Raw genomic sequence first — 85,550 nt, forward strand, 5'->3', positions numbered from 1 at the left:
GGGATTTTGGGGAATTTTGCAAAGGTCTCGGCCTGAAATAAAAAACCTCTCAGTTTGTCTGAGAGGTTTTTGTTTGTCGTTAATCTGGGTTTTTGTCGTGAAATTCGTGGAATTCATAGTTGTAGGTCAGCTCTCTGCCTGCTTTGGTTTGCGCCAGATAATCGTCGTAAACCGCACGGATTTCCTTACGCAGCAGGAAGAGGGCGATTAAGTTCGGCAAGACCATAAAGCCGTTGAACATATCGGACATACTCCAAACCAAATCCACTTTGCCCAAGGTACCCAATACGATGGCCACCAAAACCAGTGCGCGGTAGATGCCCAAGTGTTTGCCACGGAACAGGAAGCGGATATTGGATTCGCCGAAGTAGTACCAACCGATGATGGTGGTGAAGGCGAAGAAGGTCAGACAGACGGCGAGCAGTTGCGAACCGAAACCCGGGAAGGCTTTGTTAAACGCCAGTTGGGTAACCGCAGCGCCGGTTTCACCGGACAGGTTGGCATCGGTCAGTAGGATAATCAGCGCTGTTGCCGTGCAGACCATCAGCGTATCGATAAAGATACCGATAAACGCAGCCATGCCTTGTTGCACAGGGTGTTTGACGTTGGCAGTCGCATGAGCGTGCGGGGTCGAACCCATACCGGCCTCATTGGAAAACAGGCCGCGTGCCACACCGAAGCGGACGGCCTCGCGCATACCGATACCGGCCGCACCGCCCAATACCGCTTCAGGATTGAAAGCGGCAACAAAGATGCTGTGGAACATCGGGATGATGTGGTCGGAGAATTTGAACAAAATAATCACGGCACACAAGATGTAAATTACCGCCATAAACGGCACGACAAATTGCGCGATACCGGCAATGCGGTTGATGCCGCCGATGATGATCAGGCCGGCGAATACCGCCAAAGCAATGCCGACAGCCATCGGGGGAATATCGAAAGCCAAATTCATGGCCGAGGCGATGGAATTGGATTGGGTCGCGTTACCGATGAAACCTAGCGCGATAATCAAGGCGATGGAGAAAAAGCCGGACAGGAAACGCGCCGCGCCACGGCCGATTTTCGGCGTCAGCCCGTGCGTAATGTAAAACGCAGGGCCGCCGATGTATTTGCCGTGGCTGACCACGCGGTATTTTTGCGCCAAAACGGCTTCTGCAAAAATGGTAGACATGCCCAAAATGGCAGACAACCACATCCAAAAAATGGCACCCGGGCCGCCGGCAGTAATCGCAGTGGCGACGCCGGCCACGTTACCAGTACCGATTTGTGCGGAAATCGCCACGGCAAGCGCTTGAAATTGAGACAGGGATTTGCCTTCGTGGTCTTTGTCTTTTTTGCTGAACAAGCCGCCGAAAACGGATTTGAAACCCGTCCCCAATTTGGTCACTTGCGGCGCGCCCAAGTACAGGGTAAAAAACAGGCCGATACCGATTAAGGCATAAATCAGCAGGTAGTCCCAAAGAACCTGATTGACTGCACCCACCAGAGCAGACAATATTTCTTCCATAATAAAACCTTTAATAAAAACAATAAAAATAAAATGATACGGGTAACTACTCCCACTCATTTTTCATGGTTGGCAACATCGGTGAGCAGGCCGTTTTGCCATTCGATACCGGTTAAGTTGTTAACAATTTTGACCGATTTTGTCATCATACCGTAAACCTTCGTGAATTAAAACGAAAAACTGACAAAGGTTTGCCGCAAATGTGCTTCTTTATTTAAAAAAGGTTTTTTTGTTTTCAGACGGCCTGTTTTTGCAAATTTTTGGGCCGTCTGAATATTTTGGGTAAAGGCAACTTATGATAAAATGCACGCCTTACAAATGAAGCAAATTCCGCCTCAACGCGTGAAAAAACGAAAGGAATCAACATGGCAGGCCATAGTAAGTGGGCAAATATCCAACACAAAAAAGCCCGACAAGATGCCAAACGCGGCAAAATCTTCACCCGTCTGATTAAAGAAATTACCGTTGCTGCCCGCATGGGCGGCGGCGACCCCGGCGCAAATCCGCGCCTGCGCCTGGCTTTGGAAAAAGCCGCTGAAAACAATATGCCTAAAGACAACGTGCAACGTGCCATCGATAAAGGTACGGGCAATTTGGAAGGTGTGGAATACATCGAGTTGCGTTACGAAGGCTACGGCATCGGCGGCGCGGCTTTGATGGTGGACTGCCTGACCGACAACAAAACCCGTACCGTTGCCGATGTGCGTCACGCGTTCACTAAAAACGGCGGTAACTTGGGTACCGACGGTTGCGTAGCGTTCAACTTCGTTCATCAAGGCTATTTGGTGTTTGAACCGGGCGTTGACGAAGATGCGCTGATGGAAGCAGCTTTGGAAGCTGGTGCGGAAGACGTCATCACCAACGACGACGGTTCCATCGAGGTGGTTACCGCGCCGAATGACTGGGCGGGCGTGAAAGCAGCATTGGAAGACGCAGGCTACAAATCTGTTGACGGCGACGTTACCATGCGCGCCCAAAACGAAACCGAGTTGAGCGGCGAAGATGCGGTTAAGATGCAAAAACTGATTGATGCATTGGAAGATTTGGACGACGTACAAGACGTTTACACTTCTGCCGTGTTGAATCTGGACTAAACAGTTTAAATAACAAAAGGCCGTCTGAAATTTCAGACGGCCTTTTTATATCGAAATCAATCAGATTTTTCTGGTTTTCAACCAAGCCCAAAGCAGCAGCAATACGACAAAGCTGAAATACAAAATACTCCAAACCGGCAGGGCAACGCCGAATAGATAGTCCGGCTCGGCGCAGTTGCCAAAGCCGCGGACGATGGGTTCAAACCAATCGAACAAAGGCCAGTCGCGCAGGCGGAAAGTCCAAGGTGCGCCGCAAGAAGGTGCGGTGCCGGGTGGTAGACTTTGCAGCCAAATTTGATAGGCGGCGACACCGGCGCCGTAAATAGCCGGAGCGGCAATCAACAATGCCGAGAGCGAGCGGGCAAATTTGGAAGATTGAGAACTAAATGCCGTAACAATGGCCAACAGTCCGACAGCCAATACGCACAAGCGTTGCAGGATGCATAATACACACGGGTTCATACCCAAAACGTATTGGGAAATAAAGGAGCCGCAGGCGGCAAATATGGAGAGGACGACTAGAAATAAAACAGTCTTGCGGAAAAAGTTCATAACGGAAAACCTTTCAGACGGCCTGGACGTAAAACAGCCGATAAATAATGTTTACTTTAACACAAAACGCATATGCTTTTTTTTGGTTTGACGGTTTTTTGCGTATGTTTGTTGATGTTGCGTAACCATAAATATAGAAACAAAAATGTGTTCCATATCGAAAAGGCCGTCTGAAATATTCAGACGGCCTTTAGGGGAGAGACGTTTTATTTTTTCCCGTGAGATTTTTTGACATCTGCTTCAGTAATCGTACCGCCGCCATTATTGAAGGCGTTCATGATGTACGTGGCAACGGCGGCAACATCGGCATCGTTGATGGCGGTAGAAGGCATGAAGCCGTTGTAGGATTTGCCGTTTACTTTAATCGAGCCGTTGATGCCTTTGGTCATGCTTTGCAACAGCACTTGCGGTTTTTTATTGATATAGTCGGACTGGAATAAAGGCGGGAACATGGCACCCCGGCCTTCGCCTTTTTTACCGTGGCAGGCGGCGCAGTTGGTTTCGTAAATTTTTTGTCCTTTGCTCATCAGCGTGGCATCAGCGGCAAAAGCGGTTGGGATGCTGAGTGCGGTCAGAAGGAGCAGGATAGGGCGGAGTGCAGTCATGATGTGTTCCTTTTTGAGTAGTGTTGTTTTTGATGGCTACACGCTTAGTTTGCGTTTTAATAGTTTGATGATAACGCTAAAGGCCGTCTGAAAGTAGATTTTTCAGACGGCCTTTGGTTTAGGTCAAATCCAGCCTTGCAGATTAGCCCGACTTAATTGTGCAAGTGCGGCAATCCAGTCGGCGGAATCGTTGAGGCAGGGGATGTAACGGTATTCTTTGCCGCCTGCGGCGTGGAATTGTTCGCGTCCCATAATGGCGATTTCTTCCATGGTTTCGAGGCAGTCGGCCAGGAAGCCGGGGCAGAATACGTCGAGTTTGGTTGTGCCTTGTTTCGGCAGCTGATCAAACAGGGCTTGCGTGCTGGGCTTGACCCATTGGGATTTGCCAAACTGGCTTTGGAAAGAAACAATGTATTCTTGTTCGGACAAGCCCAATGCCTGCGCCAGCAGTTTGGCAGTATGGTGGCACTCGTCAGGATAGGGGTCGCCGTCGTCGTGATGCTTTTGCGGAATGCCGTGGAAGCTCAACATCAGTTTTTCACCGCGTCCGTTTTGGGCCCAATAGGCTTCAATATGCTGCTTCATGGCTTGAATATAGGCGGCATCGTCGTAATAACGGGAGACGGTGCGGACGCTCATTTGGTTGCGTTGCAGCAATAACTCTTGAAGCACTTTGTCCAAAGCCGCGCCGGTGGAAGAGCCGGCATATTGCGGATAGAGCGGAATGACCAGCAACTTGCCCACGCCTTGGGCTTTAAGTTCCGCCAAAACATCGGCAACGCTTGGATTGCCGTAAGTCATTGCATGACGGACGATGACATCGGGCAAATGTTTGGCCAGGGCTTCTGCTTGGCGGCGTGTGTAAACCTCAAGCGGCGAACCTTCTTTAAACCAAACTTTTTCATAGGCATGCGCGCTTTTTTTTGGACGAAAAGTCAATACCAAGCCGCGCAATATCGGTTGCCATAGGAGCTTGGGCAGTTCGACAACGCGTTGATCGGACAGAAATTCTTTCAAGTAAGGCTTGACTGCGGCAGCCGTCGGCGCGTCAGGCGTGCCGAGGTTGAGCAGCAGGACGGCGGTGCGGTTTTGTGCGGTGTAGGCTAAGGATGGTTCGGTATGGAAACGGGACATGATTGTGCTTTATTAATTAAGAATATTGAGGCCGTCTGAAAAGCAGTTTGAATTAAAACCTGATTTCAGACGACCTTTTAAAGGATTAATCCACACCGCGGGCGCGGTTTTCATGGAATTGCGCCTGCCAATCGGCAAATTTGCCTTGTTCGATGGCTTCGCGCATTTCTGCCATGATGACTTGGTAGAAGTGCAGATTGTGGATGGTGTTGAGCTGTGCGCCCAAGATTTCGCCGACACGGTGCAGATGGTGCAGGTAGGAGCGGCTGAAATTCTGACAGGCGTAGCAGGTGCAGCTTTCATCAATCGGACGCTTGTCGAGTTTGTGTTTGGCGTTTTTGATTTTCAAATCGCCAAAACGGGTAAACAGCCAGCCGTTACGCGCATTGCGGGTAGGCATGACGCAGTCGAACATATCCACGCCGTGTGCCACGCCGTACACCAAGTCTTCAGGCGTGCCGACGCCCATCAAATAATGTGGCTTGTGTTCCGGCAGGATAGGGCCGACGGCGCGCAACATGCGGTACATTTCGGGCTTAGGTTCGCCAACGGACAAGCCGCCGATGGCCAAGCCGGGGAAGTCGAGCTCTTCCAAACCTTTCAGCGATTCTTCACGCAAATCTTCATACATCGCGCCTTGTACAATGCCAAACAGCACATTCGGGTTTTTCAGGTCTTCAAAAGCCTTTTTGCTGCGTTCCGCCCAGCGCAGGCTCATTTGCAGCGATTTTTGTGCTTGGCTGTGCGTTGCTTCTCCAGGGGTGCATTCGTCCAACTGCATCACGATGTCGGAATTCAATACGGTTTGGATTTTCATCGACACTTCGGGCGAGAGGAACAGTTTGTCGCCGTTGATCGGGCTTTGGAATGTGCAGCCTTCTTCGGTCAGCTTGCGCATGTCGGACAACGAGAATACTTGGAAGCCGCCCGAGTCGGTCAAAATCGGCTTATTCCAACCGATAAATTCGTGCAGGCCGCCGAATTGTTCGATGACTTCCAAACCGGGGCGCAGCCACAGATGGTAAGTGTTGCCTAAGATGATTTGTGCTTTGATGTCATGCAGGTTTTGCGGGTTCATCGCTTTGACCGAACCATAAGTGCCGACCGGCATAAATACCGGCGTTTCGATTTTGCCGTGGTTCAGTTCCAAAGTGCCGCGTCGGGCATGACCGTCTTTTTTGTGTAAGGTAAATTTGAGCATAGTAATAATAGATTGGACGTTCGCGTGTGTGCGAAATGAAAGGGCAGATTATAAAGGATTTTTCGTTGGTTGACGGCTGGATTTTATCTTTGTCAAAGCAATGCTTCAGACGGCCTGAATGATGGAGGAAATAAAAAATGAGGTATAAATCAAACAAAAATATTCAGGCCGTCTGAAAAGTATTTACAGATGCTTGCAAAAGGGAACACGCTTCGTTACAATAAGCGACTTAGATGAAGGCACATAGCTCAGTTGGTTAGAGCACCACCTTGACATGGTGGGGGTCGTTGGTTCGAGTCCAATTGTGCCTACCAAATTTCCATAACGGCTTTATGCCGTTATTTTTTAATGTTTTGGAGCTTTCTGATGTTGAACATTACCTTGCCGGACGGTTCGGTCCGCCAATATGAATCACCCGTTACCGTGGCGCAAATTGCAGCGTCTATCGGTGCAGGTTTGGCAAAGGCAACGGTAGCGGGCAAGGTTAACGGTAAATTGGTGGATGCTTGCGATCCGATTACCGAAGATGCCCATGTTCAAATTATTACGCCTAAAGACAAAGAAGGCGTGGAAATTATCCGTCACTCCTGCGCGCACTTGGTCGGTCATGCGGTCAAGCAGCTCTACCCAGATGCAAAAATGGTTATCGGCCCGGTTATTGAAGACGGGTTCTATTACGATATCGCAACTGAAAAACCATTTACGCCTGATGATGTAGCCGCCATCGAAGCGCGCATGAAAGAGTTGATTGCACAAGACTATGACGTCATTAAAGTGATGACGCCTCGTGCAGAAACCGTCAAAATTTTCCAAGATCGCGGTGAAGAGTACAAATTGCGTCTGATTGAAGACATGCCTGAAGTGGAAGCAATGGGTATGTATCACCATCAAGAATACGTCGATATGTGCCGCGGTCCTCACGTTCCCAATACCCGTTTCTTGAAAAACTTTAAGCTGACCAAACTGGCAGGCGCATACTGGCGCGGTGACAGCAACAATGAAATGTTGCAACGTATTTACGGTACGGCTTGGGCAAGTAAAGACGAATTGAAGGCTTATATCCAACGTATCGAGGAAGCAGAAAAACGCGACCACCGTAAGCTGGGTAAACAATTGGATTTATTCCACCTGCAAGATGAAGCGCCGGGTATGGTGTTCTGGCATCCTAAAGGCTGGGCTTTGTGGCAGGTGATTGAGCAGCATATGCGCAAAGAGTTGAATGCTGCCGGTTATAAAGAGGTGAAAACGCCTCAGATTATGGATAAAACCTTCTGGGAAAAATCCGGCCACTGGGAAAACTATAAAGACAATATGTTCGTGACCAGTTCAGAAAAACGCGAATACGCGGTTAAACCGATGAACTGTCCGGGTCATGTGCAAATTTTCAATAACGGTTTGCGCTCATATCGAGATTTGCCAATGCGTTTGGCTGAGTTCGGTTCTTGCCATCGTAATGAACCAAGCGGTGCATTGCATGGTCTGATGCGTGTTCGCGGTTTTGTGCAGGATGATGCGCATATCTTCTGTACCGAAGATCAAATCGTTGATGAGGCACGTGCATTCAATGAATTGCTGGTTCGCATTTACAAACAATTCGGCTTCCATGATGTTGCTGTGAAGCTGTCCCTCCGCCCTGAACAACGTGCAGGTTCTGACGAAGTCTGGGATAAGGCCGAACAAGGTCTGCGTGATGCATTGACCGCTTGCGGCGTAGAGTGGGAAGAATTGCCTGGAGAAGGCGCATTCTATGGTCCTAAGATTGAGTACCATGTTAAAGATGCCTTGGGTCGCTCTTGGCAGTGCGGTACCCTGCAGTTGGACTTCGTATTGCCGGAGCGTTTGAATGCAGAATATGTAACAGAAAACAACGACCGTGCACGTCCTGTAATGTTGCACCGTGCTATTTTGGGTTCGTTGGAGCGCTTCATCGGTATTTTGATTGAAAACCATGCAGGCTCATTCCCATTGTGGCTTGCGCCGGTTCAAATGGTGATTATGAATATCACCGAGAACCAAGCAGATTATTGTCGCGAAGTGGCTGCCAAGTTACAGGCAGCAGGCTTCCGTGTCGAATTGGATTTGCGTAACGAAAAAATCGGTTACAAAATCCGTGACAACAGCCAATACCGTTTCCCTTATCAAATCGTTGTCGGCGATAAAGAGAAACAAGAAAACAAAGTTGCGGTACGCCGCAAAGCAGAAGACTTGGGTTCTTTGAATGTAGATGATTTTATTGCACAATTGCAGCAAGAAATCACTGATGCCCTCGTCAATCATTAATTTTTATAGGAGTATTCATCATCGCTCAAGAACGCGAAGCACGAATCAATGGTGAAATTACCGCCAAAGAAGTGCGATTAATCAGTGAGTCAGGCGATCAGCTTGGTGTCGTTTCAGTTCGTGAAGCTCTGGCTATGGCCGAAGAGCAAGATGTCGATTTGGTAGAAATTTCCCCGACTGCCAAACCGCCCGTATGCAAACTGATGGATTACGGTAAATACAAATACCAACAAGCCAAGAAGCGCGACGAAGCCAAGAAAAACCAAAAGCAGGTACAAATTAAGGAAATTAAATTCCGTCCGGGTACTGATGAAGGCGACTATCAAATCAAGATGCGCAACATCAACCGTTTCCTTGCCGATGGTGACAAAGTCAAAGTGACATTGCGTTTCCGTGGTCGTGAGATGGCCCACCAACAATTGGGCGCCCAACTGCTTGAACGCGTAAAAGAAGAGTTGGCTGAAGTGGCACAAATCGAGTCCTTCCCTAAAATGGAAGGCCGCCAAATGGTGATGATGATTGCGCCTAAGAAAAAATAAAGCTATAATGCAAGGCTTATTTCGATTGCCGCTCGGAATAAGGTTTAATTAGCGGCAAAAACCGTGGTATTTTGGGATCCAAGTGTTTGAAATTTATTTCAAAACCCCTTATACCTTATCTAATAACGAATGGAGTTTTCCAATGCCTAAAATGAAAACCAAGTCTAGCGCGAAAAAACGCTTTAAAGTACTGGGTAACGGTGGTGTAAAACGCGGTCATGCGTTCAAAAGTCACATCCTGACCAAAAAAACCACTAAAACTAAACGTCAATTGCGCGGCACCGCTATGGTGGATTCACGCGATTTGGCTTCTGTTGCTAAAATGTTGCCCTACGCTTAAGGAGTTTAGAATATGCCACGCGTAAAACGCGGTGTTACCGCTCGTGCTCGTCACCAAAAAGTCTTCGCGTTAGCCAAAGGCTACCGCGGTCGTCGTAAAAACGTTTACCGTGTTGCCAAACAAGCGGTAATGAAAGCTGGTCAATACGCATACCGTGACCGTCGCCAACGCAAACGTCAATTCCGTCAACTGTGGATCGTTCGTATCAACGCAGGTGCTCGTGAAAATGGTCTGTCTTACAGCAAATTCATGAACGGCCTGAAACGCGCTGCTATCGAAATCGACCGCAAAGTATTGGCTGATTTGGCTGTATTCGACAAAGCTGCATTTGCACAATTGGTTGAAAAAGCTAAAGCTGCTTTGGCTGCCTAATTCGATAAGATTATTTAAAAAGGAAGCTTGTGCTTCCTTTTTTCTTTTCTTAAAGAAATCCTATGTAGTTGATTTTCTTTCTTTAAACTCTATTTTTTTATACTAATTTGCGATAAAATAGGCCTCTCTTATCAAACGGATTGGCCGCAGTAAGACAAAAGGCCGTCTGAACGGGTTTGCAATCAAATCCAACAGACGGCTTTGTTGTTTCAGACGGTCTGCCATCAACAAACAGACGATAAACCACTATGGAAAATGTAAACCGTATCGTTGCAGAAGGTATTGCCGCTATTGAAGCCGCGCAAGACTTCAATGCCTTAGAACAAATTAAAGCACGCTATCTTGGTAAAACCGGCGAATTGACCGGACTTTTGAAAACTTTGGGTCAAATGTCTCCTGAAGAGCGTAAAACCATAGGCGCGCACATCAACGAATGCAAAAATCAGTTTCAGACGGCTTTTAATGCCAAACGCGATGCCCTGAATGAAGCCAAGCTGCAAGCCCAATTGGCTGCAGAAGCCTTGGATATTACTTTGCCGGGCCGTGCGCAAGAACATGGCGGTTTGCATCCAGTTACTTTGACTTTGCAACGTGTGGTCGAGTTGTTTCACGGTATGGGTTTTGAAGTGGCGGACGGCCCTGAAATCGAAGACGATTTCCACAATTTCCAAGCCTTGAATATACCTGCAAATCACCCTGCGCGTGCGATGCAAGATACTTTCTACGTTGAAAACGGCGACGTTTTGCGTACACACACTTCGCCTATTCAAATCCGCTATATGCTCGACAAAAAAGAGCCGCCTATCCGCATTATTGCTCCCGGCCGCGTTTACCGCGTGGACAGTGATGCCACTCACTCGCCTATGTTCCATCAGGCCGAAGGTTTGTGGGTTGAAGAGGGCGTAACTTTTGCCGATTTGAAAGCAGTGTTCACTGATTTTATCCGTCGCTTCTTTGAACGCGATGACCTGCAAGTACGTTTCCGTCCGTCTTTCTTCCCGTTCACCGAACCTTCTGCCGAAATCGACATCATGGGCGAAAACGGCAAATGGTTGGAAGTAGGCGGTTGCGGTATGGTACATCCTAACGTGTTGAAAAATGTGAATATCGACCCTGAAAAATATACCGGTTTCGCTTTCGGCATCGGTCTCGACCGCTTTGCCATGTTGCGCTACAACGTGAACGACTTGCGCCTGTTCTTCGATAATGATTTGAACTTCTTGAAGCAGTTTAAATAAATTTCAGATGGTCTTTTGATAGGCCGTCTGAAAAGTAAATAGATATTACTGATTTCGTCTGATAAAAATTTGTTTCAGACGGCCTGATAGTAGAGAAAATAATATGCAATTTCCTTATTCATGGCTGAAAACCCAAGCCAATCCTGATCTTTCTGCCGATAAACTGGAACATCTTTTGACCATGGCCGGTTTGGAAGTGGAAGAAATCAATACTGCTGCCCCTGCTTTCAGTGGCGTGGTTGTTGCCGAAGTAAAATCCGTTGAAAAACATCCTGATGCAGACCGTTTGAACGTTACCCAAGTTGATGCCGGTACGGGCGAGTTGGTTCAGATTGTTTGTGGTGCACCGAATGTCAAGCCGGGTATTAAAGTGCCGTGTTCCTTGCCGGGTGCCGTTTTGCCGGGCAATTTCAAAATTAAGCCGACTAAAATGCGCGGCGTACCATCAAACGGTATGTTGTGTTCGACCAATGAACTGGGTTTGCCAGATGATGGTGTAGACGGTCTGCACATTCTGCCTGAAGATGCGCCTGTCGGTACCAACATCCGCGAATACTTGGATTTGGACGATACGCTGTTTACGTTGAAAATTACGCCTAACCGCGCTGATTGCTTGAGCGTTAAGGGTATTGCGCGTGAGGTTTCTGCGTTGACTCAATGTGCGTTTAGGCCTGTTGAAATTCAGACGGCCTCTATCGGCAGTGAGAAAAAACAGGCTGTCCGTATTGATGCACCGGCCGACTGTGGCCGTTTTATCAGCCGTGTTATTGAAAATGTTAATGCGAAAGCGGCTACTCCTGATTGGATGAAACAACGTTTGGAACGCAGCGGTATCCGCAGCATTTCCGCATTAGTGGACATCGGCAACTATGTGATGCTGGAAATTGGTCAGCCTATGCATGTTTTCGATGCTGACAAGCTGTCAGGCAGTTTGATTGTCCGCCGTGCTCAAAATGGCGAGACTTTGGCGTGCCTGAATGAGAAGACGGTTACTTTGGCTGACAATACACTGGTGGTCGCTGATGAAAAAGGTGCGTTGAGCTTGGCGGGCTTGATGGGCGGCGAAGCAAGCGCGGTTTCTGATGAGACGCAAAATATTGTACTGGAAGCTGCTTGGTTTGCTCCGGAGATTATTGCCGGTAAATCCCGTCAATACGGTTTTGGTTCGGATTCTTCTTTCCGTTTTGAACGCGGTGTGGACTACCGCTTGCAAGCTGATGCCATTGAGCGTGCTACCGAATTGGTGGTACAGATTTGCGGTGGTACAGCCGGTGAAATGGTTGAAGCACAAGGAAAATTGCCTGAGGCAAAACAGGTTGAATTGCGTTTAGGTCGTCTGAAAACGGTATTGGGCGTTGAAATTCCGGCCGAGCAAGTCGAAATTATCTTGCAACACTTGGGTTTGCAGCCTGAGAAAACTGCAGAAGGCTTCCGTGTCACTTCTCCTAGCTTCCGTTTCGACATCGAAATCGAAGCCGATTTGATTGAAGAAATCGGCCGCGTTTACGGTTATGAAAATATTCCTGACGACTATACTTCAGGCCGTCTGAAAATGTTGGCTTTGCCTGAAACCAAACGTCCGCGTTTTGCGGTTTATAACGAAATGGCGGCTCGCGGTTACCGCGAAGTGGTCAGCTATGCGTTTGTGGATGAGCAATGGGAGCAAGACTTTGCTGCCAATACCAATCCTATCCGCCTGCAAAATCCGTTGGCGGCGCAGTATGCCGTCATGCGTTCTACGCTTATCGGCGGTTTGGTGGAAGTTTTGCAAAACAATTTGAATCGTAAGCAAAACCGTGTACGCGTATTTGAAATTGCCCGTGTGTTCAGCAAAGATTCGGCTGATCAATTTGTTCAAAACGAACGTATCGGCGGTTTGTGGTATGGCTCTGTGCTGCCTGAGCAATGGGGTGAGAAAACACGCAACGTAGATTTCTACGATATGAAAGCCGATGTTGAGAGTCTTTTGAAAAACAAGGAAGTATCCTTTGTTAAGACCGAACATCCGGCATTGCATCCTGGACGTGCCGCCAATATTGTTTCAGACGGCAAAGTAGTTGGTTTTGTTGGCGAGTTGCATCCGAAATGGCTGCAAAAATATGACTTGCCACAAGCGCCGCTGGTATTTGAAATCGATATGGATGCGGTATTGGGTCGTGAGAAAACCCGTTATCAGTCTGTATCCAAATTCCAACCTGCGCGCCGAGATTTGGCATTTGTAATGCCTGAGGCTGTGACGCATGATGATTTGTTAAATGCCCTGAAAGCGGCAGCAAACAAGCTGGTTCAAGAAATCAGCGTGTTTGACGTTTACCGCGGTACGGGCGTGCCTGAAGGCATGAAGAGCGTTGCCGTCAAAATCATTTTGCAAGATATGGAAAACACGCTGACAGATGAAGTCATCGAGCCTTTGGTTGCGAAAATGATTAAAGCGGCAGCCGAAAAAGATGCACAGCTTCGCGCTTAAAATAAGATAAAAGTTGTCGCCAAAAATCACCAATAATATTTGATTTTTTGGTGAGGACTTGATTTTTAAAAGAATTTTGGTAATAATTGCACCAGTTTGAATGAAGGTAAACACATGACACTAACTAAAGCAGAATTGGCTGATATTTTGGTCGACAAAGTCAGCAACGTCACCAAGAATGATGCCAAAGAAATCGTCGAGCTCTTTTTTGAAGAAATCCGCAGCACTTTGGCGCGTGGTGAAGAAATTAAAATTTCCGGTTTCGGCAATTTCCAATTGCGCGACAAACCTCAACGCCCTGGCCGTAACCCTAAAACAGGCGAAGAAGTGCCGATTACCGCACGCCGTGTGGTAACTTTCCATGCCAGCCAAAAACTCAAAGGCATGGTGGAGCATTACTATGACAAACAACAATAATCCGGTTATTCCTGCCAAGCGTTATTTTACGTTGGATGAGATGTGCCAATTGGTGCAAATCAGTCCGGCTCAGTTTGCCCAATGGCAACATGAAAATAATGTTGTGATTGGATACGGTGGCGATAGATATACGCGCTCAGATGTAGTTAAGTTGTTGAAACTGAAAGATACGTTTGAACCGTACATCGATACGTTCAGTCGTGGCGCTTTGGATGCAAACGGCAATCCTGCCGCCAATGCAGAAGAAATCCGTCATGGTCTGATGCAGGTTTTGTCTGATTTGGAGCGTCATCTAGGTTCTGAACAACAAAACCATCATGTTGAGCTGTAATCGATAGGGAAACTCTGATCAAAAGTGCGAAGGCATACAAAGATTTGCATAATTGATTCTAATAAAGGCTGTTTGAATGATTTTCAGACGGCCTTTATTGTTTTATATTGCTTTCAAAATATCAGAATCTTGATTGCAAATGATTCTATGAAATAGCCGTAAATGTTATACTTAGCCTCTTGTTTACTGATTGGGAAGAAACAGTCATTAGAATGCGGATAGATGCCGCCTTTTCATGGCAGACTGAGGTTTTTAAAACAAATGTAACGGCAGAATAAACAGGCTGCCGGACAACATTCAAATCGATGAAATGGATAGCAGAAAATGAGCAGAATCCAACAAACTTTCTCAGCGCTCAATGGCGCAAAAGCACTGATTCCTTATATTACGGTGGGTGATCCCAACCTTGAGACGACCTTGGCATTGATGCATAGCCTGGTGGCTAATGGTGCTGATATTTTGGAACTGGGTGTGCCGTTTTCTGACCCGATGGCAGATGGCCCGACTATTCAACGTGCGGCTGAAAGGGCGTTGGCAAATCATGTTTCTTTGCGCGACGTATTGGAAACAGTACGCTTGTTCCGCCAAACCAATGATAAAACGCCGGTTGTCTTGATGGGCTATTTGAACCCAGTACATAAAATGGGTTATCAGGCGTTTGCGCAAGTGGCTGCCGAAGCAGGCGTAGATGGCGTGTTGACCGTGGATTCTCCGGTAGAAACCATTGCTCCTTTGCATGAGTCGTTGAAAGCGCAAGGTATTGATTGTATTTTCCTTATTGCGCCAACGACAACTGAGGAGCGTATTCAAACGATTGCCAAAGTAGCCGGCGGTTTTGTGTATTATGTGTCGCTCAAAGGTGTAACCGGTGCGGCAAGTTTGGATACTGAAGAAGTTTCGCGTAAAATAGAGCTTTTGCGCAAATACATTGATATTCCGATTGGAGTCGGCTTCGGCATCAATAATGCGGAGAGTGCGCGTAAGATTGGTGCGGTGGCGGATGCCGTTATTGTCGGCAGCCGTATCGTCAAAGAGATTGAAAGCCACGCAGGTAGCGAGGCCGAAGCGGTAGGCGTGTTGGTTAAAGAGTTGAAAGACGCGATTCGCTAATATTTTTTATTCCATTATTTCAGACGGCCTTACATTCAACAGGCCGTCTGAATTCTGAATTCCAAGGAGTCATTCATGAGCTGGCTAGATAAAATTCTTCCTCCGAAAATTAAAAACCGAAGCAGTTCGTCCAGCGTCCCTGAAGGCCTGTGGCACAAGTGTCCGTCTTGTTCGGCAACGGTTTATTCAACCGAGTTGAAGCAAAACAGCGAAGTCTGCCCGAAATGTAATCACCACAATCCGCTTTCTGCGCGCGAACGTTTGAATCTACTTTTGGATGAAGAAGGCCGTGAAGAGATTGCAGCCAATATTAAACCGACCGACCCGCTGAAATTCAAAGACAGCAAAAAATATCCTGACCGCCTCGCGGCTGCGCGTAAAGCAACCGGCGAAGACGATGCATTGGTTGTTATGAAAGGTACCATGAACGGCCTGCCTGTCGTTGTGGCTGCGTTTGAATTCCGTTTTATCGGCGGCTCTATGGGTTCGGTCGTGGGTGAGCGTTTCGTTCAGGGTGTACGTCGTGCCGTTGCAGATAATTGTTCGTTTATTTGCGTGGCGGCTTCCGGTGGTGCGCGTATGCAGGAAGGGATTAACTCTTTGATGCAGATGACGAAGACCAGCGCGGCTTTGCATTTGCTGACTGAAAAACGTCTGCCGTTTATTTCCGTATTGACTGACCCGACCATGGGCGGCGTGTCTGCCAGCTTTGCCTTCTTGGGTGATGTGGTTTTGGCAGAACCGAATGCGCTGATTGGTTTTGCCGGTCCGCGCGTTATCGAGCAGACTGTACGTGAAACCTTGCCGGAAGGTTTCCAACGAGCAGAATTCTTGTTGGAGAAGGGGGCAATCGACCAAATCGTCGATCGCCGTTCCATGAAAAAACGTATCAGCGATTTGATTACTTTGTTGCGTCATGAAGGTAAAGTAACTGCTGCTTGATTGGCACAATAAGAAAGGCCGTCTGAAAATAATATTTCAGACGGCCTTTTTGATTATTGAGGATTAAGCAGTCAATGCGGTTTTCAAAACCTTGTTGACTTCGCCCATGTCGGCTTTGCCGGCCAGGTGGGTTTTCAATACGCCCATGACTTTGCCCATATCGGCCATGCCTGATGCACCGGTTTCTGCAATGACTGCTTCAACGACAGTCTTGATTTCTTCTGCGGACATCATTTGCGGCAGGTAGCGGTTGAGGATTTCGATTTCCGCGTTTTCTTTGTCAGCCAAATCTTGACGACCGGCTTCGGTATAGATTTTGGCGCTGTCTTTGCGCTGTTTCACCATTTTGGTCAGGATAGAGATGACTTTGGCGTCATCGGCTTCGGTGCGCTCATCTACTTCAAATTGTTTGATGGCGGCATTAATCAGGCGGATGGTGCTTAAAGACACTTGGTCTTTGGCACGCATGGCGGTTTTCATGTCTTCGGTTAATTGTGTTTTTAGGCTCATAATGTTCTCACTTTATATAAAAAGATGCCGTCTGAAAAACAAAACACACCGCAAAGCTGCCCTTGCGGTGTGTCGTTTATCACAGGGCAGGCCTGTAATTAGTACATTTTAGGAGGCAGTTGTTGGCTGCGCAGACGTTTTTGCAGACGTTTGGCTGCAGCAGCTTTTTTGCGTTTGCGTTCGGTAGTTGGTTTTTCGTACGCTTCACGGGCGCGCAGTTCGGTCAACAGACCGGTTTTTTCTACGGCACGTTTGAAACGACGCATGGCAACTTCAAATGGTTCATTCTCTTTAACACGAATAGCAGGCATTTTATTTCCTTTAAATTTTGTTCAATCAAACCGTTTTAAGAAATAGAGGACGGTTTGTCATAATGGGGTAGTTGTTGTATCGCTGGTTTGCCTAAGGCAGGGCGGGATACGCGCCGTGATGTAAACATCACCTCCTAACAAGTCGGCTTTTGCCGTGCAAGTGACCTTTTCGGTCAGAAATAATCGGGCGATTATCTTATAAACCCGATAGTCTGTCAAGGTTGCAGGCCGTCTGAACGTTTGATTCTGTCTCACTTTTCAGACGGCCTATCGGGTATTAATAACGGCCGGGAACCGTACCCATACGTTGTTTCAACGAAGTTTGCGGTTCGTTGAACAATGATGCGTAATAAGTCGCGTTGGTCATGACTTTTTTCACGTAATCACGAGTTTCGGTGAATGGGATGGTCTCGGCGTAGATGGCGCCTTCCAAAGGAGAAGAAGCCTGCCAGTTGCGGGCGCGGCCGGGGCCGGCATTGTAGCCTGCGGTGGCCATTACTTCGTTATTTTGCAGGCGGCGTTTGGCATCTGCCATGTACCAAGTACCCATGCGGATGTTGCCGTCCATGGTGTAAAGCTCGCTGCTGCTCATGCCGATTTTGCCGGCGATTTCTCGGGCGGTTGCAGGCATGACCTGCATCAGGCCTTGTGCGCCGACGCTGGATTGCGCACCCATGACAAAGCGGCTCTCTTGGCGAATCAAACCGTAAACCCATGCCGGGTCAACGCCTGCCTGTGCGGCATAGCGGATGGTCAGGTCTTTAAACGGAGAGAGATAGCGCAGTTTGTAGTTGAGTTTGTGGTCGGTACGGTCTGCGCTGTTGATTGCCATGTCGTAGAACTGGTTGTCAAAAGCGACTTGTGCGGCAGTCAGCAGGTTGTCTTCGTTGAAGTCGCGGGTGGCAAAACGCCATTCCGCCTGTGCCTGACGGCGCATTTTGGAGTCGCCGTTGCTTTGGCTGTTTTTAAACAGAACCAATGCGCGTTTGATGGCGCCGTCTTCGTTCATGCGGCGAACGTCTCTGGCATCGGCATCGGAAACGTTGTTGCGCGTATTGATGCGGCGGCCCAGTTCTTCACCTGCCATTACGGCGTAGAAATTGCGGCCGGAAGCGGCGGCTTTTTCATACATTTCTTTGGCTTGGCCGCTTTTGCCTTGTGCGGCAAAGCTGCGGCCCAGCCAATATTGCCATGTCGGATCTTTTTGCAGTTTTTCAGGCATATGCTGAATCACGCTTGCCAATTCGTCCCAACGTTGCAGGCGCAAAGCGGCGCGTGCGTACCATTCCAATTGTTCGTCGGTCAGTTGCTTGCGGTCGGAAACGCGGCCGTAGTAGCTTAAAGCAGTCGGCATGTTTTGGCTTTGAGCATGGTAGTGGCCCAATACGCCCCATGCGAAGCTGCGTTGTTCGCGGCTGAGGCCTGATTCCATGTCGGACAGGGTAGCGGCGGCAGAAGCGGATTTGCGTGCATCTTTGCCGATCACGCTCAACAGGCTGTATTCGTTTGCACCTTGCGCGCCACCTTCAAAGGGGCTACCCAATGCGGCGGCGAGGTTGCGTGCATCTGTGGTCTGACTGTTGCTCAACAAGCCGCGCACGCGACGCCATGCGTCGTTGGTGTTCAGACGGCCTGAAGCTGCCGCGCTTTCAACCAAGCGGGTACAGCCGGCAGGCAGTTTGCCGGTCACGCGAACCAGCTCGGCGGCTTTGCTGTAATTGCCGCTGCTCAAATCGGCATAACATTGCACTTCTTGTACGACGCCGGCGGCGTTCAATTTACTGAATTCTTGACGGAACAAATCCCATTGGCCGCGCGCGCCCAAGGTTTTCAGCCATTCGTTGCGGACGTTTTCTGCCATTGCGCTGTCGCTGGCTTGGGATAAAAATTGTTGTACCCAAGCATCGTCGCCACGTTTGGCGGCATCGATGGCGCTTTGGTATTGGCTGTAATCGGACAGGACTTTGGATTCGCTGTCGGCGCGGCGTGAAGGAATAGAAGTGGATTTAGGCTGAACGACGGTTTCGCTTTTCGAAGCAGTCGGTGTGTTTTGGGTGGCGCACGCCGATAAAACAGAGGCGGTAATCAAGCTGAGGGAGAGAGGGAAAAGACGTTGAACGTTCATTGGATACCGTGTCGTTTTTAGAATTAAAATAGCTGCTTATTTTAAATGATTTATGCGGAATAACCGAATTACAAACCGATATTTACATTTTCAAAGCCTGGAAATGACTAAGGCCGTCTGAAATATGAAACACTTTTGAGGTATTCCTATTTCAGACGGCCTGTTATGAAGGAAGCCGTCAATCGGGTTTGTGTTCGATATAGTCTTGCGGTTTGTCGGCTTTGCTGGTGCGCGTAACCGTATATTCGCCTTCGATAATGTCTTCATCATTTTTAGCGGAACTGTAAGTCTGACGGCTTTGGAAAGACTGCGTAGAAGAAACAGCCGCATTGCCTTTAAACGGAATCAGCAAGAGCAGGGCAACGGCGGTTGAAATAAAACCGGGGCTGAGCAGGAAAACCGCGGCAGCAGTATAGCGAATCGGCCACAGCATTTGATAGAGGGAAATGTTTTGTCCGCTGCGGACGGCTGCGCCTGCGAGTAAAAGGCCGGAGATGCCGGTATGGCGCAGCATAAAGATACCGCTGATAAAGCTGAGAGCCATCACAAACAGCGTCCAACCGCCGCCAAGCCAGTCGGCAACCCAGACGATGGACATGATTTCCAAAAAGATTAAAACCAAAAAACCGATTCCAAAATACTGCATAAGAGTTTGTTCCTTCATTCAACGGATAGTGTCGATTGTGTTCTATCTAGATAAAGATAAACCTTATTTTTTTCAAGCAAATGCTGTGTGAAAAAGGGTAAACGGGCGATGAGGCCGTCTGAACGGAGATAAAAAGAAGGCAGATGTTTCAGACGGCCTTTAGATATTCTATCGCATCACATTGTTCCAATCGCTTTCAAAATAACTGACGAGAATTTGGTTGTTCAAATAATTTGCTTCAACCTTGCGCCTTGCCATATCGGGCGGAAAACGGAACATTTCGGCGACGGTCTGGGCATTGAGATAGCGGGTGGGTACGTCGAATTTTTGCGGGATGGGGAAATTTTGGTCAAACCCTGCCAACACAAATCCCCATTCGCCAAAGGAAGGGACGTAAACGTGATAGGGCGCGGTATTCAACTTGGCCGCTTCGAGGGTGGCAACGACCGACCAGTAGGCGTTGGGGGCGAAATAAGGCGAAGTCGATTGCACAACAATCTTCCCCTGCGGCTCAAGATGGCGGGCCACGAGGCGGTACATAGGGACGGAGTAGAGTTTGCCCAGCGAGAAATTAGACGGGTCGGGCAGATCGATGATGATAACGTCGAATTTTTCAGACGACCCTTCCAGCCATTTGGCGGCATCGTCGTTGACGACGTGCATTTGGGGATGGGACAGCGATCCTTGGTTGAGTGCGCTCAAAGTGGCGGAGGTTCTAAAAGTAGCGGTCATGTCGGGGTCGAGATCGACCAAAGTAACATTTTTGACCTGCGGATATTTTAAGACTTCGCGTGCCGCCAATCCGTCGCCGCCGCCGAGAATCAGGACGCGTTCGGCATTGGGAACCATCTGCATGGCAGGCAGAACGAGTGCTTCATGGTAACGTGCTTCGTCGCGTGAGGAAAATTGCAGGTTGCCGTTGATATAGAGGCGGGTGTCGTCTTTCCAGCGGGTAACGACCAGCCGTTGGTAGGGCGAATGGCTTTGATAGACGACAGGATCGCCGAAATAGCTTTGTTCGGCTTTAAAGGAAATACGGTCGGCGTAGGCGAAGAGCGTAATGAGCGCGGTCAATACGATAAACGCACGCGTACGGATGGCGTGGTAGCGGGGTAATTCGGATTTGAATACACGCGCGGTCAGATAGGCGACGGCGGCGTTGAAAATGCCAAACAACAAGGCTGAACGCGCCATGCCGAGTTTGGGGGCGAGCAGGAGCGGAAATAATAACGAGACGGCGAGTGCGCCCAAGTAGTCGAAGGTCAGGACTTTGGAAACGAGTTCTTTAAATTCCGCACCTTTTTGGTTTAACACGCGCATGACCAAAGGAATTTCCATGCCGACAACCATGCCGACAATCAGTACAAAAGCGTAGAGCAGGGTGCGGAACGGGGCGGCGGATAAACCGAAGGCCACAAATAATGCCAGCGCGGAAATGCCGCCGATGATGCCGACCAGAAGTTCGATTTCGATAAAGCGGTGTAATACGTCTTTATCTTTAATGTATTGGGTCAGGTGGGCGCCGATACCCATTGAAAACAGATAAAGCCCGATGACGGAGGAAAACTGCAAAATACTGTCGCCCAAAAGATAGCTTGCGAGCGCGGCAATGATGAGCTCGTAAGCGAGGCCGCAGCTGGCGACGATAAAAACAGAGATGATGAGGGTGCGGTGGGCATTCATGATGACGTTTTTGTTGCTTGAGTGTGGGCAATGTAATGATTTTTAAGGTGGGCTGCAAGTTTATTTATAGGATGTAGAAAAGGCCGTCTGAACAATTGTTTCAGACGGCCTTTAATCTGTCAGGCATTAATAGCGGTGTTTGAATACCATGCCCACTGCGTAAGAAGATTTTTTCGGCAAATCTTCGTCGTATTTCGGATTGACGTTTTCTTTCAACCAGCCGGCGCCGAGTGTGGCGGTCGTCCGTTTGGAGAAGCTGTAATCGGTGCTGACGGCAACGTGTTTGTAGTCTTCGCCGATAGAGCTTTTACCGTAGGCGAAGCCGATTTGAGGTTTGAAATTGCCTACTTTGTATGAGCCGGACACCATAAACTCTTTGGTGTTGTTGATTTCTTTGTCGTAAGAACCGGCTACGTTGCCTGCCGCATCTTTCCATACGCCCCAGCAGCTGAAGCCGTCGCAAGTATTTTTGGCATATTGGAACGCGGCATCGACGGAGATTTTGTCTTTGCTGTATCCGGCCATGAATGCATGGGCTTGGAAGTCTTTGGTTTCGGTCGGAGAGTCGTTGGGCGCGTATTCGGCAGCATAGTGGGCTTTAAAGCCATTGCTTGGGTGGTAGTAGTCCACACCCCAGCCGAAGACCCAGTCGCCGTCACGTTTTTTGTCCGGACTCCAGTCGTTGTTGTTGCGTGCGGCATTGGAACCTGGGGAAACGTTGAATTTGAATTGGAAACCGTTTTTCCAAGGAGACTCATAAGCCATAGAAACGCGACGTTGGCCGAAGCGAGAAATTTTGCCGAATTCCAAAATCGAGCTGTTGGTGTCGAACGGGTTCAGATAAATGCTGTTCATGGGTGTACTGATGTAGCCCATTTTGACGGTGCCAAGATTTTTGTAGCTGTTGAGCGCAACGTATGAGTCGGCAGTGCCCCAGCCGCTCCAGCGGTCGGAGTCGAAGTAAATAAAGGAGCCAAGTTGCCATTTCAGCCATAAGTCGTTATTGAGTCGTACTTCATCGGAGAGATAAAGACTGGAACTTTTATCGGAAATGGTTGTATTGGTGACGCCGGTTTTATTGTTGTGTTCGACCTCGGTCATGAGGTAGATGGTACCGCTCATTTTAGGTTCGGCGTGGGCGATGCTCATGGAAGAGCCGATGAGGGTAATGGCAACAAAACAAGATAACTTGTTCATTTTGTTCTCCTTTTATGTCTTTTATTAATTGGGGATTGGGGAATTTGGATAATCTTATTTGACAAATTATAAAAAATCAATACATTTGTAACTTATCGTAGGATAAATTGAAAAATAGTTTTCAGTTACGTATTTTTGTGTTAATTTGCCAACAATCTTGGATGGCTCACTATTATTCTGGTGGAATATGTGGTTTATAACACTATTTTCATGGTTTGAAATAGATGATTTAACTATGCTGGAAAAGTTCTAAATAAATGTAGTTTAGTGTAGCTTGAATAATTAGGCCGTCTGAAAAAGAAGAATACCCAAAAGAAGGAATGAAATATGGCTGGAAAAACCTATCCGCTGTTGGCTGCATCATTGGCTGCCGTATTCGCGTTGTCGGCGTGCAGCCGTGATGTCAAGCCTGCTCCTGAATTTAAACGTACCGATTATGAGCGCGTGGTGGTCAGCAACGGCGTTGAGCCGGGTACGCTGGATCCTCAGATGAGCGGCGATATGGCGGCCGGTGCGATTATCCGTCAGTTGATGGATGGTTTGGTCGGTACGGATGCCGAAGGTAAAACCATTCCTGCTTTGGCGGAAAAATGGGAGAGCGAGGGCGAGCGTATTTGGACCTTCCATCTGCGTGATGCCAAATGGAGCAATGGAGATCCGATTACTGCCGAAGATTTCGTGTACAGCTTCCGTCGTCTTGCCGATCCGGCCACCGGCGCACCTTTCGGCAGCTATTTGGTCGATGCCCAAGTGGAAAATGCGGAAGATATATTAAACGGTAAAGCCAAGCCTGAGACATTGGGCGTCAAGGCATTGGACGCGAAGACCCTGCAATTTACGCTGATTGCGCCCGTGCCTTATTTCCCCGATATGCTGATTCAGCAATTCACATTTCCGGTTCACCGCGCCACTGTTGAAAAATATGGCAATAAGTGGACGCAGCCCGGTCAGTATGTTTCCAGTGGCGCTTATCTGCTAACGGATTGGAAAGTCAACAGCCACATTAATATGGAACGCAATCCCAATTATTACGATAAAGACAAAGTAGCCATTCCGAAGGCGGTTTTCTTGTCAGGTAGCGGCGAGTACAACCGTTATCGCGCCAATGAAATTGATGTGACTTACGGTATTCCCAGCGATCAGGTCAAAGTGGCGGATATTGAGTTTCCGGGACAAGTGAAACGCACGACTTCTTTGTGCAGCTGGTATTTGGAGCCGAACCACGAAGCGGCGCCGTTTAACGATCCGCGCGTCCGCAAGGCACTCAATATGCTGACGCGCCGCGACATCGTCGTCAAAGTGGGTGGCCGTGGCGATACGCCTGCGTTCCAATTGACGCCGCCGCAAATGCAGGGCGTGATTCCTGTTTATCCGGAGTGGAAAGAGTGGACGCCTGAAAAACGCATCGAAACCGCGCGTAAACTGTTGAACGAAGCAGGCTACAACGATGACCATCCGCTTGAGTTCGATATCTTGTACAGCACCAGCGAAGCATCCAAAAAACAAATTACTGCCGTGCAGTCAGTGTGGAAAGCCGCCATTCCGTTTATCCGTCCGACTTTGTCCAACGAGGAATGGAAAACTTATTTGGATACGCGCGCGCAAGGCAATTTCAAGGTTTCGTTCAGCGGCTGGTGTTCCGATTTCAATGATGCGGCGGGTATGCTCAATATCTTGAAATCTAATAACTCAAACAATGCATTCCGCTACAAAAGCGCGGCGTTTGATACATTTATGAACAATACGCTGAAAGATGGTGTCAGCAAGGAAGCGCGCAGCCAGCTCTATGCCGATGCGGAGAAGCAGCTTCAAGAAGACGCTACACTGATTCCGTTGTATCATCAGGTTGAAGTGCGTATGGTCAAACCCGATATTATCGGCTATTCCGACAAAGACCCTTTACGGAACTACACAGTCAAGAACTGGTCGTTCGCACCGAAAAAATAGATTGATTATAGACAGCACAAGTTTTCAGACGGCCTTGATGACAGAGGCCGTCTGAAACAACAGGAGACATAACACATGAAATCTGTACAACAACGTTTGTCCGCTTTACGCGAAGCTATGAAAAAACATGGCGTGGACGCGTTTGTCATCCCTTCCGCCGATCCGCACCTTTCCGAATACCTGCCCGAGCATTGGCAGGCACGTCGCGATTTTTCCGGCTTTACCGGTTCGGCCGGCACTTTGGTGGTGACCGCCGATAAGGCAGGCGTGTGGACGGACAGCCGCTATTGGGAACAGGCCGGCCAACAGCTTGCGCCAAACGGCATCGAGCTGCAAAAAATGGGCGTTGATGCGCCTTATACCGAGTGGTTGGCACAAAATCTGCCCGAGGGAGCAGTGGTCGGCGCACCTGCCGATATGTTCGCACTCAGCGGCGAGCGCGGTTTGAAACAGGCACTTGCCGCCAAAAACATCCGCCTCGAATATCCTGAAACCTTGTTGGACGAAGTGTGGGACGACCGTCCTGCACTGCCGACTCCGGAAATCTACGTTCACCATCCCGACTATGTTTCCGAAACGGCAGCCGAAAAACTGGTCCGTATTCGTGCGGCCATGAAAGAGCAGGACGCAGAGGCGCATTTGGTTTCTTCTTTGGACGACATCGCTTGGATTACCAATCTGCGCGGTGATGATGTGCCGTTCAACCCCGTGTTCTTGTCCCATTTGTTTATCAGCCAAGACAAAGCCGTATTGTTTACCGATGCAGGCCGTCTGAAAGCCGAATCTGCCGAAGCCTTGAAAGTGGCAGGTTTTGAAGTGTTGCCTTATGCGCAAGCGGCGGACTACTTGGCAGGCGTTAACGGCGTATTGCTGATTGATCCTAACAAAACTGCTGTTGGCACTTTGCGCCACCTGCCTGAAGACGTTCGTTTGATTGAAGCCATCCACCCAAGCACATTCTTCAAATCAGTCAAATCCGATGCCGATATCGCCCATATCCGCAATACCATGGCGGAAGACGGCGCGGCATTGTGCGGCTTCTTTGCCGAGTTTGAACAAATCTTGGCAGATGGCGGCGAATTGAGCGAGCTGGACATCGACGGCATGCTCTATAAACACCGCAGCCAACGCCCTGGCTTTATTTCGCCAAGTTTCGACACCATCGCCGGCTACAATGCCAATGCCGCCTTGCCTCATTACAGCGCGACACCGGAAAACAACAGCAAAATCAAAGGCAACGGTATGCTGCTGATTGATTCCGGCGGCCAATACTGGGGCGGTACGACCGACATTACGCGCGTGGTGCCTGTCGGCAATCCGAGTGCGGCCATGAAGCGCGATTACACTTTGGTGTTGAAAGCGCATATTTCTCTGGCGGAAACCATTTTCCCTGAAAACATCAAAGGCCCGATGATTGATGCCATCTGCCGCAAATCGCTCTGGCAGGCGCAATGCGATTACGGTCACGGTACAGGTCATGGCGTGGGCTATTTCCTCAATGTGCATGAAGGTCCGCAAAGCATTGCCGTTGCCGCCGTGCCGCAACCCCATCACGCGATGAAGTCAGGCATGCTGACTTCCAACGAGCCGGGTCTTTACCGTCCGGGTAAATGGGGTATCCGTATCGAAAGTTTGGTAATCAACCGTCCGGTTGAAAACCCAGAGGAAACCGAGTTCGGCAAATTCCTGTATTTTGAAACTGTTACCCTCTGCCCAATCGATACGCGCCTTATCGATACCAAACTGATGACCGGCAGCGAAATCGAATGGCTGAACCAATATCACGCCGAAGTGCGCCGCCGTCTCGAGCCTTTGACAGAAGGCGCGGCCAAAGCATGGCTGATTGAACGCACCGAACCTTTGGCGCGTTAACGTGAAAGGCCGTCTGAAACGGCGGATACAAAGTTTCAGACGGCCTTATAACAACAATTATCTAAAAACTAAAAAAACCTTACCCGACTCCGAATAAAAACAATAACCCGGTCGGAATAGAGAGAGAAACCGGCGCGGCGACGTTAAAGATGCCTGCTGCCATTCATCCGATTTCCGCTTCAGGTCAGCTTTGTTTTCACGAGTCCGGTATGTTCAGACAGGACAGCCTGATTATGTTGAAATTCATCATCAAACGGATATGTGCTTCCATCCCGACCATGCTGGTGTTGATTACCGTATCGTTTTTCCTGATGCGGCTCGCACCGGGCAGCCCGTTCACAGGCGAACGCAATCTGCCGCCTGCGGTCATGGCCAACATTGAAGCCAAATACCACCTCAATGATCCGATGTACCTCCAATATTTCCACTACCTCAAGCAGTTGGCGCAGGGGGATTTAGGACCGTCGTTCAAATATAAAGATTTCAGCGTTAATGAGTTGCTTGCCCAATCCCTGCCGGTATCGGCAGAACTCGGCTTCTACGCCTTTTTGATTGCCGCCATCTTCGGCATGTTTATCGGCATTATCGCTGCCTTAAAACAAAACAGCTGGCTGGATTATTCGCTGATGAGCGGTGCGATGACCGGCATTGTCGTTCCCAGTTTTGTGATGGCGCCGGTATTGGTGCTGGTGTTTGCCGTCAGACTGCAATGGCTGCCTGCAGGCGGATGGAACGATGGCGCACTGATGAACTTGATTTTGCCCGTCGTTACTTTGTCCATCGGTTATGTATCCAGTATCGCGCGGATTACGCGCGGCGCGATGATTGAAGTATTGAACAGCCCCTTTATCCGCACGGCACGCGCCAAAGGCCTGCCCATGAGCCGCATCATCCTGCGCCATGCGCTGCGTCCCGCCATGCTGCCGATTGTTTCTTTCTTAGGCCCGGCATTCGTCGGCATCATCACCGGCTCCATTGTGATTGAAAACGTGTTCGGTATTCCCGGTGTCGGACAATTATTTGTCAACGGCGCGCTCAACCGTGACTACGGCATGATTTTGGGTTTGACGATTTTGGTCGGCATCATGACCATTTTGTTCAACGCCATCCTCGATATTCTGTATGCCATTATTGACCCGAAAATCCGTTATTAATCCCATTTGCGCAAAGGCCGTCTGAAACGTTCAGACGGCCTGAAGAAAGAATAAAAAGCGAGAGAGAACATTATGTTATTTAAAAAGAAGCAGACTCAGGCCCTTGCAGAGGCAGCAGAATACGCCCAAGTACACGGCAAAAGCCTGTGGAGCGATGCATGGCGGCGTTTTAAACAAAACAAAGCGGCGGTGTACAGCATTATCATCCTGTTGCTGATCAGCATTTTTGTGATTGTGGCGCCATGGATTGTCCGCTACACCTACGACTTCACCGACTGGGATAATATGCAGATTCCACCGTCCTTTTCTACCCATCACTATCTGGGTACTGACTTGCTCGGCCGCGATTTGCTGTCGCGTGCGGCAACCGGCGGACGTATTTCCTTGCTGGTCGGTGTGGCCGGCGCATTGGTGGCTGTTGTCATCGGTACGCTTTATGGTGCGATTGCCGGCTTTATCGGCGGTAAGCTCGATTCGCTGATGATGCGCTTTTTGGAAATTTTGAACGCGTTTCCGTTTATGTTTTTCGTGATTCTGCTGACCACGTTCTTTGGCCGCAACTTGCTTTTGATTTTTGCCGCCGTGGGTTTGGTGTCTTGGTTGGACGTGGCGCGTATCGTGCGCGGTCAAACCTTGAGCTTGAAGCATAAAGAGTTTGTCGAAGCGGCGCGTGTGAGCGGCGTGGCAAAACGTAAAATCGTGACGCGCCACATTATTCCGAATGTTTTGGGCGTGGTGATGGTGTATGCCTCTTTGCTGGTGCCGGGCATGATTATGTTTGAATCTTTCTTGAGCTTCTTGGGCTTGGGCGTGCAAGAGCCGATGACCAGTTGGGGTTCGATGTTGCAAGAAGGCGCGATTTCTATGGAAGCTGCACCATGGCAGCTGCTCGTGCCGAGTTTCTTCTTGGTAACCACTTTGTTCTGTTTCAACTTTATCGGCGACGGCCTGCGCGATGCGCTCGACCCGAAAGACCGCTAAACCGCAACCAAAAGGATAATCAAAATGACAAAACAGTTACTGGTTGTAGAAAATCTGGACATCAATTTTGAATTGCATGAAAAAAACGTGCACGCCGTGCGTAATGTCAGCTTTAAAGTGGCAGAGGGCGAAACATTGGCTTTGGTCGGCGAATCCGGCTCGGGCAAATCCGTAACCTCCATGTCCGTTATGCGCCTGCTGCCTGAGAAATTTGCCCGATACAGCAAAGATTCGCGCATTACTTTTGACGGTATTTCCATTTTGGATGCCGATGAGAAAACCTTGCGTGATTTGCGCGGCAACCGCATCAGCGTGATTTTCCAAGAGCCGATGACCTCGCTCAATCCGTTTATGCGTATCGGTGCGCAGCTGATTGAAGCGGCGCGTGTGCACAATAAAAAGCTTGGCAAAAAAGAAGCAGGACAGAAGGCATTGGCATTGCTGGAACGTGTGGGCATCAAAGAAGCCGAGCGCCGCATGAAGCAATATCCGCACGAGTTTTCCGGCGGTCAGCTGCAACGCATTATGATTGCCATGGCACTCATCAATGAACCTGACCTGCTGATTGCCGATGAGCCGACCACGGCTTTGGATGTGACCATTCAAGCCGAGATTCTTGATTTGCTCCACGATTTGCAACAGCAAATGGGCATGGCGATTATCTTCATTACCCACGATTTGGGTTTGGCGGAACACTATTCCAAAACCGTCTGCGTCATGCGTAACGGCGAAATTGTCGAGCGCGGCAAAATCAAAGAAGTATTTGCCCATCCGAAACACGAATATACCACCGAACTCATCAATGCCATTCCCAAAGGCATGAAAGAGCCGGAAGAAACCAGCTCCGGTGTGTTAATCGATGCCGATAATGTCAATGTTTCTTTCGTATTGAAGCAAAACTTTTTCGGCAAGCCGCTCAAAACTTTTGACGCCGTCAAAGGCATCAGCCTCAAAATTAAAGAAGGCGAAACATTGGGCGTCGTCGGCGAGTCCGGTTCTGGCAAATCCACGCTGGGCAAAGCCGTCATGCAGATGCTACCTTATACCGGCCATATCTCCTTTGAAGGCAAAGACCTGAAAAACTATACCGCCGAAGAAGCACGCCGTCTGAAATCGCAACGGCAAATTGTGTTCCAAGATCCGTTTGGTTCGCTTTCCCCACGCTTGACCGTTGGCGAAATTATTGGCGAAGGTTTGACGGTTCACCATCCTGAAATGACCAAAAAAGAACGTATCCAGCGCGTTTTGGAAGTCATGAAGGAAGTGTCCCTGCCGCTTGATGCGCTCAACCGTTATCCGCATGAATTCTCCGGCGGCCAGCGTCAGCGTATCGCTATTGCACGCGCCGTTATCCTGCGCCCGAAATTCATCCTTTTGGACGAGCCGACCTCTGCACTTGACCGTTCCGTACAATCCAAAGTAGTCGAACTTTTGCGCGATTTGCAGAAGAAATACGGCTTGACTTATATGTTCATCAGTCATGACCTGTCTGTCGTGCGCGCTGTCAGCGACAATGTGATTGTGATGAAGCAGGGCGAAATGGTTGAGTACGGCAGCGCGGATCAGATTTTTCACCATCCGCAAAACGACTATACCAAACGTTTGATTAACGCCGCATTTGATTTGTAGAAAAGGAAAAGGCCGTCTGAAAAGAAATTTTCAGACGGCCTTTTTAAGCGGAGGCTTTTTTCATCTAATTAGCGCTATTGCCTATACTTTGGCGGCATCCAATGCCTGTGCCAAGTCAGCAAGCAAATCGTCGATATGCTCGATACCCACGCTCAGGCGTACCATGTCGGGGCTGACGCCTGCTGCGGCGAGTTCTGCATCGTCAAGCTGACGGTGGGTCGTTGTGGCAGGATGGGTAGCCAGCGATTTGGCATCGCCGATATTCACCAAGCGCAGGAAGAGTTGCAGTGCGTCAATGAACTTCGCGCCGGCTTCACGACCGCCTTTAATACCAAAACTCAACAAACCGGAGGCTTTGCCGCCGTAGTCTCGGTCAATCAAGGCTTTATACGGACTGTCGGGCAGGGCAGGATAGTTCACCCATTCGACCTGCGGATGTTTCTTTAAGAATTCGGCTACTTTTAGGGCGTTTTCACAATGACGTTCCATACGCAGGGCAAGGGTTTCCAAACCTTGAAGCAGTAAAAATGCGCTGTGCGGAGACAGGGCGGCACCGGTATTACGCAATGGAACGACACGGGCACGGGCGATATAGGCTGCCGCACCAAAATGTTCGCAGTAGTTTACGCCGTGGTAAGACGGATCAGGCTGATTGAAGTTTTTTTCAAAACGCGGATTGCCTGCCCATTGGAATTTACCGCCGTCGATAATGGCACCACCAATCGTTGTGCCGTGGCCGCCGATGTATTTGGTCAGGGATTGGATAACGATGTCGGCACCGTGCTCGATCGGGCGGAACAATGTGGGCGTAGCAACGGTGTTGTCCACCATCAGTGGCAGCCCTTGAGCGTGCGCGGCTTGTGCGAATGCTGGAATATCAACGACATTGATGGCGGGATTGCCGATAGATTCGCAATACACCAGTTTGGTGCGGCTGTCGGTATTGGCGGCGATTTCTTCGGGCTTGGCCGGATCGATAAAGCGTACTTCTATGCCTTGGCGCGGCAGGCTGTGGGCAAAGAAATTGTATGTGCCGCCGTAGAGGGTTTTGGTTGCAATGATGTTGTCGCCTGCTTCAACCAAGGTTTGAACGGCATAGGTAATTGCCGCCATACCGCTGGCGACAGCCAATGCGGCAATGCCTCCTTCCAGACGGGCAACGCGTTCTTCCAAAACGGCAGTGGTCGGATTCATCATACGGGTGTAGATATTGCCCGCTACATCAAGGTTGAACAAGTCTGCGCCGTGTTGCGTGTTGTCAAAAGTGTAGGAAGTGGTTTGGTAAATGGGGACAGCAGCGGATTTGGTAGTCGGTTCGGATTGATAGCCTGCATGCAGGGCAATGGTTTCCCATTTCATTTAAATATCCTTGTAGCGATTAAATAATGATAAATAGAGGCCAGTAGTAACGGATTTGAAGGGCAAACTTTCCATAATGGAAAAGTTTGGATGCAGCAATATACGGCCTTTCCTATAAGAAAGATTACCATGAGCGACACGCAACTGACCCAAGAAGAACGATACCACATTCAAGATCTGTCCTGCCACCACACCATCATCGAATGACACTCCATCACAATGCCGTTTACCGCAATCTTCTCCTAAATAAAAGTAACGGCGACACTCTGTGGCAACATTTCAGAATATGCAGCAAATCCTACTTCAAACGATACGGTAGCATATGACTCTGAGGCAGAATGCACGATCGCGTCGGCATGGAAAACGCCTCTCCATGGTCGAGCAAAAATTCCGCATTGGTGATGGGTAGGAAGATACCATTGACGGTAAAGATCAGAAAAGCGAATACCTTTGCAAAAATTCCCCAAATTCCTAAATGTCTGGGTGGGACTTTAGGGATTTGGGGGAATTTTAAAGGTATTAGGCCGTCTGAAACTACACCGTAGAAAGTTTCAGACGGCTTTTGCGGGATTCTTTGGATTTGAAAATAAAAAAGACTTGAATCAATCAAGTCTCGCATTTCATTTTCAATAGATAAAAAAATATCAAGAATGGCGGAAGCGGTGAGATTCGAACTCACGGAGGGCTATCAACCCTCGACGGTTTTCAAGACCGTTGCATTAAACCGCTCTGCCACGCTTCCATTCTTGAAGCCGTAATATTAATGGAACTTACGGCCTTTGCCAAGAGGTATTTTAGAAAAAATATCTAGTATTCTGTTTTTATTTGGATTGTTCTTCACGCATGAATACCCATTCGGCTTCGTTTGAAGCTGCCTCATTGAATGAATAGCCCTCGTAGTCGAAATTTTTCAGCATTTCAGGCTCGGTAATGCCGTGTTCTGCCGCGTAGCGTACCATCAAACCGCGCGCACGTTTGGCGTAGAAGCTGATGATTTTGTATTTGCCGTTTTTCTCATCTTTAAAAATCGGCGTAATCAGGCGTGCGTTGAGTTTTTTGGTGTTGACGGATTTGAAATATTCTTGTGAGGCGAGGTTGATTAAAACGTCGCTGTCGGCCTGCTTCAGCGTTTGGTTGAGCAGGTCGGTAATTTTATCGCCCCAAAATTCGTAGAGGTTTTTGCCGCGCGAGTTGGCAAAGGCCGTACCCATTTCCAAGCGGTAGGGCTGCATCAAGTCGAGCGGGCGCAGTACGCCGTATAAGCCGGAAAGCAGGCGGACGTGTTGTTGCAGGTAGTCGATTTGTTCCGGTTTGAGCGTATCGGCGGCGATGCCTTCGTAGACGTCACCGTTGAACATAAATACGGCTTGTTTGGCGTTTTCAGGCGTAAACGGCGTGTGCCATGCGGCATTGCGTTCGGCATTGAGCAGGGCGATTTTATCGGAAACATGCATCAGTTCGGCGATTTGTTGAGGGGCAAGCTGACGCAACTCCTGCATCAGGATTTCTGCTTCGGGCAGAAGGTCGGGCAGGGTAAAGCTGCTGACGGGGGAGGGGTCTTTTTCGTTGAGGTTTTTGGCTGGGGATAAGACAAAAAACATAATAATTTCGGCTTTGAAATGAATAATGTGTGGGATTGTAGGTTTAAAATCGAGGAAGAACAAGACGGGCTAAACGCATTAATTGAATGCTTTTATTGAAACGTATTTCTGTTGAAAGTAAAATTCGAAGCTTCCCCCTGTTTCTGACATTTCTACTTGAGGAGAATATCATGTCTAAAACCATTATTCATACCGACAAAGCCCCTGCCGCGATTGGCGCATACAGCCAAGCAGTCCGTGCAGGCGATACGGTTTATATGAGCGGTCAGATTCCTTTGGATTCGGCTACGATGACTGTGGTCGGCAATGGCGACTTCCGCTCCGAAGCAGTGCAAGTATTTAGAAACCTGCAAGCCGTAGCCGAAGCGGCTGGCGGTTCTTTAAACGATATCGTCAAACTCAATGCTTATTTGACCGATTTGGCCAACTTTGCAGTGTTCAATGAAGTGATGGCTGAATTTATCGAACAACCTTTCCCGGCGCGCGCGGCGGTTGGCGTGGCCAGCCTGCCTAAAGGCGTTCAGGTTGAAGCAGAAGCAGTATTGGTTTTAAATGCATAATTGATGTTTTCAGACGGCCTGGGCTGGGCTTGAGGCCGTCTGAAAAGAATAACAACGGAAAACAATAATAATGGCACATTACGCAATCGGAGACATTCAAGGATGTTTTGACGAGCTGACTTTGTTGCTTGCCAAAATCGGCTTTAATCATGGTACGGATACCCTTTGGCTGGTCGGCGATATTGTCAATCGCGGCCCGAAGTCCTTGGAAACCCTGAAATTTGCCAAAGAGTATGACAGCAGCGTGCAAATGGTTTTGGGTAATCATGATTTGCATCTTTTGGCAGTCGGTTGCGGTGAAGGAACGCTCAAGCGCAGTGATACTGTTGAGCCGATTTTGACCCACCCCGATAGTCATGCCATGCTTGACTGGCTGCGTCATCAACCGCTTTTGGTACGCGGCGACAGGCATGTGATGGTGCATGCCGGTATTTTGCCGCAATGGTCTGTTAATAAAGCCGAAAGCCTTGCCCGTGAAGCTGAGGATGAATTGCAAGGTAAAAAATACAGGAAATTTTTTGGCAAAATGTACGGCAACAAGCCGACCGAGTGGACGGACGATTTGACAGGCTATGAGCGCCTACGCATGATTATCAACGTCTTTACCCGTATGCGGGCGCTGACGTATAAAGGCGAATTGGATTACGAATATAAATCCACTCTGAAAAAAATGCCGCTTTACCTGCGCCCTTGGTTTAAAGCGCCCGATAGGCAGAATTTGGATTATATTACTGTGTTTGGGCATTGGTCGTCATTGGGCTACGTTAATACCGATCAGGTCATCGCTTTGGATACCGGCGCGTTGTGGGGCGGAGAGCTGACAGCGGTCAATTTGGATACCAATGAAGTGATACAGGTACCGTCCTTGGGCGGATTGGATTGGAAAACGGCATTGAAATAGTTTGGATAAGATAAAAGGCCGTCTGAAATGTTTCAGACGGCCTTTTGTATTGGTTAATCCAAAGAAGGCAGGAGTTTGTCCGGATTCATTATGCCGTAAGGATCAAGCTGATTTTTGATGGCATGCATCAGAACGAGTTCAGCCTGCGTACGCACACGGGGCAGCCAATGTTTTTTGATGATGCCTACGCCGTGTTCTGCGGCAATCGTACCGTGGCAGGTAAGGATGTTTTCATAAACAATGGTATTGACGGCGTCTTCGTATTGGTAGGCTTCATTGCTCAATACATTGGGCAGGAATGTATTGTAATGCAGGCTGCCGTCGCCTAAATGTCCGAAGCAAACAATTTGTATGCCGGGAAAGCGGGTTTCCAAGGCAGGGGCGCATTGGCGGACAAAGGCGGCCACTTGGGCGATAGGGATGGCGATATCGTGTTTGATGCTGGTGCCGAGTTTGCGTTGGGAAGCGGAAATATTTTCACGCAAGGTCCATAAGTCGGAGCGCTCTTGCTCGGATTGCGCTAAGATGCTGTTTTCCCATCCGTTTTGATAGAGAAATTCGGCAAGCTTTTCATCCAGTCCGGCATCGGGAACGGAATCTGCAAGTTCAATCAAAATATGCCATTCCGCATCGGCGGGCTTTTTGAGTTGGCTGAATTCCGAGGATAAATCGAGGGCAAAGTGGCTGATCAGCTCGAAGCTGGTCAAGCGTTCGGCAAAATGGCCTTGCCCCGCAGTCAAAAGCGAGACGGCGGATTCAATATCGTCTAAACCTACCCATGCGGTTGCTTTGGTTTTGGGCTGGGCAAAGAGTTTGAGTGTGGCGGCGGTAATGATGCCCAATGTTCCTTCGCTGCCGATAAAAAGATGGCGCAAGTCGTAGCCGGTCGTGTTTTTGTGTAGGGGCTGAAGATGGGAAACCAGTTCGCCGTTTGGTAAAACGACTTCCAAACCCAATACCAAATCACGCATGCTGCCATAACGCAAAACATTCAAACCGCCGGCATTACAGGCGATATTGCCGCCGATTTGGCAAGAGCCTTCGCTGGCAAGGCTGAGCGGAAACAGTCGTCCGGCTTCGGCTGCCGCCTTTTGAGCATTTTGCAAAATCACGCCAGCTTCAACCGTCATGCTGTTGTCGGCAAGGTTGATATCGCGGATGCGGTTGAGCTTGGAGAGATTGAGCAGTACGCCTTCGGTGGTTACTGTTCCACCGCATAATCCGGTATTGCCGCCTTGCGGGGTGACGCGGATGCGGTTTTCAAAACAGAAACGCATGATTTTCTGCACGCTCTCGATAGAGTTCGGCTGTAAGACAATATCCGGCGAAGAAACAAAACGGCGGCGTTGGTCGTTTAACAAGGCCGGAGTGGCTTCGATGATTTCAGAGGCGGAAAGAAACTCAGCAAAACGGTTGTGAAGGTGCATGGCGGTCAGGTGGAAAAATCGGGAAGGGGAGTGTGAGGAATGTAAAAAAGCAGGATACGCAATGGTATCCTGCTTTTCTTATATTCAAAAGAATATTATTTAGCAGCTTCAGAAGCGGCAGAAGCAGCGGCTTCAGCAGCAGATGCAGCAGCTTCAGTAGCAGAAGCAGCGGCTTCAGTAGCAGCAGCTTCGGTAGCTTCAGCAGCAGAAGCAGCAGCTTCAGTAGCAGAAGCAGCGGCTTCAGAAGCAGCAGATGCGGCAGAAGCAGCAGTTTCAGCAGCTTTATCAGCACCGCCACAAGCGGCCAAAGCTAAAGACAACAAAGCAGCAGCGAACAGAGATTTTTTCATTTTTGAGGACCTTTTTTTAAATCGATTTAAACTAAAAATAGCCGTCAAACGGCCTATACAGTAGAAATTCATTGCTGAATTTTCGTTATTATGCCCCACGGGGTTGGTCAATGCAACGTTGCTTAACCGTTTGCATACTAAAATCAATACAAAATTAGCGAAAATAATGTAAATCAGGAGGGCAGGTAAAAAATCATCTAAAAATATTCATAATTAATGAAAATTTTAAAAATCATTTTTATTCAATGGCTTGATTATTTTTAACTGTTGTCGGTTTTAAGGGTTTGGAATGATTTTGCGTTTGGGGAATTTTTTGTAATTTAGCAACTTTGTGTTGTGAAAAAGCAACTTTTATGGATTGGAATCATTCAATTTTATTTTTTATATGGACTTTTTCGGTTTTGTTGTGTTCGCCAAAAGTATTTGTTTAAGGTAAACCGATTGTTTAGTTACAGCTGTGATAGAATAGCCTGAACCTGACTTTTAAATATTGATTAAGGACTACATGATGTCTATTGTTAAAAATTCCGTAGTTTCCCTGCATTATGAAATGTACGATGCAAACAACCAGTTGTTGGACAAAACCGAAGAGCCGATTGCTTACCTGCATGGCGGTTATGACGGTATTTTCCCTTTGGTGGAAGAAGCGTTGCACGGCAAAAATGTAGGTGATACCGTTGAAGTGGCTTTGTTGCCTGATGATGCTTTCGGCGAGCAAGATCCTGAGCTGGTACGCATTGAAGATGTAGGTGTATTCCCTGTTGAAGTTGAAGTCGGCATGATGTTTGAAGCCGATGATCCGGAAACAGGCGATGTATTGATTTATCGTGTAACCGATGTTGCCGACGGTAAAGCCGTAGTGGACGGCAACCATCCTTTGGCCGGTATGAAAGTATTGTTCAAAGCGACTGTTGAAGGTGTACGCGATGCGACTGAGGAAGAAATTGCCCACGGTCACGTACATGGCCCGCACGGTCATCACCACCACTAATCAGGCTTGAAACATGATAAAGGCCGTCTGAAAAGGAATGAAACCTTCCTTTTCAGACGGCCTTTAAGTTTTTACAAGACAGATAAATAGGAAATTTTGGCGCAGGTCAAATCAAACAGGGAAATATGGATTTTGTTAGAGACTACAATGAATTACATATAACGGTGCGACAAAATCTGTATTAAGATTCAGATATTGGTAAAACAGGCAGAATGCAATGAGTGAGACATTGGAGCAGCAGGCTCTAGAGGCCGGTATTGATTTAGGCTACTACGACATCAACGGTACATATCATGCGACCCAACCTGAAGTTTTGGAATCGATTGTTGCTGTTTTGGACAAAAGCAAACCGGATTCAGACGGCCTTTATCTGAATACGATGGTCGCGCATGAAAACGGCGAAGAATCTTTACAGATGCCGTCTGAATTTCATGGTGCGGAAGCGGTCGTATTGATTGATGAGGCGGATGAGTACCAGACCTTGACTTTATATCCGGGTGACAACGATACGCTTTGGATTAAGCTGCCCCAACTGGCTTGCGGTTATTACACTTTGTCGGCCGAGACCGGCGGTAAATGTTGCCTTGTACGCCTGATTGTTGCGCCTGAATCGGTTTACCAACCCAAACTGCTTGCCAATGGCGGACGGATGAATGGTTTGACCATGCATTTGTACAGCCTGCGTTCCGAGCGCAACTGGGGCATAGGCGACTTTACCGATTTGCTGAACCTGATGAAATATGCGGCGGAGAAAAAGCTGGATTTTGTCGGTATCAACCCTTTGCATGCCTTGTTTACCAGCAAACCTGCCTTTGCCAGCCCGTATAGCCCTTCTTCGCGCGAATGGCTCAATCCCATTTATTTGGATATCGAAAAAGTCGGTGCGTTTACTTATAACGAGCAACTGAAAAACTGGCTGGCACAACCGAAAATCCGTCAGCGCATCGCTGCTTTGCGTATCACGGAAACGGTGACTTATACGGCGGTTTGGGCATGCAAGCGTGATGCGCTACACATGGCGTTTAACGCGTTTGAACAGGATACCTGCGAAGCTGCGGCAAATGAACGCGCTGCATTTGAAGCATTTGTATTAGAAAAAGGCGAGGCTTTGCAGGGCTTCGGTTTGTTTGAGGCTTTGGACCAGTATTACAGCCGTCCCGGACAAGTGGGTTGGCAGTCATGGCCGTCTGAATTTCATCAGCCTGATGGCGAAGCAGTAGAAAAATTCGCGCGCAGTCATGAGCGGGAAATCCGTTTTTATATGTGGCTGCAATGGCTTTGCGCGGAGCAGTTGCGCGAAGTCAACCAAGCCGCTGCCGAATACGGTGTCAAACTCGGTATTTACGGCGATTTGGCGGTCGGCGTGGCGCGAGGCAGCGCGGATACTTGGTTAAACCGCCAAGATTATTGTATGGACGTATCGGTCGGTGCGCCGCCCGATCCTTTAGGGCCGACAGGGCAGAATTGGAATTTGCCGCCGCTTAATCCGTTAATGTTGAAGCATACGGGCTATGAAAAATTTGCCCATCTGTTGCGCGAAAACATGCGCCTGTATGGCGTGTTGCGGATTGACCATGTGATGGCATTGTGTCGTTTGTGGTGGGTTTTAAACGATAAAACAGCGGATTTCGGCGCATATGTGCATTACGATGCCGAAGTGACTTTCGCCATTTTGGCATTGGAAAGCCGGCGCAACCGTTGCGTCATCATCGGCGAGGACTTGGGGACGGTACCCGATCAAGCGCGTTATCTGCTCAACCGCTATCAAGTGTTCTCTTACAAGGTCATGTATTTCAGCAAGGGCTGGAACGGTTTTCAATTACCTGAAGAATACCCCGAGCAGGCGATTACGGTCATCAGTACCCACGATGTTGCGCCCTTGGCGGGCTATTGGACAGGCAAAGATTTGGATACGATGTTCAAACTCGGTACTTTGCCTGATGCAGCCGCTTTTCAGACGGCCTTGGATGAACGCGAACACGATAAAGCCGATTTGCTGGATAAATTGAAATATACCGGCTGTCTGGGTGCAGACGTACAAATGCCGGCAAAAGCCGATGAAACCTTGCTGGCGGCTTTGCACAAATACGGCGCATTGAGCCGCAGCAAGCTTTACGCAGTACAACTGGAAAACCTGCTGGGCGTCATTGACAATCTGAATGTCCCGGGTGTAACCGAAGGCTATCCGAACTGGGCGCAAAAAATGCCGGTTTCTTTGGAAGATTTCCTACAACACCGCCTCATGGGCGGCCAACTTGCCATTATTGACGAGGTACGCATGAAAACAAACAGCCAAATCAAGACTTATCATGAACTTGACCAAATCGAGCGCGATACGGTCGAAAGCCTGTTTCTTGCCACCCACAGCGACTTGTTCGCTTATCTGGGACGACACCGCCTTGCAGAGGGCGATGAAGTGGTGCGCGTTTTAATTCCCGGTGCAGTAAGCGTGGATATTGTGAACCGCCACAGCGGTGAACTCATCGTGCCGTCTGAAAAAATTGATGAACGCGGTTTCTTTGTGGCCGTTTTGCCCGATGATGCGCCCGATTACGCTTTGAGTATCCGTTATACCGAAGATTCCGAGCCTGTGATTGAAGAAGACCCTTATCATTTCAGCTCTGCATTGCAAGATATGGATTCTTGGCTGTTGGCAGAAGGTAAGCACCTGCGTCCTTATGAGACTTTAGGCGCGCATTTTGCCGAGTTGGACGGCGTGAAGGGCGTACGTTTTGCTGTATGGGCGCCAAATGCGCAACGCGTTTCCGTTATCGGCGAGTTCAACAACTGGGACGGCCGCCGCCATGTGATGCGTTTCCACCGCGACAACGGCATTTGGGACATCTTTATTCCTGCCGTCAAACTCAATGCCCTCTACAAATTTGAAATCCGCGATGCCAACGGCGATGTGCGCGAAAAAGCCGACCCGTATGCTTTCGGTGCGGAACTGCGCCCGACCACGGCATCTATCGTGCGCGGTTTGCCTGACGAAGTGGAAGAACCGGCCTTCCGCGCCCGTGCCAACGCCATTGATGCGCCGATCAGCATTTATGAAGTGCATTTGGGTTCGTGGAAACGCAATCCGGAAAACAATTTCTGGCTGACTTACGAAGAGCTAGCCAAAGAATTGGTGGCATACGTTAAAGACATGGGTTTTACCCATATCGAGTTCTTGCCCGTTTCCGAATATCCGTTTGACGGCTCATGGGGCTATCAGGCAACCGGTTTGTATGCGCCGACCAGCCGTTTCGGTTCGCCGGAAGAATTGCGCGCATTGATTAAAGCCGCACACGACGAGGGTATCAGCGTTATCCTCGACTGGGTGGTCGGCCATTTCCCAACCGACGACCACGGCCTGGCCAAGTTTGACGGCACCGCGCTGTACGAACACGCCGACCCGCGCGAAGGCTACCACCAAGACTGGAACACCCTGATTTACAACTTTGGTAGAAACGAAGTGAAAAACTTCCTGCAAGGCAATGCTTTGTATTGGATAGAGCGTTTCGGCTTTGACGGTATCCGCGTTGATGCGGTAGCTTCGATGATTTACCGCAACTACTCGCGCAAAGACGGCGAGTGGATTCCGAACCAATACGGCGGCCATGAAAACCTTGAAGCCATCGCTTTCCTGCGCGATACCAACACCATGTTGAAAGAGGAAGTTCCGGCTGCGACTGAAATTGCTGAAGAGTCTACTTCATTCGCCAATGTAACCCGTCAAGAAGGTTTGAACTTCAGCTTCAAATGGAATATGGGCTGGATGAACGATACCTTACGTTACATGATGGAAGACCCCATTAACCGCAAATATCACCACAACAAAATGACCTTCGGCATGATGTACCAGTACAGCGAAAACTTTGTGCTGCCGCTTTCTCACGACGAAGTCGTGCACGGCAAACGTTCGCTGCTCGGACGTATGCCCGGCGACTGCTGGCAACAATTTGCCAGCCTGCGCGCCTACTACGGCTTTATGTACGGCTTCCCCGGCAAAAAACTCTTGTTTATGGGCAGCGAGTTTGCACAAGGCCGCGAGTGGAACTACAACGAAGGACTGGATTGGTTCTTGCTGGAGCAAGAAGGCGGCTGGCACAAAGGCGTACAAGACTTTGTGCGCGAATTGAACCATGTCTATAAAGACACCGCGCCGCTTTACCAGCTTGACCAATGGCCGGAAGGTTTCGAATGGCTGGTTGCAGATGACGGCGACAATTCCGTATTCGTCTTCGAGCGACGCGACCGCGAAGGCAACCGCGTTATCGTGATCAGCAACTTCACGCCAGTAGTACGCGAAGGCTATCGCTTCGGCGTAAATTCTGCCGGCGAATACCGCGAAATTCTCAATTCAGACGACCTGCATTACAAAGGCAGCGGCGTTTCTGCCGGCGCAACGGTGAAGACAGAAGAAGTTTGGTCGCATGGCAAACCAAATTCCCTGTCTGTGACCGTGCCGCCGTTGGCAACTGTTTACCTGTATCAGGCGGCAGTCAAAGACGAAGCGTAAATCAACTTGAGGGTGGGCATCATGCCTGCCCAATCAGCTGAAAATTAAAAGATAGTGGTATCAATATGACTCAAGGCCGTCTGAAAGATTTTCAGACGGCCTTATATTGGACACGAAACCAAATTCATACCAAGGAATCATTCTATGTCTGCCAAATCATGGCATATCGAGGAAGGCAAGCCTTATCCCATGGGCGCGACCCTGACAAGCAAGGGCGCGAATTTTACCTTGTTTTCCATCAATGCCGAAAAGGTCGAATTGTGTCTGTTTGATAAGGATAAAGAAACCCGTTTGGAGATGCCTTCGCGGCGCGGTTCGGTATTTTACGGATTTGTGCCGGACGTTAAGGCAGGGCAGCGATACGGTTTCCGCGTGTATGGACGTGAAAACGCAGAATACGGCTCATGTTTCAATCCCAACAAATTGCTGATTGACCCGTATTCCAAAAAAATTGACGGCAAACCAAGCTACCGTAACGCCGAAGAAATGGCATGGTTCAGGCCGGAAGATGAACGCGACAATGCCGCCGTTGCGCCCAAAAGCGTCGTGGTCGGACGCAGCCGATTCAATTGGGCCAAAGATTGCCGTCCGGAAATACCTTGGGGAAAAACCGTTATTTATGAAGCTCATGTCAAAGGGTTGACCAAGCAATTCCCCGATTTGAAGTACGCAGGCACTTATAAAGCCTTGTGCGATAAACGGGTTTTAGCCTATTTGCAAGAATTGGGGGTAACGACGGTCGAGCTGCTGCCGATTCATTTTCATCTGGATGAATACCATCTTCAGCAGATGGGCTTGAGCAACTATTGGGGCTACAACACTTATTCCCATTTTGCCGTCGAGCCGTCTTATGCCGACAATCCCGAACGTGCGGCGGCGGAATTTAAACAAGCGGTCAAAGCCCTGCATCAGGCAGGTTTAGAAGTGATTTTAGATGTCGTGTACAACCACACGGCCGAGCAGGACGACAAAGGCCCGATGCTGTGTCAGCGAGGTATCGACAACACCTTATGGTATTGGCACACCCCTTACGGCAATTATGAAAACTGGTCGGGTTGCGGCAATACGCTCAATATTGTCCGGCGCGACGTTACCCGTTGGGCGGCAGACAGCCTGCGCTATTGGGCTGAAGAGTTTCATATCGACGGCTTCCGTTTCGATTTGGGAACCGTATTGGGACGCGAGCCTGATTTCCAATCGTACGGCCGTTTTTTCCAAGTCCTGTATCAAGACCCTGTGTTGGCCGGTTTGAAACTGATTGTCGAAGCATGGGATATAGGCGAGGGCGGCTATCACTTGGGCAATTTCCCGCAACCTTTTGCCGAATGGAACGGCCGTTTCCGCGATGACATGCGTGCGTTTTGGTCATGGGAAAGCGGCAATTTGGGCGCATTTGCCGAACGCTTGGCCGGGTCGTCCGATATTTTCAACCACAGCGGCCGCCACCCGTCCGCCAGCATCAACTTCATTACTGCACACGACGGCTTCACTCTGCGCGATTTGGTCAGCTATAACGAAAAACACAACGAAGCCAACGGCGAAAACAACCGCGACGGGCATAATGAAAACATCAGCTACAACCACGGCGTAGAAGGCGAAACCGATGATGAAGAGGTGTTGCTCAACCGCGAATACACTTCTAAAGCGCTACTTGCCTCCTTGTTTTTATCCAACGGTACGCCCATGCTTTTGGCAGGCGATGAGTTCGGCAACAGTCAGCAAGGCAACAACAACAGCTACTGCCAAGATAATCCGATTACATGGTTGGATTGGCAAAATGAGCCCCATGAGTTGCAAAATTACACTCAAGCGCTGATACGCGTACGCAGCCAAATCAAGCTGCTGACAGATGATTGCTGGTGGGAAAAAGAGCGTGTGCAATGGCTCAATGCGGACGGTAGTCCGATGACCGAATATTGTTGGCACAACAGGGGCAGCAAGGCGATTCAGGTTGTTTTGGACGATGAATGGCTGCTGTTGGTCAATGCCAAACGTAGTCGTCAGTTATTTAACCTGCCTCAAGGCAATTGGGAAATTTCTTGCGTACCATCTGAGAAATTTAATTACGAAGAGGCTGGAAAATGTGTTGTCGAACACATGGGGATTTGGGTTTTACATAAAACGAATTAAATGAAAACCAAGCCGTTATTGTGTTAACTCTTTGATATTTCGTCTGTATCCGTTGGACCGAAGCTTGCATGGCATAAATGGAAATGCTGATGAGATGATGAGTGGTTTAATTTGTAATTAAATGTTTTATAAAGAAAAAATAATACGGATTTGAATCTTTCAGTTATAATCCGTATCAAACCTGAAACAAACCTACCTATAAATTTTTCAGACGGCATTTATACTTCTTCAGGCCGTCTGAAAACTGAATGACGTTGTTTCTATAACCCATCAGGCGCGTTGTCCAAGTGCCTCAAATGAAAGAAAGGCTTCCATGGCTAAGCAAAAACTCCCCATCTCCGGCTACGATTACGTTATGCCCAAACCGGATGCAGAAACCATCCGCAAGTCCATTGTTTACAAGTTGATTTTCATCTTGGGCGTCGATCCTAAAGAAGCAACTTCACACCAATGGCTCAACGCCGCCATGTTGGCCGCACGCGACCTGATTGCCGAGGATTTCCTCAAAACACGCCGCGCCCACATCGACAACAGCAAACGCATGGTTTATTACCTGTCTATGGAATTCCTGCTCGGCCGTGCGTTTGTCAATGCGCTGATTAACGAAGGCGTTTATGCCGAGTTTGAAGAAGCCTTCAAGCAACTGGGCAAAGAATTTGCTGATGTCTGCGAACAAGAAGAAGATCCGGGTTTGGGTAACGGCGGTTTGGGCCGTCTGGCCGCCTGCTTCCTCGACTCTTTGGCAACCCTGCGCATTCCTGCCATGGGCTACGGCATCCGTTACCAATACGGTATGTTCAAACAAGAAATCGTGGACGGCCAACAAGTCGAAAAACCCGATTTGTGGCTCGACCAAGATTTGGCATGGCAGTTTGCCCGTCCGAACAAACAATATTCCGTCCGTTTCGGCGGCCAAGTATTGAACTTGGGCAACAAAAAAGAATGGCAGCCGAGCGAAGAAATCTCCGCTTGGGCATACGATGAAATCATTCCGGGCTATGGCGGCGAATGTGCCAACCCATTGCGCTTGTGGACTGCGCACGCAGGTAACCTGTTCGACCTTGCTGACTTCAACCGAGGCGACTATGCCTCTGCCGTTCGCGCACAAAACAGCGACGAAAACATCTCGCGCGTCCTCTATCCGAACGACTCTACCGATTCCGGCCGCGAATTGCGCCTGAAGCAAGAATACTTCTTGGTTTCCGCTTCCGTTCAAGATATTGTTGCACGCCACAAATGCCGTTTCCCAAGCATCCGCACTTTGGCGGACGAAGTCGCCATCCACTTGAACGACACCCATCCGGTACTCGCCATTCCAGAATTGATGCGCATCCTGATTGACGAAGAGGGCATCGAATGGACTGAAGCATGGAATATGTGCTGTAAGATTTTCTCTTACACCAACCACACATTGATGAGCGAAGCCTTGGAAACCTGGCAGGTTGACCTGATGGGCCGTCTGCTGCCGCGCCATTTGGACATCATCTTTGAAATCAACGCCTACTTCCTCAATGCCTTACGCGCCATCGGCAACTTCGACGACGACTTTGTCCGCCGCGTATCCATCATTGACGAAACCCACGGCCGTCGCGTCCGCATGGCATGGCTTGCCGTGATCGGTTCGCACAAAGTCAACGGCGTGGCTAAAATCCACTCCGATTTGATGACCACATCCATCTTTGCCGACTTTGCCAAAGTATTCCCGGAACGCTTTACCAACGTAACCAACGGCGTAACTCCACGCCGCTGGATCAACATCGCCAACCCGGGCCTGACCAAATTCTTGGACAAACATCTGGGCAACGAAGACTGGCGTCTGCATTTGGACAACCTGACCAAGCTCAATGACAAAGTGGACGATGCCTCCGTACAGGCAGAATTCGGCGCAGTGAAAAAAGCCGCCAAAGAGCGCCTTGCCAAATACATCGAAACCGAGCTGGGCATCAAGGTTAATACCGATGCACTTTTCGACATCCAAATCAAACGTATCCACGAGTATAAACGTCAAGCATTGAACGTGATGCACATCGTCGACCGCTACAACAAAATCCTGGAAAACCCGGATTTCGATTGGCAGCCGCGCGTGTTCATCTTTGCCGGTAAAGCCGCTTCCGCCTATTACATGGCGAAGAAAATCATCCGACTGATTAACGACGTTGCCAAAGTCATCAACAACGACACCCGTATCCGCGACCTGATTAAAGTTGTGTTCATCCCGAACTACAGCGTCAGCCTCGCCCAAATCATCATCCCGGCCGCCGATTTGCACGAACAAATCTCACTGGCGGGTACAGAAGCATCCGGCACCAGCAACATGAAATTCGCCCTCAACGGCGCGCTTTGCATGGGTACGCTGGACGGCGCGAACGTCGAAATTTTGGAAAAAGTCGGCGCGGACAACTGCTTTATCTTCGGTAACACCGTAGAACAAGTCGAAGAACTCCGCCGCAACGGTTACGACCCATTGAGCTATATCGAACGAGACAGCGACCTGCGCCGCGTCGTCAACCAAATCAGCCAAGGCACTTTCTCTCCGGAAGAGCCAAACCGCTACAACGACGTGTTGCAACCATACGGTGACTTCTATCAACTGATGGCCGATTTCCGCAGCTACATCGATACGCAATACAAAGCGGACGAACACTACCGCAACGTATCCGCATGGCGCAAATCAGCCTTGATCAACATCGCCAACATGGGCTTCTTCTCATCCGACCGCTCCATCGCCGACTACTGCCGCGATATTTGGTACATCAAACCATTGAGCGAAAAAGAATTGCCCGGCAAAAATTAAGCGTTGAGCAGATAGCGAAAGCCGATACATTGGAAAGGTGTATCGGCTTTTTTTAGACGGCATGATATAGAAACGAGCAAAACAGCATGGTTATATCGCTGTTTTAGCGTATTTCTAAATGACTCAATTTAAAATCGGTATTTAAAATTTAGTAGCCATTCATTCTGACGGTATCGGTAATGTGCTGTATTGCTATGGGAGATTGAACGCCTGAAACGAAATTCAGGATACATGCCTTTAAGGTTCCACTGCGGAAAGCCTACAGCGGCTATCATGATGTATTGATTGTCGCGCCGCCGTCTGTTGTCGCTGACAAAACTTGCAGCGTCATAAAGACTGCGGCGATGAAGCAGGATAGCGTTGAGATAAGTACCGCTTGAAAAAAAACTATACGCTCCCAGCCGTGTCGTATATTCCTTGCTGGAAGAAGATTTTTCGGGATAGGCTTTGCGTGTTGCATCAAAGTTGGCGAACAGGCCGCTTTGGGGTGTGAGAGAAAATTCTGCCCCTACACCCAGTTCGTATTGCTTGTAGTCGGCAAAATAATCTTTGCTTTGTCCGCCGTATCCGGTCTTTTTTGCTCCAGCATGTGAGTTAATACGCCAGCGAGGGGAAAGTGTGCGTGACCAGTCGACATCCGCGCCCCATGCGCGGTAGTGGGTGTGGCGGTTGCGGAAGTCATATTCGAAATAGGGTAGCAGGGAAAAGGAGGAGCGTGCGTCGGCATAGGCGTATCCCGCGTACAGCGAACTGTTGTGATAGCTGTAATCCGGCATAGCCGCCGAATCTTTGTCTTTTTCCGTGTAGCGGTTGCCGTACAGTACACCGCGCACCTGTACACCGTGATGCCCTTTGAGCGGGACGGTTTTTTCGGTGGTCGCGCTATAGGATAAGAAGGTTGAATCCGTTGGCGCAGGCAGGGTGCGCTCCATCAGGCACATGTCCGCGATTTCCCACACGCATTGGTTGATGCCGTTGCCTTGGTTTACATTGCTGTTGTAGCCGTAGCCTAGGCTGATTTGGCCGTGCCAGCGGCGGCGTTTGCCCAGTTCGGACAGGTAGTTTTCCACGATGGGGTGGGTTTCAGCAGGAATATCCGTTTTCAGAACTTTCTCAAACGCGGCGACGGACTCTTTGTTTTGGTTGTCTTCGGCATAAAACCGCCCCGCTTCGAGCAGCAGGCGGGGGTTGTCGGGTTCGGCTTCCAAGGCCGTCTGAAAACTGTTCTCCGCCGCGCGAGAATCCCCTTCGGCCCGTTTTTGCAGCGCATCGGCCAAATGAATCAGCGCGGGTTTGTGCTGCGGCAGTTTGGCGTAGCGGGCGGCAAACTGTCGCACCTTGTGCCACTGTCGCGCGTTTAGGGCGTGGTAAATCGCACTTTCCAGTTCTTCCGCCGTATCGCCGACTTGGTAGATTTCACCATCTATCGAAATATAGCCGTTGTTTTCTTCCACTTTCTCGCGGGCCTGTTCCGTGTCCAGCCAGTCACTTTCTCGATATTGCTGCGTTTGGCGGCTGCTCTCATCCAGCAGGCGGCGGCGTTCGTCCGCGGCATCGTCGGACGGGGCGGCAAGGCAGACCGTACAGAGCGGCAGGAAAAGCAGGCAGAGGCGGTGTTTCATGAGATAGGGTCCTTGGGGCGGAGAGGCCGTCTGAAAGAAGTAAAGCAAAAATTCTGCGAGATAATGCAGGTTTGCACGGCACTTCAGAAACAGGTCAGCCGCAGTATATTTATGCCTACTGCGGCTGTAGTTAAAAAATGGCGGTTTACCTGATTGCGGGAACGGACGGCCAAACGCCGAAAACACTGGCATTCCCTAATCGCGTAAGCAGACAAGGCTATTTTTTCGCACCGCCGAAGGCTACGTCGTCGCCTTTGTTGTTGTCAGTTCCGCGAGTGGCATAGCCTGCCATGGCTGCCGCGCCATTGCCGTAGAATTGTCCGATAATGCCTTCGTTATTTCGTCCCTTAATACTGTTGAATGTACCTTTTGAATTGATAATTTCAACACCGTTAAAGTTCAAATCCCTATCACCTGCGCGTTTTAGTGCTCCGCTCATAGAACCTTTGTCGCTCGTGCCGAATGTGGCTTTGATTTCACCAGTATAGAAATCGTTTTTGCCCGGCGTGTGCTTGTTGATGCCGACAACATTATAGGTGGCGGTAGCTAAGCCCGTAGTGTTTTTAGTCGGATTCTCACCCACAAACCAAACCGTGCGGTTGCCGTCGTTCATATTTAAATCAGTGCTGTTGGTAATCTGATTGCTGTTGCCTTTGCGCGGCGCCCATTCGCCGAAGAAGACGTTGGTTGCCGCAGTCGGCACTTTGGCAAAGGTCATGCCGCCGAATTTCGGTGCCTTTTTCAACAAACCTGCTTCAGACAATTCCGCCATTTGGCGCACGCTGAACACTTCGGTGTTGTTGGCGCGTTTTTCATACCACACTTGGCCGAGTTTTTCCGAGCTGAACCAGCCCAATACGGGATTTACGTCGCTGGGCGTGAGGTATCTTGGATTGGCCGCACCGTTTACATTGACGTTCTGATTGCCGCCGTTGATGGGGGTTCTGCCGTATTTGTCGCGGATGCGTCTAGCTGGGCCGTTTTCCAAATTGACGGAGAAGGAATAGTTGCCGTCGGCGGCATTGCTGATGGCGATACCCGCACGTCCTGCACCGAAGGGGATAAGGCTGGAAGAGCCGACTTTGATTGCTTTGGTATTACTTGAATCACCTTGCACTTCAACCGCATAAGCAGAGCCGAAAGCGGCGGTCAGAAGGATGGCGAGGGTTAATTGTGATGCTTTCATAATTTTTCCTTTTAAAGAAAAGATATGATGGATACCGCTGTTTTGTCTTCAGCGGCAAAATGTATCGGCTGTTGCCGACAGGGTGCATATTAGTACGAATGCGAATAATAATCTAATTAAAACTCATTATTAAATATTGATTGTAGATTGCATTTGCCAATATTTTATTTTTAATATCATCGCATTATCATTCAATAAATACAAATATCATAGTAACGGTAACAGGCTGTAGCCGGCGGGCGGATTACTGCCCGTCGGCTGCAATATGATGCGGTCAAGCCCTAAAACCTGCCCTTGATGCCGAAGGTAATTGTCCTGCCCGGGCCGGGGACAGGGGTGCTGGACATCGGGTCTAAGTAATAACGGTTGGCAAGGTTAGTAACGCCGAAATTCAAGTCTATATGTTTCCCTATGCGGTAACGGGCATAGGCATCAAGCAGGGTGGCGGCGTGCCAGCTATAAGGCTTGCCGCTGCTGTCGTACACGTCGCCCACGCCCAAAGCCATCATGCGGGTGTAGTTTTTCCGATCCGCCTTGCTGTGATGGATGGCGCGCATGCCCAGTTCCAGTTTTTCATTAAAGAAGCGTGTACCGACATCGAGGGTAAGCGAATATTTCGGCTGCAAGGACTGGAAGAAGCGGCTGAGGCCGAAGCCGCCTTCAAGGCATTCGGGCACGCGTTGGTAGTAATAGTCGAATTTGAAGGCAGTACCCTTGTCGCACACCATATGTTTCAAGCGGTAAGTGCCACCGAGAGAGGCGAAGAAGCGGCCGTTGTCGAGACGGCTTTGCAGTTCTATTCCTTTGCTGATGGCTCTGTCGTATTGAATCATCCTTCCGTCCGAACTGGCGGTATCGATTTGGTTTTTGATTTTGTTGCTGTAATAAGTGAGGCGGATGTCGCCCTGGCGCAGCTTGGTGAAATGGGGGGCGAAATTGAAGTTGTAGCCGACTTCCCAGTTGGTACTGCGTTCCGGTTTGAGTGCATGTTCTGCTATATTGAAGTTGTCGAATAATCCGCCGCCGCCGGTGGCCGCACTCAACTCGTAGAGGCTGGGAAAACGGTTCATACGGGCATAGCGGGCGAAGATGCGGTGGTTGTCGGTAAGGTCGTAGCTGACCGACAACATGGGTGACCAGGAATGCGCGCGCTGTTCCTGCGGTATGCGCCAGCGTTCCGCGTCGCCGATTTGATGCCTAACCCAAGCAGTTTCATTATATTTTTCGGCATCCCACGTCAATACCTGATCATTATCATGTTCCGGCCTGCGGTATCTTAGGTTATCTAAATTCGAATAGCTGCGCTCCAATGTACCGCCGTTATGTTTAATATGATCCCCGGGGATATAGCGGTCGTAGCTTCCGCCTTTGCCCTGCGGGTTGTTTACCTTTTCACGGTACATTTCCGGCGTAACCTGTACTTTGCTTGCGTCGAAATTGCCGGAAACGACGGGAACAATCTGCTTGCGGCGCAGGACGTAGAGTACGTCTCTATCCTTATCGGCTTGGTGGCTATAGGCATAGCTGCCGTCGGCCCTGCCGTAGATGCGGGTTTTCCCAGAGGAGGAATCGCCGGGGGCGTAATCGTAGCCGTTTTTTTCTTTAAAGCGGCGGTTGAGGCGTTGATATTCCAGGTCTGCATTATATGTATTATTATCTCTATCAAAAATCTGCTCCATCCGCCGCTGGCTGGCAATATCTTCTTCGTCCGCCAATTCGTAATACGGCAGCATCAGGCCGGTAACATAACTTTCCAAGCCCAATCCGTACTGATACCAAGGGTTGCGTGCGGCACGCTGCCGCGCTAGTTCGATATTGCGCCCTTTGAAGTTTTGATAGCGCACGCCCGCCTGTATGTTCAGGCGGGAAGTCGGTTTCCAGTCGAACACCAGGTTCGCGCCCCATTCGCGCTTTTTCGCCGTCTGCGGGCCGGCCAAGCCCGCCATGCGGGTCATGATGCCGTAGAGGTTCATGATGTCGTCGCTGTCGGCGGTTTGCGTGCGCTCTTCCAGCGTTTCGCGCTGGTAGTCGGCGGCAAGGGTGAGGCTGAGTTTGTCGGAAAGGCGGAAGCGGTTGCTGAGGTTGAAGCCGTCGCGAACAACCTTGGTGCGCTGCTGGTTGCCGTGGACTATGGTGTAGTCGGGATGTTCTATACCGTAGCGTTCCTGATTGAGCTGTTGTTTGAGCTGCGCGAGGGTGGCTGGATCGCCTGTGAGATTGTTGGGAACGTCAGTGTAGATTTGATCATCGCCGGGATTGATTCGGTAGTAGCCGCCTGAATGGCCTATCCAGCGTTCGGCAATTTCGCGGTATTGTTCTTCATGTTCGGCCAGTTTTTGGGCAATCTGGCTTGGGTTGTTGTTCAGCAAGGGCAGGATTTCATCATGGTTACGCGCACTGCCGTATGGGGTTTCGCTCATGGCTTGTTCGCAGGTGCGGTTTGAAAACATCCTGGGGGAAGGCTTGCCGCGTATCCTGCACCAATACCAAATATCGTAGTCGTAATCGGGGACGGTAACACCGAGCGCGGGGCCTCCGCTTTGATAGCGGTCGCTATTGGTCTTTACCCGCCACATATCGGTTTGGAGGTCGATCCATTTATTGTTTTGCGGTTTCCATTCGTAGCCGAGCTTATAGGTTTTACTGTCGATTTTCGTGCCTATGCCCGGTGATTGTTGGACTGGCTCTTTATTTGAAGACAGTTCGCGCCAACTGAGTATCCATCCTGTTACAAACGGATTGATTTCGCCAAAGCCGATTTTGTTGTCCATATATTGCAGGCTGATTTTTTGGTTACCCGGCAGATACCAGTTGTTTTTCAGCAGCAGGGTTTTGGTGTCGGTGTAGCTGTTCATAATCTCTTCGCCCGGGCGGAATAGCATGGCCATATTGGGTATCAGGCTTTCAGCAGGCCTGCAAAGCAGGTCTTTTTCGCCCTGTGTTTTACCTGCATTGCGTTCATAACAGGATTCTGCCGCATAGGGTGGATTGTTGATATATTGCTGCCAACCGCGTTTGCCTGCGTAGTAGTTGCCTTTTTTGCGGTGGCTGTATGCGGCAAGGCCGTCTGTAATATCGGTTTTGAAGGCGGCGGACAACATCAGCTGCCTGTCGTCTTTGAAGTTGGTGTGGCTTTTGCCGCCCGAGTATTTGGTGTCGGCTATACCGGGATCGAGACGCAGGGAAGTGGGGGAAGGTTTGCCGCTGAGGATGGAGTTGGCATCAGAACTGCCGCCCGTGCCGTCCGCCGTCGCGCCTATGGGCGAGAGGGTGCGGTAGTCGCGGCCTAAGAATTGGCGCAAGTCGTTTTTCTGCGCTACGGTGTTGCCGGAAAACTCGGTTTTGACTTCGATTCCCCAGTTTTTGCCTTCGGGGATGATGTCGGCAGGTTCGATGGTACGGATCGACATCGCGCCGCCGACACCCGATTTCACGCCGCGCGTCATGGCGGGGCTTTTTTCCACGGCTATGCTGCGGAACAGGGCGGGGTCGAGGTAGTTGCGGTCGCCCACGCCGTAGTTGTTGAGCCAGACATCAACCGTTTGCTCCGTGCCGTCCAGCGTTACGGGGATGCGGCCTTTGCCGGTGATGCCGCGTATATTGGGCGTAATCGCGCCACCGGCGGTGCGGGTATTCATGTTGTACACGCCGTTTAAGCCTTTGAGTACGTCGCCGGCGGATTGGACACGGTAGCGTTCGAGGTATTCTTTGCCGACATAGGCGTTGGAGACGTTTTTGTAATACACATCGTCCGCGCCTTTTTGGTCGTTGGTACGTTTGCCACTGACAACAACGGTATCCAATTCTTGGTATTGTTCGGGTTGAGCTGAGGTTTCGATGACATTAGCAACGGTTAATGTACTGAATGCGCTGGCAAGGCTGAGAATGATTATTTTGGGTTTGGGAGTAAAAGCAGACATAGTTTCTCTTTGTTAAGAATTTAATATAAGAGGTTAAAATACTCTTTTATATAAAAAATATAAAATTTTTAAATATTATTAATATTTATATAATAATTGATTATTCTTATCATTATTGAAATAATCTAATAAATAGTCTTTTTCATCATAATTTTATTTGGATCATATTCAGATAAATAGAGATATGAAAAGGCCGTCTGAAAACTTTCAGACGGCCTTTTGTTTCATTTGCTTTGAGAATCAATCAAGCAAGATTATTTTTCAGCTTCTTCAAAGCCGACGACTTCGAGGCCGAAGCCGGTGAGGCCGGTGAAGGATGAAGGCTGGCCGAGGACGCGCAGTTTTTTGACGTTGAGGCCGGCGAGGATTTGTGCTCCTATGCCATAGCTTTTGCTGTCCCATTTGTAGGCTTGGTTTGCGCCTTTGGGCAGGGTGCGGTCGAGCAGGGTGGCGCCGTCTTCGGTACGGTGCAGGAGGATGACTACGCCGCTTTCGGCTTGTTGGATGCGCTCAAGGGCTTTGGGCAGCGACCATGAGTGGCGCGGGTTGGCTTGGATGAAGTCCATGACGCTGAAGGGCTCGTGGACGCGGACGAGGGTTTCTTCTTCGGCGGAGGGTGTGCCTTTGACAAGGGCGAGGTGGGTTTCGCCGGAGAGTTTGTCGACGTAAACGTGTTGTTGGAACTCGCCCCACGGGGTTTGTACGGGTGCATTGCCCATGTCTTCGAGCAGGCTTTCGGTACGGCTGCGGTATTCGATGAGGTCGGTAATGGTGCCGATTTTGAGATTGTGTTCTTCGGCAAATTTCATCAGTTCGGGCATGCGTGCCATGGTACCGTCGTCGTTGATGATTTCGCAGATGACGGCGGCGGGAATCAGGCCGTTCATTTGTGCCAGATCGACGCCGGCTTCTGTGTGTCCGGCGCGGACGAGTACGCCGCCTTTTTGGGCGCGCAGTGGGAAGATGTGGCCGGGTTGGACGATGTCTTCGGGTTTGGCGGATGGGGAAACGGCGGTTTGAATGGTCAGGGCGCGGTCGGCGGCGGAAATGCCGGTGGTGATGCCGTGTGCGGCTTCGATGGAGACGGTAAAGTTGGTGCCGTATTGTGCGCCGTTTTTCTGGGTCATCATGGGCAGGCCGAGTTTTTCGACCATTTCGCCGTCCATCGGCAGGCAGACTAGGCCGCGTGCGTTTTTGATCATGAAGTTGATGGCTTCGGGGGTAACGAATTGGGCGGCCATCAGCAAGTCGCCTTCGTTTTCGCGGTCTTCGGCATCGGTGATGATGACCATTTTGCCGGCTTTGATGTCTGCTAGGATTTCGGGGATGGTGGAGATGTGGGACATGGTATTTCTTTCTTGGCTGATGGTGGGGGCGTGGCGGTCTTGGTGGTCTTGATCCAGCCACATGTCAGGCATATTGGCTGCCTGCTCGATTTTTCGGGCTTTTTTCTCGCCGAAAGATTTGTTTTTCAGCAGGGCGGACAGCTCGCCTTGGTTGATGGCGATGGCTTGTGCAAACTTGGTTTGCTGGCCGTTGTGGTGTTGTGTTATCCATTGCCGCAGGTTGTGGCGGCGCAGGTCGGTGGTATTCATGATGAGATGAAATTGAATTGTGTGTAATGGATTGTAGTCTTGTCTTTACCAAAAGGCAAACTTTGTTTGTTGAGATTTTTTATTACTTTTTGGTAATGAAATTTATTGTTTCAGACGGCCTGGGTATGGCTTGAAATTGACGGTTTTGGGAGAATATGGGGAATGTTTTGATGATTATTTTAATGGGGGATATTTGAAATGAAAATGCTTGGGCGCGGATTGGTCGTGCTGGTGTTGTGTGCGCTGACGGCTGCAGGCGGCTGGTTTTATGCCCTGCATGGTCAGAACGAAGAACATCAGGTTTTGTCCCGTGAGGGGGTTTTGATGCAGATTAAGCAGATGAACCGCTTGGAAAGTACGGCATTTTATATCGATACGATTATCCGTACGGAGAAAAAAGGGGATTGGCGCAGGCTGTGGCAGGATTCGCAAAGCGGTATTTTTATTGTGCGAGGCAAGGTGTTGGCCGGTTTGGATTTGGATAAGTTAGGCGCAGACAATGTCAATATTGTGGACGACAAGGTATTGATCAGTCTGCCGGCGGTGGAAATTTTGAGCGTGGATTTGGAAAATATCGAAGTGTACGATATTCAGACCGGCTCGTTTAATTTGCTGCCTATGGATAAGTCTGTATTTAAGACGGTGCAGGAAGAGGCGAGACGGCAGGTATTGCAAAGCGCGTGCAAGGCTGAGATTTTGGAACATGCCAACCGTCAGGCGCAAACGCAATTGGAAAACTTATTTGCATTGACGCAGACGAAGGTGTCCGTCTATCCGGCTGCGGTAGGGAAGTGCGGTTAAATAGATTGCTTGAAAAGATGAGGCCGTCTGAAAAATTTTCAGACGGCCTTTGTTTCATCAAGCCATTAACCGCGTCGTAAAACAGCGGTATTGATGTATTTTTGAATACCGGTGGCAATGGCTTGGGCGCATTGTTGGCGGAAGGATTCGCTGCCGAGCAGCCGCTCTTCGGTAGGGTTGGAAAGGAAGGCAGTTTCCACCAAAATGGACGGAACATCCGGCGCGCGGAGGACAGCGAAGTTGGCTTCGTCAACGCGGCCTTTGTGTAATTGGTTGAGTTTGCCCAATTCGGTCAAGACGGAATGGCCGAGCTTGCGGCTGTCGCGCAGGGTTGCGGTTTGGGTCATGTCCAAAATCGTGTTGTCGACGTTGCGGTTGCCGCTGGATTGTACGCCGCCGATGGCGTCGGCGTTGTTTTGGGTTTGGGCAAGGAATTTTGCCGCCGAGCTGGTCGCGCCTTTGGTATTGAGCATATATACGCCGGTACCGCGAGCGGACGGGCTGGTAAAGGCATCGGCGTGGATGGATACGAATACGTCGGCATTGCGCGCACGGCCTTTGGCAACGCGTACGCCCAATGGGATAAAGATGTCTTCGTTGCGCGTCATAAATACGTTGTAACCCAAGGCTTCGAGGCGTTTTTTGGTTTCGCGGGCAATGGAGAGTACGACGTTTTTTTCTTTGAGGCCGCTCGGGCCGATTGCGCCGGGGTCTTCGCCGCCATGACCGGGGTCGATCATAATCACGGGACGGCGGTTGCCGCCGCTGCCGCGATTGTTTTTAGGGGCAGGGGTGTCGTATGCGATATTGGTATTTTGATGTTGCTTGGGAACATTGCCGTTGAGCAAGGCCATCATCGGGTCGTTGGCATCTGCGCCGTGCGGATAAAGGTCGATAACCAAGCGGTTTCTGAAGTTGCCGACGGGGGCGAGTGCAAAGACTTGCGGATGGGTGCTTTGTTTGAGGTCGATGACGATACGCACGGTATTGGGCGTATTTTGACCGGCACGAATGCTGCGGATAAAAGGGTCGTTAGACAGCACTTTGCTGGAAATGCCTTGCAGGACGCTGTTGATTTCCGCACCTTGAATATCCACGACCAACCGGCTGGGGTTGTCCAACATAAAATGTTGGTATTTCATCGAGTGGTTGCTCTCAAGGGTAACGCGTGTGTAGGCGTTTGCCGGCCAAATGCGGACGGCAAGGAATTGCGCAGGAGAGGCCGGTTTGGCCAATGCGGCACCAACGGGCGTGAGGGTGAGAAATAGTCCTGTGCCTTGACGGAGAATGTGTCTTCTAGTTAATTTGACCATGATTCTAAACTTTTTCGGCCTTGGTTTGTGTGGGCGGAAAAGGTGCAGGTTCTGCCCTTATCGGTGTACGTCAATGTAATGGTAATGTCTGCCAGAGGCGTGAATTCCCCGCCTTGCTGCGGCCATTCGATGAGGCAGACGCTGTCGGGCGCAAACAATTCGTCCAAACCGGCATCTTCCCATTCCTCGGGCATGGTAAAGCGGTAGAGGTCGAAATGGTGGAGGGTGAATGTATTCAGCGGATAAGATTCGACAATGGTGTAAGTCGGGCTTTTGACTGCGCCCGTATGTCCCAGTCCGCGCAAAATCCCGCGTGTCAGCGTGGTTTTGCCTGCACCCAGTCCGCCTTCAAGGTAGATGGTCAGCGGAGCGGAAAGTTGCTTGCTCCATTCTTCACCTAGTTTCAGGGTTGCTTCTTCATCGGGCAGAAAACGGGTGTACAGTCCGTTTGAGTGCATGGAATAGGCCTTGTCGTTCAAAAGGCTTAATTATGATGGAATTGGCGGCGTTTGCAAACCTGATAGACGATAAAGTTAGATAAAGATAGTGTTGAGGCCGTCTGAAAACGGAATTCAGACGGCCTTTAATGTTAAAATGAAAATATCCCTCACAAAATTGCGAGACAGCTTATGCCTTTATCCATAGACGAACAATTATTGCCGCACCGCAATGCCATCGACAGCATCGATGCGGAAATCCTCCGTTTGCTCAATGAACGCGCCGGTCATGCGCATGCTATCGGCGAATTGAAAGGGACAGGCGCGGTGTACCGTCCTGAACGGGAAGTAGCCGTTTTGCGCCGGATTCAGGATTTGAACCGCGGCCCTTTGCCTGATGAATCGGTTACTCGGCTGTTTCGCGAGATTATGAGCGAATGTTTGGCGGTAGAGCGTCCGCTGACGATTGCCTATTTGGGCCCGAAGGGGACATTTACCCAGCAAGCCGCCATCAAACATTTCGGCCACGCCGCACACACTATGGCGTGTACCACCATCGACAACTGCTTCAAACAAGTTGAAACGCGCCAAGCCGATTATTTGGTGGCACCGGTCGAAAATTCGACTGAAGGCTCGGTGGGGCGCACTTTGGACTTGCTGGCCGTAACTGCGTTGAAAGCCTGCGGTGAAGTGGTTGTCCGCATTCATCACAATCTGCTGCGTAAAGACAGCCACGAAATTGGCGGCATTACCAAAGTTTTCGCTCATGCCCAAGCCTTGGCGCAATGTAACGACTGGCTCGGCCGCAACCTGCCCAATGCGGAACGTATCGCAGTAGCCAGCAATGCAGAAGCAGCGCGTCTGGTTGCCGAATCTGACAGCCCGAATGTGGCCGCCATTGCCGGACGTATTGCCGCGGAAATTTATCAGTTGAGCTTTGCCGCCGAGTGTATCGAAGACGAAGCGAACAACACCACGCGCTTCTTGGTGATGGGCCATCAAGAAACCGGCCGCAGCGGCAACGACAAAACCTCTTTGGTCGTATCCGCGCCCAACCGTGCCGGTGCCGTTACTTCGTTGTTGCAACCTTTCACCGAGTTGGGCATTTCCATGACCAAATTTGAAAGCCGCCCAAGCAAATCGGTTTTGTGGGAATATCTGTTCTTCATCGACATCGAAGGCCATCAAAGCGATGAAAATGTCCAAAAAGCCTTGCAGCTTCTGGGCGAACGCGCTTCCTTCGTGAAAGTTGTCGGCTCTTATCCGACCGTTGTTTTGTAAGGGCTATTGGGCATCAAAGGCCGTCTGAAAAGTTTTCAGACGGCCTAAATTATGTTCTCAATAGTTGCCATTTATGCAACATTATTGGCAGATTGATGTCAGTAAGTTTGCATGATTGGAAATGAACCCTCTATAATCCGAACGTTTTTAATATTTTCATGCAAAGAAAGGAGCAAGCCATGACATGCAATACTTCAATCCGCTCAATCACATTCTTTGCAGCCCAAGCGTCGGTCTGACTTTCGGATAACGCTTTTCGCATTCCATGTCGCCCGCTTCGGGCTGCTTTCCCTACGATTATCGGCTAGAAACCAGGCCGTCTGAACATTTCGCAGACGGTGGATACCTATTGTCATCTGTTGACGGTTTCTATCCGTTTTAAAGAAAGCATAAACACATGGGCAATTATCCCCATCATATTCAAATTATTGCCGATTCAAATACATGGATTGAAGGCAACGCTGTCGCTCAGCTCGAAACCACCGCCCGATTACCGCATATGTTGCGTGTTGCCGGAATGCCGGATTTACACGCAGGGCGCGGTTATCCGGTTGGCGCGGCATTTTTCAGCGACCGTCATTTTTATCCTGCCCTGATCGGAAACGACATCGGTTGCGGCATGGCGTTTTGGCAGACCAATTTACGCGCAGCCAAACTCAAACCGGCCAAACTCGCCAAACAGCTCGGCAACATCGATACGCCATTGGATAAAGACGAACAGGTCGATTTATTAGGCTACGCTGTCGATATGCGCCAATTTTCAGACGGCCTTGCCGTCGGTACGATTGGCGGTGGTAACCATTTTGCCGAGTTGCAAACCGTTGATACCGTTTATCGCGCCGATCTGCTCCCGATAGATTTTGATGAAAACCATCTGCAACTGTTGGTACATAGCGGTTCGCGCGGATTGGGCCAGCAGATTTTGCAACGTCATATTGCCGCCTTCGGGCATCAAGGTTTGGCGGAAGAGGGCGAAGCGGCGGCAGCCTATCTTGCCGAACACCAAGCAGCCCTTGAATTTGCCAGCCTTAACCGTCGTTTGATTGCGGCCAGAATGCTCGACCGTTGGCGCACAGAAGGAATATGCCTGCTTGATGTCCACCATAATTTTTTGGAGCAAACCGAGATTGACGGCACAATCGGTTGGCTGCACCGAAAAGGCGCAACGCCCACCAATAAAGGCTTGGTCATGATACCCGGCTCGCGCGGCGATTACAGCTATCTGGTCCGACCTGCCGAAGATTGCCAAATTTCGTTGAATACCTTGGCTCACGGCGCAGGTCGGAAGTGGCAGCGCGACGAATGCAAAGGCAGGCTGTCGCACAAATACACTGCCGACAGCCTGCGCCAGACCGAATTTGGCAGCGTAGTCGTTTGTCAGGATAAGGCCTTGATTTTTGAAGAAGCGCCGCAGGCTTATAAAAGCATCGACAGCGTTATTGCTGCTATGAAAAATGCAGGTTTGATTGAATTGGTCGCGCGGTTTAAACCTGTTTTGACTTATAAAACCGGCGGCGAGTGTGGAGCGTAAAGATGAAACAGAATACACCAGTGATTTATCTGCAAATTTCCACCGCGCAAGGGCCGGCAGAGTGCCGTATATTTGCCCGTTTCGTCTTGGGCAAGCTGTTTGCCGAAGCCCAAGTAAAAGGCATTGATGCCGAACTTGTTACCGAAACCGCCGATAAGCACGGCATTTTGTCGGCGACGCTCAAATTGGCAGGGCAGAAAGCCGAAAGTTTGGCGCAAACTTGGCAGGGGACGCTTCAATGGATATGCCCCAGCCCTGTCCGCCCGAAACATCCGCGTAAAAATTGGTATATAGGCGTTTTCCGCTTGCCCGATATGCCGCAGATGTATGAAATGCCGTCTGAAAACGGAATCGAGTTTCAAACCTGCCGTTCAGGCGGTAAAGGCGGGCAACACGTCAATAAAACCGAGAGTGCCGTCCGCGCTACCCATAAAGAAAGCGGCATTTCCGTGCGGGTCGAGAGCGAACGCAGCCAGCATGCCAATAAAAAATTGGCGGTAATGTTATTGGCGCAAAAACTGACGGAGCATCATGCCGGACAGGCAGGAAATTTTGCGCAGAAGCAGCACGCGCAACTCTATCAAGTTGAGCGCGGCAATCCGAAAAGAACGTTTGTCGGTACTGCTTTTAAGGAGAAGTAATTTGCCTGCCGGATAAGGAGGTATTTAAAACATAAATAAAAGGCCGTCTGAAAACTTTCAGACGGCCTTTTATCATTTTATCGATTAGCGTTCGCTTAACGCTTGTTTCATACGCGTAATTGGTTTGATCAGGTATTGGAAGATGGTTTTTTCACCGGTTTTGATGTCCACCGTTGCCACCATGCCCGGAATAATCGGCATAGGTTTGCCGTTTTTGTCTTTCAGGGAGTTGTTTTCGGTTTGGACGAGAACACGGTAATAGACTTGGTTCGGGTCGAGTTTCAGGTCGTTGGCACGGTTTTGCATGGAGTTGCTGACGGTATCTGCACCAACGAGGGTAACTTTGCCTTCCAAACCGCCGTAGATGGAGTAGTCGTATGCGCTGACTTTAACCAATGCAGGTTGGCCTGCGCGGATAAAGGCGATGTCTTGCGGACGGATATAGGCTTCGACCAGCAGTTTGTCGTCAACCGGGACGATTTGCATAATGTCTTCGCCTGCGTTCACAACGCCGCCGATGGTGGTAACTTTTATGCCTTTGACGATGCCGCGCATAGGTGCGCGGATTTGCGAGCGTTCAACCGGATCGGCACGCATGGCAACGTTTTCTTTGGATTGCGCCAGCTCGGATTCGGCTTGCAAAAGTTCGTTGTTGGCATCGGCTTTGTAGCGGTTGCGGCGCTCGGAAATTTGGGTGGCCAAGTCGGCAGACTCACGGCGCATTCTTAAGAGTTCGACTTCGGAAACGTAACCTTCGGAAACGAGAGGAGCAGTAATGGCAATCTCTCGATCAAGTGCAGCTTTACTTTGAGACAGGCCGTTGATGGCATCTACCATGACTTGGCGGCGTGCTTTGTAGGCGGCAATTTCGCGACGGCGCAGCTCAGGACCCACGCTGTCAGGGAAGGAGAGCTTGGTGCCGTAGGCTTCGGCTTTAAGACGGGCAATAGTGGCTTCGAGGTTTTCGACTTTGGCTTCGCTTTCTCGTAAAACGGCGGAGCTGCGCGTGTCGTCGAGTTTCATCAGAATCTGATCTTTCTCGACCATGTCGCCTTCTTTAACCATGATTTCGGTTACGATGCCGGGATCCAGGCTTTGGATTACTTGCTCACGGCTGCTGGGAATGATATTGCCGTTGCCGCGGGTCACTTCTTCGACAGGGCTGTTGTATGCCCAGATGACGAAGACAACCAAGAAAAGGAAGAATAGGATGATGACCCAAAATTGACCGCTGTGTTTTTCTTTTTGAAGGGCGGCATTGAGGTCGTTGATGAGGTGTAGGTCTTTGGATTTGACGTTGTTTTCGCGGCTCATAATCGTGTATCTTTATTGTGTTTGGTGGATTTTAACCATTAGGGCAGGCCGTCTGAAAGGGTAAGTAGGTTTCAGACGGCCTTTTGCTTTATTGTGCTGCCGATTGAGGGGCGGCGGCAGCTTGTTGCTGTTGTTGTTTGACTGCGGCAGCTTGTTGCTGTTGTTGTTTGACGTTGGCTGCTTTGGCCTGTTCGTTTTGCATGAGTTTTTGCAATACCAGGTCACGCGGGCCGTCCATCACGACTTTACCATTGTCTATCACAATGATGCGGTTGACGATTTGCAGCACTTGCGGACGGTGGGTCACCAAAAGCATGGTACGGTTGCGACCCCATTGGGCAATGGCATTGAGCGCCATGCGTTCAGTGGCTTGGTCCAGGCTGGTGGTCGGCTCGTCCAGCAAGACGACTTTCGGGTTACGCAAGGTCATACGCGCCAGGGCAATGATTTGTTTTTGACCGCCGGACAAGCCCAAGCCGTCTTCACCCAGAGGCATATCCAAACCACGCGGATGGTTGCGGATGATTTTATCGAGGCCGAAACGGTTGAGCGCAGTCAGTAAGTCTTGGTCGGTAGAGTAGCTGCCGGTACGCGCCAAATCCATGTTTTCACGCAATGTGCCGAGGAACAGGCGTGGCGATTGGCTCAACAGCAGGACTTGATCGCGCAGGAAGTTGGGGTCAAGCTGGCGCATATCGACGCCATCAAGGGTAACGTTGCCTTTTTCGGTATCGTACAGACCGCTGGCCAGTTTGAGCATGGTGCTTTTACCGCTGCCGATACGGCCCAAAATACCGACTTTTTCGCCCGGTTTGATGGTCAGGCGCAAATCTTCGACGGCGCTGTTGTTGTCGGCTTGATATTTGAACGATACGTTTTCAAAGGTAATACTGCCTTGAACATTGTCCAAAGTAATATATTTGCGTTCCGGATTGCGCTCGATAGGGCGGGTAACGATGTCGTTTACGCCTTTGAGGGCAAGTTTGGCTTGTTGGAAGCGGGTGGCCAAACCAGCGATTTGTGCCAATGGCGCCAAGGCGCGGCCGGACAGAATCACGGAGGCAATCAATGCACCCATGGTAATGCGTTCCGCATGGTTGTCAGCATGAATCAAATAGGTACCGACAACGACCAAGAAGACGGTATTAAGTTGCTGCATGGCAACGGCGAAGTTGACCATGAAGTTGCTGGTGTCTTTGACTTTGATGGAAGAAGCGGAAGTTTTGGCGGTGTATTCGTCCCAACGTTGTTGCGCCCAAGATGTGGCGTTGTTGGTTTTCAGGGTTTCGATGCCTTCGATGGCTTCAACGGCAAGGCCGGAGCGTTGCGAACCTTCTTTCATCGATTCGTTGATGTGGCGAGAGAGCGGGCGTTGTACGACAAAACCGACAATCACGACAATCGGAATGATGGTCAGGGGAACGAGTGCCAGTTTGCCGCCAACCATGGAAATCACGAAGATAAATAGCAACAGGAAAGGCAAGTCGACGATGGTCAACAAGCTGGCACTGGTCATGAACTCGCGCACGGCTTCAAATTCGCGCAGGTTGCTGGCGTATGAACCGGAAGAAGCTGGACGGTCTGCCAGACGCAATGCCATCACGCGGCGGAACAGGGCGGAGCTGATGATCAGGTCGGCTTTTTTGCCGGCAATATCGGTTAAGTGGCCGCGAATCATCTTGGCGGCAAACTCAAACAAAATCGCCAAGACCACGCCGATGCTCAATACCCACAAGGTTTCATAGGCTTGGTTGGGAATCACGCGGTCGTACACGTTCATCACATACAGGGAGCTGACGAGCGCAAGGAAGTTGATGATGATGGTGGCCAAGATGACTTGGTAGTAGTAGCTGCGGAAACGCCAAATGACTTTCCAAAACCATGCTTTGGGCAAATGGTATTCAGGCAGCTCCGAGCGCATATCGGTAGCCATTTTGGGTTTGATAAACCAGCAGTAGCCCAAATACAGACCGGAGAGCTGCTCGTGGCTGAGTTCCTGTTCCAAGCCGTCAACCTGGCGGATATGGTATTTGCGCTCTTGGCCGGAGCCTTCGATTTGGGTGATGACCGCTGCTTCTTCATTGTGCAGGATAATCATGACCGGAACGGCGAGCGAGGGGATGTCTTCCAAATTGCGTTTGGATAAGGTGTTTTCAAAGCCGTGGCTGCGCAGGACTTCGACCAGCGAGTGATAGTTGACCTTGAGCTTTTTGTCACGCACGACTTCGGCGGACAAAGCGGCTTCAGATACGGGCGCACCCAAAAGGCGGGTCACTAAAACGATGTGTTCAATGATGGCTTTCATATTTTTTCGCGTAATGTTTTTGGTTTAACCGGCGGATATGGCTTCATTTTTGTGCCAAACCGACCCAAGCGGAGATTTTGGCCTGAGTATTTAAATAGTCGAGTGCCGCATCGCGGAAATCGTTGCGGGCGGCAACGTAATCCTGTTCGATGGAGGATAACTCGCTGTATGCGCTCAAAACGTCGGTCAGCGTACGTCTTGCAACTTTAAATTGCATTTCATAGGCTTTGATAACATCTTTTTGAGCAAGAATATGTTGAGCTGTTAATGCGGTGCGCTGTTCGCTTTCCTGCATATCGATGGCCGACGTTTGAACGCGTTCGTTCATGTCGCGCAGGATTTGCTCGGACTTGGCTTCTGCGGCAATCAATGATTTGGCATTGCGCTCTACATTGTGTCGTGCAGCAATATCCAGCACATTCCATGCAACGTTTAAATAAAGTTGTCTGGTGTTGCGCGTTGCACTGCCTTCCAAATTGAGGGTAGGCAGGCGTTCGGCTTTGGACGCATCCAAATCGGCACGGACGCTGTCGCGTTCGGCCAATTGCGCCTGATAGGACGGATTATTGTTGCGGTTAGGGTTGTTGTAGCGTTCGCTGATGGATTTCGCCGTGTCGTTTTTAAACGGATCTTCCAAATCGTTGGCGGTCAGTTGGCGCGAGGTATAGCGGGACAGGCGGCTCAGCGCTAAATCCATGGTGCGGCGTTGTTGGGCGATAATGTTGGCTACTTGCAGCTGGCGTGCACGCGCTTCAATCAGTTCAAAGTGGCGGCCGGCATCCTGTTTGACGATTGTGGTCAGGGTTTTTATGAGGGCGTTATGGCGCGCCAAAGTCTGTTCGTTAAGGATCAGGGTTTCTTTTGCGCGCAATGCGCTCAGGTAGAGGCGGCCGATATCGCTGCCCAGCTGCTCTTGGCTTTCGGTGTATTTGTGTTGATAGTATTCTTCGCGGCTGCGGTCGCGGCGGACGGCGGCTTCAATCGCACCCCATGAGTAGATGTTTACGCTGCCGCGCACGCCGATACCGTCATCCATGTCGTTACTGTTGTATTTATTGTGTTGCGCCAGCACTTTCGTGCCGGTCAGGGTAACGACAGGATAATGGCGCGCACGCGTGGCTTTGGTCGTGCTTTGCGCTGCTTCTTGAGTGGCTTTTGCTTCACGCACAATCGGGTCGCTGATTAAAGCATCCCTGAGGATGTCTTGCAGGCTGTATGCAGAGGCCGTCTGAAACGGCATCAGACAGCAGGCGACGGCAACGGCCGATGACAATAAACGGAGCTTTGTGGGGGAAGAATAAATATGCGGCATGATTTCTAACCAAATGATTTATATATTATCGTTGTCCGTATCGGGTATCGCCTGAGGCATGACCGGGCGAATTTTGAACGAGAACACATACATTTACAAAGCATAAAGCATTTTTTCCAGCTTTTCACAATATTCTGATGAAAGGTCAAGATACATGCCTTAAAGTATATTATTGCAGAGCGCGACTATCGTTTCTAATGATTTTAATGTAAAAAATCTATTAAAAAGGCCGTCTGAAAGGATTTCAGACGGCCTTTTTCAACCTTAATCCTTACGTTGCAATACAGCGGCAAAGAAACCGTCGGTTTGGTGTTCTCCAGAGTTGAGGCGCAGGTATTTTCCGGTATCCAAATCAACCTTCAGGCTTTGCAGCAGTTCGGCGCAGTTGACGAGTTCAAACTCGGGATGTTCGGACAGGAAACGTTCGACTTGCAACTCGTTTTCTTCCGGCAACACGCTGCAGGTGGCGTAAACCAAACGGCCTTGCGGTTTCACCAGTTTGGAGGCGGCATCGAGGATACTGTGTTGCTGTTCCAAAAGGTTGGCCACGGTCTCGGCGGATTGGCGGTATTTGAGGTCGGGATTGCGGCGTAAAGTACCCAAACCGGAGCAGGGCGCGTCCACCAACACGCGGTCGGCTTTGCCTGCCAGTCGGGCGATACGGGTATCGTGTTCGCTGCTGATGCGTTCGGGGTGGATATTGGTCAGTCCGGCACGGGTCATGCGCGGTTTGAGGTTGGCAAGGCGTTTTTCGGCGATGTCGAATGCGTAGATTCTGCCTTTGTTGGCCATTTGCGCGCCGACAGCCAAAGTTTTACCGCCGGCACCGGCACAGAAATCGACAATGATTTCGCCGCGTTTTGCGCCCACCAATAAGGCAAGCAGCTGGCTGCCTTCGTCTTGGACTTCCAGTGTACCGTCTAAAAATAGCTCGTGTTTGTTAAGCGCGATTTTGTTTTTCAGGCGGATGCCCCAAGGCGAATAAGGCGTGGCTTCTGCATCGGCACTTTCGGCTTGCAACAATGGCAGCACTTTATCGCGTTTGCCTTTCAAGGTATTGACGCGGATGTCGAGCGGGGCAGGTTGGTTGATGCTGCGGCCGAAGGCGAGGATTTCTTCTTCGCTCCAATGCCGTTGCAGTTGTTCTACCAGCCATTGCGGCAATTCTGCGGCGGTATTCAGGCCGTCTGAAAACTCGGTTTTGCGGGCTTTCAAATTGCCGAGGAACTCTGTTTCTTCTTCATCAAGCAGGTCTTTGATTTGGCTGATGTTGGTGCTTCTGCCGAGAACCAGTGCGGCGAGTGCTGCTTTGCGCGGCTGCGCGTGCGGACGGCGCAGGGCGGTACTGATTTTTTGATAGTGGCGCAATGCGGCAAAGGCTGTTTCGGCGATTTCGTGGCGGTCTTGGCGGCCGAGCTTTTTGTGTTCGCGGAAATAGGCGGAGAGGACGGCATCGGAAGGCTGTTTGAAAGTCAGCATTTCAGCCAAAACTTTGGCGGTATGGTCGAGTTGTGCGGCGTTCATAATGTAATGGGTTCTCTTAAAGTTGGTAAAGGGTTTCAGACGGCCTTCATGATGCGTTCGATTTCGTGCCAAAAGCCGTCCGGCCGTAATTCCAAAACGGCAATCAAGCCTTGGTCGATACGGCGGATTTCGGTTTCGTTCAATGTTTCGGTTTCGGCGACACGAGCAGGCGCGAGATAGGCCATACGGTCGAGCAGGTGGTAGCGGACTTCTTGGTGTTCAAACCAGTATTCCGCCCAATCTTGAATATAGATGCCGCGCCAGCCGTATGAGTTAAGTGGCGGCTCAAAAGCATGGAAACCTTGTGGAAAAAATCCGATGCCGCGCACGATGGAAGCAGGAAGCGGATTTTCCGGCAGGCCTTGTGCGGTTAAGGCTGCTTTGCCTTGCAGTGTATGTAGCAGCTGGGATTGCTGCACCAATTTGGCGGCCTTGTCCGTCAGCGTGTCTTTAGGGTTGAGACCGTGCAGGTTTTGCACTTGGTCTCCGCCGTAGTATTTACACGCCAGCTCGATATGGTAGGGCTGTTGGTTGAGGGAAACGACAAAATCCGCGGCACCTAAAGTTTGGCCGTCTGAAAAAACGGGCAGGTTGTATGCGTGCAGTTTGGCGTGCGGCGCGTTGGCAAACCAAAACGTCAACAACTCTTCGGCATAAATGCCGAGACGGTGGCCGAATGGGGAACGTTGGGCAAGGTGATCCATCAGCGGCGCGGGATCGGCGTCCAATGCCAAAAGGTAGCGGAAACCGTGCTCCCCCAATAGTTCGCGCACGCTCAATTCGCAACCGCTTTGCCACAAAGGGGGCGCAGTCAGCAGCGAGGCGAGGTCGCGGACGGGTTGGCTGGTGAGTTTCCACCATAATGCGTCTAGGGCGTAATTCATGCTTATCCGAATATCAGTCATGCTGTCTGAAAAAGCTTGTAATGTTTTCAGACGGCCTTAAATCAGTCTTTTTTATGGATACGGTGGCTGACGGTATTGAAAAAACCGCGCAGGATGTCGATGTCTTCGGTTTGCGTGTTGGCGCGTCCGAACAGGCTCTGCATACGGCGCATCAGGCGCTCGCCGTTGCGGCGGTTGAAAAAGCCGATGTCGTTCATCACGCTTTCCATGTGGGCGACCATGCCTTTGATTTGCTCATGGGTCGCAGCGTGGTCTTCCTGTTGAAGATGGGTCATGGGCGAATCGGTTTGGCTGAAGATTTCGTAGCACACGACCTGCACGGCTTGGGCGAGGTTGAGCGAGAAATAGTCGGGATTGCCGTTGATGGTCATCAGTCGGTTGCAGGCTTGGACTTCTTCGATGCTCAAGCCGAAAGTCTCGTTGCCGAAAACCAGTGCCACTTTTTCGCCTCGGTTGGCGGCCTGCAGTAATTCGGGCACCAAATCGCGCGGGGTTTGCAGCGGCGCGGTGATTTCGCGGCGGCGACTGGTCAGGGCGCAGGCGATGGTGGTGTCGGCAAGGGCTTCGTCCAAAGAGGCAGCAATGGTGGCATTTTCCAAAACGTCTGCCGCACCGGAAGCGAGGATGAAACTTTCTTCCGGTAATTTAAACGATTGCGGATGCTCCGGATCGAATACGGGCGGATTTTCCGTCATCGGCGTTGCCATCAGATTGGGGGCAACGATGGTCAGTTTGTGCAGGCCCATTGTTTTCATGGCGCGGGCGGCGGAGCCGATATTGGCGGGATGGCTGGTACGCGTGAGGATGATGCGGATATTGTCCAGATAGGCGGGCAGGGCGGGTTTTTCGGAAGTCATGTTTTGTTTTCTGTTTGTACGGGAATCAGGTATAATGCGCCATCTTTTTGTTTTCAGACGGCCTTTTTCCATGCCGTCTGAAATGTTCTTTAACAGCATCGGAAACGATTAACAGCCTCTTGTGTGCCTGTTCGGCGCATTAGGGCGTATTTTACCTGAATTAGGAAGAAAACCATGAATCCGTTTTTAAATACCGCTTTCAAAGCCGCCCGTAAAGCAGGGCAAATGATGATTCGCGCCGCCGGCAATCTGGATGCCGTCAAAGTAGACAGCAAAGCATTCAACGACTTCGTTTCCGATGTTGACCGCAGCTCCGAGATGATTTTGGTGGAAGCGCTCAAAGAAGCCTATCCGCATCATAAAATCACTTGCGAAGAAGGCGGCTCCCACGGTAAAGCCACCGCCGAGTACGAATGGATTATCGACCCGCTCGACGGCACAACCAACTTCCTCCACGGCCATCCCCAATACGCCATCTCTATGGCACTCCTGCACAAAGGCGTGTTGCAAGAAGCTTTGGTGTACGCACCTGAGCGCAACGACGTATACATGGCTTCCCGCGGCAAAGGCGCGTTGCTCAACGACCGCCGTATCCGCGTTTCCAACCGCATCGAATTGAACCGCTGCCTGATTGGTACCGGCTTCCCTGTTGTCGATCAAAGCATGATGGACAAGTATCTGGCGATTTTGAAAGATTTCTTGTCAAAAACCGCCGGCGGCCGTCGTGAAGGCGCGGCTTCTTTGGATTTGTGTGCCGTTGCGGCCGGCCGTTTGGACGGTTTCTTTGAGTTCAACCTCAAACCTTGGGATATTGCCGCCGGTGCATTGATTGTCCAAGAAGCAGGCGGCATCGTTACCGATATGTCCGGCGATGAAGGCTGGTTGGAAAGCGGCGACATCGTTGCGGCCAATCCTAAAGTATTGGCACAAATGCTGAAAATTATTTCTGAACACCAATAAGCTTTTGTAGGGAACGGTCTGTATTTATCGTGACAGGCTAGAGTTTAAACAATCGGTAAAAGGCCGTCTGAAACCTGAAATAGGGTTTCAGACGGCCTTTTATTTTGTTATTAACGGATTCGGATAAGAGCTGAAAATACGGCTTTTAAAGGAAGCGTTTTTAATTTTGTCTGTATTTTCTATTGCTTCGCAGTTATGATATGGATACGTTTGGCTGAAATAATGCCGCATGCAATCATAAAAATAGAAAGCAGAGGAGAATAATGAAACGAGATTTTGAAGCAGTAAAACGCATTGTTATTAAGATTGGAACCAGTTCGTTGGTGTTGCCAAACGGCAAAATCAATTTGGCAAAAATCGACCAACTGGCCTTTGTCATTTCCAGCTTGGTCAGTAAGGACAAAGAAATTGTGCTGGTGTCTTCCGGCGCGATGGGCTTTGGGCTGAATGTCCTCAACATGGAAAAACGTCCGGCGGAAATGGCGCAGCAGCAGGCTGTTTCCAGCGTCGGCCAAGTGGCCATGATGAGCCTTTACTCGCAGATTTTTTCCCATTATCGGATGACGGTATCGCAAATCCTGCTGACGCGTGATGTGGTCGAATATCCGGAAAGTTTGGCAAACGTTACCAATGCTTTTGAATCCCTGCTTTCCATCGGCGTCATCCCTATTGTCAATGAGAACGACGCGGTCAGCGTGGATGAGATGGACCATGCCACCAAGTTTGGCGATAACGACCGTTTGTCGGCAGTCGTGGCGAAAATCGTTAAAGCCGATTTGCTGATTATGTTGTCCGATATTGACGGTTTGTTTGATAAAAATCCGGCTGTTCACGCCGATGCCAAGCTGCGCAGCCATGTTGCCGATATTACCGAAGAAATTATTGCTTCTGCCGGCGGATCGGGCAGTAAGTTTGGTACGGGCGGCATGTTCAGTAAGATTAAGAGTGCGCAGATGATGTTTGAACATCACGGCCAGATGGTGTTGATGAACAGCGCCAATCCGCGCGATATTCTTCAGGTTTTAGATGGCGCGCCTATTGGAACGTGGTTTGCACAAGAGAAATAGGGAGGTTTGATGAGCTATATCGAACAGTTGGGCAAGAATGCCCAAAAAGCCAGTAAAACGTTAATCAGCTTGGGAAGCTTGGAAAAAAACAATCTGCTGCGTCAGGTTGCAACGGCGTTGGTTGAACAGGCTGAGATGATTTTGGCAGAAAATGCCCGCGATTTGGCCGCTGCAAAAGAAAACGGCATTTCGGACATTATGCTCGACAGGCTGCGTTTGAATCACGAACGCATCAAAGGCATTGCGGAAGGCGTTGGGCAGGTTGCCGATTTGCAGGACCCAATTGGGCAGGTTGTCCGCGGCTATATCAATTTGGACGGTTTGAAAATAGTTCAAAAACGCGTGCCTTTGGGCGTGGTTGCCATGATTTTTGAAAGCCGCCCGAATGTTTCGGTCGATGCGTTTTCTCTGGCCTTTAAAACCGGCAATGCCATTATTTTGCGCGGCGGTCGCGATGCCATCCATTCCAATACCGCATTGATTGCCGTCATCAGGCAGACTTTGGTAAAAGCGGGGATGGATGCCGATGTGGTGCAGCTGGTTGAAGATACCAGTCATGCTGCCGCTGAGGAATTGATGCAGGCGGTTGATTATATTGATGTACTGATTCCGCGCGGCGGCGCGCGCTTGATTCAGACGGTGAAAGAGAAATCGAAAGTTCCCGTCATTGAAACCGGAGTCGGTAATTGCCATATTTATGTGGATGACAGTGCCGATTTGGAGATGGCGGTCAATATCGTCGTGAACGCGAAAACGCAGCGTCCGAGCGTGTGCAATGCCGCGGAGTCTTTGGTTGTTCATGAAAAGATAGCGGAAGCGTTTTTGCCAAAACTGGAAGAAGCCGTTGCCAAAGTGCATCCGATCGAATTTAGAGCCGATCAGGAAGCGCTGCGTATTTTTAAAAATGCTGTTTTGGCAACCGAGGAAGATTACAGTACCGAGTTTCTTGACTATATTATGTCGGTCAAAACGGTAAAATCAGTGGAAGAAGCCGTCGATTGGATTAACGGCCATACGACGCATCACTCGGAAGCGATTGTGACCCAAAGCATTGCCCATGCCGAGTTTTTCCAAGAAAGCATTGATGCGGCGGCGGTTTATGTCAATGCGTCCACTCGGTTCACCGACGGCTTTGTTTTCGGATTGGGCGCGGAAATTGGTATTTCCACCCAAAAAATGCACGCCCGCGGCCCTATGGGTTTGGAAGCGCTGACTTCGACCAAGTTCTACATCAACGGCAACGGTCAGATCCGACGTTGATAAACGCCCCTCAACTTCATCAATTTGCGTATAATGGCGGGAAATTTGATTTTTCCCGAACAACCGATTTAGTAAAAAGGAACACACCATGTCCTCTATCCACGATCAAATCAAAGAAGTCGTTACCACACACCGCGTCGTATTGTTCATGAAAGGCACGAAGCAATTTCCGCAATGCGGCTTCTCTTCCCGTGCCGTACAAATCCTCAATGCGGCAGGTTGCACCGACTATGTGACTGTCAACGTATTGGAAAACGATGCCGTACGCCAAGGCATTAAAGAATACAGCGACTGGCCGACCATTCCTCAACTGTACGTTAACGGCGAATTTGTCGGCGGCTCCGACATTTTGATGGAAATGTATGAAGCAGGCGAACTGCAAGAATTGCTGAAAGCTTAATTATCCACAATATTCCGTAATGTAAAATTGTTGACAAAGGCCGTCTGAAACCCTGATTCAGACGGCCTTTCGCATGAATACGCACTTTGCGCGCCATGCGAAAAAAAGTATAATCCCCCTCCATCAACGCAATTCGGAAAATCAACATGAACGTTACCGTTATCAACCACCCTTTAGTCCGCCACAAACTCACGCTGATGCGTGAAGCGGATTGCAGCACTTACAAATTCCGCACGCTTACCACCGAGTTGGCACGTCTGATGGCATATGAGGCCAGCCGTGATTTTGAAATTGAAAAATATATTATTGACGGCTGGTGCGGCTCTATTGAAGGCGACCGCATCAAAGGCAAAACGCTGACCGTTGTCCCGATTTTGCGTGCCGGTTTGGGTATGCTTGACGGCGTACTCGACCTGATTCCGACTGCCAAAATCAGCGTTGTCGGCTTGCAGCGCGATGAAGAAACTTTGAAACCGGTTTCTTATTTTGAAAAATTTGTCGACAGCATGGACGAACGTCCCGCACTGATTATTGACCCAATGTTGGCGACCGGCGGCTCTATGGTTGCCACCATCGACCTTTTAAAAGCCAAAGGTTGCCGTAACATCAAAGCATTGGTATTGGTTGCCGCTCCGGAAGGCGTAAAAGCCGTCAATGACGCGCATCCTGATGTAACCATCTACACTGCCGCGCTCGACAGCCACTTGAACGAACACGGCTACATCATCCCCGGTTTGGGCGATGCCGGCGATAAGATTTTCGGTACACGTTAATTGAAATGTTTAAGGCCGTCTGAAAAGTGTCAAACCTAAACTTTCAGACGGCCTTGTTATATGGTTTGCTTTAAAACCCACATCAGAAAGGACAATCATGAGCTTCCAAGATAATCTTGCCGCCATGCCTGCCATCGATCATTTGAGCGGCTTAGATATTCTCGACAAAGAGGGCAATGTGGTTCATCACATTCCCAATGCACCCGGCAAACAAGGCTCGCTCAAGCTTTACCATGCTTTGGCGCAAGAGTTTGACGGCAAGCTGGACGCAGCGGCGGCAGAACGCGGCCTGGCATGGTTCGCCGAACATGTTGCCGATGCCGAAGCCAATCCAGGCAAACATCCGAATATTGATTTGCTGTTTAAAGTGAAAGCTGAAAATGCCAGCCTGACTTTGAAACCATTGGCTGCTTAATGAATACAAAAAAGGCCGTCTGAAAACAATATTCAGACGGCCTTTTTATATGCTTAAAACCTTAAGCGATAGAAGCTTCAACGAATGCAGTCAGTTGGCCTTTAGCCAGTGCGCCGACTTTAGTAGCAACGTTTTCGCCGTTTTTGAACACCATCAGAGTAGGGATGCCGCGAACGCCGAATTTGGCAGGAGTGGCTTCATTGTCGTCGATGTTGATTTTAACGACTTTCAGACGGCCTTGGAATTCGGAGGCGATGTCGTCCAAGATTGGGGCGATCATTTTGCAAGGGCCGCACCATGGTGCCCAGAAGTCCAGCAATACAGGTACGTCGGATTTCAAAACGTCTTGTTCGAAGCTGGCATCGCTGGCGTGGATAATCAATTCGCTGCTCATGTTGTTTCCTTTTAAATCGGGATTAATAAATATGTTGTTCAGAATAGTGGCAGACAGGGAAAATTTCAAGTGCCGCCGCCCGGTAATAGTTTTTTTGAAATGCGCCTATCGTAATCTTTAAAGATTCAGACGGCCTCTTGAACCATGTGGCCGGAGTGTGCAATCAAATGGCGCGTGTAGTCGCTGCTTGGATTGGCAAACACATTTTCGCATTCGCCTTCTTCAACGATTTTGCCGTCTTTCAACACCATCACGCGGTGGGAAATGGCGCGGATGACGGCGAGGTCGTGGCTGATGATGATGAAGGCGAGGCCGTATTCTTTTTGCAGGCCGCTGAGCAATTCAAGGATTTGTTGTTGCCATTGGACATCGAGCGCGCTGGTTGGTTCGTCTAATACGAGGATTTTCGGGCGGACAATGATGGCGCGGGCGATGGCGAGGCGTTGGCGTTGGCCGCCGGAGAATGCGTGCGGATAGCGTTCGAGGGCGTCTTCGGGCAGGCCGACTTGTTTGAGGACTTCTTCGACGCGGCGGCGCATTTCTTCGTGCGGCATTTCAGGTTCGTGCACGCGTAAGGCTTCGGAAACGGTATCGAAGACGTTCATGCGTGGATTGAATGCGCCGAACGGGTCTTGGAACACCATTTGGATTTCGCGTCTTAATTCGCGTTTCCATGGCTCGCCGTTGACAATCAGACTGCCTTCGGAGTCGATAAGGTGCATAACGGCTTTGGCTAATGTGGTTTTGCCGCTGCCACTTTCGCCGATAATGCCTAAGGTTTCGCCGGATTTGAGGTCGAAAGAAATGGGGTTGAGGATGGTTTTGTCGTGTTTTTTAAACCAACCGTCCGATTCTTTGACGGAAAAGGCGATTTGTTCGGCCTTAAGGACGGTGGCCGGGTTTGCAGGTAAAGGAGCCACTTGGCGCGTTGTGCCGGCGTTGAGCAGCATTTTGGTGTATTCGTGCTGAGGATTGGCGAAGACTTCGTTTGCTTTGCCGGTTTCGAGAATACGGCCGTTACGCATAACGGCGACATCATCGGCAAAACGGCGTACAAGGTTCAAGTCGTGCGTAATGTAGAGCATGGTCATGCCGTGGTCTTCCTGCAGGCGTGAGAGCAGGTCGAGAATTTGGGATTGAACGGCAACATCCAAAGCAGTGGTCGGTTCGTCGGCAATCAGGAGCTTGGGCTGGGCTGATACGGCCATGGCAATCATGGCGCGTTGGCGTTGGCCGCCGGAAAGTTGGAAAGGATAGGCCTGGGCTTTTTGCTCGGGCTGGTGGATGCCGGTTTCGTCTAGGAGTTCGATAGCACGCGCCCATGCCTGTTTTTTATCCAAACCCAAATGCAGGGACAGGACTTCGGCGATTTGTTCGCCGACACGCATGACGGGGTTGAGGGCGGTCATGGGTTCTTGAAACACCATGCCGATTTTGCGGCCGCGCAGTTTTTGTAGGGCACGTTCGGACTGGGTCAGCAGATCGGTTCCGCAATATTTCAGACTGCCTTCAAAGCTAACCATCGGATTGAGGCGCATAATGCCTTGCGACAATACGGTTTTACCGCTGCCGCTCTCGCCGACCAATGCCAGTTTGCGGCCGGGTTGCAGGGTAAGGTTGATATCGTGCAAAACTTGTTTGCTCGGAAAGGAGCCGTTTAGGTTTTCGATTTCGAGTATAGGTGTAGTCATGGTCGTGGCCGTCTGAAAAGTTTGTTGATGACAGATTTTCAGACGGCCTGCATGAATCAAGGGGCCGTCTGAAACAGCGGTTTAATCTTGAAACTGTTCTTTAAGTTTGCGTTTTAATACTTTGCCGGTGGCATTGCGCGGCAGCTCGTCTTGGAAGATGACTTGTTTGGGGATTTTAAAGTTTGCCAACAGGCCGCGCAGGTGGCTGCGGACTTCGGCTTCTTCCAGTTTCATGCCTTCTTTGAGTTGGATAAAGGCAATGATTTCTTCATCGGCGTATTGGTCTCTTACGCCGATTACGGCAGTGGCTTCCACAGCTTCGAGTTTGTAAATGGCTTCTTCGATTTCGCGCGGATAGACGTTTTGGCCTTTGGAGATAATCAGGTCTTTTTTGCGGTCAACGATGAAGATGAAGCCGTCTTCGTCTATGGTGACGAAGTCTCCGGTTTTCAGCCAACCGTTGACGATGGTTTCATCTGTGGCGTCAGGCATATTGAGGTAGCCTTGCATCACCGAGTCGCCTTTGATGATGAGTTCGCCCACTTCGCCGCGCGGCACTTCGATCAATTCGTCATCCACGGCTTTCACGGTCAAGCCGGGCAGGGCAACACCGACGCTGGCGGTTTTTTGGCGGTCGGGCGTATTGACGGCCACGACGGGCGAGCATTCGCTCAAGCCGTAGCCTTCCAGCAATTTGGCACGCGGAAATTTGGCTTTAAAGTCGTCAATGGTTTGTCCGGCCAGAGGCGCGCCGCCGCTGATAAACAGACGGACGCGGTTGAACCATCTGAAATACCAAGGGATTTTAGTCTTACTCATGGCGGTGTAAATGGCCGGTACGCCGAGGAAAATGGTAGCGCGTTTGAGTAAAACCTGTTTCAGCACGTTGGAGAACGGGAAGACGGATTTGACCAAAATAATCGAGCAGGCTTGATATATCGGCAGTAAAACCATGGCGGTCAGCGTAAAGCTGTGGAACATGGGTAAGAAGACGACGAAGCGGTCTTTTTGCGAAATTTGGAAAATTTGTTCGATGCCCGAAAGGTTGGAAAACAGGTTGCTATAACTGATTAATGCGCCTTTGGGGTGGCCTGTTGTGCCGGAGGTGTAGATAATGTGCGCCAAATCGTTGGTAGACGGCTGACGACTCAGATTCGGCTTGCCGGGGAATGTACGCGCGGCATCGAAATAGCTGTCATCACTACTGGCGGCTTTGGTTTCGCCAATCCAGATGATTTTATTGACTTTGGTTTTGGCTTTGATGTTTTTGAGTTCTTTGGCCAACGGCGCGGAGGCGAACATAAAGCGTGCGCCACAGTCATTGAGAATGTAGGAAAATTCTTCGCTTTTCAAAAAGACGTTGAGTGGGACGGCTACCGCGCCGATGGAAGTAATGGCGAAATAGGCGGTAATAAATTCGGGAGAGTTGGAAACGACCAGGGCGACCTTGTCGCCATATTGTACGCCTTCGTGTTGCAGATAGGCGGCGACGGTTTCTACTTCGCGCTTGAGGGAGGAATAGCTGATTTTTTCTTTGTCGTTGAAAATGACCGTGCCTTTACCGTTTTTTTGGCAGGCTGCAGTCAGCATAGCGTAAAAATTAGGGTGGGTGTGCATTTCGGAGTTTGTGTCCATATTGTGTCGATGGGTGTACGGTTTCGATGAACCGTTTATTTCGAAGGATAGGTTTTACATCCTATCGGTAAAATAAGCAAGAGGCCGTCTGAAAATACTTTCAGACGGCCTCTTGCTTTGTCGGGCTTAGGAAAGCAATATTTTGAATTTAAAATTATTTATTGTGTTGATGGAAATATTTCCATTCTTTAAAGGTCCGGCCGTTCGGAAGATGGCACAAGCCGATTTTGTTGTCGTTTCTGTCTTGAGCCATTTCGAGTTTGCCGCTGCGTTTGAGGCAGAACCGGTGGTAGAAAGTCTTAGAACTAGCCGTTGTTCAGACGGCTGTCGGGTACTTTCTTAAACAGGCGATAGAAATTGTCGCTGGTGTTTTGTGCCAATGTTTCCAAGCTCTCGCCGCGCAGATTGGCTACGAATTCGGCTGTATAGCGGACGTAGGACGGCTCGTTTTGTTTGCCGCGTTTCGGAACCGGTGCGAGGAAGGGGGCATCGGTTTCTACCAAGATTCTATCGGCTGGGACGTATTTGGCGGCTTCCTGAATCAGCGGCGCGTTTTTAAACGTCACAATGCCGGAGAAGGAAATGTATAAACCCAAATCTAAAGCGGCTTTGGCAAAGGCGACATCTTCGGAGAAGCAGTGGATCACGCCGGAGTTGGTGTGGCATTCTTTCAAAATCCGCAAAGTGTCTTCGGCCGCATCGCGCGTGTGGACGATAACGGGCAGGCCGCTTTCGTTGGCGGCTTGGATGTGGTCGGCAAAGCGTTGATGCTGCCATGACAAATCGCCTTTACACCAGTAATAGTCCAAACCGGTTTCGCCGATGCCGACGATTTTGGGATGTTTGGCCGCTTCTACCATTTCGGCGATGGTAAATTCCTCCGCTTCTTGGCTATCGGGATGTATGCCGATGGTGCAGTAGATGTGGTCGTGCGCCTGGGCAATGTCGAAGACTTCGGCAAAACTTTGTTTGCTGACGCTGATGGCAAGCGCCTGTTTGACGCTTTGCGCTTCCATATTGGCAAAGACTTCGGGCAGGCGGTCTTTTAGGCCGTCAAAGTTGAGATGGCAATGTGAATCGATTAAATGCATGGTATTACAGGGTAAAAGTAGTACGGTCGCTGCGCAGGCGCGGACCGAGCTCGGCTTCGATCAGGTTTTTTGCCTGCTGGCAGCTTTCGTGTTCGGAGAAGGCAAGGCCTACGCCTTTGGGGCGGTGGGCCGAGGTGCGCGCCGGATTGATCCAAACGACTTTGGTTGGCAGGAAGCGTTTGGGATAGTCGGCGATTTCGACGGCCAAGAGGATGTCTTCGCCTAGGGAGAATACGTCATCGGTCGGCACGAACAGGCCGCCGTGTTCTAAAAACGGCATATAGCAGTTGTACAGCAGATTGGGGTCTTTGAGTTGCAAAGCCAACATCTTCGCCGGAATGTCTTTTTTATTCATCATTTATTACCTGTTAGGGTTTGTTTTGCCAAAAATCTAAATATTCGATAAGCAGATACTCAAGCTGCATTTTAACACTCAAGGTATGGTATCCGTAAGGGTTGAGCGCGTTCAGACGGCCCAATAGGGCAAACAGCCTGCGTGAATCGGTTTTGGAGGCCGTCTGAAGCAGGGCTTGGGCATGGTGCGGATAATAAAGCGGCGCCATGCTTTGTTGTGCCAAGCCGACATCCGTCAGCCACTTTTGCAGCCAGTCGATGAAAACGGCCAGCGGTTGCTTTTGTTTGTCGAACGCAGTGGCGTAGTCGAGTATGGCCAACAGGCGCGGGGCAGCCAGCAATGTCAGCAATTCTTCGCGCAATGCGTCCAATTCGGGAGTCGGCGTGAATAAAGGCGCGCCGCTGTGGAATGCCAACAAGGCTTCGGCATTTTCCACGCCCTGTTGACGCAGATATGCCGCAGCCTGCTCATGGGTCGGCGAGGGCAGCACCATCTGGCGGCAACGGCTTTTGATGGTGGGCAGGAGTTTGTCGCGCGCGTGGGTAACGAGCAGGAAAACGACGTGTTGCGGCGGCTCTTCCAAAGCTTTCAACAAACCGTTTGCCGCCTGTGTATTCATGCTTTCCGCCGGATGTACCAATACCACGCGCAGGCCGCCTCGGACAGCGGTCAGGTAAATGTTTTCCACAATATCGCGCACGGCATCGATTTTGATTTGCAGGAGTTTGCGTCCTATTGCCTCGCCTTCGGGAATTTCCGGTGTGAGTTCGTAAAAGTCGGGATGCGTGTTTTGGCTGAACAAATGGCACGAAGCGCACTCACCGCAGGGTTCATGACCGGACTTGGGCGATTCGCATAGCAATGCCTGCGCGACAAAGCGGGCAAACTCGGTTTTGCCGGTATTTTCTTTGCCGGTAAACAGCCAAGCGTTGGGACGGTTTTGCCAATGGGCGGCGAGCTGTTGCCATTGGGTTTCATGCCATGGATAAATCATATCGTTTGGGAACTATAAGGTAGGTGGTTATTATACGCTCAGGCCGTCTGAAAAAGTTTTCAGACGGCCTTTAATAAGCTGCCTAAAAATTAATCAAATATCGTTTTGTTTTGAAATATCAAACATTAAGCCGACTTATTCACAGCCTTTGCACACGCTTGTTTGGGGGAAATGTGTATTTTGTCCGGCGGTAAAGTGATGCTTAAAATTTAGTCAGTCCTGTTTTTTAATGTTAAATCAGACAGTAATCTGATTTATGCACAAGCTGTCCACGCGATTGAACAGGGAAAATGTGCATGGTGGGGATATATTTCAGACGGCCTTATTTTTTGATTTTCAACAAAGCGGTCAAATCCCCGATAAATTTCGGTTCCCGTTTGATGAGGTAAACAATCAACGGGAGATTACCCACGGCAACAATCAAATACAGCAGCGTAATGCTGTCGAACAACATCAGCAAAACCGCGCTCAAAATAGCGGCCGACACCATAAACACGCCGTTGATGATGTTGTTGGCGGCGACGGCGTGGGCGCGGAAGGTTTCGCTGCTGGCGGTTTGCAGCCAAGTGTAAAGCGGTACGGAGAAAAAGCCGCCGAAAAAGCCGATGGCCGACATGACGAGCATAATCGGATACGCTTGGGCTTGCGATAAAAACCAGAGAATGCCGTTTAATTCGGTAAAGCGTTGGCCTTGGGTCAGCCACACCAGCAATAATCCACAGACCGTCAGCCCCAATGTGCCGATGGTAACCAAGCCTAAAATCAGGCGCTCATGGCTGAGTTTGGCGCATAATACCGAGCCGATGGCGATGCCGATGGAGAACAGCGCCAACATCAGGTTGAACACATTATCGTTGCCGCCCAAATGGATTTGCGTGAACGTCGGCAGTTGGGTGGTATAAACCGAGCCGACAAACCAAAACCATGAAATACCAATGATGGACGTGAATACAAGGCGGTCGGCTGCCGCTTCACGAATCAGTGAATTCGTGCCTTTGATGATGTTCCATTCGATTTTTGTGTCCGGCATTTTAGCGGCTACAGACGGCATAAACAGGCTGGTCATCGTACCGCCGATAGCGACTAATAACACCAAACCGCCAACAATATACGGCGGAACGCCTGCGACTGCGGTGCCCAAAATCTGGCCGAGCAAAATGGCGATAAACGTACCCGATTCAATCAGGCTGTTGCCCATAATCAGCTCTTTGTCGTTGAGGTAATCGGGCAAAATGGCGTATTTCAGCGGGCCGAACAAAGTCGATTGCGTACCCATGCAAAACAGGCAGATTAAAAGTAAAGGCGCGGATTGGATGTAGAAGCCATACGCCGCCACTGCCATAATGATGATTTCCAACAGCTTGATCCAGCGCGCCAAAACGGCTTTGTCGAATTTGTTGCTCAGCTGTCCTGACAGCGCGGAAAACAGGAAGTAGGGCAGGATAAACAGCATCGCGCCCAAGTTCAGCATTTGGCTGGATGGCAGAAAGTCGTTTTTGCCCAAACCGTAAAAACTGATCATCACGAATAATGCGGTTTTGAACACATTATCGTTAAACGCGCCCAAAAACTGCGTCCCAAAGAGCGGCGCAAAACGGCGGGTCGTGTGGAAATTCAGATTGTCTTTTTTAAGGCTCATTGTTCGGATTCTTTGTTTTCGTCTTTTTCGATCAGTTTTTCAGTGGAGTCGTCGTCCATCAAAATGCGGTGTGCAGGTCCTTCAAGGTCGTCAAACTGTCCGTTTTTACCCGACCACCAGAAAAACCAGCCGATAATAAAGGCCAAAATAATGCTGATGGGGACAAGGATAAACATACTTTCCATTACATCGCTCCGGTCAAATCGGTCAGAATAAAGGTTTTGCCGCTGACGGTCAGGTATTCGTTGCGCAGCGCGCCGATGTTTTTATCGTCAAAAAACAATTCGATACGGTCTTTAACCACGCGCCAGTATTGCGGAATATCGGTTTGCTCGAAAGGCGACAATACCGCCGCTGCGGCTGCGTCTTCACTTTGCAGCTTGATTACGAAGCGTCCGCTTTGCGGTGGATTTTGTGACTCATCGTCTGCCAACATAATAAAAAATCCGGCATGCTCGCCGTCTTGAGTGTGGATACTGAAATAATGCATATTGAAAATTCTTCAAAACCGCCGTCATTTTTCAGACGGCCCAAAATAAAATTCCGTCCATTTTACATCAAATATTAAGTCAAGCAGCCGATTACATTTTTTGATAGAATACCGCGTTTACTTTGTTAACCTGTTCAGACCGCTACCCACTACGTCCCTCAGCGGATGCAACCCAGCCGGAGCAGCAGTAAGATCCCGACAAAAAGGCCGTCTGAAACCTCAAGGAGCATAAAAATGACACAAAAGTTAATCTTGGTTTTGAACTGCGGCAGCTCTTCCCTCAAGGGTGCCGTATTGGACAACGACAGCGGCGAAGTATTGCTGAGCTGCCTGGCAGAAAAACTCAATCTGCCTGATGCCTACATTACCTTCAAATTCAACGGTGAAAAACGCAAAGTCGATCTTTCTGCCAAACCTGACCATACCGGTGCTGTTGAAGCCCTGATGGAAGAACTGAAAGCGCATGACCTCGACAGCCGTATCGGCGCCATCGGCCACCGTGTCGTCAGCGGCGGCGAATTGTACAAAGAATCTATTTTGGTTGACGACGAAGTCATTGCCGGTATTGAAAAATGCATTCCGCTCGCTCCTTTGCACAACCCTGCCCACCTTTTGGGCCTGCGTGCCGCACAAACCATTTTCAAAGGTCTGCCGAACGTTGTCGTATTCGACACCGCCTTCCATCAAACCATGCCTGAACACGCTTACAAATACGCTGTTCCACATGAATTGTATGAAAAATACGGCTTGCGCCGCTACGGCGCGCACGGTACCAGCTACCGCTACGTTTCCGATGAAACCGCCCGTTTCCTCGGCAAAGACAAAAAAGACCTGCGCATGGTGATTGCCCACTTGGGTAACGGCGCATCTATTACCGCCGTCGCCAACGGCGAATCACGCGATACCAGCATGGGTCTGACTCCGCTGGAAGGTTTGGTCATGGGTACCCGCAGCGGCGATATCGACCCTTCAGTTTTCAGCTTCTTGGCTGAAAATGCCAACATGACCATCGCCCAAATCACCGACATGCTGAACAAAAAATCCGGCCTGCTCGGTATCTCCGGTTTGTCCAACGACTGCCGTACCATCGAAGAAGAAGCTGCCAAAGGTCATCCGGGCGCTAAACTGGCTCTGGAAATGTTCATCTACCGCTTGGCTAAATACATTGGCAGCATGGCAGTAGCAGCCGGCGGTTTGGACGCCTTGGTCTTCACCGGCGGTATCGGTGAAAACTCCGACATCATCCGCGAACGCGTATTGGGTTACTTGGGCTTCCTCGGTCTGCACATTGACCAAGAAGCCAACCTGAAAGCCCGCTTCGGCAATGCCGGTGTGATTACCACTACCGACAGCAAAGCTGTTGCCGTTGTGATTCCTACCAATGAAGAATTGATGATTGCACACGATACTGCCCGTCTGAGCGGCCTGTAATCCGTCATTATTGAAAACCTGCCCGAAAGGGCAGGTTTTTTATTGTGTATAGATGAAGAAAATTTTGAGAATATATTGAGAAAAGCCGGTAAACATTACGTTTGCCGGCTTTTCCGTTTGATCCACTCGCAGTTTCTGCGAATTCTCTTTTAAGTATTTTTCATAGGGTTGCATGAATGCTATTTCTTACCGTTCTTAATACCCTCACTCAACACCTGTTGAAAACGCTCGTAATCACAAAAGCCCTTTTCATCTTTTTCACAGCCTTTGAGCGTTAAAGCTGTTTGGTTTGGTGGTGTCGCTAAACTTAATGGCGTGGTGTTAATCAGCTGTTCGGTAGATTGATACACATAATCCAACTTAAATTTGAGCTTACCACTTGGTTTGTGCTTCCATACTTCAAATAGCAGCTTGCCACCGATTGGGATATTTTCCAATGAACCATCTAATTCATAAGGCTCAACACCTAATGCAGCCAGCAGAGCGACGATATTAGAATCGTGTCCAACCAATAAGTTAATTTTATTTTCGCTATTTAGCTGCTGCTGAATAAATGCCAATAACGGATATGATGCATTTTGTGCTAACGCTTCATTGTTTTTAAATAAAGTGCGGTAATATTCGTTTTTAATTTCGTTAATTGCGCGCCATTTTTCTTGGCTATCCACACGACCGTTTGCAATTTCAGAATCAGGCTTACCCACATAATGTGCGAGCAATAATGCACTGACAATTTTCTTCCCGGTGCTGATAGAACCCGTAATCTTGACCGACTTGCCGTCTTTGATACTGTATTCACCGACTTTTCCACCTAAATCACATTCGCCTTTTTGCAAGCAGTTTGGTGAATTTTTATAATCGATGATTTCACTCAATAGCGCATAATTTGGCGCTAATTTTTGCTGTAAAGCGGTTAAATCAACGTTATTTTTTGCAGATTCAATCAAAGCTTGGCTTGGATTGTGCGCCTGCGTGTTAAAAATTGGATCTTTTTCTGAACCAATTTCACCGTGATGTTGCAGTTGAACATTACAGCCTGCAAAAGCTCCCGCCACAATGGCCTGACCTGTTGCAATGGTGCGTTGCACTCCATTCGCATAAGCGAAAATACCTTCACCCGATGCACAACGATCTGTCGTTAATAATCCTTTATCAGCAAGCCATTGTCCTAAATATTGGCCGAAATAGGTTTCTAGCACTGTCCCTTTTGCCGTGAGATAACCAGATGGCACATCCCATTTTGCCCACGCATACGGGGAATATTTCGCCATTTCTTGCGGATCTTTTTCCACTGGTGAACGCAATCCGTGTCGGCTGAAAATCAATACTTTCTCTAATTCATAATCAGAACTTGAGGAAGTTTGACCATTTTCTGTTGCAAACGCACTACTTGCTAAAGCTGAGCCAAGCAAAAGTGCGGTGAATTTTAGGGTTATTTTTTTCATATTCGATACCTAATCATTTAATGTTGAAATTGAGCTATAAAAATTCAAGGCATATTTGGTGCCGTAAACTAACACCATAAATACTGCAACAATATTGACTACCGCTTAATCAGTGCAATATTAAGATACTGAGACCTTTGCAAAATTCCTTTTCCCCCGACA

Annotated in this window: 70 protein-coding genes, 2 tRNA genes and 1 pseudogene; 35 read left to right on the forward strand and 38 right to left on the reverse strand. The window is 49.8% G+C overall.

Going from position 1 to position 85,550, the window contains the following annotated elements:
- Nucleotides 1-79 precede the first annotated feature (79 nt).
- Entirely contained in the window at nt 80-1,510 is a 1,431-nt protein-coding gene (locus HMPREF2606_RS00315) for an alanine/glycine:cation symporter family protein (RefSeq protein WP_070843109.1), read from the reverse strand.
- 365 nt (nt 1,511-1,875) lie between these two features.
- On the opposite strand from HMPREF2606_RS00315, the gene HMPREF2606_RS00320 reads away from it, so the two are divergent.
- Entirely contained in the window at nt 1,876-2,604 is a 729-nt protein-coding gene (locus tag HMPREF2606_RS00320; RefSeq protein WP_070843110.1) for a YebC/PmpR family DNA-binding transcriptional regulator, read from the forward strand.
- A 60-nt stretch (nt 2,605-2,664) separates the two neighbouring features.
- On the opposite strand, the gene HMPREF2606_RS00325 is transcribed toward HMPREF2606_RS00320, so the two are convergent.
- The 4 genes from HMPREF2606_RS00325 to tgt form a co-directional block, all read right to left on the reverse strand.
- Nucleotides 2,665-3,156: a disulfide bond formation protein B gene (locus HMPREF2606_RS00325; protein WP_070843111.1), complete on the reverse strand. Its 492-nt coding sequence runs from the start codon at nt 3,154-3,156 to the stop codon at nt 2,665-2,667.
- A 206-nt stretch (nt 3,157-3,362) separates the two neighbouring features.
- Nucleotides 3,363-3,761 (reverse strand): c-type cytochrome, encoded by a 399-nt coding sequence (locus tag HMPREF2606_RS00330; RefSeq protein ID WP_070843112.1) that lies wholly within the window; start codon nt 3,759-3,761, stop codon nt 3,363-3,365.
- 123 nt (nt 3,762-3,884) lie between these two features.
- Nucleotides 3,885-4,895, reverse strand: coding sequence for a ferrochelatase (hemH, locus tag HMPREF2606_RS00335; RefSeq protein WP_070843113.1), 1,011 nt, complete (start codon nt 4,893-4,895; stop codon nt 3,885-3,887).
- Between the two features lie 85 nt (nt 4,896-4,980).
- Complete coding sequence (gene tgt / locus HMPREF2606_RS00340; RefSeq protein ID WP_070843114.1) at nt 4,981-6,096, reverse strand: tRNA guanosine(34) transglycosylase Tgt; 1,116 nt, start codon at nt 6,094-6,096, stop codon at nt 4,981-4,983.
- A gap of 237 nt (nt 6,097-6,333) precedes the next feature.
- Between tgt and HMPREF2606_RS00345 the strand changes: the two genes are divergently transcribed.
- From HMPREF2606_RS00345 to accD, 11 genes are all read left to right on the forward strand, one after another.
- Nucleotides 6,334-6,410: transfer RNA gene (locus tag HMPREF2606_RS00345), tRNA-Val, on the forward strand.
- 52 nt (nt 6,411-6,462) lie between these two features.
- On the forward strand, nt 6,463-8,376 hold the full coding sequence (gene thrS, locus HMPREF2606_RS00350; RefSeq protein WP_070843132.1) for a threonine--tRNA ligase: 1,914 nt from the start codon (nt 6,463-6,465) through the stop codon (nt 8,374-8,376).
- Nucleotides 8,377-8,393: 17 nt separating this feature from the next.
- Nucleotides 8,394-8,915, forward strand: a complete 522-nt coding sequence (infC, locus tag HMPREF2606_RS00355) for a translation initiation factor IF-3 (RefSeq protein WP_079453677.1) — start codon at nt 8,394-8,396, stop codon at nt 8,913-8,915.
- Nucleotides 8,916-9,057: 142 nt separating this feature from the next.
- The gene (rpmI, locus tag HMPREF2606_RS00360) at nt 9,058-9,255 is read left to right on the forward strand and encodes a 50S ribosomal protein L35 (RefSeq protein ID WP_003675505.1); all 198 of its coding nucleotides are present in this window, start codon (nt 9,058-9,060) and stop codon (nt 9,253-9,255) included.
- Between the two features lie 12 nt (nt 9,256-9,267).
- Complete coding sequence (rplT, locus tag HMPREF2606_RS00365) at nt 9,268-9,627, forward strand: 50S ribosomal protein L20 (RefSeq protein ID WP_003675502.1); 360 nt, start codon at nt 9,268-9,270, stop codon at nt 9,625-9,627.
- A gap of 248 nt (nt 9,628-9,875) precedes the next feature.
- Nucleotides 9,876-10,865 (forward strand): phenylalanine--tRNA ligase subunit alpha, encoded by a 990-nt coding sequence (pheS, locus tag HMPREF2606_RS00370; protein WP_003683075.1) that lies wholly within the window; start codon nt 9,876-9,878, stop codon nt 10,863-10,865.
- Nucleotides 10,866-10,968: 103 nt separating this feature from the next.
- Entirely contained in the window at nt 10,969-13,332 is a 2,364-nt protein-coding gene (gene pheT / locus HMPREF2606_RS00375; protein WP_070712318.1) for a phenylalanine--tRNA ligase subunit beta, read from the forward strand.
- Between the two features lie 114 nt (nt 13,333-13,446).
- A complete protein-coding gene (locus tag HMPREF2606_RS00380) occupies nt 13,447-13,749 on the forward strand; it encodes an integration host factor subunit alpha (protein ID WP_003680933.1) in 303 nt (100 codons plus the stop codon).
- Nucleotides 13,733-14,080, forward strand: a complete 348-nt coding sequence (locus HMPREF2606_RS00385; protein ID WP_070585792.1) for a hypothetical protein — start codon at nt 13,733-13,735, stop codon at nt 14,078-14,080. The genes HMPREF2606_RS00380 and HMPREF2606_RS00385 overlap by 17 nt, the downstream gene beginning before the upstream one ends.
- Nucleotides 14,081-14,404: 324 nt before the next feature.
- The gene (trpA, locus tag HMPREF2606_RS00390) at nt 14,405-15,190 is read left to right on the forward strand and encodes a tryptophan synthase subunit alpha (RefSeq protein ID WP_070712317.1); all 786 of its coding nucleotides are present in this window, start codon (nt 14,405-14,407) and stop codon (nt 15,188-15,190) included.
- A 75-nt stretch (nt 15,191-15,265) separates the two neighbouring features.
- Nucleotides 15,266-16,132 carry an acetyl-CoA carboxylase, carboxyltransferase subunit beta gene (gene accD, locus HMPREF2606_RS00395; protein WP_049331298.1) on the forward strand — a complete coding sequence of 289 codons (867 nt, stop codon included), beginning with the start codon at nt 15,266-15,268 and terminating at the stop codon, nt 16,130-16,132.
- Between the two features lie 63 nt (nt 16,133-16,195).
- Here the strand turns inward: accD and HMPREF2606_RS00400 are convergent, their stop codons facing one another.
- From HMPREF2606_RS00400 to HMPREF2606_RS00425, 6 genes are all read right to left on the reverse strand, one after another.
- Entirely contained in the window at nt 16,196-16,642 is a 447-nt protein-coding gene (locus HMPREF2606_RS00400) for a GatB/YqeY domain-containing protein (protein ID WP_070712316.1), read from the reverse strand.
- Nucleotides 16,643-16,740: 98 nt separating this feature from the next.
- Nucleotides 16,741-16,953: a 30S ribosomal protein S21 gene (gene rpsU / locus HMPREF2606_RS00405; RefSeq protein WP_003680926.1), complete on the reverse strand. Its 213-nt coding sequence runs from the start codon at nt 16,951-16,953 to the stop codon at nt 16,741-16,743.
- Nucleotides 16,954-17,230: 277 nt separating this feature from the next.
- Nucleotides 17,231-19,078, reverse strand: a complete 1,848-nt coding sequence (locus HMPREF2606_RS00410; RefSeq protein ID WP_070843115.1) for a lytic transglycosylase domain-containing protein — start codon at nt 19,076-19,078, stop codon at nt 17,231-17,233.
- 178 nt (nt 19,079-19,256) lie between these two features.
- Nucleotides 19,257-19,724, reverse strand: a complete 468-nt coding sequence (locus tag HMPREF2606_RS00415) for an FxsA family protein (protein ID WP_070843116.1) — start codon at nt 19,722-19,724, stop codon at nt 19,257-19,259.
- 168 nt (nt 19,725-19,892) lie between these two features.
- A complete protein-coding gene (locus HMPREF2606_RS00420) occupies nt 19,893-21,410 on the reverse strand; it encodes a polyamine aminopropyltransferase (protein WP_349267264.1) in 1,518 nt (505 codons plus the stop codon).
- A 123-nt stretch (nt 21,411-21,533) separates the two neighbouring features.
- Nucleotides 21,534-22,604 carry a porin gene (locus HMPREF2606_RS00425; protein ID WP_070843118.1) on the reverse strand — a complete coding sequence of 357 codons (1,071 nt, stop codon included), beginning with the start codon at nt 22,602-22,604 and terminating at the stop codon, nt 21,534-21,536.
- Between the two features lie 327 nt (nt 22,605-22,931).
- On the opposite strand from HMPREF2606_RS00425, the gene HMPREF2606_RS00430 reads away from it, so the two are divergent.
- The 5 genes from HMPREF2606_RS00430 (at nt 22,932) to HMPREF2606_RS00450 (ending at nt 30,187) form a co-directional block, all read left to right on the forward strand.
- Nucleotides 22,932-24,551 carry an ABC transporter substrate-binding protein gene (locus tag HMPREF2606_RS00430; protein ID WP_070843119.1) on the forward strand — a complete coding sequence of 540 codons (1,620 nt, stop codon included), beginning with the start codon at nt 22,932-22,934 and terminating at the stop codon, nt 24,549-24,551.
- 75 nt (nt 24,552-24,626) lie between these two features.
- Nucleotides 24,627-26,423, forward strand: coding sequence for an aminopeptidase P family protein (locus HMPREF2606_RS00435; protein ID WP_070712310.1), 1,797 nt, complete (start codon nt 24,627-24,629; stop codon nt 26,421-26,423).
- A gap of 233 nt (nt 26,424-26,656) precedes the next feature.
- On the forward strand, nt 26,657-27,577 hold the full coding sequence (gene oppB, locus HMPREF2606_RS00440; RefSeq protein ID WP_036472303.1) for an oligopeptide ABC transporter permease OppB: 921 nt from the start codon (nt 26,657-26,659) through the stop codon (nt 27,575-27,577).
- A 72-nt stretch (nt 27,578-27,649) separates the two neighbouring features.
- Complete coding sequence (oppC, locus tag HMPREF2606_RS00445) at nt 27,650-28,558, forward strand: oligopeptide ABC transporter permease OppC (RefSeq protein WP_003683112.1); 909 nt, start codon at nt 27,650-27,652, stop codon at nt 28,556-28,558.
- A 24-nt stretch (nt 28,559-28,582) separates the two neighbouring features.
- Nucleotides 28,583-30,187: an ABC transporter ATP-binding protein gene (locus tag HMPREF2606_RS00450; RefSeq protein WP_070712309.1), complete on the forward strand. Its 1,605-nt coding sequence runs from the start codon at nt 28,583-28,585 to the stop codon at nt 30,185-30,187.
- Between the two features lie 81 nt (nt 30,188-30,268).
- On the opposite strand, the gene HMPREF2606_RS00455 is transcribed toward HMPREF2606_RS00450, so the two are convergent.
- Entirely contained in the window at nt 30,269-31,546 is a 1,278-nt protein-coding gene (locus HMPREF2606_RS00455) for an O-acetylhomoserine aminocarboxypropyltransferase/cysteine synthase family protein (RefSeq protein ID WP_070712308.1), read from the reverse strand.
- 194 nt (nt 31,547-31,740) lie between these two features.
- Between HMPREF2606_RS00455 and HMPREF2606_RS11175 the strand changes: the two are divergent.
- Nucleotides 31,741-31,952 (forward strand): annotated as a pseudogene (locus HMPREF2606_RS11175) (IS30 family transposase); the annotation flags it as partial.
- Nucleotides 31,953-32,197: 245 nt separating this feature from the next.
- Here the strand turns inward: HMPREF2606_RS11175 and HMPREF2606_RS00460 are convergent.
- Nucleotides 32,198-32,288 (reverse strand) — tRNA-Ser (locus HMPREF2606_RS00460).
- A 79-nt stretch (nt 32,289-32,367) separates the two neighbouring features.
- Complete coding sequence (gene yaaA, locus HMPREF2606_RS00465) at nt 32,368-33,147, reverse strand: peroxide stress protein YaaA (RefSeq protein WP_070843133.1); 780 nt, start codon at nt 33,145-33,147, stop codon at nt 32,368-32,370.
- A 170-nt stretch (nt 33,148-33,317) separates the two neighbouring features.
- On the opposite strand from yaaA, the gene HMPREF2606_RS00470 reads away from it, so the two are divergent.
- The gene (locus tag HMPREF2606_RS00470; protein WP_070585779.1) at nt 33,318-33,707 is read left to right on the forward strand and encodes a RidA family protein; all 390 of its coding nucleotides are present in this window, start codon (nt 33,318-33,320) and stop codon (nt 33,705-33,707) included.
- A 70-nt stretch (nt 33,708-33,777) separates the two neighbouring features.
- Entirely contained in the window at nt 33,778-34,608 is an 831-nt protein-coding gene (locus HMPREF2606_RS00475; RefSeq protein WP_070585778.1) for a symmetrical bis(5'-nucleosyl)-tetraphosphatase, read from the forward strand.
- Between the two features lie 53 nt (nt 34,609-34,661).
- On the opposite strand, the gene HMPREF2606_RS00480 is transcribed toward HMPREF2606_RS00475, so the two are convergent.
- Together HMPREF2606_RS00480 and HMPREF2606_RS00485 are read right to left on the reverse strand one after the other, a co-directional pair.
- Nucleotides 34,662-36,035, reverse strand: a complete 1,374-nt coding sequence (locus HMPREF2606_RS00480) for an FAD-binding oxidoreductase (RefSeq protein ID WP_070712305.1) — start codon at nt 36,033-36,035, stop codon at nt 34,662-34,664.
- Nucleotides 36,036-36,130: 95 nt separating this feature from the next.
- On the reverse strand, nt 36,131-36,385 hold the full coding sequence (locus HMPREF2606_RS00485) for a hypothetical protein (RefSeq protein ID WP_070585776.1): 255 nt from the start codon (nt 36,383-36,385) through the stop codon (nt 36,131-36,133).
- A gap of 508 nt (nt 36,386-36,893) precedes the next feature.
- On the opposite strand from HMPREF2606_RS00485, the gene HMPREF2606_RS00490 reads away from it, so the two are divergent.
- The 4 genes from HMPREF2606_RS00490 (at nt 36,894) to HMPREF2606_RS00505 (ending at nt 46,804) form a co-directional block, all read left to right on the forward strand.
- Nucleotides 36,894-37,376, forward strand: a complete 483-nt coding sequence (locus HMPREF2606_RS00490; protein WP_070585775.1) for an FKBP-type peptidyl-prolyl cis-trans isomerase — start codon at nt 36,894-36,896, stop codon at nt 37,374-37,376.
- A 217-nt stretch (nt 37,377-37,593) separates the two neighbouring features.
- Nucleotides 37,594-41,880 (forward strand): 1,4-alpha-glucan branching protein GlgB, encoded by a 4,287-nt coding sequence (gene glgB / locus HMPREF2606_RS00495; RefSeq protein ID WP_070712304.1) that lies wholly within the window; start codon nt 37,594-37,596, stop codon nt 41,878-41,880.
- 144 nt (nt 41,881-42,024) lie between these two features.
- Nucleotides 42,025-44,010, forward strand: coding sequence for a glycogen debranching protein GlgX (glgX, locus tag HMPREF2606_RS00500; RefSeq protein WP_070712303.1), 1,986 nt, complete (start codon nt 42,025-42,027; stop codon nt 44,008-44,010).
- 313 nt (nt 44,011-44,323) lie between these two features.
- Nucleotides 44,324-46,804: a glycogen/starch/alpha-glucan phosphorylase gene (locus tag HMPREF2606_RS00505; RefSeq protein WP_049323511.1), complete on the forward strand. Its 2,481-nt coding sequence runs from the start codon at nt 44,324-44,326 to the stop codon at nt 46,802-46,804.
- A gap of 128 nt (nt 46,805-46,932) precedes the next feature.
- Here HMPREF2606_RS00505 and HMPREF2606_RS00510 read toward each other — a convergent pair whose 3' ends face one another.
- The 4 genes from HMPREF2606_RS00510 to ribBA all read right to left on the reverse strand — a co-directional run bounded on the left by HMPREF2606_RS00510 (nt 46,933) and on the right by ribBA (nt 55,130).
- Nucleotides 46,933-48,426: a surface lipoprotein assembly modifier gene (locus tag HMPREF2606_RS00510; RefSeq protein ID WP_070843120.1), complete on the reverse strand. Its 1,494-nt coding sequence runs from the start codon at nt 48,424-48,426 to the stop codon at nt 46,933-46,935.
- Nucleotides 48,427-48,643: 217 nt separating this feature from the next.
- Nucleotides 48,644-49,612, reverse strand: coding sequence for a Slam-dependent surface lipoprotein (locus HMPREF2606_RS00515; protein WP_070712300.1), 969 nt, complete (start codon nt 49,610-49,612; stop codon nt 48,644-48,646).
- 281 nt (nt 49,613-49,893) lie between these two features.
- Nucleotides 49,894-53,532 (reverse strand): TonB-dependent receptor domain-containing protein, encoded by a 3,639-nt coding sequence (locus HMPREF2606_RS00520; RefSeq protein ID WP_070712299.1) that lies wholly within the window; start codon nt 53,530-53,532, stop codon nt 49,894-49,896.
- Nucleotides 53,533-53,786: 254 nt separating this feature from the next.
- Nucleotides 53,787-55,130: a bifunctional 3,4-dihydroxy-2-butanone-4-phosphate synthase/GTP cyclohydrolase II gene (gene ribBA / locus HMPREF2606_RS00525; protein WP_193388907.1), complete on the reverse strand. Its 1,344-nt coding sequence runs from the start codon at nt 55,128-55,130 to the stop codon at nt 53,787-53,789.
- Between the two features lie 195 nt (nt 55,131-55,325).
- Between ribBA and HMPREF2606_RS00530 the strand changes: the two genes are divergently transcribed.
- Nucleotides 55,326-55,928: a DUF4230 domain-containing protein gene (locus tag HMPREF2606_RS00530; RefSeq protein WP_049351216.1), complete on the forward strand. Its 603-nt coding sequence runs from the start codon at nt 55,326-55,328 to the stop codon at nt 55,926-55,928.
- A gap of 65 nt (nt 55,929-55,993) precedes the next feature.
- On the opposite strand, the gene HMPREF2606_RS00535 is transcribed toward HMPREF2606_RS00530, so the two are convergent.
- Both HMPREF2606_RS00535 and tsaE read right to left on the reverse strand, forming a co-directional pair.
- On the reverse strand, nt 55,994-57,241 hold the full coding sequence (locus tag HMPREF2606_RS00535) for an N-acetylmuramoyl-L-alanine amidase (RefSeq protein WP_070843121.1): 1,248 nt from the start codon (nt 57,239-57,241) through the stop codon (nt 55,994-55,996).
- Nucleotides 57,229-57,699 carry a tRNA (adenosine(37)-N6)-threonylcarbamoyltransferase complex ATPase subunit type 1 TsaE gene (gene tsaE, locus HMPREF2606_RS00540; protein WP_070843122.1) on the reverse strand — a complete coding sequence of 157 codons (471 nt, stop codon included), beginning with the start codon at nt 57,697-57,699 and terminating at the stop codon, nt 57,229-57,231. The genes HMPREF2606_RS00535 and tsaE overlap by 13 nt, the downstream gene beginning before the upstream one ends.
- Nucleotides 57,700-57,870: 171 nt before the next feature.
- On the opposite strand from tsaE, the gene pheA reads away from it, so the two are divergent.
- The 3 genes from pheA (at nt 57,871) to prfH (ending at nt 61,131) form a co-directional block, all read left to right on the forward strand.
- A complete protein-coding gene (pheA, locus tag HMPREF2606_RS00545; protein ID WP_070843123.1) occupies nt 57,871-58,959 on the forward strand; it encodes a prephenate dehydratase in 1,089 nt (362 codons plus the stop codon).
- 397 nt (nt 58,960-59,356) lie between these two features.
- The gene (locus HMPREF2606_RS00550) at nt 59,357-60,490 is read left to right on the forward strand and encodes an RNA ligase RtcB family protein (protein ID WP_070843124.1); all 1,134 of its coding nucleotides are present in this window, start codon (nt 59,357-59,359) and stop codon (nt 60,488-60,490) included.
- Nucleotides 60,491-60,492: 2 nt separating this feature from the next.
- Nucleotides 60,493-61,131: a peptide chain release factor H gene (gene prfH, locus HMPREF2606_RS00555; protein ID WP_083315946.1), complete on the forward strand. Its 639-nt coding sequence runs from the start codon at nt 60,493-60,495 to the stop codon at nt 61,129-61,131.
- A gap of 84 nt (nt 61,132-61,215) precedes the next feature.
- Here the strand turns inward: prfH and HMPREF2606_RS00560 are convergent, their stop codons facing one another.
- From HMPREF2606_RS00560 to HMPREF2606_RS00585, 6 genes are all read right to left on the reverse strand, one after another.
- A complete protein-coding gene (locus HMPREF2606_RS00560; RefSeq protein ID WP_070712294.1) occupies nt 61,216-62,445 on the reverse strand; it encodes an HlyD family type I secretion periplasmic adaptor subunit in 1,230 nt (409 codons plus the stop codon).
- An 88-nt stretch (nt 62,446-62,533) separates the two neighbouring features.
- Complete coding sequence (locus HMPREF2606_RS00565; protein ID WP_070712293.1) at nt 62,534-64,750, reverse strand: type I secretion system permease/ATPase; 2,217 nt, start codon at nt 64,748-64,750, stop codon at nt 62,534-62,536.
- 43 nt (nt 64,751-64,793) lie between these two features.
- On the reverse strand, nt 64,794-65,990 hold the full coding sequence (locus HMPREF2606_RS00570; RefSeq protein WP_283122321.1) for a TolC family protein: 1,197 nt from the start codon (nt 65,988-65,990) through the stop codon (nt 64,794-64,796).
- Between the two features lie 336 nt (nt 65,991-66,326).
- The gene (locus HMPREF2606_RS00575; protein WP_049335559.1) at nt 66,327-67,586 is read right to left on the reverse strand and encodes an RsmB/NOP family class I SAM-dependent RNA methyltransferase; all 1,260 of its coding nucleotides are present in this window, start codon (nt 67,584-67,586) and stop codon (nt 66,327-66,329) included.
- Nucleotides 67,587-67,621: 35 nt separating this feature from the next.
- Entirely contained in the window at nt 67,622-68,491 is an 870-nt protein-coding gene (locus tag HMPREF2606_RS00580; protein ID WP_049335560.1) for a DUF1853 family protein, read from the reverse strand.
- A gap of 41 nt (nt 68,492-68,532) precedes the next feature.
- Nucleotides 68,533-69,348 (reverse strand): RNA methyltransferase, encoded by an 816-nt coding sequence (locus tag HMPREF2606_RS00585; RefSeq protein WP_049335615.1) that lies wholly within the window; start codon nt 69,346-69,348, stop codon nt 68,533-68,535.
- Between the two features lie 174 nt (nt 69,349-69,522).
- On the opposite strand from HMPREF2606_RS00585, the gene HMPREF2606_RS00590 reads away from it, so the two are divergent.
- From HMPREF2606_RS00590 to HMPREF2606_RS00615, 6 genes are all read left to right on the forward strand, one after another.
- Nucleotides 69,523-70,308 (forward strand): inositol monophosphatase family protein, encoded by a 786-nt coding sequence (locus HMPREF2606_RS00590; protein ID WP_004519521.1) that lies wholly within the window; start codon nt 69,523-69,525, stop codon nt 70,306-70,308.
- 263 nt (nt 70,309-70,571) lie between these two features.
- Complete coding sequence (gene proB / locus HMPREF2606_RS00595; protein WP_049335562.1) at nt 70,572-71,375, forward strand: glutamate 5-kinase; 804 nt, start codon at nt 70,572-70,574, stop codon at nt 71,373-71,375.
- A 9-nt stretch (nt 71,376-71,384) separates the two neighbouring features.
- Nucleotides 71,385-72,635 carry a glutamate-5-semialdehyde dehydrogenase gene (locus tag HMPREF2606_RS00600; RefSeq protein ID WP_049335564.1) on the forward strand — a complete coding sequence of 417 codons (1,251 nt, stop codon included), beginning with the start codon at nt 71,385-71,387 and terminating at the stop codon, nt 72,633-72,635.
- 88 nt (nt 72,636-72,723) lie between these two features.
- Entirely contained in the window at nt 72,724-73,035 is a 312-nt protein-coding gene (grxD, locus tag HMPREF2606_RS00605) for a Grx4 family monothiol glutaredoxin (protein WP_003681608.1), read from the forward strand.
- Between the two features lie 146 nt (nt 73,036-73,181).
- Nucleotides 73,182-73,808, forward strand: coding sequence for a uracil phosphoribosyltransferase (gene upp / locus HMPREF2606_RS00610; protein ID WP_004519527.1), 627 nt, complete (start codon nt 73,182-73,184; stop codon nt 73,806-73,808).
- 97 nt (nt 73,809-73,905) lie between these two features.
- Nucleotides 73,906-74,223, forward strand: coding sequence for a DUF2322 family protein (locus tag HMPREF2606_RS00615; protein WP_003746050.1), 318 nt, complete (start codon nt 73,906-73,908; stop codon nt 74,221-74,223).
- 61 nt (nt 74,224-74,284) lie between these two features.
- On the opposite strand, the gene trxA is transcribed toward HMPREF2606_RS00615, so the two are convergent.
- The 9 genes from trxA to HMPREF2606_RS00660 all read right to left on the reverse strand — a co-directional run bounded on the left by trxA (nt 74,285) and on the right by HMPREF2606_RS00660 (nt 82,512).
- A complete protein-coding gene (trxA, locus tag HMPREF2606_RS00620) occupies nt 74,285-74,617 on the reverse strand; it encodes a thioredoxin TrxA (protein WP_003681479.1) in 333 nt (110 codons plus the stop codon).
- Between the two features lie 125 nt (nt 74,618-74,742).
- On the reverse strand, nt 74,743-76,308 hold the full coding sequence (locus HMPREF2606_RS00625; protein ID WP_070843125.1) for an ABC transporter ATP-binding protein: 1,566 nt from the start codon (nt 76,306-76,308) through the stop codon (nt 74,743-74,745).
- Between the two features lie 81 nt (nt 76,309-76,389).
- On the reverse strand, nt 76,390-77,943 hold the full coding sequence (locus HMPREF2606_RS00630; RefSeq protein ID WP_070843126.1) for a fatty acid--CoA ligase: 1,554 nt from the start codon (nt 77,941-77,943) through the stop codon (nt 76,390-76,392).
- Between the two features lie 305 nt (nt 77,944-78,248).
- Nucleotides 78,249-79,034: a TatD family hydrolase gene (locus HMPREF2606_RS00635; protein WP_070843127.1), complete on the reverse strand. Its 786-nt coding sequence runs from the start codon at nt 79,032-79,034 to the stop codon at nt 78,249-78,251.
- A gap of 4 nt (nt 79,035-79,038) precedes the next feature.
- Nucleotides 79,039-79,392, reverse strand: a complete 354-nt coding sequence (locus HMPREF2606_RS00640; protein WP_003746058.1) for a PilZ domain-containing protein — start codon at nt 79,390-79,392, stop codon at nt 79,039-79,041.
- Nucleotides 79,393-79,402: 10 nt separating this feature from the next.
- Complete coding sequence (locus HMPREF2606_RS00645) at nt 79,403-80,383, reverse strand: DNA polymerase III subunit delta' (protein WP_070843128.1); 981 nt, start codon at nt 80,381-80,383, stop codon at nt 79,403-79,405.
- 322 nt (nt 80,384-80,705) lie between these two features.
- On the reverse strand, nt 80,706-82,022 hold the full coding sequence (locus HMPREF2606_RS00650) for an MFS transporter (protein WP_070843129.1): 1,317 nt from the start codon (nt 82,020-82,022) through the stop codon (nt 80,706-80,708).
- On the reverse strand, nt 82,019-82,207 hold the full coding sequence (ccoS, locus tag HMPREF2606_RS00655) for a cbb3-type cytochrome oxidase assembly protein CcoS (RefSeq protein WP_004520838.1): 189 nt from the start codon (nt 82,205-82,207) through the stop codon (nt 82,019-82,021). Before ccoS ends, HMPREF2606_RS00650 begins: the two co-directional genes overlap by 4 nt.
- Nucleotides 82,207-82,512: an HLGFF motif protein gene (locus HMPREF2606_RS00660; RefSeq protein ID WP_070843130.1), complete on the reverse strand. Its 306-nt coding sequence runs from the start codon at nt 82,510-82,512 to the stop codon at nt 82,207-82,209. Before HMPREF2606_RS00660 ends, ccoS begins: the two co-directional genes overlap by 1 nt.
- Nucleotides 82,513-82,746: 234 nt before the next feature.
- Here HMPREF2606_RS00660 and HMPREF2606_RS00665 point away from each other — a divergent pair, with 234 nt between their 5' ends.
- The gene (locus HMPREF2606_RS00665; protein WP_070843131.1) at nt 82,747-83,943 is read left to right on the forward strand and encodes an acetate kinase; all 1,197 of its coding nucleotides are present in this window, start codon (nt 82,747-82,749) and stop codon (nt 83,941-83,943) included.
- Between the two features lie 179 nt (nt 83,944-84,122).
- Here HMPREF2606_RS00665 and HMPREF2606_RS00670 read toward each other — a convergent pair whose 3' ends face one another.
- Complete coding sequence (locus HMPREF2606_RS00670) at nt 84,123-85,388, reverse strand: histidine-type phosphatase (RefSeq protein WP_036490205.1); 1,266 nt, start codon at nt 85,386-85,388, stop codon at nt 84,123-84,125.
- Nucleotides 85,389-85,550 lie beyond the last annotated feature (162 nt).

The organism is Neisseria sp. HMSC070H10 (assembly GCF_001837635.1).
Classification (GTDB): domain Bacteria; phylum Pseudomonadota; class Gammaproteobacteria; order Burkholderiales; family Neisseriaceae; genus Neisseria; species Neisseria subflava_A.

Bases quoted from the DNA above. Each gene is read 5' to 3' on its own strand.
- HMPREF2606_RS00315 (WP_070843109.1), bottom strand. From the start codon at position 1,510: ATGGAAGAAATATTGTCTGCTCTGGTGGGTGCAGTCAATCAGGTTCTT.
- HMPREF2606_RS00320 (WP_070843110.1), top strand. From the start codon at position 1,876: ATGGCAGGCCATAGTAAGTGGGCAAATATCCAACACAAAAAAGCCCGA.
- HMPREF2606_RS00325 (WP_070843111.1), bottom strand. From the start codon at position 3,156: ATGAACTTTTTCCGCAAGACTGTTTTATTTCTAGTCGTCCTCTCCATA.
- HMPREF2606_RS00330 (WP_070843112.1), bottom strand. From the start codon at position 3,761: ATGACTGCACTCCGCCCTATCCTGCTCCTTCTGACCGCACTCAGCATC.
- hemH (WP_070843113.1), bottom strand. From the start codon at position 4,895: ATGTCCCGTTTCCATACCGAACCATCCTTAGCCTACACCGCACAAAAC.
- tgt (WP_070843114.1), bottom strand. From the start codon at position 6,096: ATGCTCAAATTTACCTTACACAAAAAAGACGGTCATGCCCGACGCGGC.
- thrS (WP_070843132.1), top strand. From the start codon at position 6,463: ATGTTGAACATTACCTTGCCGGACGGTTCGGTCCGCCAATATGAATCA.
- rpmI (WP_003675505.1), top strand. From the start codon at position 9,058: ATGCCTAAAATGAAAACCAAGTCTAGCGCGAAAAAACGCTTTAAAGTA.
- rplT (WP_003675502.1), top strand. From the start codon at position 9,268: ATGCCACGCGTAAAACGCGGTGTTACCGCTCGTGCTCGTCACCAAAAA.
- pheS (WP_003683075.1), top strand. From the start codon at position 9,876: ATGGAAAATGTAAACCGTATCGTTGCAGAAGGTATTGCCGCTATTGAA.
- pheT (WP_070712318.1), top strand. From the start codon at position 10,969: ATGCAATTTCCTTATTCATGGCTGAAAACCCAAGCCAATCCTGATCTT.
- HMPREF2606_RS00380 (WP_003680933.1), top strand. From the start codon at position 13,447: ATGACACTAACTAAAGCAGAATTGGCTGATATTTTGGTCGACAAAGTC.
- HMPREF2606_RS00385 (WP_070585792.1), top strand. From the start codon at position 13,733: ATGACAAACAACAATAATCCGGTTATTCCTGCCAAGCGTTATTTTACG.
- trpA (WP_070712317.1), top strand. From the start codon at position 14,405: ATGAGCAGAATCCAACAAACTTTCTCAGCGCTCAATGGCGCAAAAGCA.
- accD (WP_049331298.1), top strand. From the start codon at position 15,266: ATGAGCTGGCTAGATAAAATTCTTCCTCCGAAAATTAAAAACCGAAGC.
- HMPREF2606_RS00400 (WP_070712316.1), bottom strand. From the start codon at position 16,642: ATGAGCCTAAAAACACAATTAACCGAAGACATGAAAACCGCCATGCGT.
- rpsU (WP_003680926.1), bottom strand. From the start codon at position 16,953: ATGCCTGCTATTCGTGTTAAAGAGAATGAACCATTTGAAGTTGCCATG.
- HMPREF2606_RS00410 (WP_070843115.1), bottom strand. From the start codon at position 19,078: ATGAACGTTCAACGTCTTTTCCCTCTCTCCCTCAGCTTGATTACCGCC.
- HMPREF2606_RS00415 (WP_070843116.1), bottom strand. From the start codon at position 19,724: ATGCAGTATTTTGGAATCGGTTTTTTGGTTTTAATCTTTTTGGAAATC.
- HMPREF2606_RS00425 (WP_070843118.1), bottom strand. From the start codon at position 22,604: ATGAACAAGTTATCTTGTTTTGTTGCCATTACCCTCATCGGCTCTTCC.
- HMPREF2606_RS00430 (WP_070843119.1), top strand. From the start codon at position 22,932: ATGGCTGGAAAAACCTATCCGCTGTTGGCTGCATCATTGGCTGCCGTA.
- HMPREF2606_RS00435 (WP_070712310.1), top strand. From the start codon at position 24,627: ATGAAATCTGTACAACAACGTTTGTCCGCTTTACGCGAAGCTATGAAA.
- oppB (WP_036472303.1), top strand. From the start codon at position 26,657: ATGTTGAAATTCATCATCAAACGGATATGTGCTTCCATCCCGACCATG.
- oppC (WP_003683112.1), top strand. From the start codon at position 27,650: ATGTTATTTAAAAAGAAGCAGACTCAGGCCCTTGCAGAGGCAGCAGAA.
- HMPREF2606_RS00450 (WP_070712309.1), top strand. From the start codon at position 28,583: ATGACAAAACAGTTACTGGTTGTAGAAAATCTGGACATCAATTTTGAA.
- HMPREF2606_RS00455 (WP_070712308.1), bottom strand. From the start codon at position 31,546: ATGAAATGGGAAACCATTGCCCTGCATGCAGGCTATCAATCCGAACCG.
- yaaA (WP_070843133.1), bottom strand. From the start codon at position 33,147: ATGTTTTTTGTCTTATCCCCAGCCAAAAACCTCAACGAAAAAGACCCC.
- HMPREF2606_RS00470 (WP_070585779.1), top strand. From the start codon at position 33,318: ATGTCTAAAACCATTATTCATACCGACAAAGCCCCTGCCGCGATTGGC.
- HMPREF2606_RS00475 (WP_070585778.1), top strand. From the start codon at position 33,778: ATGGCACATTACGCAATCGGAGACATTCAAGGATGTTTTGACGAGCTG.
- HMPREF2606_RS00480 (WP_070712305.1), bottom strand. From the start codon at position 36,035: ATGCACCTTCACAACCGTTTTGCTGAGTTTCTTTCCGCCTCTGAAATC.
- HMPREF2606_RS00485 (WP_070585776.1), bottom strand. From the start codon at position 36,385: ATGAAAAAATCTCTGTTCGCTGCTGCTTTGTTGTCTTTAGCTTTGGCC.
- HMPREF2606_RS00490 (WP_070585775.1), top strand. From the start codon at position 36,894: ATGTCTATTGTTAAAAATTCCGTAGTTTCCCTGCATTATGAAATGTAC.
- glgB (WP_070712304.1), top strand. From the start codon at position 37,594: ATGAGTGAGACATTGGAGCAGCAGGCTCTAGAGGCCGGTATTGATTTA.
- glgX (WP_070712303.1), top strand. From the start codon at position 42,025: ATGTCTGCCAAATCATGGCATATCGAGGAAGGCAAGCCTTATCCCATG.
- HMPREF2606_RS00505 (WP_049323511.1), top strand. From the start codon at position 44,324: ATGGCTAAGCAAAAACTCCCCATCTCCGGCTACGATTACGTTATGCCC.
- HMPREF2606_RS00510 (WP_070843120.1), bottom strand. From the start codon at position 48,426: ATGAAACACCGCCTCTGCCTGCTTTTCCTGCCGCTCTGTACGGTCTGC.
- HMPREF2606_RS00515 (WP_070712300.1), bottom strand. From the start codon at position 49,612: ATGAAAGCATCACAATTAACCCTCGCCATCCTTCTGACCGCCGCTTTC.
- HMPREF2606_RS00520 (WP_070712299.1), bottom strand. From the start codon at position 53,532: ATGTCTGCTTTTACTCCCAAACCCAAAATAATCATTCTCAGCCTTGCC.
- HMPREF2606_RS00530 (WP_049351216.1), top strand. From the start codon at position 55,326: ATGAAAATGCTTGGGCGCGGATTGGTCGTGCTGGTGTTGTGTGCGCTG.
- HMPREF2606_RS00535 (WP_070843121.1), bottom strand. From the start codon at position 57,241: ATGGTCAAATTAACTAGAAGACACATTCTCCGTCAAGGCACAGGACTA.
- tsaE (WP_070843122.1), bottom strand. From the start codon at position 57,699: ATGCACTCAAACGGACTGTACACCCGTTTTCTGCCCGATGAAGAAGCA.
- pheA (WP_070843123.1), top strand. From the start codon at position 57,871: ATGCCTTTATCCATAGACGAACAATTATTGCCGCACCGCAATGCCATC.
- HMPREF2606_RS00550 (WP_070843124.1), top strand. From the start codon at position 59,357: ATGGGCAATTATCCCCATCATATTCAAATTATTGCCGATTCAAATACA.
- prfH (WP_083315946.1), top strand. From the start codon at position 60,493: ATGAAACAGAATACACCAGTGATTTATCTGCAAATTTCCACCGCGCAA.
- HMPREF2606_RS00560 (WP_070712294.1), bottom strand. From the start codon at position 62,445: ATGAGCCGCGAAAACAACGTCAAATCCAAAGACCTACACCTCATCAAC.
- HMPREF2606_RS00565 (WP_070712293.1), bottom strand. From the start codon at position 64,750: ATGAAAGCCATCATTGAACACATCGTTTTAGTGACCCGCCTTTTGGGT.
- HMPREF2606_RS00570 (WP_283122321.1), bottom strand. From the start codon at position 65,990: ATGCCGTTTCAGACGGCCTCTGCATACAGCCTGCAAGACATCCTCAGG.
- HMPREF2606_RS00575 (WP_049335559.1), bottom strand. From the start codon at position 67,586: ATGAACGCCGCACAACTCGACCATACCGCCAAAGTTTTGGCTGAAATG.
- HMPREF2606_RS00580 (WP_049335560.1), bottom strand. From the start codon at position 68,491: ATGACTGATATTCGGATAAGCATGAATTACGCCCTAGACGCATTATGG.
- HMPREF2606_RS00585 (WP_049335615.1), bottom strand. From the start codon at position 69,348: ATGACTTCCGAAAAACCCGCCCTGCCCGCCTATCTGGACAATATCCGC.
- HMPREF2606_RS00590 (WP_004519521.1), top strand. From the start codon at position 69,523: ATGAATCCGTTTTTAAATACCGCTTTCAAAGCCGCCCGTAAAGCAGGG.
- proB (WP_049335562.1), top strand. From the start codon at position 70,572: ATGAAACGAGATTTTGAAGCAGTAAAACGCATTGTTATTAAGATTGGA.
- HMPREF2606_RS00600 (WP_049335564.1), top strand. From the start codon at position 71,385: ATGAGCTATATCGAACAGTTGGGCAAGAATGCCCAAAAAGCCAGTAAA.
- grxD (WP_003681608.1), top strand. From the start codon at position 72,724: ATGTCCTCTATCCACGATCAAATCAAAGAAGTCGTTACCACACACCGC.
- upp (WP_004519527.1), top strand. From the start codon at position 73,182: ATGAACGTTACCGTTATCAACCACCCTTTAGTCCGCCACAAACTCACG.
- HMPREF2606_RS00615 (WP_003746050.1), top strand. From the start codon at position 73,906: ATGAGCTTCCAAGATAATCTTGCCGCCATGCCTGCCATCGATCATTTG.
- trxA (WP_003681479.1), bottom strand. From the start codon at position 74,617: ATGAGCAGCGAATTGATTATCCACGCCAGCGATGCCAGCTTCGAACAA.
- HMPREF2606_RS00625 (WP_070843125.1), bottom strand. From the start codon at position 76,308: ATGACTACACCTATACTCGAAATCGAAAACCTAAACGGCTCCTTTCCG.
- HMPREF2606_RS00630 (WP_070843126.1), bottom strand. From the start codon at position 77,943: ATGGACACAAACTCCGAAATGCACACCCACCCTAATTTTTACGCTATG.
- HMPREF2606_RS00635 (WP_070843127.1), bottom strand. From the start codon at position 79,034: ATGCATTTAATCGATTCACATTGCCATCTCAACTTTGACGGCCTAAAA.
- HMPREF2606_RS00640 (WP_003746058.1), bottom strand. From the start codon at position 79,392: ATGATGAATAAAAAAGACATTCCGGCGAAGATGTTGGCTTTGCAACTC.
- HMPREF2606_RS00645 (WP_070843128.1), bottom strand. From the start codon at position 80,383: ATGATTTATCCATGGCATGAAACCCAATGGCAACAGCTCGCCGCCCAT.
- HMPREF2606_RS00650 (WP_070843129.1), bottom strand. From the start codon at position 82,022: ATGAGCCTTAAAAAAGACAATCTGAATTTCCACACGACCCGCCGTTTT.
- ccoS (WP_004520838.1), bottom strand. From the start codon at position 82,207: ATGGAAAGTATGTTTATCCTTGTCCCCATCAGCATTATTTTGGCCTTT.
- HMPREF2606_RS00660 (WP_070843130.1), bottom strand. From the start codon at position 82,512: ATGCATTATTTCAGTATCCACACTCAAGACGGCGAGCATGCCGGATTT.
- HMPREF2606_RS00665 (WP_070843131.1), top strand. From the start codon at position 82,747: ATGACACAAAAGTTAATCTTGGTTTTGAACTGCGGCAGCTCTTCCCTC.
- HMPREF2606_RS00670 (WP_036490205.1), bottom strand. From the start codon at position 85,388: ATGAAAAAAATAACCCTAAAATTCACCGCACTTTTGCTTGGCTCAGCT.